We start from the raw sequence: 113,233 nt of genomic DNA, 5'->3' as shown, positions 1-113,233 counted from the left end.
TGCCGCCCGAACGCACGTTGATGATCGGCGACACCACGCACGACCTGGAGATGGCGCGCGCCGCAGGCTGCGCCAGCGTCGGCGTGGGCTATGGCGCGCACAGCACCGACGGGTTCGCCGCGCTGGCGCCGCTGCACGTGGCGGCGTCGGTGGCCGACCTGCACCAATGGCTGCAGGAGCACGCCTGATGCATCCGGACGGGGCCTGCCAGGCCATCCTGTTGTGCGCCAGCGATGCGCTGGCCGAGGGCGCGCGCGCCGTCGCCTTCGACGTGGTGTACGCCGGCCAGCCCTGCCGCGCCTTCGCCGTGCGCTGGCAGGGCGCGGTGCACGCCTACCTGAACCGCTGCAGCCACGTGCCTATGGAAATGGACTACCAGGAAGGCCGGTTCTTCGACGACAGCGGCCGCTGGCTGCTGTGCGCCACACACGGCGCGACCTATGCGCCGGACACCGGCGCCTGCGTCGGCGGGCCCTGCCGGGGCGGTCTGGTGAAGGTGCGGCTGAGCGAAAAAGACGGGCTGGTGCACTGGCATACTGACCCCCTGCTGCAGCCGCCAGCGTCCTGATCCATCGCCCTGACCATGACCGATCCGCACCACGACCAACCCCGGGTTTCACAGCCCGATGGGCAGCCGGCCCCCGACCTGTGGGCGCAGGCTGCCACGACCAATGAAGCGGCGCGGCCCGCTGCCGCGGCCGGGCCTGGCTGGGAGCGCGAGGTGCTGGAAAAACTGGTGCTGGCCACGGTGCGTGAGCAGCGCGCGGCGCGGCGCTGGCGCATCTTCTGGCGCTTCGCCTGGATTGCGCTGGTGCTGGCCGTGCTGTGGACGCTGGGCTCGCGCGAGCTGGCCGGCGCCGCCAAGAGCGGCCCGCACACGGCGGTGGTGGACATCAAGGGTGAGATCGCCGCCGGCAACGAGGCCAGCGCCGAGTTCGTCGTTGCCGCCATGCGCAGCGCCTTCGAGGACCCAGGCTCGCAGGCGGTGGTGCTGCTGATCAACTCGCCCGGCGGCAGCCCGGTGCAGGCTGGCATCATCAACGACGAGATCGGCCGCCTGAAGGCCAAGCACGGCAAGCCGGTGTATGCCGTGGTCGAGGAGACCTGCGCCTCGGCCGCCTACTACATCGCCTCGGCCGCCGACGACATCTTCGTGGACAAGGCCAGCATCGTCGGCAGCATCGGCGTGCTGATGGACGGCTTCGGCTTCACCGGCGTCATGGACAAGCTGGGCGTGGAGCGGCGCCTGATCACCGCCGGCGAGAACAAGGGCTTCCTGGACCCGTTCAGCCCCATGAGCGAGCGCCAGCGCGAATATGCCCAGGCCATGCTGGACCAGATCCACGAGCAGTTCATCAGCGTGGTCAAGGCCGGGCGCGGCGAGCGCCTGAAGGAGACGCCGGAGATCTTCAGCGGGCTGTTCTGGACCGGCCAGCAAGCGGTCGAGCTGGGGCTGGCGGACCAGCTGGGCAACTTGGACTACGTGGCGCGCGAGGTGGTCAAGGCCGAGGACGTCATCGACTACACGCGGCGCGACAACGTGGCGGAGCGGCTGGCGCGCAGGTTTGGCGCAGCCGTGGGGGCGGGGGCGATGAAGGCGCTGGCGGGGGGGCAGGTGGCGCCTGCATTGCGTTGAGCTTGTTCCTGATTTGATAGCTGGTGGCCCTTTTTTCGTATGGGCTTGAGGCTGTTTTGGCTGATGTTCTGGTTTTGACTGCGGGGGCCGGGACTCGCCCCGGCGGGCGACCTCCTTTTCTTGCTCGCACAAGAAAAGGAGGCAAAAGAAGTGCGCCCCCGGTGCCCGTAGCCCCTTCGCTGCGCTACGGGGCAGCCTGCGATGCTCGGGCGCGGGACGGTGCTGCGCAACTCACTGCGCGCTCGCGCGCTTCGTTCAGACAAGCGCAGCAAGTCAGATATTGATGCGCGTGTGCCTGCGGCGCACGCGCCCGCCCCGCGCCCTGCGCTTCTCGGTACGGGCACAAGGGGGGAAGCCGGGGAGACGATTCGGGCCGGCGCTGCGCGCGGCCTCGCATGGGCAGGCGACGCGTATCCCGCTCTTGCTCCCTCGCCCCCGCCAGGGGGAGAGGGCGGGGGTGAGGGGGCTTGGGTTCGGGCGCAGCGCCTGCACCAGCCCTCTCACCCTCACCCCAGCCCTCTCCCGCCATGCGGGAGAGGGGGTGAAGCGGTTCCTGCAACCGTCTGTCCGAACTGACCGAGCAGCGTGCCCGGCAACAAAATGCCGCCTTCGTGGGCGGCATTTTGTTGGACGAGCCCGTCGGCGCTGTCGCGCCAGGGCAGGGGCTAGGGAAACCTAACGGGCCGCCGGTTCCGCTGGCGCGGGAGTGGCTTCTGCCGGCGCGCCCTGGACGGCTTCCTGGATTGCCTTGAAGGGGTCGTCCTCGGCGGGTGCGGCGTCGGCGCTCGGGCTTTCCGGCTCGGGCATGGCGGGGCTGTCGCTGCTGCCGGCCTCGGGCAAGGGCTCGCCAGCGCCGTAGCCGTTGTCCTGGCCCAGGCTTTCCAGCATCTGCGCGCCGATGGCGTCCATGTTCACCTCGACCTTCTTGTCCAGGCTGCCCGTCACCAGGCCCGGGAAGGCGATCAGGATGCCGACCATGGTCAGCTGCAGGATCAGGAAGGGGATCGCCCCCTTGTAGATCTGCATGGTCGTCACCGGCTCCATGACCTTGCCGGTCACGGCGTCCACGTAGGGCTTCTCGGGGGCGACCGAGCGCAGGAAGAACAGCGCGAAGCCGAACGGCGGATGCAGGAACGAGGTCTGCATGTTCACCGCCAGCAGCACGCCGAACCAGATCAGGTCGATGCCCAGCTTATCGGCCACGGGCGCCAAGAGCGGCACGACGATGAACGACAGCTCGAAGTAGTCCAGGAAGAACGCGAGGAAGAAGATCATCACGTTCACGAAGATCAAAAAGCCCACCGGGCCGCCGGGCAGGTCGGCCAGCAGGTGCTCGACCCAGCGCGGGCCGTCGGCGGCCTGGAAGACCATGCTGAACATGGTCGCCCCGATCAGGATGAACATCACGAACGACGCCAGCCGGGTGGTCGAGCCCAGCGCCTGCTTGAGCAGCGACCACGACAGCCGCCCGCGCGCCAGCGCCATGATGAGCGCGCCCACCGCGCCCATGGCGCCGCCCTCGGTGGGCGAGGCTACGCCCAGGAAGATGGTGCCGAGCACCAGGAAGATCAGCAGCAGCGGCGGGATCAGCACGAACGTGACGCGCTCGGCCAGGCGCGACAGCAAGCCCATCTTGGTCACGCGGTTGACCACGGCGATCAGCCAGGCGACGAAGGCGCCGCCGCAGGCGGCCACCACCACCTTCTCGTCGGTGGGCACGAACTCCACCGTCTCGCCGCTCCACCAGGTATGCAGGTCGGCCATGTGCGACTCCAGCACCCAGGCCACGGCCGCCGACAGCAGCACCACCACCACCAGCGACGGATAGCCCGCGCTGCCGTCGGGTTCGCGCAGCGTGCGTGCCTCGGGCGGCAGCGCCGGCACGGCCTGGGGCTTGAAGATCGCCAGGATGATGACCCACAGCACGTACAGCCCCACCAGAATGAAGGCCGGCGTGAACGCGCCCTTGTACATGTCGCCCACGCTGCGGCCGAGCTGGTCGGCCATGATGATCAGCACCAGCGACGGCGGGATGATCTGCGACAGCGTGCCCGATGCGGCGATGACGCCGCTGGTCAGCGGCCGGCTGTAGCCGTAGCGCAGCATGATGGGCATGGAGATCAGGCCCATCGAGATGACCGAGGCCGCCACCACGCCGGTGGTCGCCGCCAGCAGCGCGCCGACGAAGATGACCGCCAGCGCCAGGCCGCCGCGCAGCGGGCCAAAGACCTGGCCGACCGAGTCGAGCAGGTCCTCGGCCATGCCGCTGCGCTCCAGTATCAGCCCCATGAGGGTGAAGAACGGCACCGCCAGCAGCGTGTCGTTGGCCATGATGCCGATCAGCCGTTCGGGCAGCCAGGCCAGGATGGTGGCCGGGAAGACGCCCAGCTCAATGCCGACCAGGCCGAAGAACAGCCCGCAGGCGCCCAGGCTGAACGCCACGGGAAAGCCCAGGATCAGAAAGCAGGCCAGGCCCGCGAACATGATCGGGGCGAAATTGGTGGTGAGAAATTCCATGGAAAGGGTGCTCCGGGCGGTCGGTCAGCGGGCCGTGCCGGCGGCGGAGGCGGCCTGGCGGTCTTTTTCGGCGGCCTGCATGCGCAGCGCCTCGGCCAGCGCCTGCTCGTCGGTCTGGCTGCTCAGCCGGCCCATCGGGTCCGGGCCCTGGCCGCGCAAAAAGGCGATGCGCTTGATCAGCTCGGACCAGCCCTGCAGCATCAGCAGCGAGAAGCCCACCGGCAGCGCCACCCACACCGGCCAGCGGATCAGTCCGCCCGGGTTGCCCGAGATCTCGCCCGACTGGTACTTGCTGATCAGCATCGGCACGCCCAGCCACAGCACCAGGATGCACACTGGCGTCAGCATGAACACGAAGCCGAAGATGTCGATCCAGACCTGCGTGCGTTTGGACAGGCGGCTGTTGAGCACGTCGATGCGCACATGCTCGCGCTGCAAGAGCGTGTAGCCGGCGGCGATCAGGAACGACCAGGCGTACAGGTACCACTGCACTTCCAGAAAGGCGTTGGAGCTGTAGTTGAAGATCTTGCGCACTACGGCGTTGGCGGCGCTGATGACGGTGGCGGCAAAAATCAGCCAGATGCAATATTTGCCGACAAAGGCGTTCAGCCGGTCGATGGCCCGGGACAGGGCGAGGAGTGCCTGCATGGTGTCTCCACAGGATGGAATGGCGGGGTGCGCACAAGAACAGCCCGGCGCAAGGGGTGGCTGCGACGGGCTGAAACAAAAACTTGCGAAGGCGGCATTCTACGTATTTACCGGCCCTGCCGTGTCGCCCTCAAAAACGGCGATAGCCCATGAAATACATGGACTTCAAGCTACATTATTGATAGCAATAAGGGATTGTGCGTAGTTGCGCGGATGCCGCTGCGCCGGCGCCGCCTTCAGTCGGCCAGCGCCACGCTCTTGACCTGGGCGAACACCGCCTCGCCCTCGGTCAGCGCCAGCTCGCGGCGCGAGCGCTCGGTGATGCGCGCCATCAGCGCCGTGCCGCCCGCGTCCAGGCGCACCAGCACCTGTCCCGGCGCATCGGGCGCGATCTGCACGATGCGCGCCGGCAACACGTTCAGCACGCTGGTGGCCTGCGGGTGGCTGCGCGCCAGGCTCACGTCGCGCGCCAGCACGCGCAGCCGCACGCCGTCGCCCACCGTGCGCGCATGGCCGGTGGCGACGTGCAGCAGGCCGCCGCCGAAGCCCACGCTGAGCAGCTGGTCGGCCGCGTCCCAGGCCTGCACCCGGCCCTGCACCAGCGCCGCGGCGCCGTCGCCGCTGGCCAGCGGCAGGTCCAGCCGCGCCATCAGCTCGGCGGGCGTTCCCTGCGCCAGCACGCGCCCGCCGCGCAGCAGCACCAGGTGCGTGGCCAGGCGCGCCACCTCGTCGGCGGAATGGGTGACGTAGAGGATGGGAATGGACAGCTCGCGCTGCAGCCGCTCCAGATAGGGCAGCACCTCGGCCTTGCGCGCGGCGTCCAGCGCGGCCAGCGGCTCGTCCATCAGCAGCACGCGCGGGCTGGCCGCCAGGGCACGGGCAATCGCCACGCGCTGGCGCTCGCCGCCCGACAGCGTCTGCGGCATGCGCTGCGTGAGCGCCGACAGGCCAAGCAGGTCCACCGCCTGCTCCAGCGACACCCGGCGCCGCGCGGCCGGCAGGCGCTTCCAGCCATATTCCATGTTGCGCCGCACGTCCATGTGGGCGAACAGGCTGGCCTCCTGGAACACATAGCCCAGCGCGCGCCGGTGCGTGGGCAGCCAGGTGCGGGTGGCATCGTGCTGCCAGGTCTCGCCGTTGACGTGCACGCTGCCGCGCGCGCGCTCCAGTCCGGCGATGGCGCGCAGGCAGGTGGTCTTGCCGCAGCCCGAAGGCCCGAACAGCGCGGTCACGCCCTTGCCCGGCAGCTCGAGTTGAACGTCCAGCGAGAAATCGGCGCGCTGCAGCTGCAGCCGCGCCTGGATCTGTTCGTGCTCGCCCAGGGTGTCGGTCGCGCTCATCGTGTGTTCCTTGGCTGCAGCCATTGCAGCAGCATCAGCACCAGGAACGAGAACGCCACCATGCCGCCGGCCAGCCAGTGCGCGTGGGTGTATTCCATGGCCTCGACGTGGTCGTAGATCTGCACCGAGACCACGCGCGTCACGCCGGGAATGTTGCCGCCCAGCATCAGCACCACGCCGAACTCGCCCACGGTGTGCGCGAAGGTCAGGATGGCGGCGGTGATGAAGCCCGGGCGCGCCAGCGGCAGGGCGACGGTGAAGAAGCGGTCCAGGCGCGCCGCGCCCAGCGTGGCCGCCACCTCCAGCGGGCGCGGGCCCAGCGCCTCGAAGGCGCGCTGCAGCGGCTGCACCGTGAACGGCAGCGAATACACCAGCGAGCCGATGACCAGCCCGGCAAAGGTGAAGGGCAGGCGGTGCAGCCCGAGCGCATCGGTCAGGTGCCCCAGGAAGCCGTTCGGCCCCATCGCCACCAGCAGGTAGAAGCCGATGACCGTGGGCGGCAGCACCAACGGCAGCGCCACCACCGCGCCGATCGGCCCGCGCCAGCGCGAGCGCGTGTGCGCCAGCCACCACGCCAGCGGCGTGCACAGCACCAGCAGCAAAACGGTGGTGATGCCCGCCAGGCGCAGCGTCAGGCGGATGGCGGCCCAGTCTTCGGGGCCGAGATGGAAAGCGTCCACTACTATCAAAAATATAGCTGAAGGCCCTTTTAATATAAGGGCTCGGCAGCCAATACATCAAAAAACCCGCCGAAGCGGGCAGGGCGGGGCCGGGTCAGAATGAGTAGCCGTAGGACTTGATCACCGCGCGCGCCTTGTCGCCGCGCAGGTATTGCATCAGCGCGGCGGCGGCCGGGTTGTTCTGCGCGGGCTTGAGCACGATGGCGTCCTGGCGGATCGGCTCGTGCATGCTGGCCGGCACCACCCAGGCCGAGCCCTCGCGCAGCTTGCCATCCTCCAGCACCTGCGACAGCGCAACGAAGCCCAGCTCGGCGTTGCCCGAGGCGGCGAACTGGTAGGTCTGGCCGATGTTCTCGCCCTGCACCACGCGGCCCTTGACCTTGTCGGTGAGTTTCAGCTTGTCCAGCGTTTCCATCGCCGCCTGGCCATAAGGGGCCAGCTTGGGGTTGGCGATGGCGATGTGGCGCCAGTCGCCCTTTTCCAGCACCTTGCCGCCCTCGTCCACATAGCCGGCCTGCTTGCTCCACAGCACCAGCTGGCCGATGGCGTAGGTGAAGCGCGTGGAGGCATCGCCCAGGCCTTCCTTGCCGATCTTCTCAGGCGTGGTGTCGTCGGCCGCCAGCAGGACGCCGAACGGCGCGCCGTTGGCGATCTGCGCATAGAACTTGCCCGTGGCGCCGAACGACAGCACCGCCTTGTGGCCCGTGTCCTGCTCGAACAGCTGCGCAATCTTCTGCATCGGCGCGGTGAAGTTGGCGGCGACGGCCACCGCCACCTCGTCGGCGCTGGCAGCGCCGGGCAGTACCACGGCGACGGCAGCCAGGGCGGACAGCAGGGTCTTGCGTGCTGGGAACATGATGAAAAGACCTTTCGCTATTCAGTGACGGAATAGCGAATGAGTATAGGCGCAGGCGGTGCATGATCCCGGGCCATGATGCTGCAGCACCCTTTCCATGCCGAGGCCCTGGGCCATGGGCCGGCCGACCGGCGCCTGGCCATCCTGCGCGAGATCGGCCGCGTGGGCTCCATCTCGCAGGCCGCGCGCGAGGTCGGCGTGAGCTACAAGGCCGCCTGGCAGGCGCTGGACACGCTCACCAACCTGGCCGGCGTGCCGCTGGTCGAGCGCGCCGTGGGCGGCAGCGGCGGCGGCGGCACGCATCTGACGGCCGCCGGCCACGACCTGCTGGCCGCCGCCGGCGCCATGCACGCCGCGCGTGCCCAGGTCGCCGCCGGCTGGCAGCCGGGCAGCACGCGCACGGCGGCGCTGGCGCTGGCGGTGCGCACCAGCATGCGCAACCAGTGGCCGTGCACGGTGCAGCAGCTGCAGCGCAGCGGCCCGCTGGTGCGCGTGCAGCTGCAGGCGCTGTCGCAGGCAGTGCAGGAAGCAGGCGGCAGCGCGCCGCAGCTGCTCTGGGCGCGCGTGACGCGCGAGAGCGCCGAGCTGCTGGCGCTAGAGCCGGGCGTGGCGGTGCAGGCGCTGTGCAAGGCCACGGCGGTGCGGGTGCTGCCGGCATCGGCAACGGCGGCCGAGGGCGCGGGCAATCAGTGGCACGGCCAGGTCACGCGCGTGGCGCGCGGCGCGCTGGGCGACGAGGTGGCGGCGCAGCTGCCCGGCGGGCTGACGCTGGTCGGCTTCGCCGATGCCGGCTCCGGCCTGCGCGCGCGTTCGCGCGTGCTGCTGGTGGCGGAGGAATCCGCCGTGGCGCTGGCCGCTTCATGAGGCCGCCGGCGGCGCCGATCCCCCGAACGGGGCTTGCGCGCGTAGGCGTTTATACATAGGCACTTGTCCCAGTGCTGCAGTGCAAGGCGGGCACTTACGATGCGCCGCAACCCTTCCTCGTAGCCTGCCGCATCCAGGCGCGCACACCCACAAGGCCATGAGCGACATCATTCTCGAAACTTCCCACCTGACCAAGGAATTCAAGGGCTTCACGGCCGTGAGCGACGTGAACCTGTCGGTGCGGCGCGGCTCCATCCACGCGCTCATCGGGCCGAACGGCGCCGGCAAGACCACCTGCTTCAACCTGCTGACCAAGTTCCTCACGCCCACCTCGGGCACCATCCGCTTCAACGGCACCGACATCACGCGCGAGCAGCCGGCGCAGATCGCCCGGCGCGGCGTGATCCGCTCGTTCCAGATCTCGGCGGTATTCCCCAACCTGACGCTGCTGGAGAACGTGCGCATGGGCCTGCAGCGGCGCCTGGGCACCTCCTACCACTTCTGGCGCAGCCACAAGAGCCTGCACCAGCTCGACGGCCGTGCGCGCGCGCTGCTGGCCGAGGTGGGCCTGGAGGACATGGCCGACGAGGTCACCGTGAACCTGCCCTACGGCCGCAAGCGCGCGCTAGAGATCGCCACCACCCTGGCCATGGAGCCCGAGCTGATGCTGCTGGACGAGCCCACGCAGGGCATGGGCCACGAGGACGTGGACCGGGTCACGCAGCTCATCAAGAAGGTTTCGGCCGGCCGCACCATCCTGATGGTCGAGCACAACATGAAGGTCATCTCGACCATCGCCGACCGCATCACGGTGCTGCAGCGCGGCGCCGTGCTGGCCGAAGGCCCGTACGAGGAAGTCTCGCGCAACCCGCAGGTCATGGAGGCCTACATGGGCACCACCGACGGCCAGCTGCAGGGAGCGCATTGATGCGGCACAACCCTCTGAGCGGCTGCGTCGCTGGCCGCCTCTCTCGCTGTGCTGCATGCTGCGGGAAGGGTAACGGCGCCCGCGCGGCGGGGCGGCCCTTGCGCGGCGGCTGCTGGCACGGGGCGCGACCGTTGCCGGCCGCATGTGCGATGTCGAACGAAAAGAATGATTGAAATGGTGACACCCGCATTGGAAATCAGCGGCCTGCAGGCCTGGTATGGCGAGTCGCACGTGCTGCACGGCGTGGACATGCTGGTGCAGCCCGGCGAGGTGGTGACGCTGCTGGGCCGCAACGGCGCCGGGCGCACTTCGACGCTGCGCGCCATCATGGGCCTGACCGGCGCGCGCAAGGGCTCGGTGCGCATCCACGGCACCGAGACCATCGGCATGGCCACGCACCGCATCGCCCACCTGGGCGTGGGCTACTGCCCTGAGGAGCGCGGCATCTTCTCCAGCCTGACCTGCGAGGAAAACCTGCTGCTGCCGCCGGCGCTCAAGACCGGCCAGCCGGGCATGGGCATCGACGAGATCTACGCCATGTTCCCCAACCTGGCCGAGCGCCGCAACAGCCAGGGCACGCGCCTGTCCGGGGGCGAGCAGCAGATGCTGGCTGTGGCGCGCATTCTGCGCACCGGCGCGCGGCTGCTGCTGCTCGACGAGATTTCCGAAGGCCTGGCGCCGGTCATCGTGCAGGCGCTGGCCCGCATGATCACCATGCTGCGCGACAAGGGCTACACGGTGGTCATGGTCGAGCAGAACTTCCGCTTCGCCGCGCCGCTGGCCGACCGTTTCTACGTCATGGAACACGGCCGCATGGTCGAGCATTTCACCGCCGCCGAGCTGACCGACAAGATGCCCGTGCTCAACGAGCTGCTGGGCGTGTGACGGGCCTGCCGGCCCTTATTTCCCTCAAGATTCCTCCAACCATGCATTACCAGGAGACTGCCATGAAGCACACCCTCAAGACCACCGCCTCGATGCTCGCCGCTGCCGGCCTGATGCTGGCCGCCGTGCAGGTGCATGCGCAGGACAAGGTCAAGATCGGCTTCATCACCGACATGTCCAGCCTGTACGCCGACGTCGAAGGCAAGAACGGCGCCGTGGCCATCCAGATGGCCATCGACGACTTCGGCGGCAAGGTGCTGGGCAAGCCCATCGAGCTGCTCACCGCCGACCACCAGAACAAGGCCGACATCGCCGCCAGCAAGGCGCGCGAATGGATCGACACGCAGGACCTGACCATGCTGTTCGGCGGCACCAACTCGGGCACGGCGCTGGCCGCGGCCAAGGTGGCGGCCGAGAAGAAACGCGTGTACTTCAACAGCGGCGCCGGCTCCTCGGCGTTGACCAACGACCAGTGCACACCCTACACCGTGCACTACGCCTATGACACCGTGGCCCTGGCCAAGGGCACGGGTGCGGCGGTGGTCAAGAACGGCGGCAAGAGCTGGTTCTTCCTGACCGCCGACTACGCCTTCGGCCACGCGCTGGAAGCCGACACGGCCAAGGTCGTCAAGGAGGCCGGCGGCACCGTGGTGGGCAGCGTGCGCCACCCGCTGAACGCCTCGGACTTCTCCTCGTTCCTGCTGCAGGCACAGAACTCCAAGGCGCAGATCCTGGGTCTGGCCAACGCCGGCGGCGACCTGATCAATTCGATCAAGGCCGCCAAGGAGTTCGGCATCAACAAGACCATGAAGATGGCCGGCCTGCTGGTGTTCCTGACCGACGTGCACAGCCTGGGCCTGAAGAACACCGAAGGCCTGCTGCTCACCACCAGCTGGGACTGGAACCTGAACGACCAGACGCGCGCCTTCGGCAAGAAGTTCTTCGACAAGACCAAGCGCATGCCCACCGACATCCAGGCGGCCGACTACTCGGCCACCATGAACTACCTGAAGGCCGTGCAGGCTGCGGGCACGACGGATGCCGACAAGGTCATGGAAAAGCTCAAGTCCACGCCCATCGACGATTTCTACGCCAAGGGCACGATCCGTCCCGATGGCCGCTTCGCGCACGACATGTACCTGATGCAGGTGAAGTCGCAATCCGAATCCAAGCAGCCGTGGGACTACTACAAGGTCGTCGCCAAGCTGCCCGCCGACCAGGTCTGGACCACCAAGACCGAAAGCAAGTGCGCGCTGTGGAAGTGATGTCGCCGCACTGAGCCGACTGCCCGCCGCGCCGCCACAGCGCGGCGGGTTGCACCACAACAAAGCCTCTGGAGACAACCGTGAACATTCGCCACACCGCATTGATCCTGTCGCTGGCCGCGGCGGGCCTAGCTCCCGCCGCGCATGCGCAGGACAAGGTCAAGATCGGCTACATCAGCGACATGTCCAGCCTGTACGCCGACCTGGAAGGCAAGGGCGGCGCCACGGCCATCCAGATGGCCATCGACGACTTCGGTGGCAAGGTGCTGGGCAAGCCCATCGAGCTGCTCACCGTGGACCACCAGAACAAGGCCGACATCGCCGCCAGCAAGGCGCGCGAATGGATCGACACCCAGGGCCTGACGATGATCTTCAGCGGCACCAACTCCGGCACCGCCCTGGCGCTGGCCAAGGTGGCCGACGAGAAGAAGCGGGTGATGATCAACAACGGCGCCGGCAGCTCGGCACTGACCAACGAGGCCTGCACGCCGTATTCGGTCCACTACGCCTACGACACCGTGGCGCTGTCCAAGGGCGCCGCCGGCGCCATCGTGGACGGTGGGGGCAAGAGCTGGTTCTTCCTGACTGCCGACTACGCCTTCGGCCACGCCATGGAGGCCGATGCCTCGGCCGTCGTCAAGGCCAAGGGCGGCACCGTGGTGAACGCCGTGCGCCACCCGCTGAATGCGTCCGACTTCTCCTCGTTCCTGCTGCAGGCGCAGAACTCCAAGGCCCAGGTGCTGGCCCTGGCCAACGCCGGCGGCGACACCATCAACACCATCAAGGCGGCGAAAGAGTTCGGCATCGACAAAACGATGAAGATCGCCCCGCTGCTGGTCTTCTACAGCGACATCCACAGCCTGGGCCTGAAGAACACCGCCGGCATGCAGTTCGTCACCAGTTGGTACTGGGACATGGACGACGCTTCGCGCAAGTTCGCCGACGCCTACATGAAGAAGACCAACCGCCGCCCCACCGAGATCCAGGCCGCCGACTACTCGGCCACCATGAACTACCTGAAGGCCGTGCAGGCCGCCGGCACCACCGATGCCGACAAGGTCATGGAGACCTGGCGCGGCATGAAGATGGACGACTTCTTCGCCAAGGGCTACCTGCGTGCCGACGGCAGCTACATCCACGACATGTATCTGGTGCAGGTCAAGGAGCCCAAGGAATCCAAGGGCACCTGGGACTACTACAAGATCGTCAAGAAGCTGCCCGGTGAGGAAGTTTTCACCACCAAGGCCGAGAGCAAATGCGCGCTGTGGAAGTAACCCGCCCGCGCCGCTGACCCCACCCCTTTCACCTCCCTACCGCAACCGCGTTCTTCCATGGAATTCTTTGGTGTCTCCATGCCGGCCATGCTGAGCCAGCTCCTGCTGGGGCTGGTCAACGGCTCGTTCTACGCCATCCTCAGCCTGGGGCTGGCGGTGATCTTCGGCCTGCTCAACGTCATCAACTTCGCGCACGGCGCGCTGTTCATGCTCGGGGCGCTGACCACCTGGATGGCCATGAACTACTTCGGCGTCAACTACTGGGTGATGCTGATCGTGGCGCCGCTGATCGTGGGCGCGTTCGGGGTGGTGATCGAGCGGCTGCTGCTGCGCTGGATCTACAAGCTGGACCACCTGTACGGCCTGCTGCTGACCCTGGGCCTGACGCTGCTGATCGAGGGCGTGTTCCGCTCCATTTACGGCGTCTCCGGCCTGGGATACGACACGCCCGAGCTGCTGGAGGGCGCGACCAACCTGGGCTTCATGATCCTGCCGAACTATCGCGCCTGGGTGGTGGTGGCCTCCATTGTCGTCTGCCTGGCCACCTGGTACGTGATCGAGAAGACCAAGCTGGGCGCCTACCTGCGTGCCGGCACCGAGAACCCGCGCCTGGTCGAGGCCTTCGGCGTGAACGTCCCGGTCATGATCACGCTGACCTACGCCTTTGGCGCGGCGCTGGCGGCCTTCGCCGGCGTGCTGGCCGCGCCGGTCTACCAGGTCACTCCGCTGATGGGGCAGAACCTGATCATCGTGGTCTTCGCCGTGGTGGTCATCGGCGGCATGGGCTCCATCATGGGATCCATCCTCACCGGCCTCGGCCTGGGGATCGTCGAAGGTTTCACCAAGGTCTTCTACCCCGAGGCTTCGTCCACCGTGGTGTTCGTCATCATGGCCATCGTCCTGCTCATCCGCCCCGCCGGCCTGTTCGGCAAAGAAAAGTAAGCGACGGGGTGCACCACATGAACGTCCAGAAATTCGCTCCCATCGGTTACGGCCTGCTGCTGCTGGGCCTGATCGCCGCGCCCTTTGTCGGCGCCTACCCGGTGTTCGTGATGAAGCTGCTGTGCTTCGCACTGTTCGCCTCGGCCTTCAACCTGCTGCTGGGCTACACGGGCCTGCTGTCCTTCGGCCACGCGGCCTTCCTGGGCGGCGCGGCCTACGTCACCGGCCACGCGCTCAAGGCCTGGGCCGTGACGCCCGAGATCGGCCTGCTGCTGGGACTGGCCAGCGGCGCCTTCCTCGGGCTGGTGATGGGCTGGTTCACCATCCGCCGCCAGGGCATCTACGCCACCATGATCACCCTGGCGCTGGCGCAGATGCTGTACTTCGCTGCGCTGCAGGCGCCCTTCACCGGCGGCGAGGACGGCTTGCAGGGCGTGCCGCGCGGCAAGCTGTTCGGGCTGATCGACCTGTCCAGCGACCTGACGATGTACTACGTCTGCCTGATCGTCGTGGTGCTGGCCTTCCTGGTGATCGTGCGCACCATCCACTCGCCCTTCGGGCAGGTGCTGCGCGGCATCAAGGAAAATGAACCGCGCGCCATCTCGCTGGGCTACGACACCAACCGCTTCAAGCTGCTGGCCTTCGTCATCTCGGCCGCCATCTCGGGCTTGGCCGGCTCGCTGAAGACCCTGGTGCTGGGCTTCGCCACGCTGTCCGACGTGCACTGGACCGCTTCGGGCCACGTGGTGCTGATGACGCTGGTGGGCGGCATGGGCACGCTGAGCGGCCCCATCGTCGGCTCGGCCGTGGTGGTGCTGCTGGAAAACAAGATCGGCGAGCTGGGCACCTTCCTGGCCGACATCACGCGCATCGAGTGGTTCCACACCCTGGGCGAGTCGGTCACCATCGTCACCGGCCTGATCTTCGTGGTCTGCGTGCTGGCCTTCCGCCGCGGCATCATGGGCGAGCTGATCGCTTGGGCTGAGCGCCGGCGCGGCCGCGGCTGACCGCCTGCTCCATCCCCGCACAACCGCCCGTGACCCGGGCGGTTTTTTCGTGGCCGGCCATGCGGCCCCGCCACCCCTTGAATTGCCCCGCGCCCGCCCTAGATGACCGCATGAGGCCGGCCGACGCCGGCCCCTTTCCTGACCCACTCAACGAACGAAAGGAGCGATTGCCATGAACGCACTGATTGGCCGTGGTGGCCTGTTCGACGACTTCTTCAAGGACATGAACCCGGGCTTCTACGTGCGCCCGCTGCACGGCGACCCGCTGCCCGGCCCCTCGCAGATGAAGGTGGACGTGCGCGAGAACGAAGGCGGGTTTCTGGTGACGGCCGAGATCCCCGGCGTGCCGAAGGAGGAAATCCACGTTTCGGTGGACGGCAACGTCGTCACCCTGAGCGCCGAGGTGCGCCAGCGCGACGAGAAGACCGAGGGCGAGAAGCTGCTGCGCTCCGAGCGCTACTACGGCAGTGTGTCGCGCAGCTTCCAGCTGCCGGCCGACCTGGACGCCGATGGCTGCCAGGCCAAGTATGAGCATGGCGTGCTGACGCTGAACCTGCCCAAGAAGCAGGGCGGTCGCGGCCAGCGGCTGACCATCGAGTAAGCCGGCCGCAGCGCCCCCGGCAGCAGCCCGCGCGCTGCATGCCGGGCAGGCGGGCCACACCACGGGCTGCCAGCGGGGTGCAGCCCGTTTTGATGCAAAAATGGCCTCTGTCCCATATGCATCAACGGCCTCCAGCTATTGAAAAAATAGCAGTCGGATGCCGGGGCCGCTCCGCTCACCCCAGCCGCAGCCGCTGCGCGTAGCCCGTCATCTCCAGATAGCCCCGGCCCACCGCCTGGCCGCTGGCGTCGCGCAGTTCGCACAGCCCCTCCCAGTAGATCGCCCCGGTCGAGCCCCGACTGTCCAGCTCCTGGTCCGGCAGCAACGCGTGCACGGTGAAGGCGCCCGCGGGCGTGTCCACGCGCCATTCGATGGGATAGCGCGCGCCGCTGGAGGCGCTGATCCACCAGCGCAGAGGCGTGAAGGTGACGGCATCGTGCGCGAACACCTGCGTCTGCACGGCGCCCGCCGCGCGCACCGACCCGCCCGCCCACAGCGCGCTGCCGTCCGCGCGGCGCAGGTGGAACGCCGTCAGCGCCCGGCCGTCGTGCAAATTCATGCCGATCCAGTCCCAGCCCACGGCGTCCGGGTGCAGCAGCGCCTCGCTGCACTCGTGGTCCAGCCACGCGCGGTTGTCGTGCGCCCCGCCGGGCTCGATGGCCATGCGCCGCCCGGCGAGGGCGATGTGGCCGCGCACGCTGAGCTGCGGCTGGCTGTAGTAGTAGCTGGCTTGGCGCTCCTGCGGACCCTTGCGCGACAGGCCCTGGTCGCCCTGCAGCAGCACCGGCTGCGTGCTGTCGAACGTCAGATCGAGCGCAAAACCGTCGCCCTCGACATGCGCGCGGTAGCGGCTGTGGCCGGGCCCATCGAGCGGGCTGCGCATCACGTGCCAGTCGCGCAGGTGGACCGCCGTATCCATCTCGGACGCCTCGGCAATGCCGAACCCTGCCCGGGCGATGCGCTGGTCGTGCCGCAGGCGCTGGCCCTGCACATCGGTCAGCGCCGCATGGGCGAACAGCAGCTGCTTGGCCGCGAAGGCCGACCGCAGCGCCTGCGTGGCATCGACGCGCGAGCGGAAGAACGTCACCTGAAAGCCCCACAGCCGCCCGTCCGCGCGGGCGTGGCCGGTGATGTACCACCACTCGGTGCGCAGGTCCGGGTGGCTGCCGTGGTCGCGCGGGAAGGCCAGTGTGCGCAGGGGCAAGGCGTGCGTGCGGCCCGCCGGCAGGCCGAGCGCCGCGCCGGCCAGTGCAGCGGCCAGCCAGCGGCGCCGCGACGGGGCCGCCAGCATCAGCGCGGCGGCCGGCAGGGCAGGGCGGCCAGCGCCAGGCAAGGTTGCGGGCGCGAAAGGCATGCGGCGATCAAAGGCCTGCATTGGTGCGGCGCTGGCCCGGCCTCTGCGCGCGGACGGGTGCGCTCATCGGGGCGAACGTCGCTGCGCACCGCCGTTCGATGCGAGGCGCCAGGCCGAGCCGCGCAACCCTGGCAGTCACCGTGCGTCGTTGCGTCATGTCGTTGCCTCCACCAGCGCGCTAAGGCTCATGCCAGCAGCGCCTGCAGGCGCGCGCTGGTCACGTCGCACACGTCCATGTGCTGCTGCACCCAGGCGTTGTTGTAATAGGTGTCCAGGTAGCGCTCGCCCGCGTCGCACAGCAGCGACAGGATTGAGCCCTGCTGTCCCGTCTCGCGCATCTCGCGCGCCAGGCGCAGCATGGCGACGAAGTTGGTGCCGGTGGACGGGCCCACGCGCCGGCCCAGCAGCAGCGACAGCGCGCGCATGGCGGCGATCGAGTCCTGGTCGGCCACCTCTTCCATGCGGTCCACCAGCGTGCGCACGAAGCTCGCCTCCACGCGCGGGCGGCCGATGCCCTCGATGCGCGAGCCCGGCGCGGTCAACGTCTTGTCGCCCGTGCGGTGATAGGCGCTGAACACCGAGCCCGCCGGGTCGGCCACGCACAGCTGCGTGGCGTGCATCTGAAAGCGCACATAGCGCCCGATGGTCGCGCTGGTGCCGCCCGTGCCCGCGCCCACCACGATCCAGCGCGGGATGGGGTGCCGCTCGCGCTGCATCTGCGTGAACATGCTCTCGGCGATGTTGTTGTTGCCGCGCCAGTCGGTGGCGCGCTCGGCGTAGGTGAACTGGTCCATGTAATGCCCGCCGGTCTCGTCGGCGATGCGCTGCGCGGCGGCGTACACCTCGCCCGCGTGTTCCACGAAGTGGCAGCGCCCGCCGTAGAACTCGATCAGCGCGACCTTCTCGGCCGACGTCGAGCGCGGCATCACCGCCACGAAGGGCAGGCCCAGCAGGCGGGCAAAGTAGGCCTCGCTCACCGCCGTGGAGCCGCTGGACGCCTCGACGATGGTCGAACCCTCGTGCACCCAGCCGTTGCACAGCGCATAGAGAAACAGCGAGCGCGCCAGCCGGTGCTTGAGGCTGCCGGTGGGATGGGTGGATTCGTCCTTCAGGTACAGGTCGATACCGGCGGCAGCGTAGGCGGGCAGGGGCAGGGGGATGAGGTGGGTGTCGGCGCTGCGTTGGTAGTCGGCTTCGATGAGGGCGATGGCGGTGGGGAGCCACAAACTATATAGCATATTTAATTGGAATTCTCGAGCAATATTGATTTCTGAGAAAATCCCAGGGACATTTAAAAAAAGCCACATCTAAACTTCTAGGGTGAAGTTTTCGGCTTTAGAACCTTTGTCGTTTTCGTTTTATTTTTGCTTATTGCGCTCTTGTGTGATGTTATAGAAGGCGTGATGTCAGTTATAGAGCTATTCGTTTTTTTTCGGGCGCTGACTTTGCCGGATTTTGCACTTGCTTCAACAGCGCCTTTTGGCGTTTCTATGCGCTCTGCAAAGGCTTCGCCATAAACTTCATAATAAGCATCATAAAATTCCGGTTGCTCACGAAATTTACTAAATAGGGGCCAGGTATGGTAGTCGGGTTGTCGAATTATTTCCCCGGATTTACCGATGGATTTCATTATTTTTATTGCTTCATCATATTGCTCTTGAATAACAAGAATAGCTAGTTTGAAATCTCGATAGCTGGCACTCCAGTCAACGGAATTTAGGATTTTCTTTGCTTCATCATCCAGATTTGAGAATTTCAACCCTATTGCTGCATTAATTATACGAATCCTTAGATCGATTTCTGAGATATTTTTTCGCATAGGCTCGCTCAATGCAAAGTCTGATAGCTCGGCCACAAAGCGCCAACGTTTATGCTGTAGGCATCGAAATATAGTGTCATTCAGAGCTGTGTGAATTTCCGAAATTTCATGTGGGAATACTTTGCTCCAAAGGGTATAGGCCAACATCAGCCCGACCTTGGAAAGAAGTCTACTTGCGCTACCAAAATATTCGAAGGTAACATCGGTTATTTCACCAATTTTTGGGCGATTCTCGAATTTATATCCTTCTCTTTCGCAAACTAGAAGATATTGGTCGCTTACGGCCCCTCCGTTATGTGTGAATATATTCCTTCTCTGAGAAAGCTCCACAAACATTCCCCATTCGCTAAACTTTCGCAACTTTATGTTGAATTTTTTCTCTAGAGTGCTGAATTGGTCTATATAACTATCTCGCCTGAAGGTTTCTATTTCCTTGTTGAGCATCGAGATTTTTACGGAATTTATATCATCGAATTCCATTAAATCCGATAGAGAAATCTCGCGGGATATTCCTTTCAGTAGCTTGTCATTTTTGAGATAGATCGCTTTCAGCAATTCGCCAATGAATGCATCAAATTCTGCAAATAGTTGCGTAAAGAGGCTTTTGGTTAGGACCTTCGTAAATTTTTGCTCGCGAAGTTCATTAAATTCACGTGCAGCTGAAGAGAATTCCGCGAATTCTCTGGCTGATTCAAGAGTAAAACGTTTTGGCCAATCATTATCTTCCGTTTTTTCTGGGAGATGCTTTTCGATATTTTTTCGCGATTTTTCTACCTCTGATATCCACCATTTTGCTATATGTGGCAGGGTAATGTTGGCTGTCGTGCCAATGCTTCGAATGGCAGCTAGATACCGCTCAAGAGCATGTTTGATGGGGAGGTCTTTTTCATATTCTTCTTGTGCTCTTGCGGAGGGGTTATTTTTATTATTTTCTGGTTCCATGGTTGATTTATCTTGATTTTCGGCGAGCGTAATGGTGTTGTCGTTCATTTTAGAAAAATAATTAGTTCGAAGGTTGGTATCATATTGACTCGTTATAATTTATTGTCTTTCATTGGAATCATTTGGGTGTAGATTTTTGTCTTGCTTTTATAAAATACGGGAAAAGCGGAATTCGATTGGACATAGTGTTTAAGTTGTTATTTTGGTGAAACGCCTGTATTTACAAGGAAGAGGTGTTCGAGAGTGAAATATAAATTTACTAAGTGGTATTGGCGGGCATATTGAACTTTTGGATTTAAGTGGTAAAAGCTCGCGATCGACCAGTTTTACCAATCTTCCTTCACCGCCATCACTGCATCTTTCCCCGTGGCACCCCGCCCCCGCCAGCCACGCCGTCACCGTCCCCGTCAACACCACCGCCGCCGCCAGCGCCGCCAGCCTTGCCACCGGCACCCGCAGCTCCATCGTCCGGTGAAAACTCTGCGGGTTCACTACATGCACCAGCACCACCGACACGGCCAGCCCCAGCAGCGTGCCGGCGGCGGCGCCCAACAGCGTCCAAGCCGCGCCTTCGCCGGTCACTACTGCCAGCACCTGCGCGCGTCAGGCCCAGGTGGGCCAACAAACCCAATTCCTGACGCCGTGCCAGTACCTAGGAGCTAAGGCTGGCGTTTTAGACCTCCTACATTAGGAAAAGCACAGCCTCCGGCGGTCGAGCATCAGCTCTCGGTGAGAGCTGCCTTCCCTGGGCCCGGCATTGGTTTTTGTTTCAGTGGTCACACCCATCTCCCTGCTCATGCAGCGCCATGGCCAAGCGCAAAGCCTCCGCCTCTCGCGCCAGTTCGGTACGCAATTGCTCTTCGCTGGGCAACACCAGCTTGTAGCGGCTGGCAAACAATTGTTCGCTGCCGTTGAGTACCGAATAGCGCACCACCGATTGGTCTTTGTCCTCGCACAGCAAGATGCCCACGGTCGGGTTATCGCCTTCGCCGCGCTTCAGGTCGTCGTACATACGGACATACATGTCCATCTGGCCAATGTCCTGATGGGTCAGTTCGGTGGTCTTGAGATCGATCAGCACGAAGCACTTGAGCAGGTAGTTGTAGAACACCAGGTCAATGTAGAAGTCCTTGCTCTCGGTGCTGATGCGCTGCTGGCGCGCCACGAAGGCAAAGCCCTTGCCCAGCTCCAGCAAGAAGGCTTGCAGCTTGTCCATCAGACCCTGTTCCAGCCCGGCCTCCAGCAGCTTGCCGCTGCCGGGCAAGCCCAGAAACTCCAGCATCACCGGGTCGCGCACGAAGGCGCGGGGTGAGGATGGCAGGGCCTTCACGTGCTGCTGCGCCTCGGCGGTCACCGCCGCCTTGTCCTGGCTCAGCAGCAGGCGCTCGTAGTACAGCGTGCCCATCTGCCGTTGCAGCGCGCGCGAACTCCAGTTCTGCTCGGCCGCTTCGTGCATGTACCACTGGCGCGCTGCTGCATCCTCCAGCCGCGTTAGCAGCCGGTAGTGCGTCCAGCTCAATTCGTGACGCAGCGCGTCACACTTTGGAAACGCCTGATAGAACAGGCGCATGTAGCGCAGGTTGGAGGCATCAAACCCCTTGCCAAACTCCTGCGTCAGCTGCTCGGCCAGCAGAGGCAACAGGCGTTTGCCATAGCCGGCGCGCTGCTGTCCGCCCTGCTCGAACTCCACGATGTGGCGACCTACCTGCCAGCAGGTTTGCACTTGGATTACATCTACGGCGCGCAGCGCTTGCTCGCGCGCATTGGCAATCAGGCGGCGCAACTGCCCGATCAGCGGCGCAAGCTCGCCTGGCGCAGATGCATCATGCGCTTCGTGATGCATCGTTGAAGTAGCAGGCGTGGCGCTTTTTCCTGCCATCACACATCCTCCAAGCGAAATATGTGCCATGGAAACTGTGACTGAATCTGATGCGGCTTGAATACTTGGGTGGCGCGGCCTTGCCCACCAGTTGTCTGAGCAGGCTCTAGCAGGGCAGGATTGCTCGCGAAGTGGTTAGCCATGTGTAACTCCTTGTGCGTCAGTCTAGATGCCTCAACTTGCGCTACCAATCTTCCTTCACCGCCATCACCGCATCCCGCCCCGCCGCAGCCCGTCCCGCCAGCCACGCTGTCACCGTCCCTGCCAGCACCACCGCCGCTGCCAGCGCCGTCAGCCGCCCCCCCGGCACCCGCAGCTCCATCGTCCAGTGAAAGCTCTGCGGGTTCACCACATGCACCAGCACCACCGATACGGCCAGCCCCAGCAGCGTGCCGGCGGCGGCGCCCACCAGCGTCCACGCCGCGCCTTCACCGGCCACCACGGCCAGCACCTGCGCGCGCGTCAGGCCCAGGTGGGCCAATAGACCGAATTCCTTGCGCCGCGCCAGCACCTGGGCGCTGAAGCTGGCGGCCACGCCGAACAGGCCGATGCCGATGGCCACGGCCTGCAGCCAGTAGGTGACGGCGAAGCTGCGGTCGAAAATGGCAAGGCTGCGGGCGCGGATGGCGGCGGCCGAGGTGAATTCCAGTGGCACGGCGTCAGGCGCGTCGGGTGCATCAACGGCGCCGGCGGACGGTGAGCCGGGGCCCTCCACGCCGGGCGCGGTTCCGGTGGCCGCAGCGCCCCGGGCCAGCGCGGCGATGCCGGCCTGCAGCGCCGCCACGTCGGCGCCCGCGCGCGGCCACAGCGCCAGGTCGTTGGTGCGCGCGTCGCCGGTCAGGCGGCGGTAGTCGCGGCTGTCCAGCGCCACGGCGCCGAACTGGCGCACGTAGTCGCGCCACACGCCTGCTACGTAAAAGATAGCTGCAGGCCCTTGATTCGATTGGGCCAGCACCCCAAAAGCCGCTGAAAGCGCCGGCCAGTCGCTGCCCACGCGCGCGCCGTACAGCTCGGCCACGGCCTCGCTGACGTACACGCCCACGCGGCCGGGCGGCACGGGCAGCGCATCGCCCACCAGCGGCAGGGCGCGCGCGGGGTCGCCCTGCAGCGGCCGGGCGATCAGCGCCACGGCGGGGCGGGCCGGGTCCAGCAACACGCTGGTGACGCGCAGGGCCTCGACCCGCTCCACGCCGGGCAGCTGCGCCACGCTTTCGGCAAAGCCGGGCGGCAGCGCTGCGGCGTCGTCGCCCGCGCTGCTGCCGGCCAGGCGCACATACAGCGGCGCGGGCAGCACGGCGTCCAGCCACTGGATGACCGAGCCGCGAAAGCTGGCCACCATCACCGTCAGCGCCACCGCCAAACTGAGGGCCGCCACCACGCCGCCCACCGCCACGGCGGCGCTGCCGCGCATGCGGCGCGCGCGCTCCACGGCCAGCAGCATCAGGGGCGATGCGCGGGCCGCCCGGCGCGCGGCCAGCGGCTGCATTAGTTGCAAGAGCGCCTGTACGCCCCAGGGCAGCAGCGCGATGCCGCCGACCAGCAGCAGGCCCACCGCCACGTACGCCGCCAGCGGAATGCCAAAAACGGGCGGAGCCAGCGCCAGCACTGCGCCAGCCGCTATCAAAACCAGACCGATGGCGCCGCCGCGCGTGGCCCCGCCGTGCGCGCCCAGGCCCTTCAGGGTCTGCGCCGGTGGCAGTGCCTGCGCCTGGCGCGCCGGCCACCAGCCGCCGGCCAGCGCGGCGGCCAGCCCCAGCGCGGCGTAGAGCAGGGCGGCCGGGGCGCTCCATTGCAGCGCCGGCTGCACGCCGGCGAAGTAGCCGCCGCCCAGGTCGCCGCCCAGCACGCGCAGCGCCAGCGCCGCCAGCACCGTGCCCAGGGCGATGCCGGCGGCGCTGCCGATCAGGCCCAGCGCGGCGGATTCCCACAGCACCAGCGCCAGCCGCTCGCGCGGCGTGGCGCCCAGCACCGCCAGCAGCGCGAACTGCGGCGCGCGCTGCGCGACGCTCAGGGCCAGCACCGAGAACACCAGAAACGCCCCGGTGAACAGCGCCACCAGCGCGAGCACCGTCAGGTTGACGCGGTACGCGCGCGACAGGTTGGAGACGCGCTGGGCGGCGTCGCCGGGCTCGCCGATGCGCACGTTGCGCGGCCAGCCGGGCAGGGCCTGCAGCGCGCGTTCGACCTGCGCGCGCTGGGCGCCGGGGCGCAACTGCAGGTCGATGCGCGTGAGCTGCCCGCCGCGGCCGAACAGGTCTTGCGCGGCGGCGATGTCCATGACGGCCAGCGGCGCGCCGCCGGCGGCCACCGTGCCGGCGACGGTGACGCGCCAGGTCTGCAGGCCGCTTTGCAAGGTGAGGGTGGCGGGCGGGCTATTGCCCTGCGCCGGCAGGCCCAGTGCCTGCAGCGCGCTGGCGTTCAGAAAGGCGTTGCCCGGCGCCAGCATGGCCAGGCGCTCGGCGCCCTCGTAGGCGCGCGGCATCAGGGACGGCGCCATGGCGGGCAGCACCAGCGCGTCCACCCCTAGCACGCGCAGCGGCACGCGGGCGGCGGGGCCCTGCGCGGCGCTGGCCTCGGCGCTGGCCTGGGCCGACAGCTCCAGCCAGGGGCTGGCCAGCGCCACCTGCGGGCGCGCGGCCACCTGGCCGTACAGGCCTTCCGGCAGCGCGCCCTGCGCGGCGCGCAACTCCAGGTCGGGCTGGCCGCTGACGGAGCGCACCGCCTGCGAGAACTCGTCCAGCGCCGAGGCGTTGATGACATGCACGGCAAAGCCCAGCGCCACGCCCAGCATCACCGCCACCACGGCGGCGGCGCTGCGCCAGGGGTGGTGGCGCAGTTCCTGCCAGGAGAAGGTGCGCAGCAGGGCGAGCATGGGGTGGGGCGCCTGGCGTGGGTGAGGGCGGCTTCAGGGCGCGGGCGGTGGCGCGGGGGTGCGGATGCCACTGGCCGTCAGGTGCAGCACCCGGTCGGCGCGCGCGGCGGCGGCTTCGGAGTGCGTGACCAGCACCAGCGCCGCACCGTGCTCGCGTGTCTGCTGAACCAGCACGTCCATCACGCGCGCGGCGGTGCCGGGGTCGAGATTGCCGGTGGGCTCGTCGGCCAGCAGCAGGGGCGGGCGATGTACCAGCGCGCGGGCGATGGCCACGCGCTGCAGTTGTCCGCCGCTGAGCTGCTGCGGCAGGCGCTCGGCCAGGCCGTTCAGTCCCACGGCATCGAGCATGCGGGCGACGTGCGCCGGGTTGTCCCGGCCCAGCAGCATCAGCGGCAGCGCCACGTTCTGCGCCACGGTCAGGTGCGGCAGCACGTGGAACGCCTGGAAGACGAAGCCCACGTGCGCCCGGCGCCACAGGGCGCGCCGGGTGTCGTCCATCGGCCTCAGGTCCACCGCGCCGTGGGTGATGCGGCCGGCGTCCCAGTGGTCCAGGCCGGCCAGGCAGTTGAGCAGCGTGGACTTTCCCACACCCGAGTCGCCGACGATGGCGACGAACTCGCCTGGCGCGATGCTGAAGGTCACATCGGCGAACACGGCTGCCTCGCCGTAGTGCTTGGCCAGCCCTTCGACCTGCAGCGCGGGGGCGGTGGTGTCGGGCACGGCGGCGGCGTTGCTCATTCGGCGCGGTTCACGCGCAGGTGCTGCCAGACGGCCTCGACCAGCGCCTGGGTGGCGCCGGGCGCGTCGCAGGCGATGACGTGGCGCTCCGGCATGCTGCGCAACCAGGTGATCTGGCGCTTGGCGAGCTGGCGCGTGGCGGCGATGCCGCGCTCGCGCAGGCTGTCCAGCGGGTGCAGGCCGTCCAGGCTTTCCCACGCTTGGCGGTAGCCGACGCAGCGCATGCTGGGCAGGTCCGGGTGCAGGTCGCCACGCGCGCGCAGGGCCTGCACCTCGTCCAGAAAGCCCTCGGCCAGCATGGCGTCGAAGCGCTGGGCGATGCGCGCGTGCAGCCAGGCGCGGTCGGTAGGTTCCAGGGAAAAAACGGCCCCGGCCCTGATGGGGCATGGGCGGTCCGCTCCTGTTTTGGGAGTGTGGAGGCTGGACAGCGGACGACCGGTGAGCGTCCACACTTCCAGCGCGCGCTGGACGCGCTGGCTGTCGCCGGGCGCCAGGCGCGCGGCAGTGGGCGGGTCCACCTTGGCCAGCCGGGCGTGCATGGCGGGCCAGCCGATGGCTTTGGCTTCGCCGTCCAGCCGCGCGCGCACGGCCGGGTCGGCGGGGGGCATGTCGTCTAGGCCATCGAGCAGCGCGCGCAGGTACAGCATGGTGCCGCCCACCAGCAGCGGCAGCGCGCCGCGCGCGCGGATCTCGTGGACCAGCCGTGTGGCGTCGTGCACGAACTCGGCGGCGCTGTAGGCATCGCGCGGGTCGCGGATGTCGATCAGGTGGTGCGGTGCCTGCGCGCGTTCGGCCGGCAGCGGCTTGGCGGTGCCGATGTCCATGCCCCGGTACACCAGGGCTGAGTCCATGCTGATGATCTCCACCGGCACGCGCGGTGCCAGCACGGCGGCGATGGCCAGCGCGCCGGCGGTCTTGCCGCAGGCGGTGGGGCCGACCAGGGCGATGGCCTCGGGGCCTTGGGAAGCGGGCAGGGGGGCGGTGTGGCTGCTCATGCGATCACAGCGCCGCGCGCAGCCGCGCGGCGTAGTCGTGCAGCAGCTGCGCGGGCGGCTCCTGGCGCGGCCAGGTGAAGGTGATGCCGTCGCCGGTGTGGCGCGGCACGACGTGCAGGTGGAAATGGCTCACGGTCTGCCCGCCCACGGCGCCGTTGGCCTGCAGGATCGTCAGGCCTTCGGGGTCGAAAGCGGCCTGCGCCGCCTGCGCCACGCGGCGCGCGGTCTGCATGACGGCGGCGGCTTCCTCCGCGGAGATGTCCAGCAGCGTCGCGGCGTGCCGGCGCGTGGCCACCAGCACATGGCCGGGCGTGACCTGGCCGATGTCCATGAAGGCGATGCTCAGGTCGTCCTGGTGCACGATGGCCGCGGGGATCTCGCCGGCCACCAGCCGGCAGAAGATGCACTGGCCGGGCGGCGAGGGGTCGACGAACATGGGCATGGGCGCTCCTGGTTGCTATTGAAAAAATAGCTGGAAGCCAGTGTCTAATACCGGCCAGCGCCCGATTGAACCACGAAAAAAAAGGCACGCGCCCTGCGGCGCGTGCCTTCAACCTTGGATTCCGGTAAGGCCGGCTTAGAAGCGGTGACGGATGCCGACGCCGAAGCTGGTGCCCGAGTCTTGGCGCGTGATGCGGTCATGCATCACCATGGCGTACGCGTCGGTACGCTTGGACAGGTTGTAGTCGTAGCCGACGGTCAGCGTCTTGCGGTCCAGGTCGGAACGCGACAGGTCGGTCATGGCGTACGACGCCAGCACCTTGCCGGCGCCCACGGGCGCGGACACGCCAACCTGCAGGGTCTTGCCCTTGTCCAGGTTGACCATGGCAGCAGTGCCGAGGTTGACGTCGCTTCGGCCGTAGGTCAGGTACGGCTTGACGAACTTGAAGTCGTAGGCGGCGCCCAGCATCCAGTCGTCGCGCGTCGTGCCCAGATAGGTGCCCTGGCCAGGGTTGCTGATCTGGTTGCGCTCGTAGTAGCCGGTGACCAGCAGCGGGCCGCCGAAGTAGAAGAAGTTGGCGCCGACGTTCTTCTTGCCGTTGTCGCCCGGCAGCTCGCCGAACTGGTACTGGATGTTGGCCTTGAAGCCGCCGAAGTCGGGGGTGGAGTAGGCGATCTGATTGCTCCAGCCAGTGTCGGCCGCCGTCGTCGCCTGCCAGCCGGAGGCGTTGAACAGCGGCACGTTCTTGTGCAGGATCAGCGGCGAGAACACGAACGAGTCACCGATCGGGTTGGCCAGCACCGAGGGCAGGAAGTTGGGCGCCATCCAGCGGCCCAGGCGCACCGTGCCGAAGCCGCCCGACAGGCTGACGTTGGCGTCGCGCGAGAAGAAGGTGTCGTTGGGGAAGCGGCCCTGCGTGCCGTTGTCCACCTGTATGAAGGAGGTCAGCGCGAAACCGGCCTTCAGGCCGCCTCCCAGGTCCTCGGTGCCCGAGAAACCGAACCACGAGGTGGTCATGCCACCGCTGTTGATGACCGACTTGCGGCCGGCGTCACCCGCCATGCGGATCGAGCCGGCATAGGCGTCGATGGTGCCCGACAGCGTGACCGAGCTCTGGGCCTGGGCAGCACCCGCGACGCACAGCAGTGCGGCCAGCGGAATCAGTTTGCGATGCATGGTGAGTGTGTCCTTGGATCGTGGAAAAAGTAAAAAGGGGAAATAGGCCTACACGCCACCGGCGCGCGGGCTTGCAGCTATTGTGTGCGAATGCAAATGTGGTGGCATGCCGGCCGCGCATATTTGATATGCCTCAATGCGCAGTTGTAGGCTGGGCGGCACAGTCGGCGCCATGTTCCCCTTGCCGTCCTCCGATCACTCCACCCAGACCGAAATGGCCGCCGCGGGCGAAGTGTTGCGTGAACGCAACCAGCACCCGATCTCCGTGCTGTACCTGGACAGCGGCCGTGTGCTGCTGGGCGTGCGGGAGGAAGGGGTGATGCGCCACCAGCTGGGCGTCGTGGAAGGCCCGTCGTGGCTGGATGCCGCCACCGCCGTGCTGGACCAGCCGTGCACCGTCGATATGGTGGCGGACACGCATGTGCAGCTGCGCCGCATGCCGCTGGAGGATTTTCGCCGCAGCCTGGAGCAGTTGCCGCAGCAGGCGCAGATCCTGCTGCGCGACATGGCGACCGGCTACTGCCGCCAGACCGAGTTGGCCGTCAGCCGCTTGGCGCAGGACGCCGAGGCGCGCTGCGCCCAGTGGCTGCTGCGCCACGCGCACCCCACCGAGGACGGCAGCCTGCGCGTCACGCTGCACCAGCGCAAGCGCCTGATCGCCGCACAGCTGGGCATCGCCCCCGAGACGCTGTCGCGCGTGCTGCGCCACCTGCGCGAGCATGGCCTGATCGCCGGCACCGGCAACCTGCTGAGCCTGCCGCAGCCGCACGCGCTGCGTGCGGTGGCTGGCGCCTGAGGCTGGCCTTCCTGCTCCTGCACTGAGCCGCGCGCGCCGGGCGGCTGGTCAGGGTTTTCCTGCGTGTCCTCCAGGGTTCCACCCCAAGCGGGTGGTGCCGTGCGCTGCGTATATTGGGCCGGCCCGCGGCCTGTGCGGGCCTTCGCCCGTTCCGTTCCATGCGCCGCGTTCTCTCTTCCTTCCCCCTCGCCGCCGCCCCGCTCCGGGAGCGGGCATGACGCCGGTCGAGCACGCGGCGGCACTGCGCGCGCTCTCGGCGCTGCCGCCGGACGACGCTCCGCCCGGCGCCGCGCAGCACACCTCGGTACCCGCGCCGCCAGCCGGCAGCGCCCCGCTGCCGGCCGACGAGGCGCTGACCGCACCACTGGAGGATGCTGGCGACGTGCTCAACGATCCGCCCGAGCTGCCTGGCGGCTGGTTCCCCGGCCCGCTGGTGCGCCGCTTGATGCTGGTGACGCTGCTGGCCGTGGCCGCCGCTGGCGCGCTGTCGGGCTGGCTGATGGCGCGCGCCGCCGCGCACGACGCGCTGCAGCGCCTGGTGGCGCAGCAAAGCGATGAGGTCGAACTGGTCGCGCGCCTGCTGGCCAGCAAGATCGAGCAGAGCCAGAAGGTGCTGGCTACCGTGGCCGAGAGCATTTCGCCGCAGATGCTGGATTCGCCCGCCTCGCTGGAATGGCTGCTGCAGCAGGGCCTGCCGGCGGTGCGCTTTTTCGACGCCATGCAGGTGGTACGGCGCGACGGGCGGCTGAGCGTCAACCTGCGCTACGGCCGGCTGGAGCCACCCTCCGAGCTGGACCCTGAGGAGCGCGACCACCTGCGGCGCACCCTGCTGGACGGCAAGCCGCTGGTCTCGGGCCTGCTGGGCCGCACGCCGCAGGAGGCGCGCGTCATGTTCACCGTGCCGCTGTTGCGCGGCGAGGGCCGACCGGCGGGCGCCGTGGCTGGTGTGCTGCGCCTGCAGTCGCAAGGGCTGCTGCCGCACTCGCTGGCGCTGCCGGCGCGGCCGGACTCGCGCCTGGTGGTGTTCACCGACGACGGCGTGATCCTGTCGCACCCCGATCCGGCACGGGTGTTGGGCCAGGTGCGTGACGAGCCTGGCCTGGCCGAGGCCTACGCGCTGTGGCGCAGTCGCGGCCGGCCATTGCTGCCCAGCGAGGAGATGACGCAGCTGCCCTCTGGCCACGTCGTCAGCCTGGCCGCCGTGCCCATGCCGCAGTGGATGGTGGCGCGGGTCAGCGACCCGGGCGCGCTGCTGGAGCCGGTGCAGGGCATGCAGCAGCGCGCCTGGCTGCAGGCCGGCGCCGCCACGGTGGTGGTGGCGCTGCTGGCGCTGCTGGCCATGGGCGCGCTGGCGCGGCCGCTGGCGCTGCTGCGCCAGCGCGCCATGCAGTTGCAGTCGCGCTCGGGTGCGGCGCCGGCGCTGCCGGACTGGCCGCGCTCACCCGGCGAGGTGGACGACGTGGTGCGTGTGTGCCTGGGGCTGCTGGAACACCGGCGCGCGCAGCAGCACGGCTCGCAGGCGCTGATGCGCCAGCTGCAGGCGGTGCTGGCGCACGTGCCGCTGGGCATCGCGGTGACGCGTGCCGAGCGGGTGGAAGTGGTCAGCCTGCAGGCCTGCCGCCTGCTGGGGCACACCCCGGCCGAGCTGCACGGGTGCGAGCTGCTGGAGCTGCTGGCGCCGGCCAGCGGCGATACCGAACGCCTGGCGCGGCATGTGCGCGCGCAGTTCGCCGCGCACGGCGCCTTCGACGGCGAGTTGCCGCTGCTGCGCCGCGATGGCGGCGTGCAATGGGTGCGCGCGCACGGCCGGCCCGTGCGCGTGGGCGAACCCGATGCCGGCACGGTCTGGACCCTGGAGGACTGCAGCGCCACGCGCGACGCACGCCAGCAGCCGGCTTGGCAGAACTCGCACGACGCGCTGACGCTGCTGCCGCACCGCGCCGCGTTCGAGCGGCGCCTGCGCGCGCTGCTGCATGCACGCGCCGCACGCGGCGGCACCCGCCCGCCGGCCACGCCAGGGCTGTATGGCGACGACGGCGACGGCGTGCTGATGTTCATGGACCTGGACCATTTCGCGGTCATCAACGACTTGGCCGGGCACGATGCCGGCGACGACGTGCTGCGCTACATGGCGCGGCTGCTGGAGTCCGAAGTGCGCCAGACCGGCTGGGCGGCGCGCCTGGGCGGCGACGAGTTCGCGCTGGTGCTGCCCGGCGCCACGCCGGCACGCGGCCAGGCCGTGGCCGAGCAGCTGCGCGCCGCGGTACAGGCCTGGGAGCCGTGCTACGGCGGGCGCAGCTTTACTCTGGGCCTGAGCATCGGCCTGGTGCCGCTGCCCGCCGGCCTGCGCGACGTGGCGCCGCTGCTGCACGCCGCCGACATGGCCTGTTATGCCGCCAAGCGCGCCGGCCGCAACCGGGTCGAGGTGCGCCGGGTGGCACTGCCGTCCGAGCCACCGGGCTGACGCTGCGCAGGAGGCCGGGCGGGTCGGCCGCCCGATGCCGCGGCGGATCGGCGTGGACGCCAGCCTGCGGCTGACACGCCGGCGATGGCCGAAACGGGCCAGTGCCGACCCTGGAGCCCGGCACCGGCACTGCTTGAAAACCCGATGCGCCGCGCCTGCGGTGGCGTGTAGAGTGCGCTGTTTTTTTCGCCGCACAGGAGTGCCGCAGGCGCTGCAGGGCTTGCCATATAGCGGTGCGCTGCAGCCTGTGGCATACCAGTTGTGCCATGGCTTGCATGCCCGAGACGTTATGAGAGAACCTTTCCTTTTCGACAAGATCGACCTTCATCTCATCCGGGTCCTGCACACCGTGATCACTGAACGCAGCGTCTCGCGTGCCGCCATCCGGCTGGGCATGCACCAGCCGGCGGTTTCCAGCGCGCTCAAGCGCCTGCGTGATCTGGCGGGCGACCCGCTGCTGGTGCGCTCGGGCTCGGGCATGCAGCCGACCGATGCGGCGCTGGCCATGGTCGAGCCGGCCGCCAGCATCCTGCGTGCGGCCGAAGCGCTGTTCTCCGACGCGCGCGGCTTCGATCCGCGCACTGCGCAGCGCACCTTCCGCATTGCCGCCAGCGACTATCTGGACCCCTTGTTCCTGCCGCGCCTGGTGGCACGCATCAAGGCCGAGGCGCCGCTGTGCCCGGTGGAGATCCTGCCGCTGTCGGCCGACAGCCATTACCACGCGCACCTGGCGCAGGGCGAGGCCGACGTGGTCATCGGCAACTGGCCCGAGCCGCCGGGCGACCTGCACATGGGCCGGCTGTTCGCCGACGAGGTGGTGTGCCTGGTCAGCCGCGAGCACCCGGCGCTGCGCCGCGGCTGGAGCGTGGAGGACTGGCTGGCGTCCGAGCACGTGGCGCCCACGCCCACCCACCCCGGCGCGCGCGGCGTGATCGACCTGCACCTGGACGCACTCGGCCTGGTGCGCAACGTCACCGTGCGCTGCGCGCATTTCAGCCTGATCCCATCCATGGTCTCGGGCAGCCTGTTGGTGCTGACCAGCGGGCGCCAGTTCTGCGAGCGCTACGCCGAGCGCCTGTCGCTGGCGGTGCTGCCGTGCCCGGTGAGCTTTCCGCAACTCATGTACTACCAGCTGTGGCATGCGCGCACGCACCATTCGGCGGCGGGCGCTTGGCTGCGCGAGGGCATCCGCGAAGTGGCCACGGCACTACGAAAACCATAGCTGTAGGCCAGCAACCAGTAAGCGCCAGGGGGCGATGTGACCACAAAAAGACAGTCCAGGACTTCGGAGACAATCACACCATGAACCCCACACACCCACCCGCGACCGCGGCCGCGCCGCCGCGGCTGCAGCTGACGGGCATCACCAAGCGCTATCCGGCGGTGGTGGCCAATGACGGCATCTCGCTGACCGTGCTGCCCGGCGAGGTGCACGCCGTCCTGGGCGAGAACGGCGCCGGCAAGTCCACGCTGATGAAAATCATCTACGGCGCCACCAAGCCGGACGAGGGCAGCATGCTGTTCGATGGCCAGCCGGTCGCCGTGAAGAACCCGCAGGAGGCGCGCGCCCTGGGCATCGCCATGGTGTTCCAGCACTTCAGCCTGTTCGACACGCTGACGGTGGCCGAGAACGTCTGGCTGGGCCTGGACAAGAGCCAGTCGCTGGCCGAGGTGACGCGGCGCATTGCCGAGAAGGCCGCCGAGTACGGCCTGGACATCGACCCGCAGCGCCCGGTGCACACCCTGTCGGTGGGCGAGATGCAGCGCGTGGAGATCATCCGCGCGCTGCTCACCAACCCGCGCCTGCTGATCTTGGACGAGCCGACCTCGGTGCTGACCCCGCAGGCGGTGGACAAGCTGTTCGTCGTGCTGCGGCAACTGGCCAGCGAGGGCTGCTCCATTCTCTACATCAGCCACAAGCTGCACGAGATCCGCGAGCTGTGCACTGCCTGCACGGTGGTGCGCGGTGGCAAGGTAACGGGCGTGTGCGATCCCTCGCGCGAATCCAATGCGTCGCTGTCGCGCCTGATGATCGGCGCCGAGCCGCCGGCGCTGCTGCATCGCGAGGCCCGCGTGGGCGAGGTGGTGCTGAGCACGCGCGGGCTGTCGCTGCCTGCGGGCGACGCTTTCGGCGTGCCGCTGGTCAGCATCGACCTGGAGGTGCGCGCCGGCGAGGTGGTGGGCATCGCCGGCATCTCGGGCAACGGCCAGAAGGAGCTGCTGTACGCCCTGTCGGGCGAGGACACGCGCGCGCGGGCCGAGATGGTGCAGGTGGCCGGCCGGGAAGCAGGTCGCATGGCGCCGCGCCAGCGCCGCCAGCTGGGCCTGCACTTCGTGCCCGAGGAGCGCCTGGGCCGCGGTGCGGTGCCGACCATGGGCCTGGCGCACAACCTGCTGTTGACCCGTACCGATGCCGTCGGAGCCGGCGGCTGGCTGCGCATGGCCAAGCTGCGCGAGCAGGCGCAGGGCATCATCACGCGCTACTCGGTCAAGGCCGGGGGTGCGGACGCGCCGGCCAAGTCGCTCTCGGGCGGCAACCTGCAGAAGTTCATCGTCGGGCGCGAGATCGAGGCCGGGCCGAAGCTGCTCATCGTCTCGCAGCCCACCTGGGGCGTGGACGTAGGCGCGGCGGCGCAGATTCGCGGCGAGATCCTGAAGCTGCGCGACGCGGGCTGCGCGGTGCTGGTGGTCAGCGAGGAGCTGGACGAGCTGTTCGAGATCTGCGACCGCCTGCACGTGCTGGCCAAGGGCCGGCTGTCGCCCTCGGTGCCGCGCAAGGAGGCGACCGTGGAACGTATCGGGGAATGGATGAGCGGTCTGTGGCATGCCGAGGTGCAGCAGCACCTGGAGCGCCAGGCGCAGGACCGGGGAGGCCGTCATGCTCAGGCTTGAAGCGCGTCCGCAGGCCTCGCGCCTGTGGACCTGGGGATCACCAGTGCTGGCCCTGGCCATCACGGTGCTGATCGGCGTCATGCTGTTCGCCCTGCTGGGCAAGGACCCGGTGAAGGCGCTGCAGGTGTTCTTCTGGGAGCCGATCCGGACCGGCTACGGCCTGGGCGAACTGGCGGTGAAGGCCACGCCGCTGCTGCTGGTGGCCCTCGGCCTGGCGGTGTGCTTTCGCTCCAACGTCTGGAACATCGGCGCCGAAGGCCAGTTCGTGATCGGTGCCGTGGCCGCGGGCGGCATGGCGCTGCTGGCGGACAAGAACTCGGGCCCGTGGATCGTGCCGGCCATCCTGGGCGCGGGTGTGTTGGGCGGCATGTTCTGGGCGGCCATCGTGGCTTTTCTGCGCGACCGGTTCAATGCCAATGAGATTCTGGTCAGCCTGATGCTGGTGTATGTGGCCATCCTGGTGCTGGGCTACCTGGTGTATGGCCCATGGAAGGACCCCATGGGCTACAACTTCCCGCAGACGCGCATGTTCGAGCGGGTCACGCAGATCCCGAAGCTGTTCGCCGGCTCGCGCGTGACCATCGGCCTGCCGCTGGCGCTGCTGGGGGCGGCGCTGCTGTGGGTGTTCCTGTTCCGCACCCGCGCCGGCTTTGCCCTGCAAGTGGGCGGGCTGGCGCCGGCGGCTGCGCGCTACGCCGGTTTTTCCTCGCGCCGCGCGCTGTGGACGGCACTGCTGATCTCCGGCGGCACGGCCGGCCTGGCGGGGGCGCTGGAGGTGGCCGGCCCGGTCGGCCAGCTCACGCCGTATGTGCCAGCCGGCTACGGTTTCGCCGCCATCATCGTCGCCTTCGTCGGGCGTCTGCATCCGGTGGGCATGATCCTGTCGGCGCTCCTGATGAGCATGTTCTACATCGGCGGCGAGCTCGCGCAGTCGCGCCTGGGCCTGCCCAAATCGCTCACGGGCGTGTTCCAGGGCCTGCTACTGTTCACGCTGCTGGCCTGCGACACGCTGATCGCCTACCGCGTGCGCTGGACACGCCCCCTGGCGCGTGCCACGCAATGACGACGCAGCGGCGACACAACTACTGGGCAGTGCGGCACTTTGCTGCGCTGTGCGTGTTGTTCGCCCATTCATTCGAACTCAGCGGCAAGCTGCCGATGGGCCTGCTGCGCGCTTTCCCGCTCCTGGTTGGCATCTCCGGCCTGGGTGTGACGCTGTTCTTCATCGTCAGCGGCTATCTGGTCACGCAGAGCTGGCAGCGGCATCGCAGCGCGACGGTGTTCGCATGGCACCGCCTGCTGCGCATCTTGCCGGGGCTGTGGGCGTGCATCGCCTTTGCGGTCTTGCTCGGGTGGGCGCTGGGCAGCCTGCCGACAGCAGCTTATTGGACGCACCCGCAGCTGCGCGAGTACGTGCTGGGCAACGTGCTGCTGCGCAATGTGCTGGTGCTGCCAGGTGTCTTCAATGGCAACCCGGCTGGCCCTGGCGCGACCGGCACGCTGTGGACGTTGCCGCTGGAGATGACCTGTTACCTGTGGGTGCTGCTGCTTGGCGTATCGGGACTGCTCAGGCGCAGCAGCCCCGCCACCACGGTGGTGCTGGGCGCGCTGGTGGCCGTCACCCTATGGGGCGGCGCCCTGAACCTGTTCGGCGCCGCCATCATTGCGAACTGGCTGCCGCGCTACTACGCCGCTTTCCTGTGCGGCATGCTGCTGGCGCTGTGGCGCGAGCGTGTCTTCACGGGCTGGCTGCTGCCGGGGATGTTGTTGCTGGCAGCCTCTTGGCTGACCTGGCACTGGCCGGCCGAGCAGTCGCTGTGGCGCTGGCTCGACCTGCTGCGGGTGGCGATGCTGGCCTGGTTTGTGCTGAACGTAGTGGCCGCTGTTAGCCGCATTTGGCCGGAGCCGTCCGGCTGGCCCGATCTGTCGTACGGCATTTACCTGTTTGGCTTTCCGATCCAGCAGGCGTTGGTGTCTTGGAGGCCCGAATGGAACGGCTGGATGGTGTTCGGTGCCTCGACGCTGCTGTCGCTGCTGGCTGCAGTACTGTCGTGGTATGCGATAGAGGCGCGTGCGCTGCGGCTCAAGGATGCGCTGGACCGGCCCGGGCCGCGGGTCGCGCCAATGAAGGCCTGAGGAATTGGTTTTGGAGACACGGAGATAACCATGGAAAGTTATGCATTGCTGCTGGGCGCCACGCTCAGTGCCGGCACCGTGCTGGCGCTGGCGTCGCTGGGCCTGCTGATCAACGAGAAGGCGGGCATCGTCAACTTGGGCGCTGAGGGCATGATGCTATGCGCCGCCATCGCCGGCTTCGCCACCGTGGTGCACACGGGCAGCTTCGTGCTGGGGCTGGTGGCCGGCATGGCCGCCGGGGCGCTGCTGGCGGCGTTGTTCGGGGTGCTGGTGATCTGGTTCAACACCAACCAGTACGCCACCGGGCTGGCGCTGTCTCTGTTCGGCGTGGGCTTTTCGGCCTTCGTCGGCATCAACTACGTGCAGGCCAAGCTGCCGGAGACACCCAAGTTCGCCTGGCCGCTCCTGGGCGACCTGCCGCTGCTGGGCCCGGCACTGGGCTCGCTGCATCCGCTGGTCTATGGGACCATGCTGCTGGCGGCGGCGCAGGTGTGGTTTCTGTACCGCACGCGCGCCGGGCTGGTGCTGCGTTCGGTGGGCGAGTCGCCCGAGTCGGCGCATGCGCTGGGCTACCCGGTGCGCCTGATCCGCCTGGGGGCAGTGGCCGCCGGCGGCGCACTGTGCGGGCTGGCCGGGGCCTATCTGTCCACCGCCTACACGCCGCTGTGGGTCGAGGGCATGGTCGCCGGGCGCGGCTGGATCGCGCTGGCGCTGACGACTTTCGCCACTTGGCGCCCGGCGCGGGTGCTGCTCGGGGCCTACCTGTTCGGTGGCGTGACCATGCTGCAGTTCCACCTGCAGGCCTCGGGCGTGCAACTGGCGAGCCAGCTGCTGTCGATGTTGCCCTACGTCGCGACCATCCTGGTGCTGGTACTGATCTCGCGCAATCCGGGGTGGATTCGTGCGAACATGCCGGCCTCTCTGGGGCGGGTATTCGCTCCAGGCACCTGATTTCCGCCCGGTGGCCCTTTCGCTTTTCTTCTTTGTTCTTCCTTTTTTGCTACCTCATGAACCCCATGCGCCTGTTGAACAAACGCTCCCTGCTCCAGCACGTCGCCCTGTCGGCCATCGCCCTGGCTGCGCTGGCCGGCTGCGGCAAGAAGGAGGAGGCCGCCGCCCCGGCCGCCGCACCCGCCGCGGCGCCGGCGCAGGACAAGCTGAAGATCGGCTTCATGTACGTCAGCCCGATCGGCGATGGTGGCTGGACCTACCAGCATGATCTGGGCCGCAAGGCGATCCAGGAAAAGTATGGTGACCGCATCGAGACCAGCTTCGTCGAAAGCGTGCCCGAGAGCGCAGACGCCGAGCGTGTGATGCGCGACATGGCGGGCCAAGGCAACAAGCTGATCTTCGCCACCAGCTTCGGCTACCAGGAATTCGTGCAGAAGGTCGCGGCCGACCTGAAGGACGTGAAGTTCGAGCACGCCACCGGCTACAAGCAGGCCGACAACGTTGCCACTTACGACACCAAGACCTTTGAGGGCGCCTACTTGGCGGGCATCGTCGCCGGCGGCATGACCAAGACCAAGATGGTCGGCGTGGTGGCCTCGGTGCCGATCCCGGAGGTGGTGCGCAACATCAACAGCTTCGTGCTGGGAGCGCAGAGCGTCGACCCGTCCATCAAGGCCAAGGTGGTCTGGGTGAACGAATGGTTCAGCCCGCCGAAAGAGGCCGAGGCCGCCACCAGCCTGATCAACGGCGGCGTGGACGTGATGTACCAGAACACCAATTCGCTGGCGGTGCTCAAGACCGCCGAGGAGCGCGGCGCGCGTGCCTTCGGCAAGGACGGCGACATGAGCGCCTTCGCGCCCAAGGCACACCTGGGCTCAGCCGTGATCGACTGGACACCCTACTACAGCAAGGTGGTAGAGGACACCCTGGGCGGCAACTGGCAGGGCGGCAACTTCTGGTGGGGCGTCAAGGAAGGCGCCATCGACCTGCTGAAGATCGCCGACGACGTGCCGCAGGAGATCAAGGACCGCGTGGCCAAGGCGCGCGATGGCCTGAAGGACGGCAGCTTCGCCGTCTGGACCGGCCCGATCCAGGACAACACCGGCAAGGAACTGCTGGCGGCCGGGCAGAAGGGCGACGACAAGTTCCTCACCGGCATCAACTTCTTCGTCAACGGCATCGAAGGCCGCGTGCCCGGTACCGAAGGTAAGTAATCTTCCCGTGTTTGGCGCCGCCGGCGGCGGCGCCGTGCTTCGCTGATCCCAACCATTCTTTTTCCTGACTGAAGGACTGCGTATATGACCGACCTGAACAAGCGCTCGCTGCTGCAGCTGGCAGCCGCCACGGCCCTGGCCGCCACCGCCCTGGCCGGCTGCGGCAAGAAGGACGAGCCGGCGCCCGCGCCGGCCGCCGAACCTGCGCCCGCTGCCGCGCCGGCGCCCGCTGCCAGCAGCGAGCCCTTGAAGATCGGCTTCGCCTACGTCGGCCCGGTGGGCGACGGCGGCTGGTCTTATGCGCACGATCAGGCGCGCAAGAAGCTCGAAGCCGAGTTCGGCGACAAGATCAAGACCAGCTATGTCGAGAGCGTGCCCGAGGGCCCGGACGCCGAGCGCGTGCTGCGCGACCTGGTGACCCAGGGCAACAAGCTGATCTTCGGCACCACCTTCGGCTACATGGACGTGATGCAAAAGCTCGGCGAGGAATTCCCCGACGTCAAGTTCGAGCACGCCACCGGCTACAAGACGCGCGAGAACGTGCGCACCTACGACAGCCGTACCTACGAGGGCGCCTACCTGGCCGGCATCATCGCCGGCGGCATGAGCAAGACCGGCACGCTCGGCGTGGTCGGCTCGGTGCCGATTCCCGAGGTGCTGCGCAACATCAACAGCTTCACGCTCGGCGCGCAGACGGTGAACCCGAACATCAAGACCAAGGTGGTCTGGGTCAACGAATGGTTCAGCCCGCCCAAGGAAACCGAGGCCGCCACCAGCCTGATCAACGGCGGCGCCGACGTGCTGTTCCAGAACACCGACTCGCCCGCCGTGCTCAAGACCGCCGAGGAAAAGGGCAAGCGCGCCTTCGGCTGGGATTCGGACATGACCGCCTACGGCCCCAAGGCGCACCTGGGCTCGGCCGTCATCCACTGGGCACCGTACTACACCAAGTCCGTCAAGGACGTGCTCGAGAACACTTGGACCACCGGCCAGGCGTGGTGGGGCGTCAAGGAAGGCGCCATCGACCTGGTGTCCATCGCCGAGGATGTGCCCGCCGACCTGAAGGCCAAGGTGGAAGCCGCCAAGCAGGGCCTGAAGGACGGCTCGCTGGTCATCTGGAAGGGCCCGGTCACGGACAACACCGGCAAGACCGCACTGCCCGAAGGCGCCGCCGCCGACGACAAGTTCCTCACCAGCATCAACTTCTACGTCAAGGGCGTGGAAGGCCAGGTGCCGGGCGCGAACAAGTAAGGCGCCTTCTGGCCGGCCGCGCCGCGGCCCACGCGGCGGGAGCCGCCTGGCGCCGTGCGCGCAGGCCTGCCGGCACGCCGCCGCTGCCGCTTCACGGGCCGCCTTGCGCGGCCCGTTTGCGTCATGCGGCCGGCACACCGGTGTCACATTGGCCGTGCACCATCTCCTTTCGTATTTCCGCCTGCGATGCATCCGCTGCCCCTGCCCCACCAGCACCCGGACCGTGCCGTGCTGCACAACGAAGTGCACGCGCGTCCGCCCGAGGCTCTCGCCGCGCCGCTGGCGCTCACCCACATCGTCATGTGGACCGATGCGGCCGGGCGCGAAGCCAGCCGCGCGCACCTGGCGGCGCTGCTGCGCGACCACCACCAGGCGCCGCCGGACGCGCACTGCACACACCTGCGCGTGGACTTCGGCAGCTGGCGGCTGCGCTGGGAGCTGCACACCGAGTTCGTCACCTGGACCTTCACCGTCGCGCTGAACGCCCAGCAGACCTTCGCCGGCGCCGAGCCGCCCATCGCCCTGCACTCGGTGCCGCAGGCCTGGGCCGCGGCCCTGCCCGGCGAGCTGCTGTGCGGCCTGCACCTGTGGGTGCTGCCGGCGCGCCAGGCGGAGCCCAGTGTGCTGGTGCGGCATGTGCTGCGCGAGGACAACGTGGTCGCCTCCAGCGTGGCCGATGGCTACGGCGAGGTCTATACCGATTTCTGCATTCACGCCGATGGCTATTCGCGCATGCTGCTGCTGGCCGGGAGCCTGTCGCCGCGCCGCCTGGGGCGCCTGGTGCTGCGCCTGCTGGAGATCGAGACCTACCGCATGGCCGCCATGCTGGGCCTGCCGGCGGCGCGTGCCGCCGGGCGCGAGCTGGCGCTGGCCGAGAGCGAGCTGGCGGCGCTGGCAGGCGCCATCCGCAGTGCCGGGCGCAGCGACGAGCCGGCGCTGCTGGACCGCCTGACGCGGCTGGCCGGCAAGGTCGAGAGCCAGTACGCGGCCACGCATTCGCGCTTTTCCGCCAGCCGGGCGTACTTCGAGCTGCTGGACACGCGCGTGCAGGAGATCGCCGAGTCGCGCCTGAACGGCCTGCAGACCATCCGCGAGTTCATGGACCGGCGCCTGTCGCCGGCGCGCGCCACCTGCGAATGGGCGGCGCGGCGCCAGGACGCGTTGTCGCAGCGCGTCTCGCGTATCAGCAGCCTGCTGCGCACGCGCGTGGAGATCGAGCAGCAGCAAAGCAGCCAGCAGCTGCTGGCCACCATGAACCAGCGCCAGGGGCTGCAGCTGAAGCTGCAGTCCACCGTCGAGGGGCTGTCGGTGGCGGCCATCACCTACTACATCGTCGGCCTGGTCAGCTACCTGGCCAAGGGTGCGCAGCACCTGGGCTGGCCGCTGGCGCCGGAGACCACGGCGGCGCTGGCGATTCCCGTGGCAGCACTGTCGGTCTGGTGGTCGCTGAAAAGGCTGCACCACCGCATGTTCGGCGCCGCGCCCCACTGATTTTCCCCGTCGCATCACAAGGAGAGGCTGCATGCCCGCACCCACGACCCCGCCCCCGATCGCCCGCGAACGCCTGCCGGCGCTGCTGGCCGCCATGCCCAAGGCCGAGCTGCACATCCACATCGAAGGCTCGCTGGAGCCCGAGATGATCTTCGCGCTGGCGCAGAGGAACGGCGTGGCGCTGCCTTATGCCGATGTCGAGGCGCTGCGCCGCGCCTACGCCTTCACCGACCTGCAGAGCTTCCTGGACATCTACTACGCCGGCGCCAGCGTGCTGCTGTACGAGCAGGATTTTTACGACATGGCGCGCGCCTACCTGTTGCGCGCGGCGCAGGACAACGTGGTGCACGCCGAGATCTTCTTCGACCCGCAGACGCACACCGCGCGCGGCGTGGCCATGGAGACGGTGGTGAACGGGCTGTATCGCGCCACGCAGGACGCGCAGGCCGAGCTGGGCACTTCCTCCTCGCTGATCCTGTGCTTCCTGCGCCACCTGAGCGAGGAGGACGCCTTCGCCACGCTGGAGCAGGCCCAGCCCTTCCTGGACAGGATCATCGGCGTGGGCCTGGACAGCAGCGAGGTCGGCAACCCGCCGGAAAAATTCGCCCGCGTGTTCGCGCGCTGCGGCGAGCTCGGCCTGCACCGCGTGGCGCACGCCGGCGAGGAAGGGCCCGCCGCGTACATCTGGAGCGCCCTGGACGTGCTGAAAGTGGAGCGCATCGACCACGGCGTGCAGGCCATCCAGGACCCGGCGCTGATGCGCCGCCTGGCCGAGGAACGGATCGCGCTCACCGTGTGCCCGCTGTCCAACCTGAAGCTGTGCGTCTTCCCCGAGCTGGCGCAGCACAACATCCGCCAGCTGCTGGACGCGGGCCTGGCGGCCACGGTCAACTCGGACGACCCGGCGTACTTCGGCGGCTACCTGAACCAGAACTTCACCGAGCTCTTTGCCGCCGTGCCCGAGCTGACGTCGCAGCACGCCTGGCAGCTGGCGCACAACAGCTTCGCCGCCAGCTTCGTGCCGGATGAGCAGCGCCGCGCCTGGCAGAACCGGCTGGACGACTGCTTCGAGCGTTTCGCGCAGCCGGCCTGACCGGGGAGGCATTCCCTGCCGCCGCGGCGGCCATGAAAACCACGAGGCCCTGCATCGCAGGGCCTTGGCGTTTCGGGTAGATGGAATGTTTGCTATGGTTTAAATAGCTAAAGGCCTTTTATTTATAAGGGCTGAGGGCCTATTTTGTTCGAAAACTGTCCGAGCCGGCCTGCGGGAGCGCTCAATGCAGCGTCAGCGCCCCGGCGTTCTTGCTCTTGCCGGCACGCGCCGGCGGGTTGCACAGGCCGCAGGTGTAGTGCCGGTTCTCGTACAGCTCGGAGACGAACAGGCCCTTGCACTGCGAGCAGGCGGTGCGCGTCAGCATGCCGGCGTCCATGAACTTCACCAGGCGCCAGGCGCGTGTGAAGGACAGCAGCGGCTCCACGCCCAGCACCTCGATCTGCTCCAGGTACAGGCGGTAGGCCTTGGTCAACAGCTCGGCCGGCTCCAGCGCCACGCCCTTGGACAGGTAGACGTGGATGTTCATGAACAACGAACTGTGGATGTTCTCCTGCCAGGTCAGGAACCAGTCGGTGGAGAACGGCAGTTGGCCCTTGGACGGCGATTTGCCGGCCACTTCCTTGTACAGCCGGATCAGACGCTCGTACGACAGCGTGGTCTCGGACTCCAGCACCTGCATGCGCGCGCCCATCTCGATCAGCATGACGGCACGCTCGATCTGCTTGGACTCGTTCAGGACACTCTTGGCGGGGGCGGCAGCGGACATGGCGGACTTTCGACGGTGGGGCAGGGCAGGCGGATGGGGCAAGGCAGGCTTACAGCACTTCCGACACGCGGCTGGCCATCAGGATGTTGGCGTGCATGGCGTTGGCGGCCTCGCTGGCGTTCTTGCGCGGCGTGTTGTGGCTGGTCAACAGGCTCCAGACCAGGTCGTCGTCCACGCGGAAGCTGCAAAGAAGGGTGTTGCGCGAGGCCAGTTTCAGGATTTGCGCGGCCGACAGCGCGCCGAGAATGTCGGCAGCCTCCTCGCTCATGCCCAGGCGGAACACGGCCTCAGCCTTGTCCTGCCGGATCAGGGTCTGCGCCAGCATCAGGTAGGTCAGGTTGGCTTCGCGGATTTCGGCCAACAGTTGTTCGGAGGTCATGGTTCGGTCCTTTGCAGCAGCGAATCGCGGCGTTGCATGCAGTTGCATGTGTTGCGTTGATTCGGTGAAATGGATTGTGAAACCAGGCCAAAAGGAAATTAAGTCGGGGGTTGGCGCTGCGCTGCGTCTGGTCGGCGATACCCCTTTGTAGGAATTTGCCTTACAGGGTTGTCCGCATCGCTGGCGCTGGCTGTGCCCATGAAAAACGGGCCCGCAGGCCCGTTGCATTCGTGACTGCGCGGCTGCGCGTGTCAGCTGGCGTCACCCATCTGCGACTGCAAATAGTTCTGCAGGCCCACCTTCTCCAGCAGCGAGATCTGGGTCTCCAGATAGTCGATGTGCTCCTCGGTGTCCTCCAGGATGTCCTCCAGCAGGTCGCGCGAGACATAGTCGCGCACCGATTCGCAGTAGGCGATGCCGTCCTTGATGGTGGCCTGGGCGCCGCGCTCGCTGCGCAGATCGCATTCCAGGATCTCGGGCACGTCCTCGCCGATCTGCAGCTTGGCCAGGTCCTGCAGGTTGGGCAGGCCGTCCAGCATGAAGATGCGGTCCATCAGGCGGTCAGCGTGCTTCATCTCGCCAATGGACTCGTCGTATTCCTTCTTGGCCAGCCGCTCCAGGCCCCAGTGCTTGAGCATGCGGTAGTGCACGAAGTACTGGTTGATGGCGGTGAGTTCATTCTTCAGCTGCGCCTGCAGATGGGCAATGACCTGGGGATCGCCTTGCATCGTTCTTCTCCTTGTGGGTGGGTTGACGGTCGATTGTCACGACGCCCGGCACAGGCGGCAAGGCAATGCCCCCGCCGCGCGGGGTGGCCTGCAGGTGATGCTGAGTCGTTTTCGTATCGCCAACATCGTTTGATAGCGTGTATCAATCAAAATGATTCCCTCAATTCATTGGATCAATCATGATGAAGGGCCTAGACTTCAGTCTCGTTCTTGTTCATCAACCAACCCGAGAGGAAACGACACATGTCCGTGCTCAACACCACCATCAAGCCCTTCAAGACCCAGGCCTTCAAGAGCGGCAAGTTCATCGAAGTGACCGAAAAGGACGTCCTGGGCAAGTGGGCCGTGTTCTTCTTCTACCCCGCGGACTTCACGTTCGTCTGCCCGACCGAGCTGGGTGACGTGGCCGATCACTACGACGAGCTGCAGAAGCTGGGCGTCGAGGTGTACTCCGTCTCCACCGACACGCACTTCGTGCACAAGGCCTGGCACGACACGTCCGACACCATTGGCAAGATCAAGTACACCATGCTGGGCGACCCCAGCTGGCAGATCAGCCAGAACTTCGACTGCCTGCGCGAAGGCCAGGGCCTGGCCGACCGTGCCACGTTCATCGTCGATCCGGACGGCGTGATCCAGGCCATGGAAATTACCGCCGAGGGCATCGGCCGCAACGCCGCCGACCTGCTGCGCAAAGTGAAGGCTGCCCAGTACGTGCGCAACCACCCCGGCGAGGTCTGCCCCGCCAAGTGGGAAGAGGGCGCCAAGACCCTGGCCCCGTCGCTGGACCTGGTCGGCAAGATCTAAGCCACCGGCTACCCGCCTGCAAGCCCTGGCTGCCCGAGCAACCAGGCTACGACGCCCGGGTGCTGAGGCGCCCGGGCTTTTTTTTGCCCGAACAACCAGAAATGTCAGGAGTTTTCCGATGCTCGATGCCAACCTCCAAGCCCAACTGAAAGCCTACCTGGAGCGCCTGCAGCGCCCCGTGGAGCTGGTGGCCACGCTGGACGACAGCGCCACCGCGCGCGAGCTGCGCGAACTCCTGAACCAGATCGCCTCCCTGTCGGACAAGGTCACCGTGGTGGAAGCCAACGACGTGCCGGTGCGCAAGCCGTCGTTTTTGATCACCAACCCCGGCCTGGACAGCGGCGTGCGCTTCGCCGGCGTGCCGCTGGGCCATGAATTCACCTCGCTGGTGCTGGCGCTGCTGCACGTCGGCGGCCACCCCAGCAAGGAAGCCGCCGACCTGCTCGAGCAGGTGAAGAACCTGGAAGGCGAGCACCACTTCGAGACGTACTACTCGCTGTCGTGCCACAACTGCCCGGACGTGGTGCAGGCGCTGAACCTGATGAGCGTGCTGAACCCCGGCATCACGCACACCGCCATCGACGGAGGCGTGTTCCAGCAGGAGATCCAGGACCGCGAGGTCATGGGCGTGCCCACCGTGTTCCTGAACGGCGAGCGCTTCGGCCAGGGCCGCATGGAGCTGGCCGAGATCGTCGGCAAGATCGACAAGGGCGCGGCCGCCAAGGATGCGGCCAAGATCGGCGCCAAGGAAGCCTTCGACGTGCTGATCGTCGGCGGTGGTCCGGCCGGCGCGGCATCCGCCATCTACGCCGCGCGCAAGGGCATCCGTACCGGCATTGCTGCCGAGCGCTTCGGCGGGCAGGTGCTCGATACCGTGGACATCGAGAACTACATCTCCATTCAGAAGACCGAAGGCCCGCAGTTCGCCGCTGCGCTGGAGCGCCACGTGCGCGACTACGAGGTGGACATCATGAACCTGCAGACCGCCAAGGCCCTGAAGCCCGCGGCCGAGGAGGGCGGCCTGATCGAGGTCGAGCTGGAGAACGGCGCGACGCTGCGCAGCCGCACCGTCATCCTGTCCACCGGCGCGCGCTGGCGCAGCATGAACGTGCCCGGCGAGGAGCAGTACCGCACCAAGGGCGTGACGTATTGCCCGCACTGCGACGGCCCGCTGTTCAAGGGCAAGCGCGTGGCGGTGATCGGCGGCGGCAACTCGGGCATTGAGGCGGCCATCGACCTGGCGGGCGTGGTGGCGCACGTGACGGTGCTGGAATTCGCCCCCGAGCTCAAAGCCGACGCGGTGCTGCAGCGCAAGCTGCGCAGCCTGCCCAACGTTGACGTGATCCTGAATGCGCAGACCACCGAGGTGCTGGGCGACGGCAGCCGCGTGAACGGCCTGATGTACAAGGACCGCACCACCGACGAGACCCGCCAGGTCGCGCTGGAGGGCATCTTCGTGCAGATTGGCCTGCTGCCCAACACCGACTGGTTGAAAGGCACGGTGAACCTGTCGCGCTTCGGTGAGATCGAGGTCGATGCGCGCAACCACACCAACGTGCCGGGCGTGTTCGCCGCCGGCGACTGCACCACGGTGCCGTACAAGCAGATCGTGATCGCCGCGGGTGAGGGCTCCAAGGCCGCGCTGTCGGCCTTCGACCACCTGATCCGCACCACGGCGCCGGCCTGAAGACGCTGGAGGGGCGCGCTTGAAACAGGGCGCCCCGGGCAAGAGCACCCATCCCCTGGCCTGCCAAGGCGCAGGGGATTTTTCATGCAGTGGTCAGCGGCGCGCCTGGTTCTTGAGGTCGGCGACCAGTGCGTCCATTTCGCCAATCTCGCGCCGCTGCGTCTCGATGATCCCGTCGGCCAGCTTGCGCACGCGCGGGTCGGTGATGCGGGCGCGCTCGCTGGTCAGGATGGCGATCGAATGGTGCGGAATCATGGCCTGCATCCACGCCACGTCGCCCACCGTGGCCTGGCTGCGCACCAGGCCCAGGCCGGCGATGATCAGCACGACGCTGCCGATCGCGATAGCTGTGTTGGCGCGCCGGTCCTGGTACATGTGGCGCATGAAGAACAGCATCACCAAGGCCATGCTGCCGGCCATGATGCAGGTCATAAACAGCCGCGTCTGGCTGAAATGCACGTGGGCCACCTCGTAGGTGTTCAGGTACATCAACACGTACATCAGCACCGAGGCCACGGCGATCATGAGCAGGAAGCGGCGGTAGGGGTGAGCGTGTTCCATGGTCTGGGTCCTTTCAGGGCAGGGGAGGCAAAGGGCAGGCGCAGCCGGCGCGGCGATGCATGGCCGCGGGTCGTCGCTCCAGTGTGAAACAGGCGGCGGCGCAGTCCGTTGCTGCCGGACGCAGCTGTCGCAGTAGGAAAAAGCCGTGTTCCCGCCCTGCGCGGACGGACAGGCTGGCGCGGACACGGCAGTCCGCATGCCCGACCGGGGGGCCGGGCGCCGCCCGCGGCGGCTGCCGGGCCGAGAGGGCTAACCCTCGGTGGGCGCGTTGCTGCCCAGGGGCGTGTCGCGCCACGCTGCTTCCTGCAGCGCGGCCGGCAATTCGTGTGCCAGCGCGGTGTGCTCGCGCTCGTGGTGATGCTCCAGCACATGGCGCAGCGCATGCGCCGCATCCACCAGCGCCAGAATGCGCTCGCGCCGGGTGCGTTCATCGGCAGCGGCAGGCGCCTGCGCCGCAGCGCGCACCTTGTCCTGGTATTCATCGGCCAGCAGCGCGATGCGGTCGTGCTCCACCAGGTACACGCGCGCCGCCCAGCGCGCCCCTTCGGGCACGTGCGGCAGCAGCAGGGTGTTCTCGATCTCGATGTGTTCGGCCAGGCCCGCGCGCCACTGCCGCAGGCGGTCCAGGGCGCTGGCGAAGTCGCCGCCGACGACATCCAGCAGATGAGCGTGCAGCAGCGCATCCAGGCACTCGTGCTGGCGCTCGAAATGGCCGGGCGCGCAGGTGTCGACGGGAACGGGGGAATCGGTCATGGCAATACGCGGGACAGGACAGGACAAGGGCGCATGCACGCTGGGCATAGCGCCGTGGGAAAGCTGGCCAACAGCCGAGCGATTGCTTCGCTATTCATAGCTGAGAGCCCTTTGTTGGCAAGGGCTGGTGGCCAAAAACATGTAAAAAATCCATGCAGGCGGCGCAACTGCGTCGCGCAGGCCCGACGGGTGGTGCAGGTGGGCGCGCCAGCGCCTCACTGCAACTGACACTGCGCCAGCTGCTGCGCGCCATGGCCGTCGGGGCCCAAGCGCGACAACGTGCCTGCATTGCCCTTGCTCCACCACTGCAGCCCGCTGCCGGTGTAGCGCGCGCCGCTGCCCGAGCGCGCGATCCGCAGCGCATGCGTTGCGCCCCGCAGCTGCAGCGTGGCGGTATCGGATGTCGGGTAAGCGACGACCAGCGTGCTGCCATCGTCGCAGCGGAAGCGATGCGCTGCCGTGCCGAACGCGCCGGCGGCGGACGAGGGCACGTCATGCGAGCAGGCCGCCAGCACGCTGGCGCCGGCAACGGCAGAAGCAAGGGCGCGGAGAATTTTCATCGGCATGTTCCGGGCATGGGCGGCCGCGCCATGCGGCCAGCCCTGAGGCTACTGTAATGCCGGGGTGGCTGCGCGCGCTGCCTGCCGTGCAGGGTGGCTTGCGCACGGCCTGGCGCAGGCGCCGGATGGGCGACTATGCTTGGCTGTACGCCTGCAGGCTGGTCGTCACTGCGCTGGGCGGCCGAGCTGCGGGCCGCGCCGCCTTCCCGCGCTGGCGCAGCTGTCTGGTTTCAACCGTTTACTGCGAAAGGCTGCCACCCGACGTGACGACCCCTCCGACTTCCGCGCCCACCTTCCTGCACGTCGCCGACGCCGTCGTTTATCTCAACGCCCTACCGCGCGACGAGGTGGTCGCCTGGGCGCACCAGCTCGACCGCGCCATGCTGGTGAAGGTGTTGCAAAGCGCCGAGCTGCGCCGCAGCGTGCCACTGCTGCGCGCCATCGTCCAGGACGGCGCGGCCGATGTGCTGGAGGGCATGGACGACGACCGCCTGGCCGACCGGCTGGCCCGGCTGCCCGAAGCCGATCGGGATGCCGCGCTGCGCCTGCTGCAGCCTGCCACGCGCGCGTCGGTGCAGCAGCTGATGGACTACCCCGAGGACTCGGCCGGCCGCATCATGACCACACGCTTCGTGCAGGTGCCGCAGGACTGGAGCGCGGGCCAGGCGCTGGCGTACCTGCGCCAGCCAGGTCATCGCCACGGCACGGTGTATGCCCTCTACGTGGCGGATGCGGAAGGCCGCCTGCGCTTCGTGCTGTCGCTGCGCGAGCTGGTCAACGCCGACCCGGAGCAGCCGCTGGCCGCGCTGTGGAGCGGCGCCGCGCCCATCACCGTCCACGCGCTGGCCGACCGCGAAGACGTCACGCGCCTGATCCGGCTGTACAACTTCCTGGCGCTGCCGGTGGTCGATGAGGCGCAGCGCGTGATCGGCATCGTCACCGTGGACGATGTGATCGACGCGCTGATGGAGGAAGCGCAGGAGGACATGAACCGTTTCGGCGGCGGCGAGCACATGGGTGCTCCGTATCTGGAGACCGGCTTTCTGGCCATGGTGAAAAAGCGCGGCGCCTGGCTGGCGCTGCTGTTCCTGGGCGAGATGCTGACATCCAGCGCCATGCAGCACTACGAGCTGGCGCTGGAAAAGGCCGTGGTGCTGGCCATGTTCATCCCGCTCATCATGAGCTCGGGCGGCAACTCGGGCTCGCAGGCCACATCGCTGTTGATCCGCGGCCTCGCGCTGGGCGAGGTGCGCCTGCGCGACTGGTGGCGCGTGCTGGGGCGCGAGCTGCCCACCAGTCTGGTGCTGGGCGCAGGCCTGGGCGCCATCGGCTTTGCGCGCATCGTGGCCTGGCAACACCTGGGCTTCTATGACTATGGCGAACACTACCTGCTGATCGCAGCCACCATCTGGGCATCGCTGGTGGGCATCGTGTGCTTCGGCTCGTCCATCGGCTCGATGCTGCCATTCGTGCTGCAGCGCCTCGGGCTGGACCCGGCCAGCGCGTCGGCCCCGTTGGTGGCCACGTTGGTGGACGTGCTGGGGCTGGTGATCTATTTCTCGGTGGCGGCGGCGGTGCTGGGCGGAGCCTTGCTTTGACGAGGCCGGGGCAGGGCCTGAGCGTCAGCCCGCGCTCAGGCGTCGAGGTGGAGCACGTGCTCGCCCATCTGCCCCCAGCTCTGGATGCGGGTGGCGCTGACCTTGATCAGCAGCACGTCCTTATCCTCAGGTCCCTCGGGGAACCACTCCTTGAGTTCCTCGCGCCAGAGTTTCTTCTTCAAGCCGGCATCCTCGACCACCTCGCCCCGGCCCCAGACCGCAATGAAGTTCACGGCCTGGCTGTCGACGAAGACCAGCTGCACCCGCGCGTCCTGCTGGATCTCGCGCACCTTGACGGTGTCGGCGCTGGTGAAGAACCAGTTGTCGCCGTCGTACTCGACCTCGCCGTTGTTGGACATCGGCCGTGTGCGCACGCCCTGCTCGCCGACGGTCTGCATCATGCAAAAGTCGATCTTGCCCATGGCCTGGGCGACGTTCTTGAATTCCTGGCTGCGCTGCATGTGTGCTCCTGAGAAGGAATAATCCGAGGCGCCAGTCTGGTCACGCGCGTCGCTGCCGTACTGCCGGCTTTGTCTGGCACGCGTGTCGTGCAAAGCCGCGTCACAGGGTGGGCGCAACCCCGCCGGGCGCGCTGTCAGCGGGCGGGGCCATGCGAGGCGGGCGGTGGCGCTGGCTGGGCCTGGTGCCGCACCACCAGGGCGATGCCGCCCAAAATGGCCAATGACGACAACACGAACCGCGGCGTCAGCGCTTCCTGCAGCAGCAGTGCCCCGCCAAGCGCGGTCAGAACGGGAACGCTCAGCTGCATGATGGCGGCGCTGGTCGCGCGCAGGGCCGGCAGCGCGGCGTACCAGATGATGTAGCCCATGCCGGACGCGAGGGCGCCGGACAGCACGCCATAGCCCAGCCCCGGACCGTCCCAGCGCGCGCTGCCCGCCGCCAGCGCACCCAGCACCAGGGCCAGCGCCAGCCAGGCCGCCCGGCCGAAGTTGCCCGCGGTGACTCCCAGCGGGTCGACGACGCCGCGCCCGCGCAGCGAATAAATGCCCCAGGCAGCACCTGCCGCCACCATCAGCAGCGCACCACCCGCCGGAGGCGCCGCCAGGCCGGGCGCCAGCAACACGGCCAGCCCGCCGACGGCCAGCGCCACGCCCGCCAGTTGCCCTGGGCGCAGCCGCTCTCCCTGCCACAGCCCATAGCCGATCATCGTGGCCTGCACCGCGCTGAACAGCAGCAGCGCCCCTGTGGCGGCCGTCAGGGTGGCATAGGCATAGGAAAACGTGGCGGCATAGGCGAACAGCGCCGTGGCCGAGCGCCAGTTGCCGCCGGCGCGCGCGCTCTGGCGCAGGCGCACGATCAGCCACAGCACGGCCGCGCCGGATACCAGCCGGGTGACGGCAAAGGACGCCGCGTCGATGCCGGTCTGCGTCAGTGCCAGGCGGCACAGCAGCGAGTTGCAGGCAAACGCCAGCATCGCCAGGGCTGACAGCGCGGCCAGGCGCGGCGGGCTCATCCAAGGCCCCAAGGCGGTGCCGCGCAGGCGTGCACGCCGGGGGCGGTTGCGAGGCGTACCGAGACCGGCGGCGCGGCTCTGAGCGGGTGATCAGGGTCGGGGGCAAAACACATGGTGAAACCTGATTCGCCTCGCCGCCGCCCGTTGCCGCCTCAGGCCGTCGCCAGCGCGATGCCCTTGAACTCGCCGCTGGCGATGCGTTTTTGCCATTCGGCCGGGCCGGTGATGTGGGCGCTGGTGCCGCCCGCGTCCACGGCCACGGTGACGGGCATGTCCACCACGTCGAACTCGTAGATCGCTTCCATCCCCAGGTCCTCGAAGCCGACCACGCGCGCGTGCTTGATGGCCTTGCTGACCAGGTAGGCCGCACCGCCCACCGCCATCAGGTAGGCACTGCGGTTGTCCTTGATCGCCTCGATGGCCACCGGGCCGCGTTCGGACTTGCCGATCATGGCGATCAGGCCGGTCTGCTCGAGCATCATGCGGGTGAACTTGTCCATGCGCGTGGCGGTGGTCGGGCCGGCCGGGCCGACGACCTCGTCGCGCACCGGGTCGACCGGGCCGACGTAGTAGATGACGCGGTTGGTGAAGTCCACCGGCAGCTTCTCGCCTTTGGCCAGCATGTCCTGGATGCGCTTGTGCGCGGCGTCGCGGCCGGTGAGCATCTTGCCGTTCAGCAGCAGCGTCTGGCCGGGCTTCCAGCTGGCGACTTCTTCCTTCGTCAGCGTGTTCAGGTCGACGCGCTGGCTGGTCTGGGTGTTGGGCTCCCACTGCACCTGCGGCCACAGGTCGATGCTGGGCGCCTCCAGGTACACCGGCCCGCTGCCGTCCATGACGAAATGCGCGTGCCGCGTGGCGGCGCAGTTGGGGATCATGGCGACAGGCTTGCTGGCGGCGTGCGTCGGGTACATCTTGATCTTCACGTCCAGCACCGTTGCCAAGCCACCCAGGCCCTGCGCGCCGATGCCGAGGGCGTTCACCTTCTCGAACAGTTCCAGGCGCAGCTCTTCCACCTGGTCCAGCTTGTCGCCGCGCGCGGCCTTGGCCTGCAACTCGTACATATCCAGGTCGTCCATCAGGCTTTCCTTGGCCAGCAGCACGGCCTTTTCCGCCGTGCCGCCGATGCCGATGCCCAGCATGCCCGGCGGGCACCAGCCGGCGCCCATCTCGGGCACGGTCTTGAGCACCCAGTCCACCAGGCTGTCGCTGGGGTTCATCATGACCATCTTGGACTTGTTCTCGCTGCCGCCGCCCTTGGCCGCTACGGTCACGTCCAGGGTGCCGCCGGGCACCAGCTGCACGCTGATGACGGCCGGGGTGTTGTCCTTGGTGTTCTTGCGGGCGAAGTGCGGGTCGGCCACCACGCTGGCGCGCAGCGTGTTGTCCGGGTGCTGGTAGCCGCGGCGCACGCCCTCGTTGATGGCGTCCTCCAGGCCGGTGCCGGCCGGGAAGCCCTCCCAGCGCACGTCCATGCCGACCTTCAGGAAGACGTTGACGATGCCGGTGTCCTGGCAAATCGGGCGGTGGCCGTAGGCGGCCATCTTGCTGTTGGTGAGGATCTGCGCCATCGCGTCCTTGGCCGCCGGGGACTGCTCGCGCTCGTAGGCGCGCGCCAGGTGCTGGATGTAGTCGGCCGGGTGGTAGTAGCTGATGTATTGCAGCGCGCCGGCGATGGATTCCACCAGATCGCCGTAGCGGATGGTCGTGGTCATGGTCTTATGGACTCTCGTGGGGAAGGGAAAAACGAACGCGCCGGATTATCCCCCTGGCACCTTGCGCGGATCTGGCGCGGCGACCGCACCCGCGCCAGGGCCGCGCGGCTTTGATTAGCATGGGCGCCAATCCCAGCCAGGGTGGCGCGCACCCGCGCCGGCGCACGCACCACCCCCAGCCAGTGGTTTTCTTCGATCCCCTTCGTGAGGAGCATGACCGCATGAGCAACAACGACCACCCCCACCCCGACCCGCACGCCGGCGGCGGCACGCGCACCGAGCGCGACACCTTCGGCTCCATCGAGGTGCCGGCCGACCGGCTGTGGGGCGCGCAGACGCAGCGTTCGCTGCAGAACTTCGACATCTCGGGCGAGCGCCAGCCGGCCGAACTGATCCGCGCGCTGGTGCAGGTTAAGCGCGCCTCGGCCAAGGTCAACCAGGCGCTGGGCCTGCTCGACTCGGAGAAGACGCGCGCCATCGTCGCCGCTGCCGACGAGGTGCTGGAAGGCCGGCACGACGGCGAGTTTCCGCTGGTGGTCTGGCAGACCGGCTCGGGCACGCAGACCAACATGAACGTCAACGAGGTGCTGGCCAACCGTGCCAGCGAGATCCTGGGAGGCGAGCGCGGCGAGGGCCGGCGCGTGCACCCGAACGACGACGTGAACAAGAGCCAGTCGAGCAACGACGTCTTCCCCACCGCCATGCACGTGGCGGCGGTGCAGGCGCTGGTGCACCGGCTGCTGCCGGCCGTGCAGGAGCTGCGCGAGACACTGCAGGCCAAGGCCGAAGCCTTCGACGACATCGTGAAGATCGGCCGCACGCACCTGCAGGATGCGACGCCGCTGACCCTGGGCCAGGAGGTCTCCGGCTGGGTGGCGCAGCTGGCGCATGGTGAGCGGCACGTGCGCAACGCGCTGCCGCACCTGTGCGAGCTGGCGCTGGGCGGCACGGCCGTGGGCACCGGGCTGAACGCCCCGAGGGGCTATGCCGAGCAGGTGGCGCAGGAGATCGCCCAATTCACCGGCCAGCCCTTCGTCACCTCACCCAACAAGTTCGAGTCGCTGGCCAGCTGCGACGCGCTGGTCGCGGCGCACGGCGCGCTGAAGACCCTGGCCGCCAGCCTGATGAAGATCGCCAACGACGTGCGCTGGCTGGCCAGCGGGCCGAGGAGCGGCATCGGCGAGATCACCATCCCCGAGAACGAGCCCGGCTCGTCCATCATGCCGGGCAAGGTCAACCCGACGCAGTGCGAGGCGCTGACCATGCTGTGCGCCCAGGTCATGGGCAACGACGTGGCCATCAACATCGGCGGCGCCAGCGGCAATTTCGAGCTGAACGTGTTCCGCCCGATGGTGGCGCACAACTTCCTGCAGAGCGTGCGCCTGCTGGCCGACGGCATGGTCAGCTTCAACGAGCACTGCGCCGTCGGCATCGAGCCGCAGCGCCAGCGCATCGACGAGCTGGTCGAGCGCTCGCTGATGCTGGTGACGGCGCTCAATACGCATATCGGCTACGACAAGGCCGCGCAGATCGCCAAGAAGGCGCACAAAGAAGGCACCAGCCTGCGCGAGGCGGCGCTGGCCCTGGGGCATGTGACGGCGCAGCAGTTCGACGAGTGGGTGGTGCCGGGCAAGATGGTCGGGCGCTGAACAGCGGCGCCAGCCGCTGCCAGCCGCTGCCAGCCGCTGCCAGCCATTTTGATGGCAAATCAGCATCCAGTCCTTTATTCGCAAGGACGTGCAGCTATCAAAACATGAGTGACTGGTGCTGGCTTGCCCGGCTCACGCAGCGCGCTGCATGGACGCCGCAGGGGGTGCGCCGCGTCGCACGGGGGCAGCATGACGCCTGGTTGCGGCGGGGCGTGCGCCGCGCTGGCGGCCTTGCGTGGCCAGACTCTGGCGCGCGCTCTTGCCGGCTGCCGCGTTGCTTGGGCTGGCTCCCGGCCGCTTGCGCGGCGCGGCGGGCGGCTGCGCCGGCAGCCGGGGCGGGCGCCGCAGGAAGGCCAGCAGGCGCCGCTCGGCCGCACTCAGGCCGCGCGGGCTGGCGCCCGTGCGCCCCAGGCGCTGCCACACGCGCTGCAGGCCCGGCCCGGCGTCTGACGCCAGGCGCTCGCCCAGCGCCAGCACCGTAGGGTGCACATAGGACTTGCGGCACACCGCCGGCGTGTTGCCGAGCTGGCGCGCCACCTCCACCAGGATCTGCCGCGCCACGCCGCGCGCTGGCAGCGCGTCGGGCTCGCCGGCGCGCGTGCAGGCCACGCGCGTCAGCTCCAGTGCCTGCACCGTGCCGTGCCAGGTGCGGAAGTCCTTGGCCGTGAAGTGCCCGGCCTCGCCGGCGATCTCGGCGAGATAGGCGTTCACGTCGCCCGAGCCGACGCTATGCAGCCCGCCGTCCTGGTCCTGCCACTGGAACAGCTCCTGCCCCGGCAGCTGCTGGCAGCGGCGCACCACGCGCGCCACGCGCGGGTCGTCCAGCTGCGCCTGCTGCTGCACGCCGCTCTTGCCGCGAAAGCGCAGCACGGTACTGCTGCCCTTCACCGCCGCATGGCGCGTGCGCAGCGTGGTCAGGCCATAGGAGCCGTTGGCCAGCGCGTATTCCTCGTTGCCGACGCGCACGTAGGTCGTGTCCAGCAGCCGCACGATGGCCGCCAGCACGCACTGGCGCGTCAGCGTTTTCTTGCTGCAAGCCTGCAGGTCGCGCTCGATGCAGCGGCGGATGCGCGGCAGCGCCTGGCCAAAGGCGCGCATGCGCTCGAACTTGGATGTGTCGCGCACGCGCCGCCAGTCGGGGTGGTAGCGGTACTGCAGGCGTCCGCGCGCGTCGCGCCCGGTGGCCTGCAGGTGGCCGTTGGGCAGCGGGCAGATCCACACGTCGGCGTAGGCCGGCGGAATCGCCAGGCGGCGGATGTGCGCCAGGTGTTCTTCGTCCTGCAGCCAGTCGCCCTGCGGCGTGCGGTAGCGGAAGGTGTCGCCGTCGCGCACGCGGGTGATGCCGGGCCGGCGGCGGTCCACATATACCAGGCCGGCGGGCAGGCGCGGCGGGCGGGCGGGGGCGGGCGCAGGGGCGGTGGGCATGCGACGATCACACCGCGGCGACCCTGCCGGGGCTGTCGGCGTGCGCCACCGCGCCGCGTGGGAGAGCGCTGTGCCCCCGTGCGGCGGAGAGCGAAATTTTGAGCGTTTAGAGGCTGTAGCCCGCGATAACAAAGGGCTTGCAGCTATCAAAAACAAAGCAGCCGTCCGGCTCGCACCGCGCAGTGCTGCCGAGGACGGCTGCAAAAATTCCAGGCCCGGCGGGTGTGCGCCCGGCCGGGCGTGCAGGCCCCTGCGGGCTGCGTCAGTTCTGCGCGGCCACGCGCGCCTGGTCGATCCAGCTGTCGAAGGTCTTCTGGTGGGCGCGGATCCAGGCGTCGGCGTGGCGCTCAATGTCGGCGGCGCTCTTCTCGCCCTGGTGCACCAGGCGGTTCTGCGCGCTGATATCGGCCAGCGGGATCTGCATGATCTCGAACAGCTTGCCGGCGGCCGGGTTCTTCGCCACCCATTCCTTGTTGGCCACGATGTACTCGTTGTTCAGCGGAAAGCCGTAGTTCTTGCCGTTGGACAGCTTGGTGTCGGTGCCGGCCTGCACGCCGGGCATGGACGAGTAGGGCACCTCCAGCCAGACCACGTCCTGGCCGGTCTTGAGGACGTTGCTCAGCCAGTGCGGCGTCCAGGCGTAGAACAGCACCGGCTTGCCCGACTCGTAGCGCGCCAGCGTCTCGGTGATCAGCGCCGGGTAGTTGCCTTGCGTGTAGTTCACCGTCTTGCCCAGGCCGAACTCCTTGATCTGGTGCTCGACCACCGCCTCGCCGCCCCAGCCGGCGTTGGGGCCGACCAGATCGGCGCGGCCGTCGCCGCTCATGTCGAACAGCTTGGCCAGCTTGGGGTCCTTGAGCTGGTCGATGCTCTTGATGTTGTACTGGTCGGCGGTTTTCTTGTCGATCATGTAGCCCTGCGCCGCGCCGGCGGAATACACCCCCTTGCGCGACAGCTTGGCGTCGCCGCCGGCGGCCTTGTAGAACTCGGAGTGGTGCGGGTTCCAGTGGTTGGCGATCAGCGTGGCATCGCCGTTGGCCACCGCCATGTGCGCCAGCGGGTACTCGACCTCCTTGTACGGCGCGACGTCGTAGCCCAGCTTCTGCAGTGCCTTCATGACCAGCACGGTCTGGAAGGACTCCTCGGCCAGCGAACTCTTGAGGATCGTCACCTTCACGCCCTTGCCGGGCTGGTCCGTCGACGCATGGGCGGCGCCCCCCAGCGCGGCCAGCGACAGGGCGGCAGCCAGGCTGGTGCCGCGCAGGAAGGTGGGAAGCGAGAACGGTCGAACGGTCGTCGTCATGCGAAGGGATACTCCATATGCAGTCCGCGCCAGCCGGGCGCATGGGGGCCGTGCGCCGGTGGGGCGGTGTGTGTGACAAAAGCCCGGGAGGGCTGCGGGTGCGCGCCCGGCGTGCGGGCCGGGGCGCTGAAAACAGGGCCGGTAGGGCGCCAGCCCCGGCGCGTAGCGAGCGCGCCATGGCGCCGCACGCACAGGCCGCGTGCGGCAGGGGCCGGCTTACTTCGCGGCGGCCTTGGCCTGATCGATCCAGCCGTCGAAGGTCTTTTGGTGCGCCTTGATCCAGCCGTTCACGTGGCGCTCGATGTCCGCCGGCTTGGACTGGCCCTGGCTCATCAGGTGGTTCTGGGCATTGATGTCGCCCACCGGCAGCTGCATGAGAGCGAATAGCTTGGCGGCGTCCGGGTGCGCTTCGGTGAACGCCTTGTTGGCGACGATGTGCTGGCTGTTGACCACGAAGCCGTAGTTCTTGCCGTTGGGCAGCTTGGTGTCCAGGCCCTTCTGTTCACCGGGCAGCGAGGAAAACGGTACCTCCAGCCAGACCACATCCTTGCCGGGCTTGAGCACGTTGCTCACCCAGTAGGGCGTCCAGGTGTAGTACAGGATGGGCTTGCCGGCCTTGTACCGCGTGATGGTGTCGGCCATCAGCGCCGAGTAGGTGCCCTGCTGGTGCGTGACCGTCGGGCGCAGACCGTAGGCGTCCAGCTGGTGCTCGATCATTACCTCGCAGCCCCAGCCGGGGGTGCAGCCGGTCAGATCGGCCTTGCCGTCGCCATCGGTGTCGAACAGCTTGGCGATCTTCGGGTCCTTGAACTGTTCGATGTTATGGATCTTGTACTGGTCGGCGGTTTTCTTGTCGATCAGGTAGCCCTGCGCCGCGTTGTCCGAGAACACGCCCTTGCGGTAGAGCTTGGCGTCGCCGCCAGCATTCTTGTAGTAGTCGGCGTGCTGGTGGTTCCAGTGGTCGGCCATGAAGGTCGCGTCGCCATTGGCGATGGCGATGTGCGCCGTGGGGTATTCCACTTCCTTGATTGGCTGGACGGTGTAGCCGAGCTTCTCCAGCGCCTTCATGACCAGCGTGGTCTGGAAGGTTTCCTCGGCCAGCGAGCTCTTGAGTGGCTGCACCGTGACGCCCTTGCCGGGTAGGTCACCGGCGGCCCAGGCGGCAGTGCCGGCGCACATCAGTGCCATGCCGGTGGCGGCGGTCGCCAGGGCGATGCGCAGCTTGCGCGGTGCGGCGTGCGCGGCAGGGAAAGGCGTGGCGGAAAAGGTCATGTGATACGTCATCCTTGGAAAGTCCTTGTATATGTGTGAGTGGGCGGAAAAATGCGAAAGGCAGGGAGCTGCCGCCGCACCGGCCTTGAGCGCGGCGGCAGCCAGGTCAGACGGCCGGCTGTCCGGGCAACGAGCGCGGCTTGGCCGGGGCAGCGGCGCTGCGCTGCGCTGCCGGGGAGGCAGCCTTCGCAGCGGCGTCGGCCTTGGGCGCAGACGGCTCGGTCGCGGCCGGCGTTGCCGGTGCCTGGGCCGTGGCACGTGGGCGCGCCAGGCGCGCCACCAAGCCCACCGGGCCGTTTTGCCACCAGCGGTCGCTGCCGCGGCGCGGCACGCCCATAGCCTGCGTCAGGCGGTCCAGCACGATGGCCAGCAGCACGATCCCCAGGCCGCCGACGGTGGCCAGGCCCATGTCCAGGCGGCCGATGCCGCGCAGCACCATCTGGCCCAGACCGCCCACGGCGATCATCGAGGCAATGACCACCATCGACAGCGACAGCATCAGCGCCTGGTTGATGCCGGCCATGATGGACGGCATGGCCAGCGGCAGCTGCACCTTCCACAGCAGCTGCCAGGGCGAGGCGCCGTAGGCGCGGCTGGCCTCGATCAGGTCCGGACGCACCTGGCGGATGCCCAGGTTGGTCAGGCGGATCAGCGGTGGCAGCGCAAAAACGATGGTCACGATCACCCCCGGCACGTTGCCGATGCCGAACAGCATGACCACCGGCACCAGGTACACGAAGGCGGGTGTGGTCTGCATGGCGTCCAGCAGCGGGCGCGTCCAGCGCTGGGTGCGGTCGCTCGATGCCAGCAGCACGCCGGCGGGCAGGCCGATCAGCACGCAGAACAGCAGGGCGGTGAGCACCAGCGCCAGCGTCACCATGGCGTCGGGCCAGATGCCCAGCACCGCCACGGCAGCCAGCGACACGGCGGTGCCGATCGCCAGTGTGCGTCCCGCGAACTGCCAGGCCAGCAGCGTGGCCAGCACGATCATGGCCGGCATGGGCACGGCCAGCAGCAGGTCGGTCACGCCGGTCAGGGTGGCGTCGATGGGCGCGCGCACGCTCTGGAAGAACGGGCGCAGATGGTCCACGCTCCAGGCCAGACCGTCGTTGATCCAGCCCTGGATGGGCAGGCCGTCGGTCTGCCACTGGTGCCACAGGGCGGCCAGGCCGGTGTCGGGTGCGGCGTCGGGTGTTGCCGCGCCGCTGCTCAGCCAGTCGGCAGCTGCGCCACCGTCGGATGTGGCCCAGGGGTCGGCGGCCGCGGCGCTGGCGCCGCCGTCGGAAGCTTCGGCCCAGGGGTCGGCCGCGTCCACGGACGGCGTGGCACCCGCGTCCGCCCAGGGGTCGGACGCGCTGGCCAGCGCCGCCGTGTCGGCCATGGGTTCGCCGGTCCACGGGTCGGCGGCGACGGCCGTGGGGGCGGCGTCGGGGGCGCTCACGCTGGCGGGCGCATCCGCGCTCCAGGCCGGGGTTTCCACGCCGGCGGCGTTCTGGGTGGCGGGCAGGGTCTCGGTGGTGCTCATCAAGCCTCCTTGCAGTCTTCTTCGATTCAGTGCGCCGGCGCGACAGGGTCGGCGGCGGCGTGGGTGTAGTGCGGGTTCAGCTGCAGCGGTGCCAGTTCCTGCTCCTGCGGCGGCACCGGCGGCGTGTCGCGGTCCAGGAAACGCATCACGCCGGTGCGGCTGATGACGCCCAGGTAACGGCCGGCCTCGTCCACCACCGCCAGCGGGCAGGGCGCGTGCGACATCGGGCCAAACAGGTCGGCCACCGGCATGTCGGCGCTGACCGGGTGGGCATCGGCCAGGAAGGCTTGGCGCAGGCCCAGCGGCCCCTGGTGGCCGTGCAGCGCCTCGCGCAGCGATTGCGAGGACACCACGCCCAGCAGGCGCTTGTCGTTGTCCAGCACATAGGCGTGCTCGCGATCCGAATCCTCCAGGATGCGCAGCGCCGCGCGGCAGCCGCGGTCGTCGTGCGTGGAGACCACGGTGAGCGCCTGGCGCGCGATGTCGGCGGCCTTGAACACGGCAGCGGCGTCCACGCCGCGCACGAAGCTGCGCACGTAGTCGTCGGCCGGGCAGCGCAGGATCTCGTCGGGCGTTCCGACCTGCACTACCTGGCCGTCCTTCATGATGGCGATGCGGTCGCCGATGCGCATGGCCTCGTCCAGGTCGTGCGAGATGAAGACGATGGTGCGGCGCTTCTTCTCCTGCAGGCGCAAGAGCTCGGACTGCATCTCGGTGCGGATGATCGGGTCCAGCGCCGAGAACGCCTCGTCCATCAGCAGGATGGACGGGTCGGACGCCAGCGCCCGCGCCAAACCGACGCGCTGCTGCATGCCGCCCGAGAGCTCGTCCGGGTAGCTGGCGCCCCAGCCGTCCAGGCCGACCTGGGCCAGGGCCTGCTCGGCGGCCTGTTCGCGCTCTTTGCGGCCGACGCCGGCAAGCTCCAGCCCGAAGGCGGTGTTGTCCAGCACCGTCAGGTGCGGCATCAGGGCGAAGGACTGGAACACCATCGAGATGTCTTTGCGGCGCAGCGCGCGCAATGCGCGGTCGCTCAAGGAGCCGATGTCCTGGCCCTCGACCAGGATGCGCCCGGCGGTGGGTTCGATCAGCCGGTTCAGCATGCGCACCAGGGTGGATTTGCCTGAGCCCGACAGGCCCATGACGACGAAGATCTCGCCGGCCTCGATGGTGAAGCTGGCGTCGAACACGCCGATGGACTGGCCGGTACGCGCCAGAATCTCCTGCTTCGACAGTCCCTGGGCCACCAGGTCCAGGGCCTGCTTCGGCTCGTCGCCGAAGACCTTGAAGACGTGGTCGATGATGATTTGCTTGGCCATGCTGGGGCAGCCTCCCTCGCTTGTGGGGTCATGAAATATCCCGAAAAGCCAGGACGGCCTCGCGGAACGCGAAGGCCGAGGCAGGGCGGTCACAGGTGAACCGCAAACCCCGATGCTTTGGCGCCCGCCACCGGCATTCAGGCTCCGGCGGAGCGAACGCGACAGGGGACACCGGATGGCCGACGCCGACGAAGGCGATGAACCAGCCTGGGCCCGGACCCGCATGGCACCTGGTCGAAGGCAGTGCGCAAGGGCCCGGCAAAAAGCGCCAGGACAGACGGGTCGGCGCACGAATCGTCGCGCCGGAACCCACCGGGGCCACGGCGCCGCGCAATGCGGCGGGGCGCCCGGCAAAAGGCATCAGGGCCGAAACCTCGGCCAGAGCAGCGGGCGCCACTGCGCATCAGGCAGGGAGCGCCGCCACCGGGATCCGCCTTTGGTCAGACGCCAAGAAACGCCTCGCCAAAACCGGATTACCTGCGTGGCAGGTTGTAAAACACCGATTCAGTATATTTATTACTTATGTTTGAGTCAAAACACAGGTTTTTGTAAATATGCTAACCATGTGGCAACGAGATTCGCTATTGCTATCCAATAGATAGCTGCCAGCCATTGTTTTTCAATGACTGAAGCCGTTTTTCATTGAAAAATGGCTGGGCCGCTGGCCGAAAGGACGGCCGCGCCGTGGCAGGAGGTGCCTGCCACTGTGGCGCTGCGTCAGTGGCTTGTAAGTCCCACCGACGACAGTGATACGCCAAAATTTCACCATCCGTCAGCCTTGCAGGAGACAAAACCATGAGTGCATCCCCGTCCGCCATCCAGTCCGTGCTGGTCGAGAACCGCGTCATCGAGCCTCCGCCAGCCCTGGTGCAGCAGGCGCGCATCTCCGGCATGCAGGACTACGAGGCTCTGCGCACCGAGGCCGACCGCGACTTCGAGGGCTTCTGGGCACGCCAGGCGCGCGAGAACCTGCACTGGACCCGAGACTTCACCCGGGTGCTGGACGAGTCCAACGCGCCGTTCTACCAATGGTTCGACGATGGCGAGCTGAATGCCAGCGCCAACTGCCTGGACCGCCACATGGGCACGCCGGCGGAGCACAAGACGGCCATCATCTTCGAGGCCGACGACGGCCAGGTCATCACCTACACCTACCGCGAGTTGCTCACCCGCGTCAGCCAGTTCGCCAACGCGCTCAAGAGCCACGGCGTGAACAAGGGTGACCGCGTGCTGATCTACATGCCGATGGGCGTGGAGGGCGTGGTGGCGATGCAGGCCTGCGCACGCATCGGCGCCACGCACAGCGTGGTCTTCGGCGGCTTCTCGGCCAAAGCAGTGCAGGAGCGCATCGTGGACGCCCAGGCCGTCGCCGTAGTGACCGCCAACTACCAGCTGCGCGGCGGCAAGGAACTGCCGCTCAAGGCCATCGTGGACGACGGCCTGGCCCTGGGCGGCTGCGAGTGCGTGAAGAACGTCTTCGTGTTCCAGCGCACGCCTACTGCCTGCAACATGGTCGCGGGCCGCGACAAGACCTTCGACGAGGCCATGCAGGGCCAGAGCAGCGAGTGCGCGCCCACACCCGTGGGCGCCGAGCATCCGCTGTTCATCCTCTACACCAGCGGATCCACCGGCAAGCCCAAGGGCGTGCAGCACAGCACCGGTGGCTACCTGCTGTGGGCCAAGATGACCATGCAGTGGAGCTTCGACCTCAAGCCCGAGGACGTGTTTTGGTGCACCGCCGACATCGGCTGGGTGACCGGCCACAGCTACGTCGCCTACGGCCCGCTGGCCGCCGGCGGCACGCAGATCATCTTCGAGGGCATTCCGACGTATCCGAATGCCGGGCGCTTCTGGCAGATGATCGAGCGCCACAAGTGCACCATCTTCTACACCGCGCCCACCGCCATCCGCTCGCTGATCAAGGCCGCCGATTCCAACGAGGCCGTGCACCCGAAGAACTGGGACCTGTCCAGCCTGCGCATCCTGGGCAGCGTGGGCGAGCCGATCAACCCGGAAGCCTGGATGTGGTACTACCGGAACGTTGGCGGCGAGCGCTGCCCGATCGTCGACACCTGGTGGCAGACCGAGACCGGCGGGCACATCATCAACCCGTTGCCAGGCGCCACGCCGATGGTGCCGGGCTCGTGCACGCTGCCGCTGCCGGGCATCTACACGGCGGTGGTGGACGAGACCGGCAATGAGATGCCGGACGGCTCGGGCGGCATGCTGGTCATCCAGCGCCCCTGGCCCAGCATGATCCGCACCATCTGGAACGACCCCGAGCGCTTCAAGAAGACCTATTTCCCCGAGGAAATGCGCGGCGCCTACCTGGCGGGTGACGGCGCGGTGCGCGACAAGGCTACCGGCTACTTCCGCGTCACGGGCCGCATCGACGACGTGCTGAACGTCTCGGGCCACCGCATGGGCACGATGGAGATCGAATCCGCCCTGGTCGCCAAGTCCGACATCGTGGCCGAGGCCGCGGTGGTCGGCCGGCCCGACGATCTGACCGGCGAGGCCATCTGCGCCTTCGTGGTGCTCAAGCGCCCGCGCCCCACCGGCGATGAAGCCAAGCAGATCGCCAAGGAGCTGCGCGACTGGGTGGCCAAGGAGATCGGCCCGATCGCCAAGCCCAAGGACATCCGCTTCGGCGACAACCTGCCCAAGACACGCTCGGGCAAGATCATGCGCCGCCTGCTGCGCTCGCTGGCCAAGGGCGAGTCCATCACCCAGGACACCAGTACGCTGGAGAACCCGGCCATCCTCGACCAGCTGGCGGAGAACAACTGACCGCCGCTGCGCGCCAACACGCTCTTGCAGCCGCCCCGGTCAAGCCGGGGCGGCTTTTTTTCCGCTCCACAGGGGGCAGGCGCTGTAGGAGCAGGGCGCAAGCCGACCTGGATGCACGCCCTGGCGTAGCTGCATCCGCTACAAACGGGCGTGTTCCACTTCCGAGGATGGCATCCATGAACCTGCGAACCCTGATCCTGCTGCTGGTGGTGTTGGCGATCGGCGCGCTGGCGGCGCTGAACTGGCCCACGCTGTCGGCGCCCACCGTGGTCTCGCTGGGTCTGACCACCGTGCAAGCGCCGCTGGGGCTGATCATGCTCGCGCTGACGGCGCTGCTGGCCATCTTCTTCGTCGCCTACGTGCTGACCCTGCAGGGCACGGTGCTGATGGAAACCCGCCGGCACAACAAGGAAATGACCGCCCAGCGCGACCTGGCCGACAAGGCCGAGGCCTCGCGCTTCACCGAGCTGCGCAACTTCCTGGAGCTGCAGCATGGGGCGGTGCTGGCGCGCATGGACGCGCTGGAGGCGCGCATGAACGCCCGCGTGCGCGAGACCGAGAACGTCACCGCCGCCTACGTCGGGCAGCTCGGCGACCAGCTGCAGCAGCGCCGCGCCGACACGCCCACGGCCACCCGCATCGAGCCCGGACTGCATCCCTGAGCGCCGCGCCCGGGCGCACAAAAAAGCCGCAGGCCCGACAGGGTGCTGCGGCTTTTGCCTGCCATGGCTACCTGCAGTGCAGGGCCATGGCGCGGGGCAGGGCGCTTATTTCTTCTGCGCCAGCACCCAGTTGGCCAGCTTCTTGGCCTCGTCGGCGTTGACCTGGGCATTCGGCGGCATGGGCACGGGGCCCCAGACGCCGGAGCTGCCCTTCATGATGTGCTCAGCCAACTTGTCGGCGGCGCCGGCCTGGCCGGCGTACTTGGCGGCCACGTCCTTGTAGGCCGGGCCGACCAGCTTCTTGTCCACCGAGTGGCAGGCCATGCAGTTCTTGGACTTCGCCAGGGCCTCGTCGGCCATGGCGGGGGCAGCCACGGAAAGGACCATGGCCAGGGTGAACAAGGTGCGTTTCATGCGGAGGTTCCTGTGGGGGTTGCAGTACATTGGTTCTTTTCAATGCGATTGTAGTGTTCGCGGTTGACGCAGGGGCCTGCGGCGCCGGCGTCACCGGGGAGGAAGCGGCATGTACAGCCTGCTATTGGGTCTTCTGTTGATCACGCTCAAGTACCTGGGGGTGGCTCCGGTCGCGGGCTGGTCGTGGTGGTGGGTGCTGGCGCCGTTCGCCGTCACCGCCGCGTGGTGGGGCTGGGCCGATGCGTCGGGCTTGAGCAAGCGCCGCGCCATGGAGAAGATGGAGCGCCGCCGCCAAGAGCGCATCGACCGGCACAAGCAGGCCATGGGCGTGCGCCCGCGGCGCCCGCGTTGAGGTGATGCAACTATGCTTTCAGTAGCTGAAAGCCCTTTTTTCACAAGGGCCTGAGCGGGTTTTCACAAGAAAAAAGGCGTGGCGCCAGCACGTGGCCTCAGCGCACGCCGGCCTGTGCCGCCGCCTTCCACGCCTGGGCGGCGGCCGGCGCGTCGCCCCGCTGCTCGGCCAGGGTGGCCAGGGCACGCCAGGCGTTGGCGCGCAGCACGGCGTCCGGCAGCTGCGTGGCGCAGGCCGCCAGCAGCTGCTGCGCCTTGCCCCACAGCCCGCGCTGCAGGCAGGCCATGGCCGACAGGTATTGCAGCCGCGCGTCCTGCGGCCGCGCCTGACTGGCGGCCTCGATGCGTGCCAGCCAGGCGGCGTCCAGGCCGCCCAGGCTGTCCTGCAGCACCGTGATCAGCTTGCGTGCCTGGCTCTCCAGCAGCGGGGGCTGCGTGTCCGGGCTGGCTAGGCGCTCCCAGGCCGGCAGCAGCCAGGCGCGCACGCGCACCGGCTCGCCGCCCAGCTGCACCAGGCGCTGCGCGGCGTGCATGGCGACTTCGGGCATGGCGCGCTCGCTGCTTTCCAGCTCCGCCCACAGCTGCTCCAGCTGCGCGCTGTCGCGTGCATCGTCGATGCGTTCAAAGACCAGACCGCGCACGATGCTGGCCGCCGCGGCGGGCGAGAAGGCGTGGTGCTTGGCCAGCAGCCGCGCGGTGTCCAGCGCCTCGCCGTGGCGCCGCGTCAGGCGCGCCGCCTTCAGGCGCGCGCGCAGCGCCAGGGTGCGGCGCGACGCGCCCACGGGCAGGCTGGCCAGGCGCTCCAGCGCTGCCTCGGCGTCGCGCTCGTCCAGCGCCCAGCGCGCGGCGCGCAGCTGTGCGCCTTCGCGCAGTTCGGCCTCGCTGCCAGCTGCGGCGCCGGCACTGTCCAGCGCCCGCTGCAGGTGCGATTCACGCAGGCCGCCGTCCTGCAGCGCATGCGCGGCCTCGGCCGCCAGCAGGTGCGCCAGCACGCGCAGCTGGCGGCCGTGCGGCACGCGCTCGGGGCCTTCGGCCAGGCTGCGCTCGCGGGCAATGGCGGCCTCGGCGGCGCGCCGTGCGCGCAGGAAGCGCCCGGCCAGCAGCTGCGCCAAGCCGTCCAGCAGCGCGCCGTGCATGGCGCGCTCCTTTTGCAGCATGCGCCAACGGCGCGCGCGCAGCGGCAGTCCGGCCAGCGTGTCGAAGCCGCGCAGCGCGGCGTACAGCAGCACGAAGGCAGCTAGCAGCAGCACCAGTACCATGTTCAGCGCCAGGTCGACCCGGTAGGGCGGCCAGAAGATGGTGATGCTGCCCTGGTTGCTGCCGGCGAACAGGGCGACGGCGACAGCACCGCCAAACAGGGCCAACAGCCACAACGCGGCGCGCATGCCGTCAGCGCCCCGCCGCCGCCGTGGCCAGCGCGGCCAGCGTGTTGTCCAGCGCCGGCAGCTCGGCCGACTGGATGTGCCCCTGCAGCTGCGACAGCGCGGCGATGGCGCCCTGGGTGCGGCGCGAGGTCGGGTCGAAATACTTGGCCAGCGCCGCATTCGCGCCCTGCAGGTCCGCGCGCGCCGAATCGGTGCGCCGCGCCAGCAGCGCCAGACGCGCGTTCAGCAGCTTGAGCTTGAGGTTCTCGCGCAGGAAGAACGCCTGGTCGGGCGCGACCAGCACCGCGTCCGGATGGTCGATGCGGCGCACGCGCACCAGGCCGCGCGCCTCGTCGCGCGCGCCGTCCCAGGCGCGGCGCAGCAGCGCGCGCCAGGCCGGCTCGTCGGCCGGCGGGTTTTCGGCCTCGGGCAGCTGGCCGGCGCCGCGCATGTCGTGCGGCCGCGCCACGGCGGCCAGCAGCGGCAGCTCGTCCACCTGCCGCACCAGGTCGTCCAGCCGGCCCAGCAGGCCAGCGGTGTCGGTGACCTTGGCGCGCTCCAGGCTTTCCAGGTCCTGGGCAATGGCGCGCTGTACTGGTGCCAGGCGTGGCTGCGCGGCACGCTCGATGCGCTGGTGCGCGCTCTTGAGCGCGGCCACCAGCGGCTGCAGGCTGCCGGTGAGCTGGGACTGTTGCTGCGCCAGGCGCAGGCCGGCCTCGATGTCCACCACCAGGTTCTCGTCGCGGGTGCGCGACAGGCTGTGCATGAGTTCTTCGAGCTGGCTGCGCTGCAGCGCCACCTCGGCCACGCGGGTCTCGGTCAGCGCCAGGCGCGCAGCGGTGTCGCGCGCCAGCTCCTGCGCCTCGCGCGCCAGGGTGCGCGCCTCGATGGACTGCGCGCCCGCGTCGGCGCTCTGGCGCGCCAGCTGCTCCTGAATGGACGACAGGCGCTGCCACAGCAGCAGCGAGCTGACCAGCCCGGCCAACGCCAGCATGCCCAACAGCCACAGCCCGGCGCGCAGCGCGGCATCAGGGCCCGGCCGGGGCGCGGCGGCGGGCGACTTGGCTGGCTCGAAAGCTGGCTCAGTGGACATGCAGCGATTTTATCGACGCCACCACGTCGGCAAGCGCCGGGCGGCACTCATGCACCGTGCCGAAACCCGCCGCGCGTGCGGACTGCGCGATGCGGCCGTGCGTGGCCAGCGCGCGGGCGCGGCTCCAGTCGGCGCCGGGCAGGGCGGCGCCCAGGTGCGCCACGGCTTCGGAGCTGCTCAGCAGCCACAGCGCGCCATCGGCCGCGGCGCTGCGCGCCAGCGCCTGCTGCGCGGCGTCCAGGCAGGGCGCGCCGCGCTCGTAGGCGGCGACGAAATCGGCCTGCACGCCGGCGGCCTGCAGCTGCTCGCCCAGCCACTGCCGGCCCTGGCCGCCGGGCACGGCGGGCGTCTGGCTGCCGCGCACCACCAGCACCCGGTCGCCCGGGCGCAGCTGCGCGGCCACCACCGGCCATAGCGCCTCGGAGTCGAACTGCGCGCTGTCCGCCGGCGGGGCGTCGATCAGCACGTCCGCCACGCCCACTGCGCGCAACGCCTGCGCGGTGCCGGGGCCGGGTGCCCATGCTCTGGTATTGATAGCTGCAGGCCATTGCTGCATATGGACCAGGGCCGGATTTGACTCGGAATCGGCGAAAAAATGCGCCACCGCATTCGGGCTGACAAACATCAGCGCGCGGTAGCGCGTCAGGTCGCGCCGCGCCTGCTCCAACGCCTGGCGCAGCGCCGGCTCGCGCAGCGTGCGGATCTCGATCAGCGGCAGCGCCTGCGCGTCGATGCCGTGGGCGCACAGGTCGGCGGTCCAGCGTGCGGCCTCGCGCGCCGGGCGGGTGACGATGGCGCGCGGCGCTGGCACGGCTGCCCGGCTCACGCCGCGCCGACGGCGCCCGCCGCGCGCAGCCGCCCGGCGACGTCCAGCCCCAGTGCGTCGGCCTGCTCCAGGGTCGTCACCGGCGCTGCGCCCTCGGCGCGCACCAGCGGCACGCGTTGCTCGACGTCGCCCCAGGCGGCGCGCAGGCGCAGCGTGCCGTCGTCCTGCCACTGGCCGTGCGCGGCCAGCGGCATCGAGCAGCTGCCACCCATGGCACGGCTGACGGCGCGCTCGGCCGTCACCGTGAGCCAGGTGCGCTGGTGCGCCAGCGGCGCCAGCGCCGCCGTCAGGTCGGCGCGACCGGCGCGGATTTCGATGCCCAGGGCGCCCTGGCCGGCGGCGGGCAGCATCTGTTCGGGCTCGAAGATGCTGCGGATGCGCTCGTGCAGCCCCAGGCGCTTCAGGCCCGCGGCCGCCAGCACGATGGCGTCGTACTGGCCCTCGTCGAGCTTGCGCAGCCGGGTGTTGACGTTGCCGCGCAGCGGCTCGATGCGCAGGTCCGGGCGCAGCGCCTGCAGCAGCACCTGCCGGCGCAAGCTGGAGGTGCCGACCACGCCGCTGCGGGGCACCTCGTCCAGCGACGCGAAGCGCGGCGAGACGAAGGCATCGCGCGGGTCCTCGCGCTCCATCACGCAGGCCAGCGCGAAGCCGGCCGGCAGCTGCATCGGCACGTCCTTGAGCGAATGCACGGCGATGTCGGCGCGGCCTTCCTCCAGGGCGGTTTCCAGCTCCTTGACGAACAGGCCCTTGCCGCCGACCTTGGACAGCGTGCGGTCCAGGATCTGGTCGCCGCGCGTGGTCATGCCCAGCAGGCTGACGCGGTGGCCGCGCGCGACCAGCAGCTGCTGCACATGCTCGGCCTGCCACAGCGCCAGCTGGCTTTCGCGGGTGGCGATGACGATGGAAAGGGAGGGGGAATCGGGGGAGGAGGACATCAGCAAAACCGTATGGCGGCCCGTGGCGCCGAAGGGCTGGCGCCGGCCGCGCGGGATGCTAGCATGCTGCGCTGCAACAGCCGCGCCGGGCCGTCTTGCTGCTTTCTTCCGTGTTCTGCCTGGTGCGCCAGGAGACCCAACCGCATGAACGCCCCCGACGCCGCAGCCCCACGCGAGGCCGACGCCAGCACCGCCCCGGCCCCGGCCGCCCCCGCGCCCCGCCGGGCGGACAAGGACCAGCCCCTGATCCAGGACATCCGCCTGCTCGGGCGCATCCTGGGCGATGTGATCCGCGAGCAGGAGGGCGTGGCTGCCTATGACCTGGTCGAGCAGGTGCGCAAGCTGTCGGTGGCCTTCCGGCGCGACGCCGACCACGAGGCCGACCGGGCGCTGAAGAAGCTGCTGAAGTCGCTCACCACCGACCAGACGGTGAGCGTGATCCGCGCCTTCACCTACTTCAGCCACCTGGCGAACCTGGCCGAGGACCGGCACCACATCCGCCGCCGCGCGGTACACGAGCGCGCCGGCAGCACGCAGGAGGGCAGCATCGAGGTGGCGCTGGCGCGCCTGCGCTGGGCCGGCATCGCGCCGCGCACGGTGGCCGAGACGCTGGCGCGCGCTTACGTGGCGCCGGTGCTCACCGCCCACCCGACCGAGGTGCAGAGAAAGAGCATCCTGGACGCCGAGCGCGAGATCGCCCAGCTGCTGGCGCAGCGCGACGACATCGCCACCCGCGCGCAGCTGTACAAGAGCGCGCGCGACACGCTCACCCCACGCGAGTTGGCGGCCAACGAGGCGCAGCTGCGCGCGCGCGTGGCGCAGCTGTGGCAGACACGGCTGCTGCGCCACGCCAAGCTGACGGTGGCCGACGAGATCGAGAACGCCCTGTCCTACTACGAGACCACCTTCCTGTCCGAGATCCCCAAGATCTACGCCGACATCGAACGCGAGCTGGGCGGGCAGCAGCCGGTGGCCAGCTTTCTGCGCATGGGCCAGTGGACCGGCGGCGACCGCGACGGCAACCCCAACGTCAGCGCCGCCACCCTGTCGCTGGCCCTGTCGCGCCAGGCCGAGGTGGCGCTGCGCCACCACCTGACCGAGGTCCACCTGCTGGGCGGCGAGCTGTCGCTGTCGGCGCGGCTGGTGGAGGTCTCGCCCGAGATGCGCCAGCTGGCCGAGCGCTCGCCCGATACCAGCGAGCACCGGCTGGACGAGCCCTACCGGCGCGCGCTAACCGGTATCTATGCGCGCCTGGCGGCCACGCTGCGCAACCTGACCGGCACCGAGGCCGCGCGCCACGCCGTCGCGCCGCAGAACCCGTATGGGGATGCCGACGAGTTCCTGGCCGACCTGCGCGTCATCGACGCCTCGCTGCGCTCGCACCAGGGCGCGGTGCTGGCCGAAGGCCGGCTGCGGCCCCTGATGCGCGCCGTGGAGGTGTTTGGCTTCCATCTGGCCACCGTGGACCTGCGCCAGAGCTCGGACCAGCACGAGCGCGTGGTCGCCGAGTTGCTGGCCACCGCGCGCGTCGAGGCCGACTACGCCGCCCTGGACGAGGAGCGGCGCCGCGCGCTGCTGCTGGCGCTGCTGCAGGACGCGCGGCCGCTGCGCGTGGTCGGCGCGGCCTACAGCGAGCACACCCAGGGCGAGCTGGCGATCTTCGAGACCGCCGCCAGTGCGCGCCGGCGCTTCGGCGCCCAGGCCATCCGCCACTACATCATCAGCCACACCGAAACCGTCAGCGACTTGCTGGAGGTGCTGCTGCTGCAAAAGGAGGCCGGCCTGATGCACGGCGCCTTGGGCGACGCCGATGCGCAGGCCGAGCTGATCGTCACGCCGCTGTTCGAGACCATCGAGGACCTGCGCAATGCCGCGCCCATCATGCGCGCGTTCTATGCGCAGCCCGGCATCGCCGCGCTGGTGCGGCGCGGCGGGGCGCTGCAGGACATCATGCTGGGCTACAGCGACAGCAACAAGGACGGCGGCATCTTCACCAGCAACTGGGAGCTGTACCGCGCCGAGATCGCGCTGGTGCAGTTCTTCGACGAGCTGAATGCCGAGGCCGCGCGCGGCGTGGCGCAGATCCGCATGCGCATGTTCCACGGCCGCGGCGGCACCGTGGGGCGCGGTGGCGGGCCCAGCTACCAGGCCATCCTGGCGCAGCCGCCGGGCACGGTGCGCGGACAGATCCGCCTGACCGAGCAGGGCGAGGTCATCGCCTCCAAGTACGCCAACCCCGAGATCGGCCGGCGCAATCTGGAAACCCTGGTGGCGGCGACGCTGGAGGCCACGCTGCTGCAGCCGACCAAGCCGGCCACCGAGGCCTTCCTGGAAGCCGCCGAGCAGCTGTCGCGCGCCAGCATGGCCGCCTACCGGGCGCTGGTGTACGAGATGCCCGGCTTCACGCAATATTTCTTCAACGCCACGCCGATCCGCGAGATCGCCGAGCTGAACATCGGCTCGCGCCCGGCCTCGCGCAAGGCCAGCCAGAAGATCGAGGACCTGCGCGCCATTCCCTGGGGCTTCAGCTGGGGCCAGTGCCGCCTGACGCTGCCGGGCTGGTACGGCTTCGGCGCGGCGGTGGAGGCGTTCGTCAAGGCCCCTGGCGAGGACCCCCGGGCGCGCCTGCAGCTGCTGCAAAAGATGTACCGCCAATGGCCGTTCTTCCACACCCTGCTGTCCAACATGGACATGGTGCTGGCCAAGAGCGACTTGGCGCTGGCCTCGCGCTACAGCGAACTGGTGCCCGACGCGCGCCTGCGCCGGCGCGTGTTCGCCGCCATCGAGGCCGAGTGGCAGCGCACTGCCGATGCGCTGGCGCGCATCACCGGCACGCGCCAGCGCCTGGCCGGCAACACCGCGCTGGCGCGCTCCATCCGCCACCGCTTCCCGTACATCGATCCGCTGCACCACCTGCAGGTCGAGCTGATCCGGCGCTGGCGCGCCGGCCAGGGCGACGAGCGCGTGCAGACCGGCATCCACATCTGCATCAACGGCATCGCCGCCGGCCTGCGCAATACCGGCTGACGCGCGCCGGGCCGCAACGCATGGACCGCTTTATCGCGCCGCCGTGGGCGCAGCGCCTGGGCGCCGACATTGCCTGGGCCTATGCCGCGCGGCTGGCGCTGGCGCTGTCGGCCGTGCTGGCGCTGGGCCTGTGGGGCGGCCACGCCGAGGCGCTGGTGCCGCTGCTGCTGGGCGTGTTCGCCAGCGCGATTGCCGAGACCGACGACAGCTGGCGTGGGCGTCTGCGTGCGCTGGCGGTGACGCTGGCGTGCTTCGGCAGCGTGGGCCTGGCGGTCACGGAGCTGGCGGCGCGCCCGCCGGCACTGTTGGCAGCGCTGCTGGCGTGCAGCTTCGTGTTCACGCTGCTGGGCGCCATCGGCGGGCGCTACCGCGCCATCGCCGCGGCCACCATCATCCTGGCGCTGTACGCGGCCATGACCGAAAGCACCGGCGGCGCCGCCCGGCTGCCGGCGCGACAGGTGGCGGCGCTGCTGCTGGCCGGCGCCGCCGGCTACGGCCTGCTGTCGGTGCTGTGGAGCGCGGCCGCGCCGCTGCCGCCGGTGCGCCGGGCGCTGGCCGGGGTGTATGCCGCGCTGGCGGCGCACCTGCGGCGCAAGGCGGCGATGTTCGAGCCGGTGCGCGGCGTGGACCTGCGCCAGCGGCGCCTGGCGCTGGCCTGGTCCAACGCCCGCGTGGTCGCGGCGCTGAACGCTGCCAAGGAAAGCCTGCTGGCGCGCACAGTGCCCGGGCAGCCGCCGCCGGCGGCGCTGGCGCGGCTGCTGCAGGGGTACTTCATCGCCCAGGACATCCACGAGCGCGCCAGTGCCTCGCACTACCCCTATGGCCAGTGGACCGAGGAGCTGTTCCACAGCGACGTGCTGTACCGCTGCCAGCGCGTGCTGCTGCTGCAGGCCGACGCCTGCAAACAGCTGGCGCAGGGGCTGCGGCGCGGCCGGCCGCCGCGCGTGCAGGCGCCACATGGCCAGGCGCTGGCCGACCTGCATGCGTCGCTGGCCTGGCTGGCGCGCCAGGACCTGGCCGCCTGGCGCCGGCCATTGGCCACGCTGCGCGCAGTGGCGCGCAACCTGGACCGGCTGGGGGCGCAGCTGGCCGCGGCCACCGGCGAGGGCGCCGCGCCGGTCCAGGACGATGTGGCGCTGCGGGACGCAGCGCCGCAGTCGCTGGCCGAAGCCTGGTCGCGGGTGCGCGCCCAGCTGCGCGTGCGCTCGCCGCTGTTCCGCCACGCGGTGCGCCTGTCGCTGGCGCTGGCGGCGGCCTGGGGCCTGATGCAGTGGGCCGACCCGGCGCACGGCTACTGGATCATGATGGCCACGCTGATCGTCTGCCAGCCGACCTATGGGGCCACGCTGGCGCGGCTGGCGCAGCGCATGGGCGGCACGGTGGCGGGGCTGCTGCTGGGCTGGGTGCTGATGCGGCTGTTTCCGCAGCCGCAGCTGCAGGCGCTGCTGGCGGTGGCGGGCGGCGTGGTGTTTTTCGTCACCCGCGCCCAGCGCTACCTGCTGGCCAGCGCCGCCGTCACGCTGATGGTGCTGATGCTGTTCAACCACGGCACCGGCGCGGCGTCCGCGCTCATCGTGCCGCGCCTGCTGGACACGCTGGCCGGGGCGCTGATCGCCGCTGCCGCGCAGCTGCTGGTGCTGCCCGACTGGCAGGGCCGGCGCCTGGGGGCGTCGGCGGCGGACGCGCTGGCCGCCTGCGCCGCCTACCTGCGCCAGATCGTGGGCCAGTACGCCACCGGCCGCGTCGACGACCTGGCCTACCGCGTGGCGCGGCGGCGCGCCCACGACGCCGACGCGGCGCTGTCGGCCATGCTGGGTCACATGCTGCGTGAGCCGCCCTGGGTGCGGCGCCACGCGCGTGCGGGCCTGGACCTGCTGGTGCAGGTGCATACCTTGTTGGGACAGCTGTCGGCGCTGGGCGCGCACCGCGAGCTGCAGTCCGCCGGCGCGGAGGGCGATGCACGGGCGGTGCAGGTGGGCGAGGCGCTCGCCGCCCGCATCGAGGCACTGGCGCAGGCGCTGCGCGTCCAGGCGGTGATAGAGGAGGAGCTGGTGGCTGACGCCGCGCTGCCCTGGGCCGAGGCACTGCGCGCTCCGTCCGGCCCGGAGGCCGAGCCGTCGGTGCTGCGCCAGCAGCTGGCGCAGGTCAGTGTCCAGTTGCCGGCGCTGCGGGCCGCGGCGGCGGCGCTGGTGCATGCAGCGGACCCGGCGGCGGCCGGTGGCTGAATTAATGCGCTATTGAAAATATAGCTAAAGGCCCTTTGTTTGAAAGGGCTGAGGCGAATTTTTACCCAAAACCGTGCCGCGGCGCCTGCGCCGGCAGCGTTCCGGCCGCGCGCTTACTTCATGCGGCTGGCGCGGCTCACGTACAGCGCCACGGCGGCGATCTCCACATCGCTCAGGGTGCTCTTGAACGCCGGCATGGCGCCGATGCCGTCACGCATGGCGCGCGAGACGCGCGCCGCGTCGGGCTGCAGCTCGTCGAACACCGGGCCGATGGCACCCTCGCTGCCGGCGTCCTTCAGGGTATGGCAGACGGCGCAGGCCACCGGCTTGGCGCTGGTGAAGAGCTGCTTGCCCAGTTTCATCTGCGCGGCCTCATCGGCGGCATGGGCGCCGGCACCGGCCAGCAGCAGGGCGGTCAGGGAGGCGGCGCGGATCAGGTTCTGGTGTTTCATGGCGGGGCGAAGAGATAAGAAGTGAGGCAAAAAAGGCAAGGCAAGGGCCTCCCGCCCGGCGGGCGGGGGCACTTGCACGGGGAATCAGCGAAGGTTCGGCGTCAGGCGACGGTCACCGTCACCGCATGGTCGGCCCAGCTGTTGTTGTTGTAGCCACTGCGGTTTTCCAGGCGTTCCTGGGGCTGTGTCGCACCGTTGGTGTTGGTGGCGCGGCTGGCCAGGGTGTGCGTGCCCTTGGGCAGGCGCGTGGACAGCACGAACTGGCGCCAGGCGTATTTGCCCATGTCCGGGCCGATCAGGCGCGCGGGCTGCCAGGTCTTGCCGCCGTCGGTGGACACCTCGACGCCCTTGACTGCGTGCATGCCGCCGAAGGCCACGCCGTTGATCTGCACCAGGCCGGCGGCCTGCGTGCCGTCCTCGGGCAGCGGGCTGTTGATCCAGGACTTGACGTCCATCTCCTGCACCGAGGGCTGGCTCGGGTCGGCCTTCACGCCAGGCGGCGAGATGCGGTAGCCGTGCGCCATGATGCGCGCCTCGCTCTCCTGCGGAGTGAAGGCCAGGCGCTTGATGTACTTGATGTTGTTCACGCCGGTGAAGCCCGGCACGATCAGGCGCAGCGGGCCGCCGTGCGCCAGCGGGATCGGCTCGCCGTTCATCTCCCAGGCCAGCAATGCGTCCTGCATCGCGGCGACGGGCACCGAGCGCTCAACGACCACGGTCTTGGGGTCGATGCCCTCGGGCAGCACTTCGCCGCCGGTGCCGGTCATGTAAGGCATGCCATCGGCCACTCCGCCTAGCGCCGCGACCACGTCACGCACCGGCACGCCGCTCCAGACCACGCAGCCGGCGGCGCCCACGGTCCAGGCGGTGCCGCTGGGCTTGGACGGGAAGAAGCCCCGGCCGTTGCCCGAGCACTGCAGCACCATGGTGATGGTGTCCAGGCCCAGGGTCTTCAGTTCGGCCACGCTGAGCGCGCGCGGCTGCTTCACGCCCTCGACCTGCACCTTCCAGGCGTCGCGGTCGGCGACGATGGACTCGGGCGGCGTGGGCAGGTTGTTGCGCACGTACAGCTGGTCGGTGGGCGTGATGACGCTGGTGCCGAAGGCGCTGCGCTTGGTCTCGATGGTGGTGGCGCTGTGCACCGTGACGGCGTCGGCGTTCTTCCAGCTGGCATAGCCCGGCAGGGGCTTGCCTGCGGGCGTGGCGGCCGGTGCGGCGGCGGACTGCGCCAGCGCGCCGCCATGCATGCCGGCCAGTCCGGCGGCAGCCAGGGCGCTGGCGCTGCCGGCCAGCAGGCGGCGGCGTGGCAGGTTGGTGGCTGGGGTAGCGGTGGTCATGGGTGTCTCCTCAGGGTGGGTCGTGGGTGAAGCAAACAGGGGGTAAAGGTCAGTGCGCGGGCGCTGCCGCCAGCGCCTGGCTGGCCACGGCAATCGCCTGCTTCTTCTGCGAGATGAACAGCAGCGGGCGGCCTTGCTGCGAGCGCGCCACCTTCCAGTAGGTGTTGCCCCACCAGCCCTGGCCATCGGCCAGTTGCTGCGGCTGTTCGAAGGCCATCACGGTGACCAGCCCGCCGCGCTCGAAGAAGGTGGTGAGGTGGTAGGCGCGCGTGCCGTCGATGTCGCAGGGCCGCACCAGCTGCGTGTAGCCGGGCAGGGGGCGGCCGGCGGGCAGGTCGAGGCGGCGCGCGATCTCGGCCTCCTGCAGGAAGCTGCCGCGCAGCGTGCGCTCGTGGTATTCATGTTCCAGTGCTGCGCGCACCAGCTCGGGCGGGCGCATGGCGAACACCGCCGAGGCCGCGCCGCCACCGATCAGCAGCGCCGCCAGCACCCGGCGCACGCCGCGCTGCGCATGCCACGGCGTGTGGCGGAACAGGCTGGCCGGCGGGTCGCCGGCGGGAAAGGCCAGCGCCAGCTCGGCGCGCGCGCGCAGGTCCAGCGCGGTTTCCGGGGGGAGTTCCGACGGATGCATCACAGGCTCTTTCGCAACGGGATGACGCTGGCGCTCGGCTCGGCTGCGCGCGCATCGGCAGAGGCCGCGTCCACGGCGCCAGGGCGCGGCGGCGCCAGCGCCGCCTTCAGGGCATCGCGCGCCCGCGCCAGGCGCGACAGCACGGTGCCGGGTGCGATGTCCAGTGCCTCGGCCATCTGCGCGGTGGGCATGTCGTCGAAGTAGTACAGCACCAGCACTTCGCGGTGGATGGGGGCGATGCGCGCCAGTGCCTTGACCACGTCGAGCTGGTCGTCCAGCGCTTGCGGCGAGGTCTGGGCCTCGAGTGCACCCACGGCCTGGGCATCGTCGTAGACCAGCGCCTGCTGCGGCGCCAGATGCCGCAGCGCGTGGCGCCGCATGATCTGGAACAGCCAGGCGCGCGCCAGGCTGGCATCGCGCAGCTGGTCGCGGTGCCGCCAGGCGCTGGTGAAGCAGTCCTGCACCACGTCTTCCGCCAGCGCACGCGAGCCCGTCAGGGCCCAGGCGCTGCGCAGCAGGAAGCGGTAATGCTCGCGCACCCATTGGTTGTAGCGCGACTCTGCGGTGGGGATCATGGTGGTCTAGAGCGGGGTGGCGCGCCGCTCATTCCATGTCCCATGTGAGGGAAAACACGTATTCAGCGGAAAGTTTGTGAAAAGTGCTGGACGGAAGACACGGCGTTACCCCGTGCTGGCGCAGACGTGAAGACGCCGTGCCGACAGGAGACGAGGCGTGGCCAGCGTGACCTGCCCGGGCGCACAAAAGACAACGGCCCCTGCATGCGGACATGCAGGGGCCGTGATCGGCTCAGGTGCCTGGCCTGGCCTGGCCTGGCCAGGCCAAGCTGGGTACGGTGGCTTATTCCTTGCGCCGCGCGGCGGTACTGGCCACGGCCAGGGCCGTCATGTTCAGCACGCGGCGCATGGTCGAGGCCGGCGTCAGGATGTACGCGGTGGCGGCCGTGCCCATCAGGATCGGGCCGACGGTGACGCCGCCGCTGCTGGTGGTCTTCAGCACGTTGTAGAGGATGTTGGCCGAATCCAGGTTCGGGCAGATCAGCACGTTGGCCGAGCCGGTCAGCGTCGAATCACCCAGGTAGCGCTCGCGCACGCGCGGCTCCAGTGCGGCGTCGCCGTGCAGCTCGCCGTCGCACTCGATGTCCGGGTGGCGCTGCACGAACAGGTCGCGCGCGGCGCGCATCTTGCGCGCCGAGGCGCTGCGCGAGGAGCCGAAGCTGGAGTGCGACAGGAAGGCCACCTTCGGCGGGATGCCGAAGCGCTGCACCTCCTGCACCGAGGCCCAGGCGATGTCGGCCAGTTCCTCGGCGCTGGGGTCTTCGTTGACGTACGTGTCGGCGATGAACAGCGTGCCGCTGGTCGAGGTCATGACGGCATTCAGCGCCGCGTACTGGCGCGCGTCCTCGGCGCGGCCGATGATGCTGTCGATACGCTCCAGGTGCGTCTCGTAGGTGCCCGCCAGGCCGCAGATCAGCGCATCGGCGTCGCCCAGCCTGACCATCAGCGAGCCGATGATGGTGTTGGAGCGGCGCACGGCAGCTTTCGCCACCTCGGGCGTGGCGCCGTTTCTGCGCATCAGCTGGTGGTAGGTCTCCCAGTACTGGCGGAAGCGCGGGTCGTCGGAGGGGTCGCAGATCTCCACGTCCACGCCGGGCTGCATGCGCAGGCCGGCCTTGGCGATGCGCGCCTCGATCACCGCCGGGCGGCCGATCAGGATCGGGCGGGCGATGTGGTCGTCGATGGCCACCTGCGCGGCGCGCAGCACGCGCTCGTCCTCGCCGTCGGCATAGGCCACTCGCTTTTGGTCATCGGGCAGCGTCTTGACGGCGGTGATCACCGGGCGCATCAGCATGCCGGTCTGGTAGACGTAGCGCGCAAGCTGCTCGCGGTAGGCTTCCATGTCTTCGATCGGGCGCGTGGCCACGCCGGAGTCGGCGGCGGCCTGGGCCACGGCCGGGGCGATCTTCAGGATCAGGCGCGAGTCGAACGGCGTCGGGATCAGGTAGTCGGGGCCGAAGGTCAGCTCGGTGCCGGCGTAGGCGGCGGCGACTTCCTCGCTGACGTTCTCCTTGGCCAGCGCGGCGATCTGGCGCACGCAGGCCAGCTTCATCTCCTCGGTGATCTTGGTCGCGCCGCAGTCCAGCGCGCCGCGGAAGATGTAGGGGAAGCACAGGACGTTGTTGACCTGGTTCGGGTAGTCCGAGCGGCCGGTCGCCATGATGCAGTCCGGGCGGATGGCCTTGGCCAACTCCGGGCGGATCTCGGGCTCGGGGTTGGCCAGCGCCAAGATGATGGGCTTGTCGGCCATGGTCTTGACCATCTCGGCCGTGAGCACGCCGGGGGCCGAGCAGCCCAGGAACACGTCGGCGCCGTTGACCACGTCGGCCAGGATGCGGGCGTCGGTCTTCTGGGCATAGCGCGCTTTGGACGCGTCCATGCTGCCGCGGCCCTCGTAGATCACGCCCTTGGAATCGACCATGAAGACGTGCTCGCGCTTCACGCCCAGGCCGACCATCACGTCCACGCAGGCAATGGCCGCGGCGCCAGCGCCGGAGACGGCGACCTTTACCGCGCCGATGTCCTTGCCCACCAGTTCCAGGCCGTTGAGCAGCGCGGCGCTGCTGATGATGGCCGTGCCGTGCTGGTCGTCGTGGAACACCGGGATGTTCATGCGCTTGGACAGCTCCCGCTCGATGTAGAAGCACTCGGGCGCCTTGATGTCCTCCAGGTTGATGCCGCCCAGGGTCGGCTCCAGCGCGGCGACGATCTCGATGATTTTGTCCGGGTCGCGCGCGTCCAGCTCGATGTCGAACACGTCCACGCCCGCGAACTTCTTGAACAGGCAGCCCTTGCCTTCCATCACCGGCTTGCCGGCCAGCGGCCCGATGTCGCCCAGGCCCAGCACGGCCGTGCCGTTGGTGATCACGCCCACCAAGTTGCCGCGCGAGGTGTAGTCGAAGGCCTTGGACGGATCGGCCTGGATGTCCAGGCAGGGATAGGCCACGCCCGGTGAGTAGGCCAGCGACAGGTCGCGCTGGTTGGACAGGGGCTTGGTGGGGGTGACGGAAATCTTGCCGCGCGTGTTGTTGCGGTGGTATTCGCGGGCAGCTTCGCGCAGGGCGGATTCGGCGGCGGACAGAGTCTTGGTCATGGCAGAAAAGGAGCGACAGCTCGAAGGAAAAACCGGCGATGTGCCGGTCTGAAACAATCAAAACACATCTCGTGCGGGCGGTGACTAAGCGCCGCACCGCAAGACCAAAAAAGCCCCGACGGCTGTCAGGCCGGCGGGGCGGGATTTTCAGCGCCCCCTTGTGGGGGAACGCGGCGTCACGGTGCCGTCAGTGGGCATCGGCCTGCTTGGCGGCCAGCACAGCCGCCGAGGTGTCGTGGCTGGCGCCGTTGAAGAACACGTTCAGGGCCACCGCCGCGAGCGAAGACAGCAGGATACCGGATTCGATCAGCGGGTGGATGCCGTGCGGCATCCACTGGCGGAAGTTCGGCGCGACCAGCGGAATCATGCCCACGCCGATGGACACGGCGACGATCATGGCGTTGTTGCGGTTGCGCTGGAAATCCACGGTTGACAGGATGCGGATGCCGGTGGCAGCCACCATGCCGAACATCACCAGGCCGGCGCCGCCCAGCACCACGGTGGGCAGGGACTCGATCAGCGCGGCCATCTTGGGCAGCACGCCCAGGATGATCAGGATGAAGCCGCCCGCGATGCAGACCCAGCGGCTCTTCACGCCGGTCACCGCCACCAGGCCCACGTTCTGCGAGAAGCTGGTGTAGGGGAAGGTGTTGAAGATGCCGCCGATCAGCGTGCCCAGGCCGTCGGTGCGCAGGCCGCGCTTCAAGTCTGCGGGGGTGATCTCCTTGCCGGTCATGTCGCCCAGGGCCAGGAACATGCCGGTGGACTCGATCATCACCACGATCATCACCAGCGTCATGGTCAGGATCAGGATCGGGTCGAACACCGGCGTGGCGATCTGGAACGGCAGGATGACGTCGAACCAGTTGGCCTTGCCGACCTTGCTGAAGTTCATCAGGCCCATGGCGGCGGTGATCACGCCGCCGACGATGATGCCCAGCAGCACCGAGATGTTGGCCCAGAAGCCGCGGCCGAAGCGCGCGATCAGCAGGATAGTCACCAGCACGATGCCCGAGATGCCCACGCCGGTCAGGTCGGCGTACTTGGGGTTGGGCACCGTGGGCACCACGGCGAAGCCCTTGGGCACCGGCGGCAGCGACGAGCCGGGCGCGCCGGCGGCGGCCTGCGCCTCGGCCAGCCACTTCAGGTGCTCGGGGTTGGGCACGGAAGGGGCCGTGGGGCCGACGGGGTTGCCGAAGATCCAGTTGATGCCCACGCGCATCAGGCTGATGCCGATGACCGCGATGATGGTGCCGGTGACCACCGGCGGGAAGAAGCGCAGCATGCGGCTCATCGCCGGTGCGATCAGGATCGAGACAATGCCGGCGCCGATGACCGAGCCGAAGATCAGCCCCGCGCCCACCTGCCCGCCATTGGCCTGTGCCATCGACACCATGGGCGCCACGGCGGCAAACGTCACGCCCATCATCACCGGCAGCTTGATGCCGAACCACTGCGTCATGCCCCAGGCCTGGATCAGCGTGACCAGGCCGCAGACAAACAGGTCGGCGGAAATCAGGTGCGCCACCTGGTCGGGCGGCAGGTTCAGCGCGCGCCCGACGATGAGCGGCACGGCGACTGCGCCGGCATACATCACCAGCACGTGCTGCAGGCCCAGCGTGGTGGCGCGGCCCCACGGGAGTTTTTCGTCGACAGGATGGACGGACGTTGCCATGAGGGTCTTCCTTGGTTCCTCGATATGCTGTTGCGGCACTGCCCTGGGGCAGGCCTCTATACCGGATCGGCGCCAGATTGCGCACACCGATCCATACAAAAAGTGTATACAAAACGGCGTATGACGCAGAAGGGGGAAACCCGGCGGTGAAAACCCTGAGTCATGTAGGTTTTGTCCAGGCTCAAAGGGTTGTCAGGAAGCCATGAAAAAACCCGGCCTTGGCCGGGTCGGGTCATGTGCGGGGCTGCTGGCGCCGTGTCAGGCGAGCAGATCCACCAGGCTGCGCGCCACCACCTTGGTGGCGCGGCGCAGGTCTTCCAGCTGCACGCGCTCGTCTGAGCGCTTGGCATGGCTTTCCAGCACCGTGCGCGGGCCGGCGCCGTAGATCACGCCGGGAATGCCGCGCTCGACGTACAGGCGCACGTCGGTGTACAGCGGCGTGCCCACGGCCGGGGGCTTGGCGCCGAACAGCTGCTCGCCGTGGCGCTGGATGGCGTCCACCAGCGGGGCGTTGCCGGCCAGCGGCGTCATGGCGTTGGCCAGCAGCAGGCGCTTGATCTCCACGCGCACGGCGTCCTCGCCGGTGTAGCCGCGCTCGGTGTTGAAGCTCTGCACCGCCTGGTCGATCACGCCGCGGATGCTGGCTTCCACCTCGGCCGGGTTCTCCTCGGGGATCATGCGGCGGTCGATCTTCAGCACCACCTTGCCGGGCAGCACATTGGTGTTGGTGCCGCCCTCGATGCGGCCGATGTTCACGTACGGGTGGTTGATGCCCGGCACCTGGGAGCGCACGGCCTTGTACTTCACGTTCTCGGCGTACAGGCCGTTCATGATGGCCGTGGCGGCCTGCAGCGCGTCCACGCCGGTCTCGGGCACCGCAGCGTGCGCCATCTTGCCGTGCACGGTGATCTCCATCTGCAGGCAGCCGTTGTGCGCGGTCACCACCTCGTAGCTGAAGCCGGCGGCGATCATCAGGTCCGGCTTGGTCAGACCCTGCGCCAGCAGCCAGCCGGGGCCCAGCAGGCCGCCGAACTCCTCGTCATAGGTGAAGTGCAGCTCGACCGCGCCCTTGGCCGGCTTGGCCACCTCCTCCAGCGCGCGCACGGCGAAGGTGAAGGTGGAGAAGTCGCTCTTGCTCACGGCGGTGGCGCGGCCGTACATGGCCCCGTCCACGATCTCGGCGCCGTAGGGGTCGTGCGTCCAGCCTTCGCCCGGGGGCACCACATCGCCGTGCGCGTTCAGCGCGACGGTGCGGCCGCCGTCGCCGTAGGGGCGGCGCACGATCAGGTTGGTGATGGACTGCATGCCGTAGTCGCGCACTTCGGCCTCGGGCACGGCATGGCGCTCTGCCTCGAAGCCGAAGGGGGCGATCAGCTCGGCGGTGCGCTCGGCGTGCGGCGCGTTGTTGCCGGGCGGGGTGTCGGTGGGCACGCGCACCAGTTCCTGCAGGAACTGCACCTGTTCGTCGAAGTGCTGGTCGATCCAGGCGTCCAGGGCGGCGTAGGTGGCTTGGCGGTCGGGATTCATCGGTAATGCTCCTTGGGTATTCGGGACTGGATCAGGCGGTCTCGGTGGCCATCTCGTCGGCGAGCTGCTCCAGCACGTGGCTGAACGCATCCACCGCCAGCTGCATGTCGTCGCTGGTGCTCGACTCCAGCGGGTTGTGGCTGATGCCGCTGTTGATGCCGCGCACGAACAGCATGGCCTGGGGCATGACCTCGTGCAGCTTCATGGCGTCGTGGCCGGCGCCGCTGGGCAGGCGGAACAGCGGCACGCCCAGAGCCTGCACGGCGTTTTCCCAGCGCTTTTGCCAGGTCGGGCAGCTCGGCGCGGCGGCCGCTTCCATGGTCTTTTCGGTGGTGTACTGCAGGCCGCGGCGCTGGGCGATCTCGTCGAGCTTGGCCAGAATGTCAGCGGCCAGGGAGTCGCGCTGCTCGTTGGTCGGCGCGCGCAGGTCCATGCTGAACTTGCAGCGGCCGGGCACCACGTTCATCGAGCCCGAGGGCACTTCCAGCATGCCGATGGTGGCCACGCTGTTGCCGTCGCGCGCGGCGCGCTGCTCCATGTACAGCGCCAGCTCGGCCACGCCCAGAGCGGCGTCGCGGCGGCGGTCCATTGGGGTGGTGCCGGCGTGGCTGGCCATGCCGCGCATCTCGCAGGCGTAGCGCACGCTGCCGTTGATCGAGGTGACCACGCCCAGCGGGATGTCCAGCTCGGTCAGCACCGGGCCCTGCTCGATGTGCACCTCGATGAAGCCGAGGTACTTGGACGGGTCGCGCTTGAGCTTCGGGATGTCGGGGATGCACAGGCCGGCATGCTCCATCGCCTCGCGCATGGTGATGCCGTCGGCGTCCTTCTGGTCCAGCCACTCCTGCTGGAAGTCGCCGATCAGCGCGCCCGAGCCCAGGAAGGTGGCCTTGTAGCGCTGGCCTTCTTCCTCGGCAAAGCCCACCACCTCCAGCCCGAAGGGCAGGCGGCGGCCGGCGCGGTGCAGTTCGCGCACCACGGCCATAGGCACAAAGATGCCCAGGCGCCCGTCGTACTTGCCGCCGTTGCGCACCGTGTCGTAGTGGCTGCCGGTGAGGACGTACTTGCCGCCCGTCTCGGCCGGGTGGTAGCGCCCAACCACGTTGCCCACGGCATCGATCTCGACCTCGTCGAAGCCGCAGTCGCGCATCCAGTGGCTGATGCGCTGGGCGCAGGCACGGTGTGCGTCGGTCAGGTAGGTGACGGTGAGCTGGCCCTTCTCGGCATAGCCCGGGTCGCTGTTGGTGCTCAGGCGCTCCTGCCAGTCCCAGACGTCGTGGCCCAGCGTCGGCTCGTAGCCGAACTTGTCGTTCAGGCGGATCTCGGCGATGCGGTGGATGTTGCGCAGCGCCTCGCCGCGCTCGAAGTCGGGGTGGTTGTGCAGCCGGCGCTCGAAGGTGTCGATGATTTCCTGCTTGGGCAACCCCAGGCCGCGCGGGCCGCGCACGGCCAGGATGAACGGAAAGCCGAAGCGCTCGTTGTACAGGCGGTTCAGCTCCTGGATGCGCGCGAACTCCTCGGGCGTGCAGTTGGTGAGGCCCGCCTTGTTCTGCTCGTTGGTCGATTCGGCCGTCAGCGTGTTGCTGACCATGGCCTTGCCTGCCAGCTCCGGGTGGGCGCGGATGAGCTGCAGCTGCTTGTCTACGCCGGCCGCTTCCAGCGCTTGCACCATGGCGTGCTTGAGGTGCGCCAGCGACTTGAACGGGCGCTGCGCCAGGGCCGCCTCGGCAATCCAGGGCGAGTGTTCGTACACGCCGTCCAGCAGCGCCACGGCCTCCTGGGTCGAGGCAGCATTGAGTTGGTCCAGGGTCAGGGCCATGGTGTCTCCTTGTATCACTACGAAAAAGATAGCTGCCAGCCCATGTATCCAAAGGGCTGGCGCATGATTTGCCTTGGTTTTACGGCGCCGGGTGCTGCTGCGCCCAGTGCCGCGCCAGGTCGATGCGGCGGCACACCCAGACGTCCGGGTACTGCTGGATGTGGTCCAGGAAGCGCTGCAGCGCGGTGATGCGGCCCGGACGGCCGAGCAGGCGGCAGTGCATGCCGATGCTCATCATCTTGGGTGCGTTGTCGCCGGCCGGGTCGCCCTCGGCATACAGCACGTCGAAGCTGTCCTTCATGTACTGGAAGAACGGGTCGGCGTGCGAGTAGCCCTGGGGCAGGGCGAAGCGCATGTCGTTGCAGTCCAGCGTGTAGGGCACGATCAGCTGCGTGGCCGGGCTGCCGTCGGTCTTGCCCACGCGCATCCACAGCGGCAAGTCGTCGCCGTAGTAGTCGCTGTCGTAGACGAAGCGGCCGGCATCGGCCACCAGGCGGTGGGTGTTGGGGCTGTCGCGCCCGGTGTACCAGCCCAGGGCGTGGTCCGTGCCCTGGCCGTACAGCTCGTCGAAGATCGCCAGGCATTCCTGCATGTGCGCGCGCTCGACCTCCTCGGACATGCCCTGGTAGTGGATCCACTTCAGGCCGTGGCAGGCCACCTCGTGGCCCAGCTCGTCGAAGGCCTGGGCCAGCTCGCGGTGGCGCTTCAGGGCCGTGGCCACGCCGAACACCGTCAGCGGCAGGCCGCGGCGTTCGAACTCGCGCAGCAGGCGCCACACGCCGGCGCGCGAGCCGTATTCGTAGATGCCGTCCATGCTCATGTGGCGCTCGGGATAGGACGCCGGATTGAACAGCTCGGACAGGAACTGCTCGCTGCCGGCGTCACCGTGCAGCACATGGTTCTCGCCGCCTTCCTCGTAGTTCAGCACGAACTGCACCGCCACGCGGGCGCCGCCGGGCCAGTGCGGGTGCGGCGTGTGGCGGCCGTAGCCGACCAGGTCGCGCGGGTAGGAGGAGCAGGCGTCGTAGATCTTCGTCATGGCAGGATGGAATCAACCAAGGGCGCCCGAGAGGGCGTGGGACAGGTCGCTGGTGGGAAGCTCGCGGTCGAACTGCAGGCCGGCCTGCACGTTGTCCAGGTGCTCCTGCATCAGCCGCACGGCAGCTTCCTCGTCGCGGCGCGCCAGGGCGGCGACGATGGCCTCGTGTTCTTCGTGGGAGTGTTCGGCGGCGCTGGTGGATTGGTACATCAGCGTGATCAGTGCGCAGCGCGAGATGAGCTCCCCCAGCAGCTGCGCCAGCACGTCGTTGCCCATCAGTTCGGCCATGCGCACGTGGAAGTCGCCCAGCAGCTCGGTGCGCTGGTTGACGTCGCCGCCGTCCATGGCCTTCTTCTCGGCCGCGACGTGGGCTTTCAGGGCGCGGATCTGCGCCGCGGTGCTCTGCGCCAGGAAGGCGCGCACCATGGCGCTCTCGACCATGCGGCGCACGGCGAAGACCTGGCGCGCCTCCTGCACCGAGGGCGTGGCGACAAACGCGCCGCGCGCCGGCTCCAGGCGGATCAGGCGGTTTTGCGACAGCTGGAACAGTGCCTGGCGCACCAGCGTGCGTGAGACGCCGAAATGGTCGGCCAGCTTTTGCTCGGCCAGCTTGGTGCCGGGCAGCAGGCGATGCTCGACGATGGCGCGCGTCAGACTCTCGACGATAAAGCCAGTGGTGGAAGTCTCCATAGGCCCATCATACCGGCGGAACACAATTTTTGTATGCAATTTTTGTGGACTAATCTTGTAATTTGTGCTGGCTCGTGCCCCAATGCGCCCTGAGTGGCTGCCAGACGCCGCCGCAGCCTGCCGCGGCATGCCGATCGCCACAGGTTTTTTCGCCCGCACGGGCGCCCCATTTCCACGGAGACACCTACATGACCACGCCTTCCCGCCCGCAGCTCGCCGACCCGCAAGGCTTCTTGCTGTCGCTGTTCCAGACCGCGGTGCAAAGCGCCCAGCCGCTGCACGGCATGGAGCGCCACCTGCCGCCGCCGCCCAAGGGACGCACCCTGGTGCTGGGCGCGGGCAAGGCCGGCGGCGCCATGGCGCACGCGCTGGAGGCGCTGTGGCCGCAGGACGCGCCGCTGTCGGGCCTGGTGGTCACGCGCTACGACCACACGCCGCCGCGCCCCGAAGGCCTGGCCCAGCGCATCGAGGTGGTCGAGGCCGCGCACCCGGTGCCCGACGCCGCCGGCCTGGCCGCCGCCGGGCGCATCCTGGAGCTGACGCGCGGCCTGTCCGAGGACGATCTGGTGCTGTGCCTGATCTCGGGCGGCGGCTCGGCGCTGCTGACCTTGCCGGCCGAGGGCATCACGCTGGGCGACAAGCAGCGCATCAACCGCGCGCTGCTCGAGTCCGGCGCCGCCATCGACGAGATGAACTGCGTGCGCAAGCACCTCTCGCGCATCAAGGGCGGGCGCCTGGCGGCGGCCTGCGCGCCGGCGCGCGTGGTCACGCTGGCCATCAGCGACGTGCCGGGCGACGACCCGTCCATCATCGCCAGCGGCCCCACGGTGCCCGATGCCAGCACCTGCGCCGACGCCCTGGCCATCCTCACGCGCTACCGCATCGACATCGCCCCGAGCGTGCGCGCCGCCCTGGAGGCCGGCACGCTCGAGACCCCCAAGCCCGGTGACGCGCGCTTCGCCGGCCACGAGGTGCACCTGATCGCCACCCCGCAGCAGTCGCTGGAGGCGGCGGCCGAGGCCGCGCGCGCCGCCGGCGTGGCCGCGCACATCCTGTCCGACGAGATTGAGGGCGAGTCGCGCGAGGTCGGCAAGGTGCACGCCGCGCTGGCCCGCGCCGTGGCGCGCCACGACCAGCCCTTTGCGCGGCCCTGCGTCCTCCTGTCGGGCGGCGAGACCACAGTGACCATCCGTCCGCGCCAGCCCGGCGCCGCCAAGGGTCGCGGCGGGCGTGCCGGGGAGTTCTGCATGGGCCTGGCGCAGGCGCTGCAGGGCCAGGACAACGTCTGGGCGCTGGCGGCGGACACCGATGGCATCGATGGCGTGGAGGACAACGCCGGCGCCCGCGTCGCGCCCGACACGCTGGCGCGCGCGCAGGCCAAGGGCCAGCGCCTGACCGACTACCTGGAGCGCAACGACGCCTACGGTTTCTTCGGCGGCCTGGGCGACCTGGTGGTCACCGGACCCACGCACACCAACGTCAACGACTTCCGCGCGCTGCTGGTCCTGTAATCGCCGTTTTTAAGTCAAAAGTGCTGCAAGCCCTTTGTCTCAGAGGGCTTCCAGCTCACTTCTTGATAGCATCCTCGCGCCCCAGCGCCTCCCACCATTCTTGGTCGAAGCGCCCCTGCAGGAAGGCGATGAAGGCCTGCACTTTCTGCGGCACCAGGCGCGGCGACGGGTAGACGGCGTGGATCTCCTGCTCGGGCAGCCGGCAGGCCTTGAGCACCTCGACGATGCGCCCGTCCTGCAGCGACTCGTGCGCCACATAGCGCGGCACGGCAGCGATGCCCATGTGCGAGCGCGCCGCGGCCAGCAGCGCCGACAGGTTGTTCGAGCGCAGCCGACCGGTGACGGTGACGGACACCTGCTCGCCCTGCGCGCCGCGCATGCGCCAGACATCGTTGCCCTGCACGCTGCTGTAGATCAGCGTGGCGTGGTCGCGCAGGTCCGCCGGGCGGCGCGGCGTGCCGTGCTGGCGCAGGTAGCGCGGCGAGGCCACCAGCACCCAAGGATTGACGCCCAGCGTGCGCGCGCCCAGCGACGAGTCCGCCAGCTTGCCCAGGCGCAGCGCCACGTCGATGCCGTGCGCCACCAGGTCGGTGTAGCGGTCCTCGAAACTCAGGTCCACCTGCACCTCGGGGTTGAGCTGCATGAACTCCAACGCCAGCGGGATGACCACGCGCCGCCCGAACGCCACCGAGCTGCCGATGCGCAGCTGCCCCTGCACGCGCGTCTGCGGCCCGCGCACGGCGCTCTCGGCCTCGGCGACGCTGGAGACGATGGCCTTGCAGCGCTCGTAGTACAGCGCCCCGGCCTCGGTCAGGCTGACCCCGCGCGTGTTGCGGTTGAGCAGGCGCACCGCCAGGCGCGCCTCCATCGCCGCCACCTGCTTGGTCACGGTGGGCTGGGTGGTGGTGAACTCGTGCGCGACCTTGGTGAAGCTGCCGGTCTCGGCCACGCGCACGAACATGTGCATGGCGTCGATGCGGTCCATCGCCTGCCGGCGGCTGCTGCTGCGTTCGCGTTCGCTCATGGGCTGTTTCCCGCCTGTTATTCCTTGGGGGAATAAATTTTATAGCCTCCACGGGCGTTCCCGAAAGCGGCACCGCTGCCTACAGTCGGCTCCAGGTTTTAAGGAGATAGCCACCATGGCAAAGATAAAAGCGATCGAGGCAGCCGTCCAGGTTCTGGAAAAGGAAGGCGTCAGCATCACGTTCGGCGTTCCCGGCGCGGCAATCAACCCGCTGTACGCGGCAATGAAGAAGCACGGCGGCATCGGCCACATCCTGGCCCGCCACGTCGAGGGCGCCAGCCACATGGCCGAGGGCTACACCCGTGCCGAGGCCGGCAACATCGGCGTGTGCATCGGCACCAGCGGCCCGGCCGGCACCGACATGATCACCGGCCTGTACTCGGCCAGCGCCGACTCCATCCCGATCCTGTGCATCACCGGCCAGGCGCCGCGTGCCCGCCTGCACAAGGAAGACTTCCAGGCCGTGGACATCGCCTCCATCGCCAAGCCCGTGACCAAGTGGGCCACCACCGTGCTCGAGCCGGCCCAGGTGCCGCGCGCCTTCCAGCAGGCCTTCCACCTGATGCGCTCGGGCCGTCCCGGTCCGGTGCTGATCGACCTGCCGATCGACGTGCAGCTGGCCGAGATCGAGTTCGACATCGACACCTACGAGCCGCTGCCCGCGTACAAGCCGGCCGCCTCGCGCAAGCAGGCCGAGAAGGCCATCGAGATGCTGGGCGAGTCCGAGCGTCCGCTGATCGTCTCCGGTGGCGGCGTGATCAATGCCGACGCCTCCGACCTGCTGGTCGAGCTGGCCGAAATCCTGAACGTGCCGGTGATCCCCACGCTGATGGGCTGGGGCACCATTCCCGACGACCACCCGCTGATGGCCGGCATGTGCGGTCTGCAGACCAGCCACCGCTACGGCAACGCCACCATGCTGGCGTCGGACTTCGTGTTCGGCATCGGCAACCGCTGGGCGAACCGCCACACCGGCTCGGTCGAGGTCTACACCCGCGGCCGCAAGTTCGTGCACGTGGACATCGAGCCCACGCAGATCGGCCGCGTGTTCGCGCCCGACTACGGCATCGTCTCGGACGCCAAGGCGGCGCTGGAGCAGTTCGTCGCCGTGGCCCGCGAGTGGAAGGCCGCCGGCAAGCTCAAGGACCGCAGCGCCTGGGTCTCCGAGTGCCAGGGCCGCAAGAACAGCGTCGAGTACCTGCGCAAGACCAACTTCGACAACGTGCCGATGAAGCCCCAGCGCGTGTACCAGTGCATGAACCGCAACCTGGACCGCGACACGACCTACGTGTCCACCATCGGCCTGTCGCAGATCGCCGGTGCCCAGTTCCTGCACGTGTACAAGCCGCGCCGCTGGATCAACTGCGGCCAGGCCGGCCCGCTGGGCTGGACCGTGCCTGCCGCCCTGGGCGTGCGCGCTGCCGACCCCAAGCGCAAGATCGTCGCGCTGTCGGGTGACTACGACTTCCAGTTCATGATCGAGGAGCTGGCCGTGGGCGCGCAGTTCAAGCTGCCCTACGTGCATGTGCTGGTGAACAACAGCTACCTGGGCCTGATCCGCCAGGCACAGCGCGCGTTCTCCATCGACTACTGCGTGCAGCTGGCGTTCGACAACATCAACATGTCCGAGGACGAGGTCAGCCGCGGCTACGGCGTGGACCACGTCAAGGTCGTCGAGGGCCTGGGTTGCAAGGCCATCCGCGTGCACAGCCCGGATGAGTTCAACGCCGCCATGAAGCAGGCCGAGGCCTGGATGGCCGAGCACCAGACGCCGGTGGTCATCGAGTGCATCCTGGAGCGTGTGACCAACATCGCCATGGGCACCGAGATCGACAATGTGGTCGAGTTCGAGGACGTCGCCTCGGACAAGGCCGACGTGCCCAGCGCGCTGGCCATGCTTGACTGACACCTGCGTGTCCGAACGGGGCGGGGCCGGTGGCCCTGCCTCGCATTTGCTTTCTTCCCGATAAAAACCGTTCCCTGGAGATCCTGGCCATGCCCCGTTTTGCTGCCAACCTGAGCATGCTCTTCACCGAGGTGCCGTTCCTCGAGCGCTTCGAGCGCGCCGCCAATGCTGGCTTCGAAGCCGTGGAGTTCCTGTTTCCCTACGCCCACACCGTCGAGGAGATCCAGGAGCGCCTGAACGCCACCGGCCTGAAGATCGTGCTGCACAACCTGCCCGCCGGCGACTGGGACGCGGGTGAGCGCGGCATCGCCTGCGACCCCAAGCGCGTGGACGAATTCCGCGCCGGCGTGGCCAAGGCCGTGACCTATGCGCACGCCCTGGGCGTGCCGCAGCTGAACTGCCTGGCCGGCAAGGCGCCGGCCGGCGTCGACGCCGCCACGCTGCGCCGCACGTTCGTCGAGAACCTGCGCTTCGCCGCCGCCGCGCTGAAGATGGCCGACCTGCGCCTGCTGATCGAGCCCATCAACCCGTTCGACATCCCCGGCTTCTACCTGAACCGCACGGACGAGGCCCTGTCCATCCTGGACGAAGTCGGCGCGGACAACGCCTTCGTGCAGTACGACATCTACCACGCCCAGCGCACCGAAGGCGAGCTGGCCGCCACGCTGCAAAAGCATCTGGCGCGCATCGGCCACGTGCAGCTGGCCGACAATCCCGGCCGCAACGAGCCCGGCACCGGCGAGATCCACTACCCGTTCCTGTTCGCGCTGCTCGACCGCATCGGCTATGCCGGCTGGGTAGGCTGCGAATACAAGCCTGCCGCCAGCACCGAGGCCGGCCTGGGCTGGATCGAGAAGGTGGCCGGCCAGAAGCGCTCCGCCGTCGCTGCCTGAGCTTTACAGGGCGAGTAGCGCCCGATCTGCGGCCCGCGCATGCAACGCTGCGCCGGGCCAGCCTTGACCCCCAGAACCATTAGGAGAAAAACCATGAACGCCTCTTCCCTCAAGCTCGGTTTCATCGGCCTGGGCATCATGGGCGCGCCCATGTGCGGCCACCTGATTGCTGCCGGCCACCAGCTGTTCGTCAACACCGTGGGCAAGGTGCCGGCGCCCATCGCCGAGAGCAGCGCCACCCAGTGCACCACCGCCCGCGGCGTGGCCGAGCGCGCCGACATCATCTTCGTGATGGTGCCCGACACTCCCGACGTGGAGAAGGTGCTGTTCGGCGAAGACGGTGTGGCCGCCGGCCTGAAGGGCAGCAGCGGCAAGATCGTGGTCGACATGTCCTCCATCTCGCCCGTGGCCACCAAGGACTTCGCCAAGCGCATCGAGGCTGCCGGCGCCCAGTACCTGGATGCTCCCGTCTCCGGTGGCGAGGTCGGCGCCAAGAACGCCACCCTGTCGATCATGGTCGGCGGCCCCGATGCAGCCTTTGCCCGCGTCAAGCCGCTGTTCGAAAAAATGGGCAAGAACATCACCCTGGTGGGCGGCAACGGCGACGGCCAGACCGCCAAGGTGGCCAACCAGATCATCGTCGCGCTGAACATCGAGGCCGTGGGCGAGGCGCTGCTGTTCGCCTCGCGTGCCGGTGCCGACCCGGCCCGCGTGCGCGAAGCCCTGCTGGGCGGCTTTGCTTCCTCCAAGATCCTGGAAGTGCACGCCGAGCGCATGATCAAGCGCACCTTCGATCCGGGCTTCCGCATCGCACTGCACCAGAAGGACCTGAATCTAGCGCTGTCGGCCGCCAAGGAACTGGGCGTGTCGCTGCCCAACACCGCAAACGCGCAGCAGCTGTTCAACGCCTGCGTGGCGCACGGCGGCGCAGCCTGGGACCACTCGGGCATGGTGCGCGCGCTGGAGTTCATGGCCAACTTCGAGGTCGGCCAGAAGGTCCAGGAATCGTAAAAACAGGGAAGGGGGCGGCAAAGGCGTACAAAAACTGTATACACTTTGCCGTCCTTTGATGGCGCCGCGGCCTGGCGGCACGCAGCCGACGGGCCGCGGCGTCTTTTTTTGATTCCCTCAACATGGCAGGCGGGCCGCAGAGTCCGCCCCTTCAGGAGACTTCCACCATGGGCCTGAGCACCCACGTCCTCGACACCATGAACGGCTGCCCGGCCGCCGGCATGGCCATCGCCCTGTATTCCACCGACGGCGATCAGGCCACCCTGATCAAGCGCCTGGTGCTGAACCATGACGGCCGCACCGATGGCCCGCTGTTCGACAACGACAGCCTGCGCACCGGCACCTACCGCCTGACCTTCGACGTCGCGGCCTACTTCAAGGCGCGCGGCGTGCAATTGCCCGAGCCCAACTTCCTGGACCGCGTGAGCCTGGACTTCGGCATCGCGCACGCCGATCAGCACTACCACGTGCCGCTGCTGGTCAGCCCCTGGTCGTACTCGACCTACCGCGGCTCCTGAGCCGCAGCGGCGGCTGCGGCGGTCACAGTTGGCCTTCGGTCAGCGTGTCCAGCTGGAAGCGCCCGGACTCATCCCACAGCCAGGTGTCGGTGTAGGTCACCCGGCCCAGGCGCAGCGGTGCCGGGAACGGAGCGGCGGCATGTACCGTGCGCTCGATCTCGGCCACCACCTGCGGCGCATGGCGCGGCGCGCGCAGCCAGCGCAGCTGCCGCACCGCACCGCTGGCCTCGATCTCCACCTGCAGCACGCCGATCGCATGCAGCAGCGGCGGCAGCGGGCCCTGGTAGATGCGCCCGGCGTTCAAGGCATACACATGCGCCGCGGCATCGCGGCGGTAGTCGCGGTCACTGGCAGCAGCCGATGCCGGCGCAGCGGGCGGATTGACCGCCTCCGTGCGCGGCCGGGGCTGCGGCAACGTAGCGGCTTGGGTTTCCGGTGCCGGTTGCGACGGAACAGAATGGCCGAACAGGGCCAGAATGCGGCGCCAGATCGCAGCAGGATCCGATGTTGCGCGGCTTCGATCGCGCTGGCGGGAAGAGTGGGGCATGGCAATGCGTGCCAGTATGCGTCAGCGCCGGGCCACGACACACAACGACAAGAGCTTTCCCCATGATGACCTCCACCACGGTGACCGAGCCCTTGCAGCGCCTGCTGCAAAGCCTGGAGCGCGCCCCTGCCTGCCTGGTGACGGTGCTGGCCACCCAGGGCTCCGTGCCGCGCGAGCCCGGCGCCTGGCTGGCCGTGCCGGCGCGCGGCGAGCCAGCGTTCTTCGGCACCATCGGCGGCGGCCACCTGGAAATGGTGGCACTGCAGCAGGCGCGGCAGATGCTGGACCGGCACCTGGCGGGCGAGCCCACGCCGGTGCAGGAATTGCGCCAGGCGCTGGGGCCCAGCCTGGGCCAGTGCTGCGGCGGCGTGGTGCAGCTGCGGCTGGAATGCGTGGGCCTGCAGGACGCCCCGGCGCTGCGCACGCGACTGGCGCCGCCGCTGCAGCCGGTGGCGCTGTTCGGCGGCGGGCATGTCGGGCATTCGCTGGCGCGGGTGCTGGGCATGCTGCCGTTTTCGCTGCACTGGGTGGACAGCCGCGAAGGCGTGTTCGATCTGCAGGCCGCGCCCGATGCGCTGTGCGAGCACTCCGAGCCGGTGCATGCCGCAGTGCCGACGCTGGCGCCGGACTCGTTCGTGGTCATCATGAGCTTCAGCCACGCCGAGGACCTGGACGTGGTCGCCGCTTGCCTGCAGCGCCAGCGCCAGCACGGCGACCTGCCATTCATCGGCCTGATCGGCAGTCGCACCAAGTGGGCCACGTTCCGCCACCGGCTGGAGGCGCGGGGGTTCAGCCAGGCGGAACTCGACCATGTGACCTGTCCCATCGGTGTGCCGGGAATCGGCGGCAAGCAGCCGCAGGTCATTGCCGTATCGGTCGCGGCGCAGTTGCTGCAGCAACTTTCACCGGGGTGAGCCGCTGCATCGCACTAGGGTGACTACTAGGGCGATTGGCAGCAAAAACTGCATACACTTCGTGTCCACAAAATGGGTCGCAGCGGTGCCCGGCTTCCACAGCCTTGGTGCGCGGCCCGATTTTCATTCCTGCTCAGAGCGCCCGCAGTGGTGAGCAGCTTGGCGCCGGCACCCCACGCCGGCGAGACAGGAAACACCATGGAAAGCTACTTTCTGGACTGGGCCAACCTGCTGCTGCGCTGGTTGCACGTCATTACCGCGATCGCCTGGATCGGCTCCTCGTTCTACTTCGTGTTCCTCGACAGCAGCCTGACGCCGCCGGTCGACGAGAAGATGAAGCGCGACGGCGTGAGCGGCGAGCTCTGGGCCGTGCACGGCGGTGGCTTCTACCACCCCGTCAAGTTCAACGTGTCGCCGCCGAAGATGCCGGACCACCTGCACTGGTTCTACTGGGAGAGCTACACCACCTGGCTGAGCGGCTTCGCGCTGCTGACGGTCTCGTACCTGTGGAACGCCGGCATCTACCTGGTGAGTCCGTCCAACCCCATCATGTCCTCGTCCATGGCCATCGTGGCCGCGCTGGGCTTCCTGGTGGTGTTCTGGCTGCTGTATGACGGCATCTGCCGCACCTTCGGCCAGAAGGAGAACGGTGACGGCATCGTCGGTGCCTGCGTGCTGGTGCTGGTGTGCATTGCAGCCTTCCTGGCCTGCCACATCTTCCCCGGCCAAGCCGCCTTCCTGCTGATGGGCGCCATGCTGGCGACCTCGATGAGCGCCAACGTGTTCTTCTGGATCATCCCCGGCCAGCGCAAGGTCGTGGCTGCCCTGAAGGCCGGCGACCCGGTGGACCCGCTGCACGGCAAGCGCGCCAAGCAGCGCAGCGTGCACAACACCTACTTCACCCTGCCGGTGCTGTTCGCCATGCTGTCCAACCACTACGGCTGGCTGTACAGCCACGAGCTGAATTGGCTGGTGCTGATCCTGATGATGTTCGCCGGCGCCGCCATCCGCCAGTTCTTCGTGATGCGCCACGGCTTCAAGCTGGGCCGCAACAGCCATCCCTGGCCCTATGCCGCCGTCGGCGTGGTGGTGCTGCTGGCCGTGGCTGCCTGGCTCAAGCCGGCGCCCGCAGCAGCGGTTGCCGCAGCGCCCGCTGCCGCCACGGCGCCCGCTGCCGGCGCTGCCACGGGTGCAGCTGCCGCTGGCGGCTTCGCCCCGGTGCAGGCGCTGATCCAGCAGCACTGCGTGATGTGCCATGGCGCGGCCATTGCGCAGAAGAACGTGCGTCTGGACTCGCCCGAGCAGGTCAAGGCCCACGCGCAGCAGATCTACCAGCAGGTGGTGCAGCTCAAGAAGATGCCGTTCGGCAATCCTGGCGCCCTGAGCGACGAGCAGCGCGGCGAATTCAAGCGCTGGTTCGAAGCCGGCGCGCCCGTCACGCCTTGATTCCCTGAGCGTATAGCGCCCATCGCCATGGGCGCATGAAGCCTGCCGCGCGCAGCCGTACAGTGGCGCCATGCAACACCTGTACCGCTGCGCGCTTTTGCGTTTTGCCGACGATGGCTCGGCCCTGTATGAAGAAGATGGTCTGCTGGCCACCGCTGCCGACGCGCAAGGCGTGCAGCGCGTGGTCGCCGCCGCCGCCTGGTCGGCGCTGCGGCACTCCTACGCCGACCAGCCCGTCACCCACTGGCCCGGCCGCATCATCGCGCCGGGCTTCGTCGATCTGCACATCCACTACCCGCAGACCGACGTGATCGGCTCGCCCGCCGACGGGCTGCTGCCCTGGCTGGAGCACTACACCTTCCCGCACGAGTCGCGCTTCCACGACCCGGAGCACGCCACCGAGGTGGCAGGCTTTTTCCTGGACGAGCTGGCGCGCAACGGCGTGACCACGGCGCTCACCTTCGCCACCTCGCACGTGCCGGCGGTGGATGCGCTGATGCAGGAAGCGCAGCGCCGGCGTCTGCGCCTGATCGCCGGCAAGGTGCTGCAGGACCGGCATTCGCCCGACGGCGTGCGCGACGATACGGTGCAGAGCCTGCGCGACACCGAGGCGCTGATCCGCCGATGGCATGGCACCGATCGGCTGGGTTATGCCATCACGCCGCGCTTCGCCCCCACCAGCAGTGAGGCGCAGCTGCGCGGCGCCGGCGAGATCGCCGCCGCGCACCCGGACGTCTGGATCCAGTCGCACGTCGCCGAGAACCTGGACGAGATCCGCTGGGTGCGCGAGCTGTTCCCGGCCGCGCGCAGCTACTTGGGCGTGTACGACGACTTCGGCCTGCTGCGCCAGCGCGCCATCTACGCGCACTGCATCCACCTGGACGACACCGACCGCGCGCTGATGCGCGAGCGCGGCGCGGCTGCGGCCGTGAGCCCCACCAGCAACCTGTTCCTGGGCAGCGGCTTCTTCGACTACGTGGCAGCGGACCGCGCAGGCATGGCCTATGGCCTAGCCAGCGATGTCGGTGGCGGCACCTCGTTCAGCCCGTTCCGCACCATGCTGGCGGCCTACTACGTCGGGCGCGAGGGCCGGGCCAAGCCGGGCGTGTCGCTTGCGCCCGAGCAGCTGTGGTGGCAGCACACCGCCGGCGCGGCGCGCGCGCTGGGCCTGCAAGGCAGCGTGGGCAGCCTGCAGCCGGGCAGCGAAGCCGACTTCGTGGTGCTGAACCCCGGGGCCACACCGCTGCTGGCGCGGCGCACGCAGGCGGCGGGCAACCTGGCAGAGCTGCTGTTCGCCATGATCGTGCTGGGCGACGACCGTTTGATCGAGCGCACCGTCATCGCCTGATTTCAAGCCAAAACTGCCTTTGGCCCTTATCAAAAAAGGGCATCCAGCTATGGATTTGGTAGTAGGTTGCCAGCGTTGCCGCGCCGGGCAGGCTGGCAATCTCAGTGCGAGGAAGGCAGGCCCGGCCGCAAGGCGCGAGCCGCAGCGATGGCCGCCGCTGTCCTGAAGATTGGCGACAATGCGGCCCGGCCGGGGGCGCGGCCGCGCCACTGCGCGGAGGCCCCCCACCCGCTTTCAGGCCTGCGCGCAGACGCGGTTGCGGCCCTCGCGCTTGGCGCGGTACAGGGCCGCATCGGCGCGGTCCAGCAGCGTCGCCGGTTCTTCCTCGGGGCCGCGCAGGCCGGCCACGCCGGCGCTGATGGTGACGCGGCCCACCACCGGGTCTTCCTGCTCGGCCACCACCTGCAGCAGGGCCTGGGCGATGGTGCGGGCGCCGGCCACGTCGGTGTCGGGCAACAGCACCACGAACTCCTCGCCGCCCACGCGGGCCACCACGTCCGAGCGCCGCGCACGCGCCTGCAGGCTGGCCGCCAGGCGGCGCAGCACTTCGTCGCCCGCGCCATGGCCATGGGTGTCGTTGATGCGCTTGAAATGGTCCACGTCCAGCGCCACCACGCTCAGCGGGCGTGCGCTGCGCCGTGCCAGGCCCAGCAGGGCCACCATGCGGGCGTCGAAGCCGCGCCGGTTCAGCACCCCGGTCAGCGGGTCGGTGCTGGCCTGGCGCTCCAGCGCCTGCAGCGCCTGCTGCAGCTGGCGGGTGCGCTGCTGCACGGTTTCTTCCAGCGCCTGGTTGGCCGCCAGCAGGCGCTGCGTCATGCCGGCCAGCGCCTGGCCGAGCTGGCGTGCCTCGGTGCTGCTGCGCATTTCGGGGATATGCGCTTCGCTGTCGCCGGCATGCACCCGGGCCGCGGCGCCGGCCAGGGTTTCCAGGTCGTGGCCCAGGCGGTGCGCCGCGCGCCAGGCCAGCAGCCAGGCCAGCAGTACGGCGGCCAGGCCGCAGGCCAGCGTCAGACGCACCAGGCGGTCGGCCTCCTCGAACGCCATGCCGATGGGCTGGCGCGCCACGATGGTCCAGCCCAGATCGCTGGCCGTGGTGCGCGCCGCCAGCCGGGTGGTGGCGGTCAGGTAGCGCACGCCGTCGTCCCAGCGCACCACTGCCGTTTCTCCGTCCGGGCTGGCGCTGTCGCGATCGGGCGCATCACTGCCGCCAGATGCCAGCGCGGCGGGAAGCTGCTGGCTTTTGGCCTCCAGCATGGCGTCGCGCGCCGCCGGCGCCAGGATCAGCTGGCCTTCGCGGTTGAAGATGAACAGCTCCACGCCACGGGCGCGGGCCGACTGCGGCACCAAGCTTTGCAGCACATGCCGCGTCCACTCCCAGCTGCCGTGCACGCCCAGCACGCCGACCACCTCGCCGCGCAGGCGGATCGGCGCGGCGAAGTCCAGGAAGCGGTTGGGTTCGCCATAGGCGGTGGGCGGCAGCAGCTTGTCCAGCAGCTTGGCCGGGTGCACGTCGCCCACATAGGACTGCGCCAGGCCCTGCTGGAACCACGGCCGCTCGCGCACGCTCTGGCCGACCAGCATGCCGCCGGTGGCGTTCAGCACCGCGCCGTCTGGCGCCGCCACGCCGATCCAGGAGTTGAACGGGTCGAGCGACTTGTGCCGCTCCAGCAGGTGCCGGCCATCCGCCGTGTCCAGCCCATGCTCCCAGATGTTCTGCGCGCTGGCCAGCACCTGCGCCTCGCGCTGGCGCGTCAGCAGGCCGTCGGCGAGGAGGGTATTGGCGTTCTCGGCCACATGGCGCAGCGCCGCGCCGACGCTGCGCTGCGTGGACTGGCGCAGCAGTTCGCTGAAGCCCAGCGACAGCAGCAGCGCCAGTACCAGCACCAGGGTGCCGAAGACCAGCATGATTTGCACGCGCAGGCTGGCGCGGCCGAGACGGGAAAGCAGGCGCATGGAGGACAACCGATGGGTCGCTGGAAGCCGCCTGGCGGCTGTACGAGCGGGATGGCTATTTTCGCCGCGCCTGCAGCGCCCCGCCAGCCATGGCGTCACTGCAGCCATTTGGCGCCGTGGCCCATGATGCATATAGACATGCAGCTATCAAATGCGTAGCTGCCCTAGAATCGCGCGCCAGGAGTTGACCCAGCATGACCATCCAGAGCGACAAGTGGATCCGCCGCATGGCCGAGCAGCACGGCATGATCGAGCCGTTCGAGCCCGGCCAGATCCGCGAGCAAGAAGGCCGCAAGATCATCAGCTATGGCACCAGCAGCTACGGCTACGACATCCGCTGCGCGCGCGAGTTCAAGGTCTTCACCAACATCCACAGCACCGTGGTGGACCCGAAGAATTTCGACGAGAAGAGCTTCGTTGACTTCGAGGGCGACCACTGCATCATCCCGCCCAACAGCTTCGCGCTGGCGCGCACGGTGGAGTATTTCCGCATCCCGCGCGACGTGCTCACCGTGTGCCTGGGCAAGAGCACCTACGCGCGCTGCGGCATCATCGTCAACGTCACGCCGTTCGAGCCCGAGTGGGAGGGCTACGTGACGCTGGAGTTCTCCAACACCACGCCGCTGCCAGCCAAGATCTATGCCGGCGAGGGCTGCGCCCAGGTGCTGTTCTTCAAGGGCGACCAGCCCTGCGAGGTCAGCTACCGCGACCGCAACGGCAAATACCAGGGCCAGAGCGGCGTGACGCTGCCCAAGGCCTGAGAACGGGTGAAAGAACCCGCCATGCCCGCTCATCCCGCCAAAACACACCCGCTTGTTGTTGCCAATGCTCGCCATAGCCCACGCCATGGCTGCGCTTTGCGCCTGGATCGGCTGCGTTTTCGCGGCCTGCTCGGCCACGCCGGGTTCATTCACGCGTTCTGAGCTCGCAGGCACGCACCGAGGCCTGGGCGCAGGGGCACCCGGCAGCTGCCGCCGCCGTCCTACGCGGGTTCGGGCAGTGCCTGCCTGCGCGGGCCCAGGCGCGCTGCCCTAGCATCGGCTCCAGTTTTCAGCCACCAGAAATCGCCGGAGCCCGTTGCCATGTCCCGCTCGCCCGCCTCGCCATCGTCCCCCGTTCGCTCCTCGAAAATGCCCGCCGATGGTGTGTGCTCGCCGCTGTGGCTGATGCTGGCTGGATTGGCGCTCATCGCCCTGCAACTGCTGGCCTTCGACCGGCTGGTGGAACGCCATGTTCACGATGCGCGGGCACAGGCGGCGCGCTATGTGACGGTGACGCTGCAGCAGCCCGCGTCGGCGCAGCCGGCCCAGGCATCCGGCGAACGGATGCTGGTGGCAGGCAATTGATGAGTCCGGCGCGCCGGGCGCGCCACGTTCGGCCAGAGCCCTGGGGCCCTGCCTTCAGTCGGAGAGCAACACCATGAAATGGGAAGGCAACCGCGAATCCAGCAACGTCGAGGATCGCCGAGGTGGCGGCGGCGGCATGATCGGTGGGCGCAGCATCGGCATCGGCACGGTGGTGATCGCGCTGATCGGCTGGGGTGTGTTCGGCATCAATCCGCTGACCACCATCGGCGTGCTGTCGGGCGGCGGTTCGCCACAGGTGCAGCAGGGCCCCGCCCAGGCACCGCCCGAAGGCGACCGTCAGGCGGCCTTTGTCTCGACCGTGCTGGCCTCGACCGAGGACGTGTGGAGCCAGGTCTTCCGTCAGGGCGGGGCGCAATACCGGGCGCCGAAGCTGGTGCTGTTCCGCGGTGCCACCCCGACGGCGTGCGGCACCGGTCAGAGCGCCATGGGGCCGTTCTATTGCCCGGGCGACCAGAAGGTCTATCTGGACATGGATTTCTTCGACACCATGCGCCGCCAGCTCGGAGCGCCGGGCGAATTTGCCCAGGCCTACGTAGTGGCGCACGAGGTCGGCCACCACGTGCAGACGCTGCTGGGCACCACGGGCCAGGTGGACAGCCGGCGCGGGCGGGTCAGCCAGCGCGAACAGAACGCCCTCTCGGTGCGCCTGGAGCTGCAGGCCGACTGCTACGCCGGCTTGTGGGCGCACCATTCGCAACAGGCGCGCAACTGGCTGGAGGAAGGCGATATCCAGTCGGCCATCAATGCCGCCGAGCAGATTGGCGACGACACGCTGCAACGCAAGCAGACCGGCGCCGTGCGCCCCGACGCGTTCACGCACGGCAGCAGTGCCCAGCGCGTGCGCTGGTTCACCCAGGGCTATCGCACGGGAAGCGTGCAGTCTTGCGACACATTCAACGCCTCCGCCCTTTGAATGTGGCCGTTTTTTGCTGCAATGCGACAATAGCGGCTTGATGACACAAGCATATTCAAGCCTTGCGCTGGCTGAACCTTTGAAGCGCGCCGTGGCCGACATGGGCTACGAGAACATGACGCCGATCCAGGCCGAGGCCATTCCCGTGGTGCTGACGGGCAAGGATGTGATGGGCGCGGCCCAGACGGGCACCGGCAAGACGGCTGCCTTCTCGCTGCCGCTGCTGCAGCGCCTGATGAAGCACGAAAACGCCTCCGCCTCGCCCGCGCGCCACCCGGTGCGCGCGCTGGTGCTGCTGCCCACGCGCGAACTGGCCGACCAGGTGGCGCAGCAGATCGCGCTGTACGCCAAATACACCAAGCTGCGCAGCACCGTGGTTTTCGGCGGCATGGACATGAAGCCGCAGACGCTGGAGCTGAAAAAGGGCGTCGAGGTGCTGGTGGCCACGCCCGGACGCCTGCTGGACCATATCGAGGCCAAGAATGCGGTGCTGAATCAGGTCGAGTACGTGGTGCTCGACGAGGCCGACCGCATGCTGGACATCGGCTTCCTGCCCGACCTGCAGCGCATCCTGAGCTACCTGCCCCAGCAGCGCACCACGCTGCTGTTCTCGGCGACCTTCTCGCCCGAGATCAAGCGCCTGGCCGGCAGCTACCTGCAGAAACCGGTGGTGATCGAGGTCGCACGGCCCAACGAGACCGCTTCCACCGTCGAGCAGCGCTTCTTCAGCGTCAGCGGCGACGACAAGCGCCGCGCCATCCACAAGGTGCTCAAGGAACGCAACATCCGCCAGGCCTTCATCTTCGTCAACAGCAAGCTCGGCTGCGCGCGCTTGGCGCGCGCGCTGGAGCGCGACGGTTTGAAGACCGCTGCGCTGCACGGCGACAAGAGCCAGGACGAGCGCCTGAAGGCGCTGGAGGCCTTCAAGGCCGGCGAGGTGGACCTGCTGGTCTGCACCGATGTGGCAGCGCGCGGCCTGGACATCAAGGACGTGCCGGCGGTGTTCAACCACGACGTGCCCTTCAACGCCGAGGACTATGTACACCGTATCGGCCGCACCGGCCGCGCCGGGGCCTCGGGGCTGGCGGTCACGCTGGCGGCCAGCAGCGATGCGCGCCTGGTGGCCGAGATCGAGAAGCTCATCAAGAAGAAAATCGAGCTGGAGCCGCTGCAGCTGGAGGATGAGCGCCCGCGCGGCCGCTTCAATGACGGTCGCCGCGCCTGGGGCGAGGGCGATGCAGGCGGGCGTGGCGCCCATGCGCCCGAACGCCGGCCGGCGCGCAGCAGCGGCAGCAGTGCCGGCGGTGGCAGCAGCTACCACCGCGCTGCGGTGTCGCGTGATCCGTTCTTCGAGCGGCCTTATGAGCCCAGCGCCGCGCCCGAGGCGGCGCCGAGCTGGGAGGCCGCGCCGCGCTCCGGCCCGGTGCGTCCCGGCCTGTCGCCCAACATCAAGCCACGGCGCAAGGTGGCGGCGCTCTTCAGAGCACCTCTCCCGGAAACCCTGGAGCACTGAAAGACGCGTTCCCGCGCTGCCCGACTGCTGCACCTCGGCAGCAGAGGGCGGTACAGGCGCTGCGGCCTGAGGGGTTGGATCTTTTCATGGCAGCCCAGAGGTCTTGGGTTGCAGGCACCCAAGAGCTGCCCGGCTGCCGTCATCTGGCGGCTCAAGCCGCCAGGGCCTGCCGTGCCTGGCCGCGTGTAGCCCACGACACCACCAGGCACAGCGCCAGCGTCGGCAGCGCCGCGCCGATGCCGGGCAGCACCCTTGGCACCAGGTGGTAGAAGGCGATACCTGCCAGCCATAGTCCCACCGACGACCAGTGCACCGGCGCGGCTGTGTCCAGCCGCAGGCCGATGGCCGCGCCACCCCCCAGTCGTCCCAGCACCACGCCGAACAGCGGCACGAAGACGGAGCTGAGCATCAGCAGAAACGGCTCCAGGCTGTGCATCGGCAGCGCCAGCGCGCCGGCGGTGCACGCCAGCGCGATCACCACGCCGAAGCGGCGGATGCTCCAGCGCGGCAGCAGGCTGTGCGCCGACACCGCGCCCGAGTAGGCATCGCCGTAGGCGTTGTCCACTTCATCGATCAGCACCAGCGACAGCGCGATCAGCCCGCCCTGCGCCAGCAGCAGCGCCGTGACCAGGTCCTGGCTGGGCAGCACCAGCGCCACCAGCACGCCCAGGCTGTAGCACCAGATGTTGGCCAGCACGTAGCCGGCCCAGCTGCCAGTGAGCGCCGAGCGGCCGCTCTTGCCGTGGCGCGCGTAATCGGCCACCAGCGGCAGCCAGGATGCGGGCATGGCGATGACCAGATCCAGCGCTCCCATCACACCCAGGCCGCCCGCACCCGGGCGCTGCCACAGTTGCGCCCAGCCCTGGGCCTGCGCCAGCGACAGGAATTGCCACGACAGCCACAGCAGCGACAGCACCACCAGCGGCAGCGCCACACGCGCTATCACGCGGCGCACCAGCCGCACCATCGAGCCGCTGATGAGCAGCAGCACCACGCCACCCCATAGGAGCGTCGCCGCCAGTGTCCAGGCGCTGCCGGCCAGGCTGCCTTCGCCCAGCGACTGGCGCGCGATGGCCAGCGTGGCATCGCGCATGACCACCAGCTCGAACGTGCCCCAGCCGACCAGCTGCACGATGTTCAGCACGATCGGCAGGCTGGCGAAGCGCCGGCCGTACACCGCGTGCATCAGCCCGGCGCTGGCCAGCCCGCTGTCGCAGCCGATCTTGGCGACCCAGCCCAGCAGCCCGCCGCCGATCAGCGAACCGGCGACGATGGCCGCCAGCGCCTCGGGCGGCGACAGCGCAGGCATCAGGTAGGCGCCCACCTGCATCACCAGCAGGCCCACCCCAAGGCTGAACCACAGCGCCGTGTGGTCGCGCCACTGGAACACGCGCTCGCCCGCGGGCACGGGCGTCAGCGCCTCGTTGGCCGGCGCGGTGGCGGCGGGGGAAGGGGTCGGGTTCATGCGGCGTGCTCCTTGTGCGTGCCGCGCGGGAAAGGCAGCACGCGGCGCCGGGCACGCACGGACACGGCGTACCTGGAGGCCCATCGGAGCGATGCGGCGTGCTTTCCCTGCGCGAGGATGATCTCAATCAGGTTCGAAGGGACTGTCTCAGCCCTCGCTGCCAGCCCATCGGCCAGACAGCGGGGCACCCCCAGCAAAGCGCGCCGGCCGCGAAGGCACGGCTGGCGCACGGGCGCGATTCTAGGCGCCGGGCGGCGGCACCACGCCCAGGCGCTGCTGCAGCCGCGCGCTGCTGGTGGTGTATTCCAGCGGCACCGGCGCGCCGGCCAGCCGTTCGGCGCAGGCAAAGGCGGCCAGCGTCGCCTCGTGGAAGCCACACACGATCAGCCGGCGCTTGCCGGGATAGGCGACGACGTCGCCCACCGCGTAGATGCCCGGCACGCTGGTGGCAAAGGTCGCCGGGTCCACCTGCAGCTGCTTGCGCTGCATGGCCAGGCCCCAGTCGGCGATCGGCCCCAGGCGCGGCGATATGCCGAGGTAGGCCAGCAGCAGGTCGAGCGGCAGCGCGCTGGCCTGGCCGCCAGCGTCCAGCAGCGTGAGCGCGCACAGACGCTTGCCTTCGACCTGCACACCGGCGATCTGCCCGGCCAGCACCCGCACGCGGCAGGCGTCGCGCAACGCCTGCAATTGCGCCAACTGCCCGGGCGCGGCCTGGAAGGCATCGCGCCGGTGCAGCAGGGTGACGCTGGCGGCCAGCAGCGCGCAGTCGATTGCCGCCTGCACCGCGGCCGCGTCGCCGCCGTGCACCACCACCTGCCGGCCGCGCGCCGCCTGCACGTCGCCGGGGTGGTACAGCACCTGGGTGCCGACAAAAGGCGCAATGCCCTCGACCTTGAGCGCGCGGGGCACGAAGGCGCCGACGCCGGCGGCGATGAACACGCCGCGCGCGGCGATGCGCGTGCCGGCGCTGGTGCCCAGCAGCAGCCGGCCGTCCGGCTGCGCCGCCAGCGTCTCGACCTGCTGGCCGAAGTGGCACACCGGCGCGAACGGCACGATCTGCGCCAGCAGGCGCTCGGTCAGCTCCTGCCCGCTGCACACGCCGATGCCGGGGATGTCGTAGATCGGCTTGTCGCCATACAGCTCGGCGCACTGCCCGCCGGCATGCGGCAGGGCGTCGATCAGATGCGCCGCGATGCCCTGCAGGCCCAGCTGGAACACCTGCCACAGGCCCACGGGGCCTGCGCCGATGACGACGGCATCGGCCTGCAGCGCCGTGGCATCTGACTCAAAGCTCATGCCCGCCGCCCCTGGGGAAAAACTACATGGGCAAAAGAAGAATCTCTGGGCGACAAATTCGGCACACGGCTGTGCCGGGTTGCACTGCGGCAACTGCTGGTTCCTGGAACCTCATGCGCCCAGAGCGCGCGCCATGCCGGCAGACGCCGCGCTTTGGCCCCCCCCGCCGCGCTGGCGTCGTCCCATGCCCAGGGCGCGCAGCGCCGCAAGAGCGGGGAGAAGGCGCGCCAGCGCCTCAGGGGGGTGGCCGTCATTTCTCGAGATACTGCAGCTTGTCCGGCTTGCCGTTCCATTCGTCGGCGTCCGGCAGTGCGCCCTTGCGCTTGGTGATGCTCTTGAACTTCGGCGTCAGGTCGGCGTTGATCTTGATGTAGGGCAGCTGGTCGGCCGGCAGGTCTTCCTCGGCGAAGATGGCTTCGGCAGGGCACTCGGGGATGCAGACCGCGCAGTCGATGCACTCGTCCGGATCGATGACGAGGAAGTTCGGGCCTTCGCGGAAGCAGTCCACGGGGCACACGTCCACGCAATCGGTGTATTTGCACTTGATGCAGTTTTCGGTGACGACGTGAGTCATGGGAGCAATCGTAGAGTTTTTGGGTATTCGGGATAGCCCGCAATTTTAGGCTTCCATGCGGCAGGCCGGGCGCCCGGCCATGGCCGGGGCCCGGTTACCTTGATGCGCATCAAGCCCGGCGGCTGCGGGAGCGGCCTGCGCGCGCCTAGCGAAGCAGCGCCGCGCCGGCCGTGCGGTGGCTGGCCGTGTCCACCAGCACCAGCGCGCCGGGCACGCGGGCCTGCGCGAAGGGCGCGGTGGGGATGGGCTCCTGCAGCAGCAGCTCGACGTGGCCGATGGCGTTGGCCTCCAGCGCGTCGGCGGCGGTCTCGGCCAGGGTGTGGATGTCCAGCCGGTGCAGCACGCGGCGCACGCGCGCCTTGACCCAGCGGTGGCCGTGCAGTGCCCAGTACACGCGCCCGGCGGTCAGGGGCTCGTCGTCCAGCCAGGCCACAGTGGCGGCGATCTCGCGCTGCAGCGGCCAAGCGGTGGGCGCTGTGGACGCAGCGTCGAAGTCGAAGTCGTCCTCGGCCGGCGCGGCAACGGCACTGTCCGGTGCGGCCACGAGCCAGTCGCCGCGCGAGACGTCCAGCTCGCGGTCCAGCACCACGCCGGCGCTGGTGCCGGCCACCACCGCGCCGGCGCGGCGCACGTGGTCCAGCACCTGCGCCACGCGGGCGCGCTGGCCGCCGGGCAGCACCTCCACCTCGTCGCCCGGCGCCACGCGGCCGGCGGCCACACGGCCCCAGAACACGCGCCGGCCCTGGGTGGTGTCGCTGGACGAGGAGGCGGACTTTTCCACCCACTGCACCGGCAACGCCAGCGGCAGCTGCCCGTCGGCGGGCGTGCGCGGCAGGCGCTCGAGCAGTGGCAGCAGCGCCGGGCCGTCGTAGCCGCACCAGCCGGCGTGCGCGGCGGCGACGTTCCAGCCCTGCAGCGCCGAGATCGGCACCGTCGCCGCCACGGTGATGCCCGCCGCGTGCGCAAAGCGCGCCAGCGCCGCGCGGATGTGGGCGAACGCCACGGCCGGCTCGTCCACCGCGTCCAGCTTGTTGACCGCGAAGACCAGCGACGGCACGCGCAGCAGGTGCGCCAGCAGCGCGTGGCGGCGGGTCTGCGGCAGCAGCGCGGGCTCGCTGGCGCGCCAGTCCAGCTTGGTCGCGTCGACCAGCACGATGGCGGCGTCGGCCTGCGAGGCGGCGGTGACCATGTTGCGCGTGTACTGCTCGTGGCCCGGCGCGTCGCCGATGATGAACTTGCGCGCCGGGGTGGCGAAGTAGCGCCAGGCGATGTCGATGGTGATGCCCTGCTCGCGCTCGGCGGCCAGGCCGTCGGTCAGCTGCGCCAGGTCCGCCTGGCCCGAGCGCGAGACGCCGGCGAGCTGGTCGGCGAGCACCGCGCGGCTGTCCACCAGCAGGCGGCCGATCAGGGTGCTCTTGCCGTCGTCTACGCTGCCGCAGGTGATGAAGCGCAGGGCCGGGTGCTGTGCCTGGTCGTCCAGGCCGAAGTCCATCCGGGTCTGCGTCAGCAGCGCGTCGGCAGCCAGGGTCTCAGGAGTTTCCATGCTGGCGGTGGTCATCAGAAGTACCCGTCTTTCTTGCGTTTTTCCATCGAGGCTTCGCTGGTCTGGTCGTCCATGCGCGTGGCGCCGCGCTCGCTCACCTCAGCCGACAGCGTCTCCAGCACGATCTCGGCGGCGCTGGCCGCCGGGCTCTCCACCGGGCAGGTGCAGGTGATGTCGCCCAGGGTGCGAAAGCGCACCTGGCGCGTCTGCGCCTGCTCGCCGTCCTTGAGCGGTGTCAGTTCCGTCACCGGCACCAGCAGGCCGCGGCGCTTGACGATCTGGCGCGGATGGCTGTAGTAGAGGCTGGGCAGCGCCACGCCTTCGCGCTCGATGTACTGCCACACGTCCAGCTCGGTCCAGTTGCTGATCGGGAAGACGCGGAAGTGCTCGCCGGGCGCGATGCGGGTGTTGAAGAGTTGCCACAGCTCCGGGCGCTGCGCTTTGGGCTGCCACTGGCCGAAGCTGTCGCGGTGCGAAAAGATGCGCTCCTTGGCGCGCGCCTTTTCCTCGTCGCGGCGCGCGCCGCCGATCAGCGCGTCGAAGCGGAATTCCTCGATGGCTTCGAGCAGCGTGACCGACTGGTGCGCGTTGCGCGGCTCGTCGGGGCGCGCCAGGCGCACCGTGCCGCGGGCCATGGAATCCTCCACGCTGCGCACGATCAGCCGCGCGCCGAGTTCGGCCGCGCGCTGGTCGCGGAACTGCGTGACCTCGGGAAAGTTGTGCCCGGTGTCGATCATGAGCAGCGGAAACGGCAGCTGCCCGGCGCCGAAGGCTTTTTCCGCGCAGCGCAGCATGACCAGCGAATCCTTGCCGCCGGAAAACAAGAGCGCCGGGCGCTCGAAGGCGGCGGCGACCTCGCGCAGCAGGTAGATGGTTTCCTCTTCCAGCGCGTCCAAGTGGCGGTTGCTCAAGGAGTGGAGCACGGCGGGATCGACTCGGGCATTCATGGCGTTTTCCAGTCAAATCGGGCGTTGGCCCTTGTGGGACAAGCGCGAGCAGCTATGTTTTTGGTAGTGATGCGGGGGCCAGGCAGAGATTCAATGCGCCAAGTGCAGGCCGCACTCGCGCTGCGCCTCGCCCTTGGTCGGATCCTGGTAGTCGAAGTTGTTCGGCAGACCGTGCGCCTCGCAGTACTGGTAGAGGTCCTTAGCCGTCCAGTGCAAGAGCGGCGCCACCTTCAGCAGCCCGTCGGGGTTGACGCTCACCGGCTGCATCTGCGCGCGCACGGCGCTGTCGCTGGCGCGCAGCGCGGTGAACCACACGCGCGGCGCGGTCTCGCGCAGGGCGCGGGCGAAGGGCTCGAGCTTCACCTCCTCGGTGAAGGCGGCGTGGCCCGGGTCCTCCAGCGCCGGCACCGGGCCGTCGACAGCCTCGCGGTGCGCGCGCGAGCGCAGCGGCTGGTAAATGCGCAGCCGCAGTTGCAGCAGCCGGGCGACCTCGTCGGCATAGCGGTAGGTGGCCTCGGTGTTGTAGCCGTGGTCCATCCAGACCACCGGCACGTCGGGCCGCACCTGCGTGACCAGGTGCAGCAGCACCGCCTCGTAGGGCCGGAAGTTGGTGGTGACGATGGACGGCAATTCCAGGCCCAGCGCCCAGCGCACCAGCGCCGGTGCGTCGTGGCCGTGCTCGGCGTTGACGCGCGCCAGCTCCAGCGTTTCTGCAGCAGGCGTGGTCATGCGGCCTCCCGGGCGAACAGCGGGCGCGGCTCCAGCACGTCGCCTTGGTAGAAGGCCGAGAAGCGCTCGAACTGGCGCTGTGCCGCGGCCGGATCGACGCCCTCGGCCAGCACCGCGCTGGAAAAGCCGCTGCGGTGCATGTGCACCAGCTGGTCGATCAGCACGTCGCCGGTGGCGCGGATGTCGCCGGCGAATTGGTAGCGTCGGCGCAGCAGCAGCGCCTGGGTGTAGGCGCGGCCGTCGGTGAACTTCGGAAACTGCAGTTCGATGCAGGCGATGCCGTCTAAGGCGCCGCTGGCAGCCAGCGCGCCCAGATCGGCGTCGTTGGCGATTTGCAGGGCTTTTCCGGCTTCAGCCTGCGCGGAATATGCGGTGTTAGCTATTATTTTCATAGTGCGAGCGGAAGGTGTCGGAGGGCTGTTGCGGCTCATTCGGCCAGGGCTTCTTCCACCTTGGGGTGGCGCGCGGCGTTGGCGGCCGCCTTGAACGGGTCATGGCCGATGCGGCGCAGGGCGTCGATGAAGAGCTCGCCGGGCTTGCGCAACTCGCGGAACACTTCCAGTACGGCCTCGATCACATCCGGCACCTCGGCCGCGTTGAACGACGGGCCGACGACCTTGCCGCCGATCGCGGGGCCCGAGAGCTGCGAGCCGTCCGCGCCGCCCAGCGTGATCTGGTACCACTCCTTGCCGTCCTTGTCGACGCCGAGGATGCCGATGTGCCCGCTGTGGTGGTGGCCGCAGCTGTTGATGCAGCCGCTCATGTGCAGGTCGATGGGCCCCAGGTCGAACAGCTCATCCAGGTCCTGGTAGCGCGCCGTGATCGCTTCGGCGATGTGCAGCGAGCGCGCGTTGGCCAGCGAGCAAAAATCCCCACCGGGGCAGGCGATCATGTCGGTCAGCAGGCCGATGTTGGGCTGCGCCAGGCCCAAGGAACGGGCGGCGTCGTACAGCGCCGGCAGGTCGCTCTCATGCACCCAGGGCAGCAGCAGGTTCTGCTCGTGCGTCAGGCGCGCCTCGCCGCTGGAGAACTGCTCGGCCAGCTGCGCCAGGGCGTCCAGCGTGTCGGCGTTGGCATCGCCCGGCGCGAAGCCCACGCGCTTGAACGATAGCGTCACCGCCGCCAGGCCGGGCAGGGCATGGCCGCGCACGTTCTGGCGCAGCCAGCGCTGGTACAGCTGGCCTTCGGGGTTGACGCGCGCGGGCAGGTTCGCGGCGCGCAGTTCGGGCACCACGAAGTGGCGGGAGACGCGGTCCAGTTCGGCCTGGGTGATGGTGTGCGGCGCGCCGTCCAGTTCGGTAATGGCCTGGAATTCCTGCTCGACCGCGTCGATGAAGGCCTGGCCCTCGGCCTTGACCAGGATCTTGATGCGCGCCTTCCACTTGTTGTCGCGTCGGCCGTAGGCGTTGTACGTGCGCACGATGGCCTCGATGTAGTTCAGCAGCTGCGGCCAGGGCAAAAAGTCGCGCACCACAGTGCCGACGATGGGCGTGCGCCCCATGCCGCCGCCGACCTTGACGGCAAAACCCACCGCGCCGTCATCGGCGCGCACCGCCTGCAAGCCGATGTCGTACCAGCCGGTGGCGGCGCGGTCCTCGCGCGCGCCGTTGAAGGCGATCTTGAACTTGCGCGGCAGGTAGGTGAACTCGGGGTGCAGCGAGCTCCACTGGCGCGTGATCTCGGCGAACGGCCGGCAGTCCGCGATGCCGTCCTCGGCGATGCCCTCGTAGGCGTCGCAGGTGATATTGCGGATGTCGTTGCCGCTGGTCTGGATGCCGTGCATGTGCACGCTGGCCAGCAGGTCCATCACGTCGGCCGCGCGGCTCAGCGGAATCCAGTTGAACTGCACGTTGGTGCGCGTGGTGAAGTGGCCGTAGCCGTATTTCAGCGGCGAGGCGACCAGGGTCTGGCCGGGCTGGGCGGCCTCCAGCGCATCCTGCGTGGCCTGGGCGTGCGCCAGCAGGGCCGGGTCGGGCCGGTCGTATTCGCGTGCGATGTACGCCAGGGTGCGCAGTTGCAGACTGTTGATTTCACCGTACGGCACGGCGATACGCGCCATGGGCGCGTAGCGCTGGACGTACCAGCCGTTTTGCAGGCGCAGGGGCAGCAGCTGGTCGTCAGTCAGCTCGCCCCGTTCCCAGCGTTCGAGTTGGTCGCGGAATTGCTGGGCGCGCAGCTGGACGAACTGGCGGTCGAATTCGGTGTACTGGTACATGGCGCGTCGTGTCTGGTCGTTCGGTGGGGCCGTGACGCGCCGGGGAAGTGCCTGCCAAAGCCCGCAGGGCCCGCCGCGTCACGCAACGGGCGCCACTGTAGGAGCAGGCGTTATAAAAACAAACTACCGTTTAGGTCTTCATATATGCTTT

97 protein-coding genes and 1 pseudogene (1 of these 98 only partly in view) are annotated in these 113,233 nt (G+C 68.8%); 43 read left to right on the top strand and 55 right to left on the bottom strand.

Annotated features, from left to right (window positions below):
- The 3 genes in view from BLQ61_RS11470 to BLQ61_RS11460 are tightly spaced (at most 15 nt apart) and all read left to right on the top strand, a layout consistent with a single transcriptional unit that may run on beyond the window.
- On the top strand, positions 1-188 hold the final stretch of the coding sequence (locus tag BLQ61_RS11470; RefSeq protein WP_091570237.1) for an HAD family hydrolase. 481 nt of this gene lie to the left of the window's left edge; 188 of the gene's 669 nt are visible here — the last part of the coding sequence; its start codon lies off the left edge, out of view; its stop codon occupies positions 186-188.
- A complete protein-coding gene (locus BLQ61_RS11465) occupies positions 188-568 on the top strand; it encodes a Rieske (2Fe-2S) protein (RefSeq protein ID WP_091570234.1) in 381 nt (126 codons plus the stop codon). The genes BLQ61_RS11470 and BLQ61_RS11465 overlap by 1 nt, the downstream gene beginning before the upstream one ends.
- A 15-nt stretch (positions 569-583) precedes the next feature.
- Positions 584-1,636: a S49 family peptidase gene (locus BLQ61_RS11460; RefSeq protein WP_091570232.1), complete on the top strand. Its 1,053-nt coding sequence runs from the start codon at positions 584-586 to the stop codon at positions 1,634-1,636.
- Between the two features lie 675 nt (positions 1,637-2,311).
- Here BLQ61_RS11460 and BLQ61_RS11455 read toward each other — a convergent pair.
- The 5 genes from BLQ61_RS11455 to modA all read right to left on the bottom strand — a co-directional run bounded on the left by BLQ61_RS11455 (position 2,312) and on the right by modA (position 7,677).
- Complete coding sequence (locus BLQ61_RS11455; RefSeq protein ID WP_091570229.1) at positions 2,312-4,153, bottom strand: TRAP transporter large permease; 1,842 nt, start codon at positions 4,151-4,153, stop codon at positions 2,312-2,314.
- Between the two features lie 24 nt (positions 4,154-4,177).
- Positions 4,178-4,801: a TRAP transporter small permease subunit gene (locus BLQ61_RS11450; RefSeq protein WP_091570226.1), complete on the bottom strand. Its 624-nt coding sequence runs from the start codon at positions 4,799-4,801 to the stop codon at positions 4,178-4,180.
- Positions 4,802-5,037: 236 nt separating this feature from the next.
- A complete protein-coding gene (gene modC, locus BLQ61_RS11445; RefSeq protein WP_091570223.1) occupies positions 5,038-6,141 on the bottom strand; it encodes a molybdenum ABC transporter ATP-binding protein in 1,104 nt (367 codons plus the stop codon).
- Entirely contained in the window at positions 6,138-6,821 is a 684-nt protein-coding gene (modB, locus tag BLQ61_RS11440) for a molybdate ABC transporter permease subunit (protein WP_175488274.1), read from the bottom strand. Before modB ends, modC begins: the two co-directional genes overlap by 4 nt.
- Before the next feature lie 94 nt (positions 6,822-6,915).
- Positions 6,916-7,677: a molybdate ABC transporter substrate-binding protein gene (modA, locus tag BLQ61_RS11435; RefSeq protein WP_091570220.1), complete on the bottom strand. Its 762-nt coding sequence runs from the start codon at positions 7,675-7,677 to the stop codon at positions 6,916-6,918.
- Positions 7,678-7,752: 75 nt separating this feature from the next.
- Between modA and BLQ61_RS11430 the strand changes: the two genes are divergently transcribed.
- The 8 genes from BLQ61_RS11430 (at position 7,753) to BLQ61_RS11395 (ending at position 15,443) form a co-directional block, all read left to right on the top strand.
- Positions 7,753-8,541 carry a TOBE domain-containing protein gene (locus BLQ61_RS11430; RefSeq protein ID WP_091570218.1) on the top strand — a complete coding sequence of 263 codons (789 nt, stop codon included), beginning with the start codon at positions 7,753-7,755 and terminating at the stop codon, positions 8,539-8,541.
- 157 nt (positions 8,542-8,698) lie between these two features.
- Positions 8,699-9,469 carry an ABC transporter ATP-binding protein gene (locus tag BLQ61_RS11425; RefSeq protein ID WP_091570216.1) on the top strand — a complete coding sequence of 257 codons (771 nt, stop codon included), beginning with the start codon at positions 8,699-8,701 and terminating at the stop codon, positions 9,467-9,469.
- 174 nt (positions 9,470-9,643) lie between these two features.
- Positions 9,644-10,354, top strand: a complete 711-nt coding sequence (locus BLQ61_RS11420) for an ABC transporter ATP-binding protein (protein ID WP_091570561.1) — start codon at positions 9,644-9,646, stop codon at positions 10,352-10,354.
- A gap of 62 nt (positions 10,355-10,416) precedes the next feature.
- Positions 10,417-11,619: an ABC transporter substrate-binding protein gene (locus BLQ61_RS11415; protein WP_091570558.1), complete on the top strand. Its 1,203-nt coding sequence runs from the start codon at positions 10,417-10,419 to the stop codon at positions 11,617-11,619.
- Between the two features lie 80 nt (positions 11,620-11,699).
- Positions 11,700-12,893 (top strand): ABC transporter substrate-binding protein, encoded by a 1,194-nt coding sequence (locus BLQ61_RS11410; protein ID WP_091570213.1) that lies wholly within the window; start codon positions 11,700-11,702, stop codon positions 12,891-12,893.
- 57 nt (positions 12,894-12,950) lie between these two features.
- Positions 12,951-13,835, top strand: a complete 885-nt coding sequence (locus tag BLQ61_RS11405) for a branched-chain amino acid ABC transporter permease (protein WP_091570211.1) — start codon at positions 12,951-12,953, stop codon at positions 13,833-13,835.
- A 17-nt stretch (positions 13,836-13,852) separates the two neighbouring features.
- Complete coding sequence (locus BLQ61_RS11400; RefSeq protein ID WP_091570208.1) at positions 13,853-14,842, top strand: branched-chain amino acid ABC transporter permease; 990 nt, start codon at positions 13,853-13,855, stop codon at positions 14,840-14,842.
- A gap of 172 nt (positions 14,843-15,014) precedes the next feature.
- A complete protein-coding gene (locus BLQ61_RS11395; protein WP_091570206.1) occupies positions 15,015-15,443 on the top strand; it encodes an Hsp20/alpha crystallin family protein in 429 nt (142 codons plus the stop codon).
- A gap of 175 nt (positions 15,444-15,618) precedes the next feature.
- On the opposite strand, the gene BLQ61_RS11390 is transcribed toward BLQ61_RS11395, so the two are convergent.
- The 10 genes and pseudogenes from BLQ61_RS11390 to BLQ61_RS11345 all read right to left on the bottom strand — a co-directional run bounded on the left by BLQ61_RS11390 (position 15,619) and on the right by BLQ61_RS11345 (position 27,660).
- Entirely contained in the window at positions 15,619-16,797 is a 1,179-nt protein-coding gene (locus BLQ61_RS11390; protein WP_425415620.1) for a lipocalin-like domain-containing protein, read from the bottom strand.
- 185 nt (positions 16,798-16,982) lie between these two features.
- Positions 16,983-18,035, bottom strand: a complete 1,053-nt coding sequence (locus BLQ61_RS11385) for a PLP-dependent cysteine synthase family protein (protein ID WP_091570203.1) — start codon at positions 18,033-18,035, stop codon at positions 16,983-16,985.
- A gap of 77 nt (positions 18,036-18,112) precedes the next feature.
- Entirely contained in the window at positions 18,113-19,606 is a 1,494-nt protein-coding gene (locus tag BLQ61_RS11380; protein WP_175488273.1) for a hypothetical protein, read from the bottom strand.
- 278 nt (positions 19,607-19,884) lie between these two features.
- Positions 19,885-20,210, bottom strand: a pseudogene (locus BLQ61_RS11375) (FtsX-like permease family protein); the annotation flags it as partial.
- A gap of 117 nt (positions 20,211-20,327) precedes the next feature.
- Positions 20,328-21,467 (bottom strand): PDDEXK nuclease domain-containing protein, encoded by a 1,140-nt coding sequence (locus tag BLQ61_RS11370; RefSeq protein WP_245703999.1) that lies wholly within the window; start codon positions 21,465-21,467, stop codon positions 20,328-20,330.
- A gap of 154 nt (positions 21,468-21,621) precedes the next feature.
- The gene (locus tag BLQ61_RS11365) at positions 21,622-24,309 is read right to left on the bottom strand and encodes an ABC transporter permease (protein ID WP_091570198.1); all 2,688 of its coding nucleotides are present in this window, start codon (positions 24,307-24,309) and stop codon (positions 21,622-21,624) included.
- Between the two features lie 33 nt (positions 24,310-24,342).
- Complete coding sequence (locus BLQ61_RS11360) at positions 24,343-25,047, bottom strand: ABC transporter ATP-binding protein (RefSeq protein ID WP_091570195.1); 705 nt, start codon at positions 25,045-25,047, stop codon at positions 24,343-24,345.
- Positions 25,044-26,042, bottom strand: coding sequence for a tRNA (adenosine(37)-N6)-dimethylallyltransferase MiaA (miaA, locus tag BLQ61_RS11355; protein WP_091570193.1), 999 nt, complete (start codon positions 26,040-26,042; stop codon positions 25,044-25,046). Before miaA ends, BLQ61_RS11360 begins: the two co-directional genes overlap by 4 nt.
- A gap of 4 nt (positions 26,043-26,046) precedes the next feature.
- Complete coding sequence (locus BLQ61_RS11350) at positions 26,047-26,484, bottom strand: HIT family protein (RefSeq protein ID WP_091570190.1); 438 nt, start codon at positions 26,482-26,484, stop codon at positions 26,047-26,049.
- Between the two features lie 135 nt (positions 26,485-26,619).
- Positions 26,620-27,660 (bottom strand): porin, encoded by a 1,041-nt coding sequence (locus BLQ61_RS11345; protein ID WP_091570187.1) that lies wholly within the window; start codon positions 27,658-27,660, stop codon positions 26,620-26,622.
- Positions 27,661-27,832: 172 nt separating this feature from the next.
- Here BLQ61_RS11345 and BLQ61_RS11340 point away from each other — a divergent pair, with 172 nt between their 5' ends.
- From BLQ61_RS11340 to BLQ61_RS11290, 11 genes are all read left to right on the top strand, one after another.
- A complete protein-coding gene (locus tag BLQ61_RS11340) occupies positions 27,833-28,456 on the top strand; it encodes a Crp/Fnr family transcriptional regulator (RefSeq protein WP_091570185.1) in 624 nt (207 codons plus the stop codon).
- Between the two features lie 214 nt (positions 28,457-28,670).
- Complete coding sequence (locus BLQ61_RS11335; RefSeq protein WP_091570182.1) at positions 28,671-30,920, top strand: sensor domain-containing diguanylate cyclase; 2,250 nt, start codon at positions 28,671-28,673, stop codon at positions 30,918-30,920.
- Positions 30,921-31,209: 289 nt separating this feature from the next.
- Positions 31,210-32,142 (top strand): LysR family transcriptional regulator, encoded by a 933-nt coding sequence (locus tag BLQ61_RS11330; RefSeq protein ID WP_091570180.1) that lies wholly within the window; start codon positions 31,210-31,212, stop codon positions 32,140-32,142.
- 80 nt (positions 32,143-32,222) lie between these two features.
- Entirely contained in the window at positions 32,223-33,812 is a 1,590-nt protein-coding gene (locus BLQ61_RS11325; protein WP_091570177.1) for an ABC transporter ATP-binding protein, read from the top strand.
- Complete coding sequence (locus BLQ61_RS11320; protein WP_091570175.1) at positions 33,799-34,875, top strand: ABC transporter permease; 1,077 nt, start codon at positions 33,799-33,801, stop codon at positions 34,873-34,875. Before BLQ61_RS11325 ends, BLQ61_RS11320 begins: the two co-directional genes overlap by 14 nt.
- Positions 34,872-35,948: an acyltransferase family protein gene (locus tag BLQ61_RS11315; RefSeq protein ID WP_091570172.1), complete on the top strand. Its 1,077-nt coding sequence runs from the start codon at positions 34,872-34,874 to the stop codon at positions 35,946-35,948. Before BLQ61_RS11320 ends, BLQ61_RS11315 begins: the two co-directional genes overlap by 4 nt.
- A gap of 30 nt (positions 35,949-35,978) precedes the next feature.
- Positions 35,979-36,899 carry an ABC transporter permease gene (locus BLQ61_RS11310; protein WP_091570170.1) on the top strand — a complete coding sequence of 307 codons (921 nt, stop codon included), beginning with the start codon at positions 35,979-35,981 and terminating at the stop codon, positions 36,897-36,899.
- 65 nt (positions 36,900-36,964) lie between these two features.
- Positions 36,965-38,113, top strand: a complete 1,149-nt coding sequence (locus tag BLQ61_RS11305) for a BMP family ABC transporter substrate-binding protein (protein ID WP_091570553.1) — start codon at positions 36,965-36,967, stop codon at positions 38,111-38,113.
- A gap of 84 nt (positions 38,114-38,197) precedes the next feature.
- Complete coding sequence (locus tag BLQ61_RS11300; protein WP_091570167.1) at positions 38,198-39,364, top strand: BMP family ABC transporter substrate-binding protein; 1,167 nt, start codon at positions 38,198-38,200, stop codon at positions 39,362-39,364.
- A gap of 186 nt (positions 39,365-39,550) precedes the next feature.
- Positions 39,551-40,855 carry a DUF3422 family protein gene (locus BLQ61_RS11295; protein WP_091570165.1) on the top strand — a complete coding sequence of 435 codons (1,305 nt, stop codon included), beginning with the start codon at positions 39,551-39,553 and terminating at the stop codon, positions 40,853-40,855.
- A 31-nt stretch (positions 40,856-40,886) separates the two neighbouring features.
- Positions 40,887-41,948 carry an adenosine deaminase gene (locus tag BLQ61_RS11290; protein ID WP_091570162.1) on the top strand — a complete coding sequence of 354 codons (1,062 nt, stop codon included), beginning with the start codon at positions 40,887-40,889 and terminating at the stop codon, positions 41,946-41,948.
- 181 nt (positions 41,949-42,129) lie between these two features.
- Here the strand turns inward: BLQ61_RS11290 and flhC are convergent, their stop codons facing one another.
- The 3 genes from flhC to bfr all read right to left on the bottom strand — a co-directional run bounded on the left by flhC (position 42,130) and on the right by bfr (position 43,782).
- Positions 42,130-42,675: a flagellar transcriptional regulator FlhC gene (flhC, locus tag BLQ61_RS11285; RefSeq protein ID WP_091570159.1), complete on the bottom strand. Its 546-nt coding sequence runs from the start codon at positions 42,673-42,675 to the stop codon at positions 42,130-42,132.
- A 49-nt stretch (positions 42,676-42,724) separates the two neighbouring features.
- Positions 42,725-43,054, bottom strand: coding sequence for a flagellar transcriptional regulator FlhD (flhD, locus tag BLQ61_RS11280; RefSeq protein ID WP_091570156.1), 330 nt, complete (start codon positions 43,052-43,054; stop codon positions 42,725-42,727).
- A gap of 251 nt (positions 43,055-43,305) precedes the next feature.
- Entirely contained in the window at positions 43,306-43,782 is a 477-nt protein-coding gene (bfr, locus tag BLQ61_RS11275) for a bacterioferritin (protein ID WP_091570153.1), read from the bottom strand.
- A gap of 243 nt (positions 43,783-44,025) precedes the next feature.
- Between bfr and ahpC the strand changes: the two genes are divergently transcribed.
- Both ahpC and ahpF read left to right on the top strand, forming a co-directional pair.
- Positions 44,026-44,589, top strand: coding sequence for an alkyl hydroperoxide reductase subunit C (gene ahpC, locus BLQ61_RS11270; RefSeq protein WP_091570150.1), 564 nt, complete (start codon positions 44,026-44,028; stop codon positions 44,587-44,589).
- A gap of 118 nt (positions 44,590-44,707) precedes the next feature.
- Positions 44,708-46,276, top strand: a complete 1,569-nt coding sequence (gene ahpF, locus BLQ61_RS11265; RefSeq protein ID WP_091570146.1) for an alkyl hydroperoxide reductase subunit F — start codon at positions 44,708-44,710, stop codon at positions 46,274-46,276.
- Between the two features lie 93 nt (positions 46,277-46,369).
- Here ahpF and BLQ61_RS11260 read toward each other — a convergent pair whose 3' ends face one another.
- From BLQ61_RS11260 to BLQ61_RS11250, 3 genes are all read right to left on the bottom strand, one after another.
- Positions 46,370-46,837: a DUF305 domain-containing protein gene (locus BLQ61_RS11260; RefSeq protein WP_091570144.1), complete on the bottom strand. Its 468-nt coding sequence runs from the start codon at positions 46,835-46,837 to the stop codon at positions 46,370-46,372.
- A gap of 249 nt (positions 46,838-47,086) precedes the next feature.
- Positions 47,087-47,590 carry a hypothetical protein gene (locus BLQ61_RS11255; RefSeq protein WP_091570142.1) on the bottom strand — a complete coding sequence of 168 codons (504 nt, stop codon included), beginning with the start codon at positions 47,588-47,590 and terminating at the stop codon, positions 47,087-47,089.
- Positions 47,591-47,805: 215 nt separating this feature from the next.
- On the bottom strand, positions 47,806-48,150 hold the full coding sequence (locus BLQ61_RS11250; protein ID WP_175488272.1) for an MliC family protein: 345 nt from the start codon (positions 48,148-48,150) through the stop codon (positions 47,806-47,808).
- A 263-nt stretch (positions 48,151-48,413) separates the two neighbouring features.
- Between BLQ61_RS11250 and mgtE the strand changes: the two genes are divergently transcribed.
- Entirely contained in the window at positions 48,414-49,748 is a 1,335-nt protein-coding gene (gene mgtE, locus BLQ61_RS11245) for a magnesium transporter (protein ID WP_245703997.1), read from the top strand.
- 35 nt (positions 49,749-49,783) lie between these two features.
- Here the strand turns inward: mgtE and BLQ61_RS11240 are convergent, their stop codons facing one another.
- From BLQ61_RS11240 to BLQ61_RS11230, 3 genes are all read right to left on the bottom strand, one after another.
- Entirely contained in the window at positions 49,784-50,209 is a 426-nt protein-coding gene (locus BLQ61_RS11240) for a pyridoxamine 5'-phosphate oxidase family protein (protein WP_091570138.1), read from the bottom strand.
- Positions 50,210-50,343: 134 nt separating this feature from the next.
- Positions 50,344-51,222: a DMT family transporter gene (locus BLQ61_RS11235; protein ID WP_091570136.1), complete on the bottom strand. Its 879-nt coding sequence runs from the start codon at positions 51,220-51,222 to the stop codon at positions 50,344-50,346.
- 152 nt (positions 51,223-51,374) lie between these two features.
- Positions 51,375-52,934, bottom strand: coding sequence for a fumarate hydratase (locus BLQ61_RS11230; protein WP_091570133.1), 1,560 nt, complete (start codon positions 52,932-52,934; stop codon positions 51,375-51,377).
- Between the two features lie 221 nt (positions 52,935-53,155).
- Here BLQ61_RS11230 and fumC point away from each other — a divergent pair, with 221 nt between their 5' ends.
- Positions 53,156-54,583: a class II fumarate hydratase gene (gene fumC, locus BLQ61_RS11225; RefSeq protein ID WP_091570131.1), complete on the top strand. Its 1,428-nt coding sequence runs from the start codon at positions 53,156-53,158 to the stop codon at positions 54,581-54,583.
- 132 nt (positions 54,584-54,715) lie between these two features.
- Here the strand turns inward: fumC and BLQ61_RS11220 are convergent, their stop codons facing one another.
- The 5 genes from BLQ61_RS11220 to proV all read right to left on the bottom strand — a co-directional run bounded on the left by BLQ61_RS11220 (position 54,716) and on the right by proV (position 61,424).
- Positions 54,716-56,008, bottom strand: a complete 1,293-nt coding sequence (locus BLQ61_RS11220; protein WP_091570128.1) for a DNA topoisomerase IB — start codon at positions 56,006-56,008, stop codon at positions 54,716-54,718.
- A 262-nt stretch (positions 56,009-56,270) separates the two neighbouring features.
- A complete protein-coding gene (gene proX / locus BLQ61_RS11215; protein WP_091570127.1) occupies positions 56,271-57,311 on the bottom strand; it encodes a glycine betaine/L-proline ABC transporter substrate-binding protein ProX in 1,041 nt (346 codons plus the stop codon).
- Between the two features lie 216 nt (positions 57,312-57,527).
- A complete protein-coding gene (proX, locus tag BLQ61_RS11210; protein WP_175488283.1) occupies positions 57,528-58,499 on the bottom strand; it encodes a glycine betaine/L-proline ABC transporter substrate-binding protein ProX in 972 nt (323 codons plus the stop codon).
- 190 nt (positions 58,500-58,689) lie between these two features.
- Positions 58,690-59,964, bottom strand: coding sequence for a glycine betaine/L-proline ABC transporter permease ProW (gene proW / locus BLQ61_RS11205; protein ID WP_245704028.1), 1,275 nt, complete (start codon positions 59,962-59,964; stop codon positions 58,690-58,692).
- A gap of 170 nt (positions 59,965-60,134) precedes the next feature.
- Positions 60,135-61,424, bottom strand: coding sequence for a glycine betaine/L-proline ABC transporter ATP-binding protein ProV (gene proV, locus BLQ61_RS11200; RefSeq protein WP_091570119.1), 1,290 nt, complete (start codon positions 61,422-61,424; stop codon positions 60,135-60,137).
- A gap of 795 nt (positions 61,425-62,219) precedes the next feature.
- On the opposite strand from proV, the gene acs reads away from it, so the two are divergent.
- A complete protein-coding gene (gene acs, locus BLQ61_RS11195; protein WP_091570117.1) occupies positions 62,220-64,214 on the top strand; it encodes an acetate--CoA ligase in 1,995 nt (664 codons plus the stop codon).
- A 176-nt stretch (positions 64,215-64,390) separates the two neighbouring features.
- The gene (locus BLQ61_RS11190) at positions 64,391-64,876 is read left to right on the top strand and encodes a Signal transduction histidine kinase (protein ID WP_091570114.1); all 486 of its coding nucleotides are present in this window, start codon (positions 64,391-64,393) and stop codon (positions 64,874-64,876) included.
- A 105-nt stretch (positions 64,877-64,981) separates the two neighbouring features.
- Here BLQ61_RS11190 and BLQ61_RS11185 read toward each other — a convergent pair whose 3' ends face one another.
- Positions 64,982-65,290, bottom strand: coding sequence for a c-type cytochrome (locus BLQ61_RS11185; RefSeq protein ID WP_091570111.1), 309 nt, complete (start codon positions 65,288-65,290; stop codon positions 64,982-64,984).
- Between the two features lie 109 nt (positions 65,291-65,399).
- Here BLQ61_RS11185 and BLQ61_RS11180 point away from each other — a divergent pair, with 109 nt between their 5' ends.
- On the top strand, positions 65,400-65,642 hold the full coding sequence (locus BLQ61_RS11180) for a TIGR04438 family Trp-rich protein (RefSeq protein WP_091570107.1): 243 nt from the start codon (positions 65,400-65,402) through the stop codon (positions 65,640-65,642).
- Between the two features lie 97 nt (positions 65,643-65,739).
- On the opposite strand, the gene BLQ61_RS11175 is transcribed toward BLQ61_RS11180, so the two are convergent.
- The 4 genes from BLQ61_RS11175 to hemC are packed head-to-tail and all read right to left on the bottom strand — an operon-like array spanning position 65,740 to position 69,859.
- Positions 65,740-67,026, bottom strand: a complete 1,287-nt coding sequence (locus BLQ61_RS11175; protein WP_091570106.1) for a heme biosynthesis protein HemY — start codon at positions 67,024-67,026, stop codon at positions 65,740-65,742.
- A 4-nt stretch (positions 67,027-67,030) separates the two neighbouring features.
- Positions 67,031-68,098, bottom strand: a complete 1,068-nt coding sequence (locus BLQ61_RS11170; protein ID WP_091570103.1) for a uroporphyrinogen-III C-methyltransferase — start codon at positions 68,096-68,098, stop codon at positions 67,031-67,033.
- A complete protein-coding gene (locus tag BLQ61_RS11165; RefSeq protein WP_091570101.1) occupies positions 68,088-68,924 on the bottom strand; it encodes a uroporphyrinogen-III synthase in 837 nt (278 codons plus the stop codon). The genes BLQ61_RS11170 and BLQ61_RS11165 overlap by 11 nt, the downstream gene beginning before the upstream one ends.
- On the bottom strand, positions 68,921-69,859 hold the full coding sequence (hemC, locus tag BLQ61_RS11160; protein WP_091570098.1) for a hydroxymethylbilane synthase: 939 nt from the start codon (positions 69,857-69,859) through the stop codon (positions 68,921-68,923). Before hemC ends, BLQ61_RS11165 begins: the two co-directional genes overlap by 4 nt.
- Positions 69,860-70,003: 144 nt before the next feature.
- Between hemC and ppc the strand changes: the two genes are divergently transcribed.
- Both ppc and yccS read left to right on the top strand, forming a co-directional pair.
- A complete protein-coding gene (gene ppc, locus BLQ61_RS11155; RefSeq protein WP_091570095.1) occupies positions 70,004-72,886 on the top strand; it encodes a phosphoenolpyruvate carboxylase in 2,883 nt (960 codons plus the stop codon).
- A gap of 20 nt (positions 72,887-72,906) precedes the next feature.
- Positions 72,907-75,111, top strand: coding sequence for a YccS family putative transporter (yccS, locus tag BLQ61_RS11150; RefSeq protein ID WP_091570093.1), 2,205 nt, complete (start codon positions 72,907-72,909; stop codon positions 75,109-75,111).
- Between the two features lie 113 nt (positions 75,112-75,224).
- Here the strand turns inward: yccS and sorU are convergent, their stop codons facing one another.
- The 10 genes from sorU to BLQ61_RS11100 form a co-directional block, all read right to left on the bottom strand.
- Positions 75,225-75,563, bottom strand: coding sequence for a SorU family sulfite dehydrogenase c-type cytochrome subunit (gene sorU / locus BLQ61_RS11145; RefSeq protein WP_091570091.1), 339 nt, complete (start codon positions 75,561-75,563; stop codon positions 75,225-75,227).
- 101 nt (positions 75,564-75,664) lie between these two features.
- Entirely contained in the window at positions 75,665-76,900 is a 1,236-nt protein-coding gene (gene sorT, locus BLQ61_RS11140) for a SorT family sulfite dehydrogenase catalytic subunit (RefSeq protein WP_091570088.1), read from the bottom strand.
- A 49-nt stretch (positions 76,901-76,949) separates the two neighbouring features.
- The gene (locus BLQ61_RS11135; protein WP_091570086.1) at positions 76,950-77,531 is read right to left on the bottom strand and encodes a hypothetical protein; all 582 of its coding nucleotides are present in this window, start codon (positions 77,529-77,531) and stop codon (positions 76,950-76,952) included.
- Entirely contained in the window at positions 77,531-78,106 is a 576-nt protein-coding gene (locus BLQ61_RS11130) for an RNA polymerase sigma factor (protein WP_091570084.1), read from the bottom strand. The genes BLQ61_RS11135 and BLQ61_RS11130 overlap by 1 nt, the downstream gene beginning before the upstream one ends.
- Positions 78,107-78,389: 283 nt before the next feature.
- Positions 78,390-80,699: an NADP-dependent malic enzyme gene (locus BLQ61_RS11125; RefSeq protein ID WP_091570081.1), complete on the bottom strand. Its 2,310-nt coding sequence runs from the start codon at positions 80,697-80,699 to the stop codon at positions 78,390-78,392.
- A 187-nt stretch (positions 80,700-80,886) separates the two neighbouring features.
- Positions 80,887-82,374: a nucleobase:cation symporter-2 family protein gene (locus BLQ61_RS11120; protein WP_091570079.1), complete on the bottom strand. Its 1,488-nt coding sequence runs from the start codon at positions 82,372-82,374 to the stop codon at positions 80,887-80,889.
- Between the two features lie 258 nt (positions 82,375-82,632).
- The gene (locus tag BLQ61_RS11115) at positions 82,633-83,901 is read right to left on the bottom strand and encodes a M20 family metallopeptidase (protein WP_091570075.1); all 1,269 of its coding nucleotides are present in this window, start codon (positions 83,899-83,901) and stop codon (positions 82,633-82,635) included.
- Positions 83,902-83,932: 31 nt separating this feature from the next.
- Complete coding sequence (uraD, locus tag BLQ61_RS11110; RefSeq protein ID WP_091570072.1) at positions 83,933-85,720, bottom strand: 2-oxo-4-hydroxy-4-carboxy-5-ureidoimidazoline decarboxylase; 1,788 nt, start codon at positions 85,718-85,720, stop codon at positions 83,933-83,935.
- A 79-nt stretch (positions 85,721-85,799) separates the two neighbouring features.
- Positions 85,800-86,759, bottom strand: coding sequence for an allantoinase PuuE (gene puuE / locus BLQ61_RS11105; RefSeq protein WP_091570070.1), 960 nt, complete (start codon positions 86,757-86,759; stop codon positions 85,800-85,802).
- A gap of 12 nt (positions 86,760-86,771) precedes the next feature.
- The gene (locus BLQ61_RS11100) at positions 86,772-87,449 is read right to left on the bottom strand and encodes a GntR family transcriptional regulator (RefSeq protein WP_091570067.1); all 678 of its coding nucleotides are present in this window, start codon (positions 87,447-87,449) and stop codon (positions 86,772-86,774) included.
- 188 nt (positions 87,450-87,637) lie between these two features.
- On the opposite strand from BLQ61_RS11100, the gene BLQ61_RS11095 reads away from it, so the two are divergent.
- Positions 87,638-88,960 (top strand): glycerate kinase type-2 family protein, encoded by a 1,323-nt coding sequence (locus BLQ61_RS11095; RefSeq protein ID WP_091570065.1) that lies wholly within the window; start codon positions 87,638-87,640, stop codon positions 88,958-88,960.
- Positions 88,961-89,015: 55 nt separating this feature from the next.
- On the opposite strand, the gene BLQ61_RS11090 is transcribed toward BLQ61_RS11095, so the two are convergent.
- A complete protein-coding gene (locus BLQ61_RS11090) occupies positions 89,016-89,945 on the bottom strand; it encodes a LysR family transcriptional regulator (protein WP_091570548.1) in 930 nt (309 codons plus the stop codon).
- Between the two features lie 154 nt (positions 89,946-90,099).
- Between BLQ61_RS11090 and gcl the strand changes: the two genes are divergently transcribed.
- The 4 genes from gcl to uraH all read left to right on the top strand — a co-directional run bounded on the left by gcl (position 90,100) and on the right by uraH (position 94,312).
- The gene (gene gcl, locus BLQ61_RS11085; protein WP_091570062.1) at positions 90,100-91,890 is read left to right on the top strand and encodes a glyoxylate carboligase; all 1,791 of its coding nucleotides are present in this window, start codon (positions 90,100-90,102) and stop codon (positions 91,888-91,890) included.
- 89 nt (positions 91,891-91,979) lie between these two features.
- Complete coding sequence (hyi, locus tag BLQ61_RS11080; protein WP_091570059.1) at positions 91,980-92,783, top strand: hydroxypyruvate isomerase; 804 nt, start codon at positions 91,980-91,982, stop codon at positions 92,781-92,783.
- Between the two features lie 93 nt (positions 92,784-92,876).
- On the top strand, positions 92,877-93,794 hold the full coding sequence (gene glxR / locus BLQ61_RS11075; protein WP_091570057.1) for a 2-hydroxy-3-oxopropionate reductase: 918 nt from the start codon (positions 92,877-92,879) through the stop codon (positions 93,792-93,794).
- Positions 93,795-93,961: 167 nt separating this feature from the next.
- Positions 93,962-94,312, top strand: coding sequence for a hydroxyisourate hydrolase (gene uraH, locus BLQ61_RS11070; RefSeq protein WP_091570054.1), 351 nt, complete (start codon positions 93,962-93,964; stop codon positions 94,310-94,312).
- 22 nt (positions 94,313-94,334) lie between these two features.
- On the opposite strand, the gene BLQ61_RS11065 is transcribed toward uraH, so the two are convergent.
- The gene (locus BLQ61_RS11065; protein WP_245703996.1) at positions 94,335-94,859 is read right to left on the bottom strand and encodes a hypothetical protein; all 525 of its coding nucleotides are present in this window, start codon (positions 94,857-94,859) and stop codon (positions 94,335-94,337) included.
- 65 nt (positions 94,860-94,924) lie between these two features.
- On the opposite strand from BLQ61_RS11065, the gene xdhC reads away from it, so the two are divergent.
- The 3 genes from xdhC (at position 94,925) to guaD (ending at position 98,567) form a co-directional block, all read left to right on the top strand.
- Complete coding sequence (gene xdhC / locus BLQ61_RS11060; RefSeq protein WP_091570543.1) at positions 94,925-95,773, top strand: xanthine dehydrogenase accessory protein XdhC; 849 nt, start codon at positions 94,925-94,927, stop codon at positions 95,771-95,773.
- Positions 95,774-95,971: 198 nt separating this feature from the next.
- The gene (locus BLQ61_RS11055) at positions 95,972-97,219 is read left to right on the top strand and encodes a urate hydroxylase PuuD (RefSeq protein WP_091570540.1); all 1,248 of its coding nucleotides are present in this window, start codon (positions 95,972-95,974) and stop codon (positions 97,217-97,219) included.
- 70 nt (positions 97,220-97,289) lie between these two features.
- Entirely contained in the window at positions 97,290-98,567 is a 1,278-nt protein-coding gene (gene guaD / locus BLQ61_RS11050; RefSeq protein ID WP_091570052.1) for a guanine deaminase, read from the top strand.
- A gap of 234 nt (positions 98,568-98,801) precedes the next feature.
- Here guaD and BLQ61_RS11045 read toward each other — a convergent pair whose 3' ends face one another.
- Positions 98,802-100,520, bottom strand: coding sequence for a sensor domain-containing diguanylate cyclase (locus tag BLQ61_RS11045; protein ID WP_091570049.1), 1,719 nt, complete (start codon positions 100,518-100,520; stop codon positions 98,802-98,804).
- Between the two features lie 194 nt (positions 100,521-100,714).
- Here BLQ61_RS11045 and dcd point away from each other — a divergent pair, with 194 nt between their 5' ends.
- From dcd to BLQ61_RS11025, 4 genes are all read left to right on the top strand, one after another.
- Positions 100,715-101,281, top strand: coding sequence for a dCTP deaminase (gene dcd / locus BLQ61_RS11040; protein WP_091570047.1), 567 nt, complete (start codon positions 100,715-100,717; stop codon positions 101,279-101,281).
- Between the two features lie 321 nt (positions 101,282-101,602).
- Entirely contained in the window at positions 101,603-101,866 is a 264-nt protein-coding gene (locus BLQ61_RS11035; RefSeq protein ID WP_139182744.1) for a hypothetical protein, read from the top strand.
- A gap of 73 nt (positions 101,867-101,939) precedes the next feature.
- Positions 101,940-102,800, top strand: coding sequence for a KPN_02809 family neutral zinc metallopeptidase (gene ypfJ / locus BLQ61_RS11030; protein ID WP_091570042.1), 861 nt, complete (start codon positions 101,940-101,942; stop codon positions 102,798-102,800).
- Positions 102,801-102,840: 40 nt separating this feature from the next.
- Entirely contained in the window at positions 102,841-104,313 is a 1,473-nt protein-coding gene (locus tag BLQ61_RS11025) for a DEAD/DEAH box helicase (protein ID WP_091570039.1), read from the top strand.
- 151 nt (positions 104,314-104,464) lie between these two features.
- On the opposite strand, the gene BLQ61_RS11020 is transcribed toward BLQ61_RS11025, so the two are convergent.
- From BLQ61_RS11020 to BLQ61_RS10985, 8 genes are all read right to left on the bottom strand, one after another.
- Entirely contained in the window at positions 104,465-105,778 is a 1,314-nt protein-coding gene (locus tag BLQ61_RS11020) for a purine-cytosine permease family protein (protein ID WP_091570036.1), read from the bottom strand.
- A 240-nt stretch (positions 105,779-106,018) separates the two neighbouring features.
- Positions 106,019-107,074, bottom strand: coding sequence for an NAD(P)/FAD-dependent oxidoreductase (locus BLQ61_RS11015; protein ID WP_091570034.1), 1,056 nt, complete (start codon positions 107,072-107,074; stop codon positions 106,019-106,021).
- A gap of 250 nt (positions 107,075-107,324) precedes the next feature.
- A complete protein-coding gene (gene fdxA / locus BLQ61_RS11010; RefSeq protein WP_091570031.1) occupies positions 107,325-107,648 on the bottom strand; it encodes a ferredoxin FdxA in 324 nt (107 codons plus the stop codon).
- 145 nt (positions 107,649-107,793) lie between these two features.
- Positions 107,794-109,206, bottom strand: coding sequence for a sulfate adenylyltransferase subunit 1 (locus BLQ61_RS11005; RefSeq protein ID WP_091570028.1), 1,413 nt, complete (start codon positions 109,204-109,206; stop codon positions 107,794-107,796).
- Positions 109,206-110,138, bottom strand: coding sequence for a sulfate adenylyltransferase subunit CysD (cysD, locus tag BLQ61_RS11000; RefSeq protein WP_091570024.1), 933 nt, complete (start codon positions 110,136-110,138; stop codon positions 109,206-109,208). The genes BLQ61_RS11005 and cysD overlap by 1 nt, the downstream gene beginning before the upstream one ends.
- 90 nt (positions 110,139-110,228) lie before the next feature.
- The gene (locus BLQ61_RS10995; RefSeq protein WP_091570022.1) at positions 110,229-110,867 is read right to left on the bottom strand and encodes a phosphoadenosine phosphosulfate reductase domain-containing protein; all 639 of its coding nucleotides are present in this window, start codon (positions 110,865-110,867) and stop codon (positions 110,229-110,231) included.
- Positions 110,864-111,259 (bottom strand): DUF934 domain-containing protein, encoded by a 396-nt coding sequence (locus tag BLQ61_RS10990; protein ID WP_091570018.1) that lies wholly within the window; start codon positions 111,257-111,259, stop codon positions 110,864-110,866. Before BLQ61_RS10990 ends, BLQ61_RS10995 begins: the two co-directional genes overlap by 4 nt.
- Positions 111,260-111,294: 35 nt before the next feature.
- Positions 111,295-113,082, bottom strand: coding sequence for a nitrite/sulfite reductase (locus BLQ61_RS10985; RefSeq protein ID WP_091570016.1), 1,788 nt, complete (start codon positions 113,080-113,082; stop codon positions 111,295-111,297).
- Between the last annotated feature and the right edge of the window lie 151 nt (positions 113,083-113,233).

This window comes from Oryzisolibacter propanilivorax, from assembly GCF_900103645.1.
Lineage (GTDB): Bacteria > Pseudomonadota > Gammaproteobacteria > Burkholderiales > Burkholderiaceae_C > Melaminivora > Melaminivora propanilivorax.
This window is presented reverse-complemented; position numbering and strand designations above follow the sequence as displayed.

What these genes read in the sequence shown, in the direction of transcription:
- BLQ61_RS11095 (WP_091570065.1), top strand. Translation starts at nt 87,638, where the DNA reads ATGACCACGCCTTCCCGCCCGCAGCTCGCCGACCCGCAAGGCTTCTTG.
- ppc (WP_091570095.1), top strand. Translation starts at nt 70,004, where the DNA reads ATGAACGCCCCCGACGCCGCAGCCCCACGCGAGGCCGACGCCAGCACC.
- BLQ61_RS11320 (WP_091570175.1), top strand. Translation starts at nt 33,799, where the DNA reads ATGCTCAGGCTTGAAGCGCGTCCGCAGGCCTCGCGCCTGTGGACCTGG.
- proX (WP_175488283.1), bottom strand. Translation starts at nt 58,499, where the DNA reads ATGGCACTGATGTGCGCCGGCACTGCCGCCTGGGCCGCCGGTGACCTA.
- puuE (WP_091570070.1), bottom strand. Translation starts at nt 86,759, where the DNA reads ATGACGAAGATCTACGACGCCTGCTCCTCCTACCCGCGCGACCTGGTC.
- BLQ61_RS11130 (WP_091570084.1), bottom strand. Translation starts at nt 78,106, where the DNA reads ATGATCCCCACCGCAGAGTCGCGCTACAACCAATGGGTGCGCGAGCAT.
- BLQ61_RS11430 (WP_091570218.1), top strand. Translation starts at nt 7,753, where the DNA reads ATGATGCTGCAGCACCCTTTCCATGCCGAGGCCCTGGGCCATGGGCCG.
- proX (WP_091570127.1), bottom strand. Translation starts at nt 57,311, where the DNA reads ATGACGACGACCGTTCGACCGTTCTCGCTTCCCACCTTCCTGCGCGGC.
- modA (WP_091570220.1), bottom strand. Translation starts at nt 7,677, where the DNA reads ATGTTCCCAGCACGCAAGACCCTGCTGTCCGCCCTGGCTGCCGTCGCC.
- fdxA (WP_091570031.1), bottom strand. Translation starts at nt 107,648, where the DNA reads ATGACTCACGTCGTCACCGAAAACTGCATCAAGTGCAAATACACCGAT.
- dcd (WP_091570047.1), top strand. Translation starts at nt 100,715, where the DNA reads ATGACCATCCAGAGCGACAAGTGGATCCGCCGCATGGCCGAGCAGCAC.
- BLQ61_RS11345 (WP_091570187.1), bottom strand. Translation starts at nt 27,660, where the DNA reads ATGCATCGCAAACTGATTCCGCTGGCCGCACTGCTGTGCGTCGCGGGT.
- BLQ61_RS11365 (WP_091570198.1), bottom strand. Translation starts at nt 24,309, where the DNA reads ATGCTCGCCCTGCTGCGCACCTTCTCCTGGCAGGAACTGCGCCACCAC.
- BLQ61_RS11045 (WP_091570049.1), bottom strand. Translation starts at nt 100,520, where the DNA reads ATGCGCCTGCTTTCCCGTCTCGGCCGCGCCAGCCTGCGCGTGCAAATC.
- BLQ61_RS11340 (WP_091570185.1), top strand. Translation starts at nt 27,833, where the DNA reads ATGTTCCCCTTGCCGTCCTCCGATCACTCCACCCAGACCGAAATGGCC.
- acs (WP_091570117.1), top strand. Translation starts at nt 62,220, where the DNA reads ATGAGTGCATCCCCGTCCGCCATCCAGTCCGTGCTGGTCGAGAACCGC.
- BLQ61_RS11385 (WP_091570203.1), bottom strand. Translation starts at nt 18,035, where the DNA reads ATGCTATATAGTTTGTGGCTCCCCACCGCCATCGCCCTCATCGAAGCC.
- cysD (WP_091570024.1), bottom strand. Translation starts at nt 110,138, where the DNA reads ATGAATGCCCGAGTCGATCCCGCCGTGCTCCACTCCTTGAGCAACCGC.
- BLQ61_RS11020 (WP_091570036.1), bottom strand. Translation starts at nt 105,778, where the DNA reads ATGAACCCGACCCCTTCCCCCGCCGCCACCGCGCCGGCCAACGAGGCG.
- BLQ61_RS11055 (WP_091570540.1), top strand. Translation starts at nt 95,972, where the DNA reads ATGGAAAGCTACTTTCTGGACTGGGCCAACCTGCTGCTGCGCTGGTTG.
- modC (WP_091570223.1), bottom strand. Translation starts at nt 6,141, where the DNA reads ATGAGCGCGACCGACACCCTGGGCGAGCACGAACAGATCCAGGCGCGG.
- glxR (WP_091570057.1), top strand. Translation starts at nt 92,877, where the DNA reads ATGAACGCCTCTTCCCTCAAGCTCGGTTTCATCGGCCTGGGCATCATG.
- BLQ61_RS11190 (WP_091570114.1), top strand. Translation starts at nt 64,391, where the DNA reads ATGAACCTGCGAACCCTGATCCTGCTGCTGGTGGTGTTGGCGATCGGC.
- BLQ61_RS11450 (WP_091570226.1), bottom strand. Translation starts at nt 4,801, where the DNA reads ATGCAGGCACTCCTCGCCCTGTCCCGGGCCATCGACCGGCTGAACGCC.
- BLQ61_RS11315 (WP_091570172.1), top strand. Translation starts at nt 34,872, where the DNA reads ATGACGACGCAGCGGCGACACAACTACTGGGCAGTGCGGCACTTTGCT.
- BLQ61_RS11100 (WP_091570067.1), bottom strand. Translation starts at nt 87,449, where the DNA reads ATGGAGACTTCCACCACTGGCTTTATCGTCGAGAGTCTGACGCGCGCC.
- BLQ61_RS11025 (WP_091570039.1), top strand. Translation starts at nt 102,841, where the DNA reads ATGACACAAGCATATTCAAGCCTTGCGCTGGCTGAACCTTTGAAGCGC.
- BLQ61_RS11180 (WP_091570107.1), top strand. Translation starts at nt 65,400, where the DNA reads ATGTACAGCCTGCTATTGGGTCTTCTGTTGATCACGCTCAAGTACCTG.
- flhD (WP_091570156.1), bottom strand. Translation starts at nt 43,054, where the DNA reads ATGACCTCCGAACAACTGTTGGCCGAAATCCGCGAAGCCAACCTGACC.
- BLQ61_RS10985 (WP_091570016.1), bottom strand. Translation starts at nt 113,082, where the DNA reads ATGTACCAGTACACCGAATTCGACCGCCAGTTCGTCCAGCTGCGCGCC.
- BLQ61_RS11405 (WP_091570211.1), top strand. Translation starts at nt 12,951, where the DNA reads ATGGAATTCTTTGGTGTCTCCATGCCGGCCATGCTGAGCCAGCTCCTG.
- BLQ61_RS11015 (WP_091570034.1), bottom strand. Translation starts at nt 107,074, where the DNA reads ATGAGCTTTGAGTCAGATGCCACGGCGCTGCAGGCCGATGCCGTCGTC.
- BLQ61_RS11425 (WP_091570216.1), top strand. Translation starts at nt 8,699, where the DNA reads ATGAGCGACATCATTCTCGAAACTTCCCACCTGACCAAGGAATTCAAG.
- yccS (WP_091570093.1), top strand. Translation starts at nt 72,907, where the DNA reads ATGGACCGCTTTATCGCGCCGCCGTGGGCGCAGCGCCTGGGCGCCGAC.
- BLQ61_RS11005 (WP_091570028.1), bottom strand. Translation starts at nt 109,206, where the DNA reads ATGACCACCGCCAGCATGGAAACTCCTGAGACCCTGGCTGCCGACGCG.
- xdhC (WP_091570543.1), top strand. Translation starts at nt 94,925, where the DNA reads ATGACCTCCACCACGGTGACCGAGCCCTTGCAGCGCCTGCTGCAAAGC.
- BLQ61_RS11395 (WP_091570206.1), top strand. Translation starts at nt 15,015, where the DNA reads ATGAACGCACTGATTGGCCGTGGTGGCCTGTTCGACGACTTCTTCAAG.
- BLQ61_RS11135 (WP_091570086.1), bottom strand. Translation starts at nt 77,531, where the DNA reads ATGCATCCGTCGGAACTCCCCCCGGAAACCGCGCTGGACCTGCGCGCG.
- BLQ61_RS11115 (WP_091570075.1), bottom strand. Translation starts at nt 83,901, where the DNA reads ATGAATCCCGACCGCCAAGCCACCTACGCCGCCCTGGACGCCTGGATC.
- gcl (WP_091570062.1), top strand. Translation starts at nt 90,100, where the DNA reads ATGGCAAAGATAAAAGCGATCGAGGCAGCCGTCCAGGTTCTGGAAAAG.
- BLQ61_RS11460 (WP_091570232.1), top strand. Translation starts at nt 584, where the DNA reads ATGACCGATCCGCACCACGACCAACCCCGGGTTTCACAGCCCGATGGG.
- BLQ61_RS11220 (WP_091570128.1), bottom strand. Translation starts at nt 56,008, where the DNA reads ATGCCCACCGCCCCTGCGCCCGCCCCCGCCCGCCCGCCGCGCCTGCCC.
- BLQ61_RS11325 (WP_091570177.1), top strand. Translation starts at nt 32,223, where the DNA reads ATGAACCCCACACACCCACCCGCGACCGCGGCCGCGCCGCCGCGGCTG.
- BLQ61_RS11455 (WP_091570229.1), bottom strand. Translation starts at nt 4,153, where the DNA reads ATGGAATTTCTCACCACCAATTTCGCCCCGATCATGTTCGCGGGCCTG.
- ypfJ (WP_091570042.1), top strand. Translation starts at nt 101,940, where the DNA reads ATGAAATGGGAAGGCAACCGCGAATCCAGCAACGTCGAGGATCGCCGA.
- BLQ61_RS11415 (WP_091570558.1), top strand. Translation starts at nt 10,417, where the DNA reads ATGAAGCACACCCTCAAGACCACCGCCTCGATGCTCGCCGCTGCCGGC.
- BLQ61_RS11260 (WP_091570144.1), bottom strand. Translation starts at nt 46,837, where the DNA reads ATGGAACACGCTCACCCCTACCGCCGCTTCCTGCTCATGATCGCCGTG.
- guaD (WP_091570052.1), top strand. Translation starts at nt 97,290, where the DNA reads ATGCAACACCTGTACCGCTGCGCGCTTTTGCGTTTTGCCGACGATGGC.
- BLQ61_RS11255 (WP_091570142.1), bottom strand. Translation starts at nt 47,590, where the DNA reads ATGACCGATTCCCCCGTTCCCGTCGACACCTGCGCGCCCGGCCATTTC.
- BLQ61_RS11295 (WP_091570165.1), top strand. Translation starts at nt 39,551, where the DNA reads ATGCATCCGCTGCCCCTGCCCCACCAGCACCCGGACCGTGCCGTGCTG.
- BLQ61_RS11125 (WP_091570081.1), bottom strand. Translation starts at nt 80,699, where the DNA reads ATGACCAAGACTCTGTCCGCCGCCGAATCCGCCCTGCGCGAAGCTGCC.
- BLQ61_RS11330 (WP_091570180.1), top strand. Translation starts at nt 31,210, where the DNA reads ATGAGAGAACCTTTCCTTTTCGACAAGATCGACCTTCATCTCATCCGG.
- BLQ61_RS11350 (WP_091570190.1), bottom strand. Translation starts at nt 26,484, where the DNA reads ATGCCCATGTTCGTCGACCCCTCGCCGCCCGGCCAGTGCATCTTCTGC.
- BLQ61_RS11185 (WP_091570111.1), bottom strand. Translation starts at nt 65,290, where the DNA reads ATGAAACGCACCTTGTTCACCCTGGCCATGGTCCTTTCCGTGGCTGCC.
- BLQ61_RS11175 (WP_091570106.1), bottom strand. Translation starts at nt 67,026, where the DNA reads ATGCGCGCCGCGTTGTGGCTGTTGGCCCTGTTTGGCGGTGCTGTCGCC.
- BLQ61_RS10990 (WP_091570018.1), bottom strand. Translation starts at nt 111,259, where the DNA reads ATGAAAATAATAGCTAACACCGCATATTCCGCGCAGGCTGAAGCCGGA.
- BLQ61_RS11390 (WP_425415620.1), bottom strand. Translation starts at nt 16,797, where the DNA reads ATGCCTTTCGCGCCCGCAACCTTGCCTGGCGCTGGCCGCCCTGCCCTG.
- BLQ61_RS11420 (WP_091570561.1), top strand. Translation starts at nt 9,644, where the DNA reads ATGGTGACACCCGCATTGGAAATCAGCGGCCTGCAGGCCTGGTATGGC.
- flhC (WP_091570159.1), bottom strand. Translation starts at nt 42,675, where the DNA reads ATGTCCGCTGCCGCCCCCGCCAAGAGTGTCCTGAACGAGTCCAAGCAG.
- BLQ61_RS11230 (WP_091570133.1), bottom strand. Translation starts at nt 52,934, where the DNA reads ATGACCACGACCATCCGCTACGGCGATCTGGTGGAATCCATCGCCGGC.
- BLQ61_RS11290 (WP_091570162.1), top strand. Translation starts at nt 40,887, where the DNA reads ATGCCCGCACCCACGACCCCGCCCCCGATCGCCCGCGAACGCCTGCCG.
- BLQ61_RS11465 (WP_091570234.1), top strand. Translation starts at nt 188, where the DNA reads ATGCATCCGGACGGGGCCTGCCAGGCCATCCTGTTGTGCGCCAGCGAT.
- sorU (WP_091570091.1), bottom strand. Translation starts at nt 75,563, where the DNA reads ATGAAACACCAGAACCTGATCCGCGCCGCCTCCCTGACCGCCCTGCTG.
- BLQ61_RS11305 (WP_091570553.1), top strand. Translation starts at nt 36,965, where the DNA reads ATGCGCCTGTTGAACAAACGCTCCCTGCTCCAGCACGTCGCCCTGTCG.
- BLQ61_RS11235 (WP_091570136.1), bottom strand. Translation starts at nt 51,222, where the DNA reads ATGAGCCCGCCGCGCCTGGCCGCGCTGTCAGCCCTGGCGATGCTGGCG.
- BLQ61_RS11170 (WP_091570103.1), bottom strand. Translation starts at nt 68,098, where the DNA reads ATGTCCACTGAGCCAGCTTTCGAGCCAGCCAAGTCGCCCGCCGCCGCG.
- fumC (WP_091570131.1), top strand. Translation starts at nt 53,156, where the DNA reads ATGAGCAACAACGACCACCCCCACCCCGACCCGCACGCCGGCGGCGGC.
- BLQ61_RS11065 (WP_245703996.1), bottom strand. Translation starts at nt 94,859, where the DNA reads ATGCCCCACTCTTCCCGCCAGCGCGATCGAAGCCGCGCAACATCGGAT.
- bfr (WP_091570153.1), bottom strand. Translation starts at nt 43,782, where the DNA reads ATGCAAGGCGATCCCCAGGTCATTGCCCATCTGCAGGCGCAGCTGAAG.
- ahpF (WP_091570146.1), top strand. Translation starts at nt 44,708, where the DNA reads ATGCTCGATGCCAACCTCCAAGCCCAACTGAAAGCCTACCTGGAGCGC.
- BLQ61_RS11240 (WP_091570138.1), bottom strand. Translation starts at nt 50,209, where the DNA reads ATGCAGCGCAGCCAGGAATTCAAGAACGTCGCCCAGGCCATGGGCAAG.
- BLQ61_RS11310 (WP_091570170.1), top strand. Translation starts at nt 35,979, where the DNA reads ATGGAAAGTTATGCATTGCTGCTGGGCGCCACGCTCAGTGCCGGCACC.
- BLQ61_RS11300 (WP_091570167.1), top strand. Translation starts at nt 38,198, where the DNA reads ATGACCGACCTGAACAAGCGCTCGCTGCTGCAGCTGGCAGCCGCCACG.
- BLQ61_RS11120 (WP_091570079.1), bottom strand. Translation starts at nt 82,374, where the DNA reads ATGGCAACGTCCGTCCATCCTGTCGACGAAAAACTCCCGTGGGGCCGC.
- hemC (WP_091570098.1), bottom strand. Translation starts at nt 69,859, where the DNA reads ATGTCCTCCTCCCCCGATTCCCCCTCCCTTTCCATCGTCATCGCCACC.
- BLQ61_RS11250 (WP_175488272.1), bottom strand. Translation starts at nt 48,150, where the DNA reads ATGAAAATTCTCCGCGCCCTTGCTTCTGCCGTTGCCGGCGCCAGCGTG.
- proW (WP_245704028.1), bottom strand. Translation starts at nt 59,964, where the DNA reads ATGGCCGACACGGCGGCGCTGGCCAGCGCGTCCGACCCCTGGGCGGAC.
- hyi (WP_091570059.1), top strand. Translation starts at nt 91,980, where the DNA reads ATGCCCCGTTTTGCTGCCAACCTGAGCATGCTCTTCACCGAGGTGCCG.
- BLQ61_RS11035 (WP_139182744.1), top strand. Translation starts at nt 101,603, where the DNA reads ATGTCCCGCTCGCCCGCCTCGCCATCGTCCCCCGTTCGCTCCTCGAAA.
- sorT (WP_091570088.1), bottom strand. Translation starts at nt 76,900, where the DNA reads ATGACCACCGCTACCCCAGCCACCAACCTGCCACGCCGCCGCCTGCTG.
- uraH (WP_091570054.1), top strand. Translation starts at nt 93,962, where the DNA reads ATGGGCCTGAGCACCCACGTCCTCGACACCATGAACGGCTGCCCGGCC.
- BLQ61_RS11090 (WP_091570548.1), bottom strand. Translation starts at nt 89,945, where the DNA reads ATGGACCGCATCGACGCCATGCACATGTTCGTGCGCGTGGCCGAGACC.
- BLQ61_RS11380 (WP_175488273.1), bottom strand. Translation starts at nt 19,606, where the DNA reads ATGAACGACAACACCATTACGCTCGCCGAAAATCAAGATAAATCAACC.
- proV (WP_091570119.1), bottom strand. Translation starts at nt 61,424, where the DNA reads ATGGCCAAGCAAATCATCATCGACCACGTCTTCAAGGTCTTCGGCGAC.
- BLQ61_RS11360 (WP_091570195.1), bottom strand. Translation starts at nt 25,047, where the DNA reads ATGAGCAACGCCGCCGCCGTGCCCGACACCACCGCCCCCGCGCTGCAG.
- uraD (WP_091570072.1), bottom strand. Translation starts at nt 85,720, where the DNA reads ATGGCCCTGACCCTGGACCAACTCAATGCTGCCTCGACCCAGGAGGCC.
- BLQ61_RS11370 (WP_245703999.1), bottom strand. Translation starts at nt 21,467, where the DNA reads ATGGCACATATTTCGCTTGGAGGATGTGTGATGGCAGGAAAAAGCGCC.
- BLQ61_RS10995 (WP_091570022.1), bottom strand. Translation starts at nt 110,867, where the DNA reads ATGACCACGCCTGCTGCAGAAACGCTGGAGCTGGCGCGCGTCAACGCC.
- ahpC (WP_091570150.1), top strand. Translation starts at nt 44,026, where the DNA reads ATGTCCGTGCTCAACACCACCATCAAGCCCTTCAAGACCCAGGCCTTC.
- BLQ61_RS11400 (WP_091570208.1), top strand. Translation starts at nt 13,853, where the DNA reads ATGAACGTCCAGAAATTCGCTCCCATCGGTTACGGCCTGCTGCTGCTG.
- miaA (WP_091570193.1), bottom strand. Translation starts at nt 26,042, where the DNA reads ATGAGCAGCCACACCGCCCCCCTGCCCGCTTCCCAAGGCCCCGAGGCC.
- BLQ61_RS11335 (WP_091570182.1), top strand. Translation starts at nt 28,671, where the DNA reads ATGACGCCGGTCGAGCACGCGGCGGCACTGCGCGCGCTCTCGGCGCTG.